This is a genomic window from Pseudonocardia tropica, assembly GCF_040105315.1.
GTDB classification, from domain to species: Bacteria; Actinomycetota; Actinomycetes; order Mycobacteriales; family Pseudonocardiaceae; genus Pseudonocardia; species Pseudonocardia alni.
Genome location: NZ_JBEDNP010000004.1, coordinates 53240 through 167501 on the forward strand (window position 1 = coordinate 53240; position 114262 = coordinate 167501).

Genomic DNA, 114262 nt, shown 5'->3' on the forward strand with positions numbered 1-114262 from the left:
GGCTGCGGCCCGTGACAGCGCCCCGAGCAGTGCGGCGACCGTGGCGGCGGCGGCACCTACCCGCACCAGCACCCCCACCTGGGCGCTGCTGCTGGTGTCCATCAGCGCGGCCAGCGGCGCCGACGCCGACGCCAGCCCGGACGCACCTAGCCCGCGCAGCAGGGCCGCCGACAGCAGGAGCAGCAGCACCGTCGTGATCACGACGGCGAGCGCGGGGGCCCGGCGGATCGCCCGCACCGGGTCCCGCAGGCTGCCCCCGAGCTCGGCGACGCGGGACAGCCCGGTGAAGGCGAGGAACACGAACCCGGCGGCGGCGAGCACGCCGAGCGGGCCCGGCTCGATCGCGGCCTGCAGCGTGGCGACGGCCGGGTCGTCGGGCGTCCCGGCGCCGTCGCCGGCGATGCCGGCCCCGGTGGCCGCGGCGGGCATCGCCGAGGACAGCACCGCGTGCGGCCCGTCCGACCGCAGCCCCACCAGGATCGCGACGGTCAGGGCGAGCACCGTGCCCACCACCAGCCCGCGCGCCGCACCGGGCGAGATCCGTACCCCGAAGGCGTTCACCGCGACGACGGCGAGCACCGCCACCACCGCGATCGTCACCGGCTGGGTGGGCAGCACGTGGGCGCCGAACACCAGCGCCGCGGCCGACCCGGCGGCGGCCCGCGAGGTCACCCGCGCGACCGCCCCCAGCCGCAGTGCGGGGACGGGCAGGTCACCGCGGGCCAGCTCCGGACCGGCCGGGCGGGCGAGCGACAGGTGCGCGGTCGAGCCGACCACGCCGAGCGCGAGCAGCGCGGCGAGGAGCACCCCGAGCGGGAACCAGGTGCCCGCCGACGCGGCCGCGGGGCCGAGCGCGGCGTACAGCCCGGTACCGAACGTCGCCGACAGGGCGACGACGACCGCGGTCACGGTCGGGATCCGGTACGGGGGACGGGGCACCCGCTCACCTTCCCATCCACCCCTGTGCCGCGCGGCGCCGCGGGGGTGTCATTACCATCTCGGTCCGGTCTCGCCGTCCCGCCCGCCACCGGCTCCCCACCCACCCGGCGCACGGGACGTGTGCACCGGCCACACAGGGTGAGATCGGACGACCCGGAGCCACTCGTCCGATACCCACCGTTCCCGTCCGACCCCGAGGAGTGCCACCCGTGCCGATCGACGTCCCGACCCTCCCGCAGACCGCCGCACACAGCGGTGCCGAGACGGAGGCGGTCGTCGACGCCGTCGTGGTCGGTCTGCACGCCCCCGCGGCCGACGCCGCCGACGGCACCGGCCCCGCGCTGGCCGCGGGCGCCGCCGGCGTCGACGCCGCGTTCTCCGGGGAGCTGCTGGAGCTGCTCACCACCGTCGGCGCGACCGGGAAGGCCGAGCAGGTCGTGTCGCTGCCGACCCGCGGCGCGCTGTCCGCGCCGCGGCTGGTCGCGGTCGGTCTGGGCCGCCCGGCCGAGGGGCCGAAGGCGTCCGAGGCGGTCCGCCGCGCCGCCGGTGCCGCCGCCCGCACACTGGCCGGGACCGGCTCGGTGCTGAGCACGCTGTCCGCCCTCGACGCCGAGGCCGCGGTCGTCGGCGCCGTCCTGGGCGGCCACCGCTTCGACCGGCACCGGACCTCCACCGACGCCGCGGCCGCCCCGGTCGGCAGCTGGTCGTTCACCGGTGCCGACGCCCCGGCCGTGCGGCGGGCGACGCTCGTCGCCGAGGCCGTCGTCACCGCCCGGGACCTGGTCAACACCGCGCCGAACGTGCTGGTCCCGGAGACCTTCGCGGCGCACGCGGTGGCGCTGGGCGAACGCGCCGGGCTGGTCACCGAGGTCCTCGACGACGCCGGGCTGCGGGAGAACGGCTACGGCGGCGTCACCGGCGTCGGGAAGGGGTCGGCGAACCCGCCCCGGCTGGTGCGCCTGACCTGGAACGGCGGCCCGGCCGCGTCGAAGCGGGTCGCGCTCGTCGGCAAGGGCATCACCTTCGACACCGGCGGCATCTCGCTCAAGCCCAACGCCGGCATGGCCGACATGACCTCGGACATGGGCGGGGCGGCCGCGGTCGTCGCGACCGTCGTGCTCGCCGCGAAGCTGGAGCTGCCGGTCACGGTGACCGCGACCGTGCCGATGGCGGAGAACATGCCGTCGTCGACGGCGTACAAGCCCGGCGACGTGCTGACCATGTTCGGCGGGACCACCGTCGAGGTGCTCAACACCGACGCCGAGGGACGGCTGATCCTCGCCGACGCGATCGTCCGCGCCGCCCAGGACGACCCCGACTACCTGGTGGAGACCTCGACGCTGACCGGCGCCCAGCTCGTCGCGCTCGGCTTGCGCACCGCCGGGGTGATGGGCTCGGACGAGCTGCGCGACCGGGTCGCCGCGCACGGCACCGCCACCGGCGAGGACGCCTGGGCGATGCCGCTGCCGGAGTACCTGCGCGGCGAGCTGGACTCGCGGGTGGCCGACATCAGCAACGTCAGCGGGCAGCGGTTCGCCGGGATGCTGCTGGCCGGCACGTTCCTCAAGGAGTTCGTGCCCGCCGGGCTGCCGTGGGCGCACATCGACATCGCCGGGCCGTCGTTCAACACCGGCGGGCCGCGCGGCTACACCACCAAGGGCGGCACGGGGGTGCCGGTGCGCACCCTGCTGGCGTTCCTGGAGGACGTGGCCGCGAACGGCTGACCCCGGCTCAGCGGTCCTGCAACGCGTCCAGCGCGACGGCGAAGGCGGCGGCCAGGCGGAAGTCGATGCGCGGGTCCGGGACGGAGACGTCGTAGGAGTCGCGCAGCGACCACCGCCGGTCGCTGCTCATCAGCAGCGTGCCGCCGGAGTCCTCGGTGACGTCGAAGTGGTACGGCAGCGGCAGGTTCTCGGCCACCCGGCGCAGCAGGGCGACGCCGAGGCTGCGCTCCCGGCCGGTCGCGGCGACGCCCGGCGCGGTCAGCGTCCAGGTCGAGCGCAGCAGGCTCGCCCCGAACCGCTTGCCGAAGGTACCGATCACCCGGCCGTGCTCGTCGAACACGTCGTGCTCGGCGCGGACGTCGAGACGCTGGCGGGCGCGGAAGGAGAACACCGCGCGGGAGCGGCTGTCGTCGGACCAGAAGGTCACCTGCTCCTTGAAGGCGAACCGCTTCTGCTGGGCGAACGCCATGAGCGCGCCCGCGCTGCCGTCGGGGTTCGCGGCGTGCACGTCGTAGCGGTTCACGCCGAGGGTGATCCGCTGGCGGACGAGGAAGCGGGGCAGGTGCATCGCGGCCGTCACGGGTCCCGAGTCTGGCCGGACCGGATCCGGGCGGCGACACCGGACCGGGGGTTACCCGCGGGTAGGGCATACTGCCGCCCATGAGCCGGCAGCGTCGTCGACACGAGGTCCCCGCGCACTCCCCCCGTTCCGCGGTGGTCACCGGTGCAGCCCGCGGCATCGGCGAGCAGATCGCCCGCGAGCTCGTCGGGCGCGGTTACCGGGTGCTGGTCACCGACCTCGACGAGGCCGCGGCGCAGGCCACCGCGACCCGGATCGGGGCGGCCGCCGGCACCGCCTGCGACGTCACCGATCCGGCCGCGTCCGCGGCGGCGGTGGCCCGGGCCCGCGAGCTCGCGCCGCTGGGCGCCTGGGTGAGCAACGCCGGCGTCGGGTTCGACGGCACCGTCACCGACATCGCCGAGGCCCGCGTCCGCGCGCTGGTCGAGGTCAACCTGCTGGGCCCGGTCTGGGGCGCCCGGGCCGCGGTGACCGCGTTCCGCGAGCAGACGGAGACGGGGACCGCCCGGGGCGGCGAGATCGGCGTGACCGTGTCGCTGTCCGGCCTCGGCCCGGTACCGGGCCTGTCGGTGTACGCGGCGTCGAAGGCGGGTGCGCTGTCCGTGGTGTCCGCGCTGGCCTCGGAGGTGCGCCGGGAGGGCATCGGGGTGCACGCGGTCTGCCCGGACGGGGTGAACACCGAGCTGCTGCGCTCGATGACGCCCGGCGGCCAGGGCCAGGCGCTCGTGCGGTCCGGGGTGCTGGTCACCCCCGAGCAGGTCGCGACGGCGCTGGTCGGGATGTTCGGCACCGGCCGGGTCTACCGCACGCTGCCCGCCTGGCGGGGTGCGCTGCTGCGCCTCACCGCGCTGGCCCCCGGGCCCGCGCTGCGCCTGGAGCCCGCGATGCGCGCGCTCGGCGAGCGGCGCGCCCGCTCGCTGCGCCCCTGACCCGGCCGGGTCAGGCGTCGCGGTCCTCGGCCCGCAGCTCGCGCAGCATCCGCTCCCGACGCTCGCGCTTGCGCAGGGCGCGGTCGCGGGCGTCGTGCTCGCGCATCCGGTTCGGGTACCCGACGAGCTGCACGTCGTAGATCGGCATCTGCAGCGACCGGGCCAGCTTCTTCGCCGCGTTCGGGTTCGCGACCCGCCTGCGCGTCCACTCGCCGTCGTGCGCGACGAGGACCACCGTCGTCTCCGTCACGGTCGTGCGCGGCTCGACGAAGGCCTCGACCCCGATCCGGGCGGCCGACCACTCACGCAGGTGGGCCTCCCCCTCCGCGTACGCGCCACGCCTCCCGCCGGAGCCGGATCCCCGGCCGGACCTGGGGCCCGACGGTCCACGTGACCGGAACAGGTCGAGCAGACCCATGCGCGTCATCCTCTCGTCGATCCGGTCGCACCCCTACGAACCGGACACGGTAGCTCCGGGTGCCCAACGAACGGGATCACGGATTTGCTCCCGACACCCCCGTGGCGCAGCCGCGGCCGGATGACAAGATGGGCGCCGCGTAGCGGGGTCCCGTCCGGCGGAGCCGGTCCACCGGTGGTGACCCCCGGAGGGAGCTGATCGGTGTCCGACCCGGGCGCTCGTTCCGCCGACCTGGTGATCCTGGGCGGCGGCTCCGGTGGCTACGCCTGCGCGCTGCGCGCCGCGGAGCTGGGTCTGTCGGTGGTCCTGGTCGAGAAGGACAAGCTCGGCGGCACCTGCCTGCACCGCGGCTGCATCCCCACCAAGGCGCTGCTGCACGCGGCCGAGGTGGCCGACCACGCCCGCGACGGAGCGCAGGTCGGCATCCGCTCCCGCTTCGACGGCGTCGACATGGCCGGGGTGAACGCCTACAAGGACGGCGTGGTCTCCCGCCTGTACAAGGGCCTGCAGGGGCTGGTCGCCGCGCGCGGGATCACCGTGGTGCCCGGCGCGGGCACCCTGGAGGGCCCCGGCACCGTCCGGGTCGGCGACGAGCGCATCACCGGCCGCCACGTCGTGCTCGCCACCGGCTCCTACGCCCGGTCGCTGCCCGGCCTGGAACTCGACGACCGCATCGTCACCTCCGACGCCGCGATCTCCCTCGACGACGCCCCGCGCCGGGTCGTCGTGCTCGGCGGCGGCGTGATCGGCGTCGAGTTCGCCAGCGTGTGGCGCTCGTTCGGGGCCGAGGTCACGATCGTCGAGGCGCTGCCGCGGCTCGTGCCGAACGAGGACGAGTTCTGCTCCACCCAGCTCGCCCGGGCGTTCCGGCGGCGCCGGATCACCGCCCGCACCGGGGTGCGGTTCGCGAAGGCGACCCGCAGCGGCGACACCGTCACCGTCTCGCTCGAGTCCGGTGAGGAGATCGAGGCCGACCTGCTGCTGGTCGCGGTCGGCCGCGGCCCCAACACCACCGGCCACGGCTTCGCCGAGGCCGGCGTCGCGATGGACGACGGCTTCGTGACCGTCGACGAGCGGCTGCGCACCGACCTCGACGGCGTGTACGCCGTCGGGGACGTCACCCCCGGCCTGCAGCTCGCCCACCGCGGCTTCGCCCACGGGATCTTCGTCGCCGAGGACGTCGCGGGGCTCGCACCCCGCCCCGTCACCGACGACGGCATCCCGCGCGTCACCTACTGCGAACCCGAGGTCGCCTCGGTCGGGCTGACCGAGCAGGCCGCCCGGGACCTCCACGGCGAGGTGCACACCCTGACCTACGACCTGGCCGGCAACGGGAAGTCGCAGATCCTGCAGACCTCCGGGGCGGTCAAGCTCGTCGCCCAGGGGCCTGCCGGACGGGGCGGACGCGTCCTCGGCGTGCACATGGTGGGCTCCCGGATCGGGGAGCTCGTCGGAGAGGCGCAACTGGTCTACAACTGGGAGGCTCTGCCCACCGACGTCGCCGCCCTGATCCACGCCCACCCCACGCAGAGCGAGGCCCTCGGAGAGGCCCACCTCGCGCTGGCCGGGAGACCGCTGCACACCCACGGCTGATCCCGGCCCCACGACCCCGAACACCCACGCGGAACAAGAGGAGCTCCACCCGACATGGCCGTCACCGTTGAGATGCCCGCCCTGGGCGAGAGTGTCACCGAGGGCACCGTCACCCGCTGGCTCAAGGCCGAGGGCGACACCGTCGAGGTCGACGAGCCGTTGCTCGAGGTCTCGACCGACAAGGTCGACACGGAGATCCCGTCGCCCGCCGCGGGCGTCCTGAAGCGCATCATCGCGGGCGAGGACGACACGGTCGAGGTCGGCGGCGAGCTCGCCGTCATCGGCGACGCCGACGAGGGCGACGACGCCGGTTCGTCCGACTCCGACTCCTCCTCCGGGACGGCCGAGGAGCCCGCGGAGACCGAGCCGGAGCCCGAGCCCGCGCAGGCCGAGGAGGAGGCCCCGGAGCCGTCCTCCGGTGGCTCGTCCTCCGGTGGGGGCTCCGGCACCCCGGTCACGATGCCCGAGCTCGGCGAGTCGGTCACCGAGGGCACCGTGACCCGCTGGCTCAAGCAGGTCGGCGACGCCGTCGAGGTCGACGAGCCGCTGCTCGAGGTCTCCACCGACAAGGTCGACACCGAGATCCCGTCGCCGGTCGCGGGCACCGTGCTCGAGCACACCGTCGCCGAGGACGAGACCGTCGAGGTCGGCGCTCAGCTCGCGCTGGTCGGCGACGGCTCCGCCGCCCCGGCGCAGGACGAGGCGCCGGAGCAGGAGAAGGCTCCGGAGAAGACGGAGGAGCCGAAGAAGGAGGCTCCGAAGGCCGAGCCGGAGCCGAAGACCGAGCCGAAGACCGAGGCCGCCCCGCAGCACAAGAAGGTCGAGGAGTCCCGGGACGGCGCCCCGGCCGGCTCCGAGGACACCGCCGGCGGGCGCATCGAGCCCTCGTCGAACGGTTCCGGCTCGGGTTCGGGCGAGAAGCCGTACGTGACCCCGCTGGTGCGCAAGCTGGCCCAGGAGCACGGCGTCGACCTCGACTCCGTCACCGGCTCCGGTGTCGGCGGCCGGATCCGCAAGCAGGACGTCCTCGCCGCCGCCGAGCAGGCGAAGGCCCCGGCGCAGGAGAAGCCGTCCGCCCCGGCGGAGCAGCCCGCCTCCGGTGGCGCGCCCACGGAGCCGAAGGCCGTCCCGACCCGCGCGGACAACGCGCCGGAGCCGGGCACCACGGTCAAGCTCCCGCGCCTGCGCCAGGTCATCGCGCAGCGGATGAACGAGTCGCTCGCCACCTCGGCGCAGCTGACCACCGTCCAGGAGGTCGACCTCACCCGCATCGTCAAGCTGCGGAACCGGGTCAAGGAGGACTTCAAGCGCCGTGAGGGCGCCAACCTCACCTTCCTGGCGTTCATCGCCAAGGCGACCATCGAGGCGCTCAAGGCGTTCCCCTCGCTGAACGCCTCGATCTCCGAGGACAACAAGCAGGTCACCTACCACGGCTCGGTCCACTTGGGCATCGCCGTGGACACCCCGCGCGGCCTGCTCGTGCCGGTGATCAAGGACGCCGACGACCTGTCGCTGGCCGGGATCGCCAAGAAGATCGCCGACGTCGCGGCGCGCACCCGCGACTCGAAGATCGGCCCGGACGAGCTGTCCGGCGGCACCTTCACGATCACGAACATCGGGTCCGCGGGCGCGCTGTTCGACACGCCGATCATCAACCAGCCCCAGGTCGCCATCCTGGGCACCGGCGCGATCTCGAAGGAGCCGAAGGTCGTCACCGGCCCCGAGGGCGACGACGTCATCGCCGTCCGCTCGGTCTGCTTCCTGCCGATGACCTACGACCACCGCCTGGTCGACGGCGCCGACGCCGGCCGCTTCCTGTCCGCGGTCAAGGCCCGGCTGGAGGAGGGCGCCTTCGAGGCCGAGCTCGGCCTGTAGGCACTCCCCGCGACGCTCGGCGGCCCGTCCCGGTTCCCCCGGGGCGGGCCGCCGTCGTCACCGGATCGGGCGACCGGGTGACGATGGTCGCGGCATGTCCGGCTCGCGCGTCCGCCCGGGACCGGGAAGGATCGCGGCGTGCGAGTCGTCGTGGCCGGTTCGTCCGGACTGATCGGAACAGCCCTGGTCGCCCACCTGAGGGGCGCGGGGCACGAGGTGCTGCGCCTGGTGCGGCGCACCCCCGCCGCCCCCGACGAGCGCGGCTGGGACCCGCCCGCGGGCACCGTCCAGGACGGCACCCTCGACGGCGCCGACGCGGTGGTGAACCTCAACGGCGCCGGCATCGCCGACCGGCCGTGGACCGGCGCCCGCAAGCAGCTGATCCGCGACTCGCGCAACGTCCCCACCGACGTCCTCGCCGAGGCCGTGGCCCGGCACCGGGTCCCGGTGCTGGTCAGCGGCTCGGCCGTCGGCTACTACGGCGACACCGGCCAGGTCGTCGTCGACGAGTCCACGCCGTCGGGCTCGGGGTTCCTCGCCGACGTCTGCCGGGACTGGGAGGCCGCCGCCGCCCCCGCCGTGGACGCCGGCGCCCGGGTGGTCCTCGTCCGCACCGGCCTGGTCCTGTCCCCCTCGGGTGGGCTGCTCGCGATGCTGCGCCCGCTGTTCAAGGGCTTCCTCGGCGGGCGGATCGGCAAGGGCACCCAGTACCTGCCGTGGGTCTCCCTCGACGACCAGGTCGCGGCGATCCGGTTCGCCGTCGAGACCGAGTCGCTGTCCGGCCCGGCGAACGTGACCGGACCGGTGCCGGTCACCAACGCCGAGTTCACCAAGGAGATGGCCGCAGCCGTCGGGCGGCCCGCGCCGTTCCCGGTGCCCGGCCCGGTGGTCTCCACCGTGCTCGGCGAGATGGGCCGCGAGATGCTGCTCGGCGGCCAGCGGGCGGTGCCGGCGGCGCTGCTCGACGCCGGGTTCCAGTTCCGCCACCACACCATCGGCGACGCGCTCTCGGCCGCGGTCGGGTCATGACCCCGAACGAGGTCGACGTCCTGGTGGTCGGGGCGGGCCTGTCCGGCCTGCGCGCGGCCACCGTCCTGCACCGCCACGGGCTGACCGTGCGCGTGCTGGAGTCCGCCGACCGGGTCGGCGGGCGGATGGCGACCGACGTCGTCGACGGGTTCCGCTGCGACCGCGGGTTCCAGGTCCTGAACACCTCCTACCCGGCGCTGCACGCGGCGCTCGCCCCGCACGGGCTCGACTCCCTCGGCGCGCGGCCGTTCGAGCCCGGCGCGGCGATCCGCGCCGGCGACGGCGAGCTGCACCGCTTCGTCAACCCGCTGCGCCGCCCGGCGTCGGCCCCGGCCACCGCGCTCGACGACCTGTTCGGCCCGATCGAGAAGGCCAAGCTCGTCGCCTGGACGGCGCGGGTGCTGGCCTCGCCGCCGTCGCGGACCGCGACCCTGGTCGACTCCTCGGCCGCGCAGGACCTCGACGCCGCCGGCCTCGGTGGCGCGGTCACCGACCGGTTCCTGCGCCCCTTCCTGTCCGGGGTGCTCGCCGAGACCGCGCTGGAGACCTCGGCCGCGTTCGTGCGGCTGGTGTGGCGCAGCTTCGCCCTCGGCACGATCGTCGTGCCCGACGACGGCATGGAGGCGCTGCCCCGGCGGCTGGCCGCGGCCCTGCCCGAGGGCACCGTGACGCTCGGGACCCGGGTGCACGCCGTGCGCGGCGGGCCCACACCCGCCCTGGACACCGACGGCGGCACCCTGTCCGCGCGGGCGGTCGTCGTCGCGGCGGACCCGCGGACGGCCGCCGCGCTGCTCCCCGGGGTCGCCGAGCCGCGGATGAACGCGCTGACCACGTTCTTCCACGTCCCGCCGCAGGCCCCGACGGCCTCCCCGCTGCTGCACCTGGACGGCACCGGCGGGCCGGTCGTCAACACGATGGTGATGACCGCGGCCGCGCCGGGCTACTCCGCCGACGGGCGCCCGCTGGTGGCGTCCTCGATCGTCGGGACCCCGGGGTCCACCGGGGTCGACGAGCCCGCGGTGCGCCGCGAGCTGGCCCGGATCTGGGGCGTCGGCACCGACGACTGGGCGCACCTGCACACCGCGCAGGTCGACGAGGCGCTGCCGCTGTTCGAGGCGGGGCGGCCGGTGCGCCGCGACGTCGACCTCGGGGAGAACCTGTTCGTCGCGGGCGACCACCGCGACACCCCGTCCACCCAGGGTGCGCTGGTCAGCGGCCGCCGGGCCGCGCAGGCCGTCCTCGCCCGGCTGGGCGCGGCGTAGGCTCGCCGCCATGCCCGCACCGCACCTGTCCTGCCGCGCCGGAACCGACGACGTCCGGGTCGACCGGCTGGGGCGCGTCGAGTACCAGGCGGCGTGGGACACCCAGAAGGCGCACGCCGAGGCCCGCAAGAACGGCGGGCCGGACGTGCTGATGCTGCTGGAGCACCCGCCGGTCTACACCGCGGGGCGGCGCACCCGGCCGGAGGACCGGCCCACCGACGGCACCCCGGTCGTCGACGTCGACCGCGGCGGGCGCATCACCTGGCACGGGCCGGGACAGCTCGTCGGCTACCCGATCGTCGCCCTCGGCGAGCCGATGGACGTCGTCGACTACGTCCGCCGCCTGGAGGAGGCCCTCATCCGGGTCTGCCACGACCTCGGCGTGACGAGCGCGGGCCGGGTCGAGGGCCGATCGGGCGTCTGGCTGCCCGCGCAGGGCTTCACCCCGGAGCGGAAGGTCGCCGCGATCGGTGTGCGGATCGCCGGCGGGGTCACCCAGCACGGCTTCGCGATCAACTGCGACGCCGACCTGGGCGACTTCGGGAAGATCGTGCCGTGCGGGATCGCCGACGCCGGCGTCACCACCCTGACCGCGGAGCTGGACCGGGAGGTGACCGTCGACGAGGTCGCCGGCCCGGCGGCCGCCGCCGTGCTGGACGCGCTCGACGGCCGGCTGCCGGTGGCCGAGCACCCGGTCGTCCGCCAGGTCGACCTGATGTCCGGCCTGGGCTGATCCCCCGGCCCGGTGCCTCAGGCGAGCTGGGGCACCACCGTCGCGGCGAAGTCCTCGACGTGGGCGAGGTCGGACAGGTCGAGGACCTGCAGGTAGACCCGGGTCGTGCCGGTGACCTCGGCCCAGCGGCCGAGCCGGTCGACGATCTCGCCGGGGGTGCCGGCGAGGCTGCTCGCGCGGACCTCGGCGGCGTCGCGGCCCACCGCGGCCGCACGGCGGTCGACCTCGGCGTCGTCGGAGCCCAGGCACAGCATCTGCGCCACCGAGTACGTGAGCGAGCCCGGGTCGCGCCCGGCGGCGGTGCACGCGTCGCGGACCCGGCCGAACTGCGCGGCGACGGCCTCGGGCTGCTGGAACGGCACGTTGAACTCGGTCGCGAACCGGGCGGCCAGCGCCGGGGTCTTCCTCCTCCCCATCCCCCCGACGATCACCGGCGGCGCGTCCTGCACCGGGCGCGGCAGCGCCGGGGAGTCGGTGACGGTGTAGTGCCGTCCCTGGTGGGTGAAGCGCCCCCCGAGCGGGGTCGCCCACAGTCCGGTGAGGATCTCCAGCTGCTCGGTGAGGATCTCGAAGCGCTCGGCCAGCGGCGGGAACGGGATGCCCAGCGCGCGGTGCTCGGCCTCGAACCAGCCCGAGCCGAGCCCGACCTCGATGCGGCCGCCGGACATCTCGTCGGCCTGCGCGACGGCGACGGCGAGCGGCCCGGGCAGCCGGAACGTCGCGCTGGTGACCAGGGTGCCGAGCCGGATGCGCTCGGTCTCGCGGCCGAGCGCGGCGAGGGTCACCCAGGCGTCGGTCGGGCCGGGGAGGCCGCTGCCGTCGCCCATCGCGACCCAGTGGTCGGAGCGGAAGAACGCGTCGTAGCCGGCGTCCTGGGTGGTGCGGGCGACCCGCAGGAGGTCGGTGTAGCGGGCGCCCTGCTGGGGCTCGGTGAAGATCCGGAAGTCCACGGGTCGCGACGCTAGCCGCCCCGGCCCGGGCGCGCCGCCCGACCACCGGGGGCGGCCGTGGGGGCCCCGGTCGCTACCGTCGCGTCGTGCACCCGCTCCCCGACCAGACCGGCCGGACCGTCGTCGTCACCGGCACGACCTCCGGGCTCGGTCTCGCGCTGTCCACCGCGTTGGCCGGGGCCGGGGCGCGGGTGCTGATGACCGCCCGCGACGTGGCCCGCGGCCGCGCCGCGGTGCGCGGGGCCGGTGGTGAGCTGGTGCTGCTCGACCTCGCCGACCTCGGCTCGGTGCGGGCCGCGGCGGCGGAGATCCGGGAGCGCACCGGGGACCGGGTGGACGTGCTCGTCAACAACGCGGGCGTCGCGATGGGGCCGCGGGCGGACACCGCTGACGGCTTCGAGCTGCAGATCGGCACCAACCACCTCGGGCCGGCCGCACTGACCTGGCTGCTGATGCCCGCGCTGCGGGCCGCCGGCGACCCGGAGCGGCCCTCGCGGGTCGTCACGACGTCCAGCCTCGGCCACCGCACCGGCCGGCTCGACCCCGACGACCTGGGGTGGCGGCGCCGGCGCTGGTCCCCGAACGCGGCCTACGGCGCGTCGAAGCTGGCGAGCCTGCTGTTCGCCGCGGAGCTGGACCGGCGGCTGCGGCTGTCCGGGGACCCGGTGCTCTCGGTCGCCGCGCACCCGGGGATGACCGAGTCGTCGCTGCTCGCGAACTCCTTCCGGCGGGGCGCGACGCTGCAGGCGCGGCTGTTCGCCCCGTGGGAGCGGTGGCTCACCTCGCCGGTGTCCGAGGGCGTCGGGCCGCAGCTCGCCGCGGCGACGGGGCCGGTCCACGGCGGCGACTACCTGGGCCCCACCGGGCTCGGGGAGGCCCGCGGCCCGGCCGGTCCGGCGCGGCGCTCGGCGGCCGCGCAGGACCCGGTGCTCGCGGGCCGGTTGTGGCAGGTCACGGCCGCCGCGACCGGCATCACACCGGACCCCGGGCGTACGCTGGCGCCGTGACCATCGCACCCGAAGGCCGCAAGCTCCTCCGCCTCGAGGTCCGCAACAGCGAGACCCCGATCGAGCGCAAGCCGTCCTGGATCCGGACCCGCGCCAAGACCGGTCCGCAGTACACCGAGCTGAAGGGTCTCGTCCGGTCGGGCGGCCTGCACACGGTGTGCGAGGAGGCCGGTTGCCCCAACATCTACGAGTGCTGGGAGGACCGGGAGGCGACGTTCCTCATCGGCGGGGAGCAGTGCACCCGTCGCTGCGACTTCTGCCAGATCGACACCGGCAAGCCGGCCGACCTGGACGCCGACGAGCCGCGCCGGGTGGCGGAGTCGGTGCAGCAGATGGGGCTGCGCTACTCCACCGTCACCGGCGTCGCCCGCGACGACCTCGACGACGGCGGCTCCTGGCTCTACGCCGAGACCGTCCGCAAGATCCACGAGCTGAACCCCGGCACCGGCGTCGAGCTGCTCGCCCCGGACTTCAACTCGATCGACGACCAGCTGACCCCGGTCTTCGAGTCCCGGCCCGAGGTGTTCGCGCACAACCTCGAGACCGTCCCGCGGATCTTCAAGCGGATCCGCCCGGCGTTCCGCTACGACCGGTCGCTGGAGGTCATCACCAAGGCCCGCGAGTTCGGTCTGGTCACCAAGTCGAACCTGATCCTCGGCATGGGCGAGACCCCCGACGAGGTCGTCTCCGCGCTGCAGGACCTGCACGACGCGGGCTGCGAGATCATCACGATCACCCAGTACCTGCGCCCGACCAAGCGCCACCACCCGGTGGAGCGCTGGGTCAAGCCCGAGGAGTTCGTCGAGCACTCGACGGCCGCCGAGCAGATCGGTTTCGCCGGTGTGATGGCCGGGCCGCTGGTGCGCTCGTCCTACCGGGCCGGCCGGCTCTACGCCCAGACCGTGGCCCACCGCGGCGAGGAGCTCTCCCCCGCCCTGGCGCACCTGGCCGACTCCGGCCCGGCCGCCCAGGAGGCCAGCTCCCTGCTGGCGCGCAGCTGAGACCTCCTCGCACCGTCGATCACCGGTCGGAAGTAGGCTGGTCACATGCCCGGCAAGCCCCGTAAGCCCTCGCCCGAAGAGAAGAAGGCGCTCAAGGCCCAGAAGAAGGCCGCGTCGAAGCAGCGCCGCCAGCAGATCTGGCAGGCGTTCCAGATGCAGCGCAAGGAGGACTCCAAGCTCCTCCCGATCATGATCGGCGTGTTCGTCGGGTCGATCGCGGTCGTCACGCTCATCGGGTGGCTGCTGGGCCTGGTCTGGTTCTTCCTGCCCTTCGGCATCCTGATCGGCGCGCTGGCGGCGTTCAGCATCTTCGGCCGCCGCGTCCAGAAGTCGATCTACCTGAAGGCCGACGGGCAGCCGGGCGCGGCGGGCTGGGCGCTGGACAACATGCGCGGGCAGTGGCGGATCACCCAGGGCATCGCGGGCACCACCCACCTCGACGCGGTGCACCGGGTCATCGGGCGGCCCGGGATCATCTTCGTCGCCGAGGGGGCCCCGCACCGGGTGAAGACCCTGCTCGCACAGGAGAAGAAGCGCACCGCGCGGGTCGCCGGCAGCACCCCGATCTACGACGTGATCGTGGGCAACGAAGAGGGCCAGATCCCGCTCAAGGGGCTGCAGCGCCACCTCATGAAGCTGCCCCGCAACATATCCGCCGCGGAGATGGACTCCCTGGAGGGCAAGCTCAACGCCCTCGGCAGCCGCTCGGCCGCGATGCCCAAGGGGCCGATGCCCCAGGGCGCGAAGATGCGCAGCATCCAGCGCACCGTGCGCCGCCGCTGACCCCTCCCCGTCCTCGCCCCGCCCCCCTGTGGGCACTCATGGAGCTTCGGATCGGTGCCACCGGTCTCTTGCTCCATGAGTGCCGTCCGGGTCGGGACCGACGGGGCGGATGTGAGTCGAGGGGACAGTGTCAGGGTCGCCAGAGTTCGGCGGTGACCGCCGGCGAGGGCGTCGCCGCGGCGCGTGCGTGGGCATCGGCGAGCTCGGCGACGACGGCGCGCGGCGCGGTCCGCAACCGCCCGGCGAGGGTCGGCAGCAGCACCACACCCGCCCGGGGCAGGTCGACCTGCTTCTGGACGTCACGGGTGAACGCCTCGGGCCCGAGGTGGAACCCGCGGGACTGGATCTCCCAGGCCAGTCCGACGGCGTCCCAGTAGGCGTCCACGACGCCCAGCAGCCGGCCCGTCCCGTCGCGCAGCGCGACGTTCCAGCGCGGCGCGGGCAGCGGCGACCGCCGCACGACCTCCCGCGCCCAGGCCTCCGCGGCGGACCGCGTCCCGTCGGCGACCTCGAGGAACGCGGCCCGCGCCCGCGCGGTGTACGGCCGCCGCGGCTCGTCCAGCTCGGTCGCGAGGTCGGCCACCGTGCACACCCCGCGCTGGACGGCGTCGGCGACCATGGCGCGGACGGCGTCGGCGTCGGTGTGGCGTGCCGCCGCGTCGACCAGGCACCGCGCGGGCGGCGCCACCGGCGCACCGCGCACACCGACCGGCTCCGGCGGTCGGTCGGTCCGCATGACCAGGGCGAAGTCCCGACTGGAGACCCTCCGCTGCGCCGGGATGAGGACGGCGATGCGCCGCTCGTCGGGCAGCCGCACCACCCCGTGCTCCCGCGCCCCCGCGACACCGGTCAGCATCGCGCCCTCGCCGGCGTGCAGCAGCACCGCGCGCCGGTACTGCGCGGGGGTGGTCCGGTGCCCGTCGAGCTGCACGATCCCGATCAGGAGCTTCTTCCACGGACCGCCGGGCCGGCAACGGGCGTCGACGGTCGCCTTGGAGATGCCGAGCGCGAGCAGCTCCGACCGGGTCGCCACGGCCTGCGGGAACAGGTCGGCGAGCATCGGGGCGCGGGCGAGCGAGCGGGGCACAACTCGACGGTGCCGCACCGCAACCCGGTTGCGACCACGAAGTCCGGCTCTGTGGACAACCTCCCCCACCGCTCGCGCGGGCGCACTCATGGAGCGAAAGCCCGGTGCCACGAGGCTTTAGCTCCATGAGTGCGCATCCGGGGCGGGACGGAGCAGCGAGGCGAGGCGCGAGGGTCAGGCGCGCAGCACCCGCACGACGATCGTGCGGCTCGCCCGGTCGTGCCAGCCGCGGCCGTCGGGGTCGCGCAGGAACGGCGGCAGCACCACCGCGATCATCGCCGTGCGCAGCACCGCGCGCGGCACGCCGACATGGCCGGCCATGTCGGTGCGCGCGACCCGCATGCCGAGGGCCAGGTGCCCGGGCGCGGTCCCCAGCACCGCGACCGTCAGCGCGGTGATGACGAACCAGGTCCCGAGAACCCACCAGCTGAACTCCGGCGTGCCGAGCGCGTCGACCCCGGTGACCAGCAGCACCAGCAGGTAGGCCAGGAACCAGTCGATGCAGATCCCGGCGACCCGGCGGCCGAACCCGGCGACGGAGTAGTGACCGGTGGCCGGCAGCCCGAACCGCTCGCCGGGATGTCCGGCCGGGGCGGAGCCTCCGGCGGATGAACCGGGGAGCCAGGACTCGATCCAACGGGCCATGCTCTCTAGCGTAGGCGCCGTAGCCGCACGACCGAGCGGGACCGGACCGGAGACCGGATGACGAGCGTGACCGATGTCGCGGTCGGGTCAGTTAACGTCGGTGAAACAGGTGAGTGATGGGTGAGCAACACGCCACTCCTACCGTCACCCACGATCTCCACCAGCGAATGAAGGAGCCCAGAGAGTGTTCAGCAACGCCGAAGAGGTACTCAAGTACATCTCGGACGAGAAGGTCGAGTACGTCGACATCAGGTTCTGCGACCTGCCCGGCGTCATGCAGCACCTCACCGTCCCCGCCAAGACGGCCGGCGACCTCCTGGAGAACGGTGCCGCCTTCGACGGCTCCTCCGTCCGCGGTTTCCAGGCGATCAACGAGTCCGACATGGCGCTGCACCCGGACACGACGACCGCTCGTGTCGACCCGTTCCGCAAGCACAAGACGCTGAACATCAACTTCTTCGTGCACGACCCGATCACCGGTGAGCCCTACTCCCGGGACCCGCGGAACGTCGCCCGCAAGGCCCAGGAGTACCTGGCGGCGTCCGGCATCGCCGACACCGCCTACATGGCGCCCGAGGCGGAGTTCTACGTCTTCGACTCGATCCGGTTCGGCACCGACCCGCACCAGGCCTACCACCACATCGACTCCGCGGAGGGCTGGTGGAACACCGGCCGCGAGGAGGTCGGGGGCAACCTGGGCTACAAGGTCAACTACAAGGGCGGCTACTTCCCCGTCCCGCCGGTCGACCACTACGCCGACCTGCGCGCCGACATCGTCACCGCGATGCAGGCGTCGGGCTTCGAGGTGGAGCGCGAGCACCACGAGGTCGGCACCGCCGGCCAGGCCGAGATCAACTACAAGTTCGACACGCTGCTGCGTGCGGCCGACGACGTCATGCTCTTCAAGTACCTGGTGAAGAACGTCGCGTGGCAGAACGGCAAGACCGCCACCTTCATGCCGAAGCCGCTGTTCGGCGACAACGGCTCGGGCATGCACGTGCACTCGTCGCTGTGGAAGGACGGCCAGCCGCTCTTCCACGACGAGTCCGGCTACGGCGGCCTGTCCGACACCGCCCGCTACTACATCGGCGGCCTGCTGCACCACGCGCCGTCGCTGCTGGCGTTCACCAACCCGACGGTGAACTCCTACCACCGCCTGGTCCCGGGCTTCGAGGCGCCGGTCAACCTGGTCTACTCCGCCCGCAACCGCTCCGCCTGCATCCGGATCCCGCTGACCGGTGACAGCCCGAAGGCCAAGCGCGTCGAGTTCCGCTGCCCCGACTCGTCCGGCAACCCGTACCTCGCCTTCTCGGCGATCCTGATGGCCGGCCTCGACGGCATCAAGAACAAGATCGAGCCGCCGGCGCCGATCGACAAGGACCTCTACGAGCTCCCGCCGGAGGAGGCCAAGGACATCGCGCAGGTCCCGGCCTCGCTCGGTGCGGTCATCGACAAGCTGGAGCAGGACCACGACTACCTGCTCGAGGGTGGCGTGTTCACCCCGGACCTGATCGAGACCTGGATCTCCTACAAGCGGGAGAACGAGATCGACCCGCTGCGGCTGCGTCCGCACCCGTACGAGTTCGCGCTGTACTACGACGTCTGATCGAGGCGTCCCGCTGACCGTCCGGGCAGCGGAACGACGGCGGTCGACCCTGCAGGATGCCTCCGGCACCTGTCGGGTCGGCCGCCGTCCCTCGTTCCGGGCCCGGCCCGGAATCCGGGCCGTCGCGTCAGAGGCGTTCGACGCGGTCGGCCTGCGGACCCCGGTCGCTCTGACGCACCGCGTAGCGGACGCGGTCCCCCTTCTGCAGCGGCTCCGACCCCGCGATCACCGACACGTGGACGAAGAGGTCGTCGCCGCCGGCGTCCGGGGCGATGAAACCGAAGCCGCGGTCCCCGTCGTAGCGCACGACGACGCCCTCACCTCCGCGTGCGGGCACGTCGCGCGACGCCGGCCCCGCGGCCGCGGCGGGTGCCGACCGCTTCGGCGCCGGGGGCTCGCCGCTGCGGACCAGGTGCACGTCACGGGCCTGCGGGCCCCGGTCCCCCTCGGTCACCTCGAAGTCGACGCGGTCGCCCTCCACGAGCCACGTCAGCCCCTCGGCCAGGGCCCGGGCGTGGACGAAGACGTCCTCGGCGCCGGAGTCGGGGGTGATGAAGCCGAAGCCCTTGTCCTCGTCGTACCAGGCCACCGTGCCGTCGGCGTCGTCCGCGGTGCCGTCGGTGGCGGGCGGCCCGGCCCCCGCTCCCAGCGGGATCACGTGTCCGGCCTGCGGGCCACGCTCGCCCTCGACGACCAGGAAGGCCACCCGCTGTCCCTCGGTGACCACTCCGCCGGTCACGATGGCGGAGCTGTGCACGAAGATGTCGGCGCCACCGCCGTCCGGGGTCGCGAAGCCGTACCCCTTCCCCGGCTCGTACCAGTTGACGGTGCCGAGCAGGCCCACGGCGCTGTCGGCCGCCTCGGCCGTGACGCGCACCCGCAGCGCCTGGGGTCCGCGGTCGTTCTCGCCGACCTCGAACTCGACGACCTGCCCCTCGCGGAGCACCGGCGCGCCGCCGCCCCCGACGATCTCGGAGGCGTGCACGAACACGTCCGGCGAGCCGTCCTCGGGTGCGAGGAAGCCGAAGCCCCGTTCGGCGTCGAACCAACGGACGGTTCCTTGCGGCATCGAGAGCTCCAGATCGGGAGGGCGGGTACTGGGCCCAGTCTCCCCGACGGACCTCGCGCTCCGACGGGCCGGGGCCACGGGCCGGCGGTGCGGGGCGGGCAGGCCGTCCGGTACGTGGGGTACTCACCGCCGTGGGGGACGTGGGGCAGCGCGCCCGGGCCGCCGATCCGGGGGCGGCCGCGCACGACAGCGCCGCCCCGTCCGGAGGGACGGGGCGGCGCTGTGGTCTCGGAGGGGACTACCGCTGCGTCAGCGGCCGACCTTCCTGCGCCCGGTGATGGCGTTGTAGATGACCAGGACGATGATCGCACCGATCACCGAACCGATGATGCCGCCGAACGAGAAGCTCATGAACTGCCCGGTGCCACCACCGGAGATCAGCGACCAGAGCAGGCCACCGACGAGCGAACCGACGATACCGAGGACGATCGTGGGCAGGATGCCCATCTTGTCGTTACCCGGAACGATGGCGCGGGCGAGGAAGCCGGCGATGAGACCGACGACGATGGCGATGAGAATGGTCCAGAGCATGGGGATGTCTCCTCTGTGCGGCGTGTGGACGAGCAGCAGCCCGGGGTACCGGACCAAGCTGACACCGAGTGACCCGTGGGACTCGTAACGAAACGTCCCCAGTGGTCACCGTTCGGACGCGATCGGGAGACGGGAGAACATCGTCCCGGCCCGACTGCTCCGACCGGCACCTGGAGGAGCGTCCGCCCGGCAGCCGACGTGCGGCCGACCGGACCACACGGCCCTCGGTGTCGGGTACAGCGCCGACGACGCTAACCACCGTCGGCGACCGGAACACCGTGGAAACCCCCGGACCCCCCATCCGGTGCCGACAGTTCCCACGGTCGGGGTCCTCCCGGATGCGCGGGGACACGGATCGGGAACGGAACGGCCACGGCGTCCGGGGGTGACACCCGCTCACGGTCGGGTCCGTCCGGAGCATCCCCCACGCGGAATCGGTGCAGAGATCATTTCGAGCACCGCGTCTGCGGATCCGTTGACACGGACGGGTCGCGGCTGCTTGACTCGGGGCTACCGTGTTCCAGGTCACACGGAGTGAGAGCCACACCGGCCCGGCCACTCCGCTCGGTGACACCGCCCGGGTGTCCAAGGAACGGCACCGGCCACGCGCGACCGTCTGCGTCACCCTGCGCCTCCGGCGCGACCACGAACGTGCACGATCCTTCCTCGGCGGCAGGATCGTGTCCCCTCCGCGCCCCCGGGCTGACCTCGTCGCCCGGGGGTGCGGCACATTCCGGGGCGGCGGGCCTACTCGGCGCCGGTGACCGCGACCAGACCGGCGGCCTCGATGCCTGCGAGGGCGGCGGCCTCGTCGTTGAGCGACGCGTCGCCGGTCACCCCGACGGCGCCGAGCAGCGTGCCGGCCGCGTCCTTCACGAAGACCCCGCCGGGTACGGAGAGGATCTTGCCGCCGGCGAGGTTCGCCACCGAGGTGAAGAACTCCGGCGAGTCCGCGGCGCGGGCGGCGATCGCACGGTTGGTCATGCCGAGGGCGAGCACACCGCTGGCCTTGGCGACGGCGAGGTCGGGACGCAGGAAGCCCGAGCCGTCCTGGCGGGCCAGGGCGACGATCGCACCGCCCGGGTCGAGCACCGCGACCGTGAGCGGGTTGAAGCCCTGCTCGGTGCCGTGGGCCAGGGCAGCGGCGGCGATGGTCTGGGCCTGCTCGAGGGAGATCGTCATACGCCGAACCCTGCCATCACAGCGCCCCGCACGCCCGCCCCGGCCTACGCACCGGGCAGGGCGACGGGTCAGCGCCGGGTGAGACCCACCAACGGGATCCTCCGGTCGGTCTTGCGCTCGTAGTCGGCGAAGCCGCCGTTGTTCTCCTTGATCCAGGTCCAGACGCGGTCGCGGTCGGCGTCGTCGAGCTCGCTCGCGTGCACCGGGACGGTCTCGACCCCGCCCTCACCGTCGGCGATCTCGGCGGTGACGTCCGGGTTCGCCATCAGGTTGTGGAACCAGGCGGGGTGGCGCGGGGCACCCGCCGCGGAGGCGACGACGACCCAGCGGTCACCGTCGGCGAACCAGCGCAGCGGCGCGATCCGCTCGGCGCCGCTCTTCGCGCCGACGTGGTGGACCAGGATCATCGGCAGGCCGGTGAACGGCTCGCCGACCCGGCCGTCGTTCTCGTGGAACTCGCGGATCACCCTGGTGTTGAAGTCCTCTGCCATGACCCCATGCTGTCAGGCCGGTGCCCCGCCGGGGGCGAACACGACCCAGCAGGCGGCGAGCGTCGCGGCGAACGCGACGAGGACGAACAGCGCCGCCCACGCCCCGCCGCCGAGCGGGGTGAGCTCGGCGAGCCGGTCCGCGTCGGAGTGGCGCAGCCTGCCCCCGCGACGACCCCGGCGCAGCTCCAGGCAGGCCTTCACCCCGCCGAACAGCAGGAACCAGGTGAGCGCGGCGGCGAACCCGGTCCGCAGGTCGGCCGGCGCGCGCAGCGCGACGAGCACGAGCACCGCCCCGGTCGCGACGACGGCCAGCCCGCCGTAGAGGTTGCGGATCTGCAGCAGCGTCGCCGCGAGCAGCACCACCGCGATCCACAGCATCGCCTGCGCCTCGTCCGCCGCGACCAGCACCGCACCGCCGAGGCCGAGCAGCGGCGGGAAGACGTAGCCGGCGAAGAACATCGCGACCACGCCGGGCCCGCGCCCGGCGCCGGTGGAGTGCGTGACCCCGGAGGAGTCGGCGTGCAGCCGGATCCCCGCCAGGCCCCGCCCGACCAGCACCGCGACGAGTGCGTGCCCGCCCTCGTGGGCGATCGTGACCGCGGTGCGCGTCAGCCGCCAGGTCGGCCGCCACGCCACGACCGCCAGGGCCAGCAGCGCGGCCAGCAGCGACGCCGGCCGGGCCGCGACGAGCTCGTACCCGCGGGTGATCACGTCGAGGTCTGCCACGGACCCCAGTGAACCAGCGGGGTCCGGTCACCCCGCGCCGAGGATCTCCTCGACCGCCTCCAGCGCCGAGTCGGTGTCGTCCGCCAGGTACATGAGGTCGACGAAGGTGTGGTCGACGTCGGTGTCGGCGGCGGCCCGGCGCACCAGCGCGGCCGCGTCGGCCGCGGTCTCCCCCGGCTTCGGGTTGACCCGCAGCACCGCGCCGATCGCGTCGGCGGGGCGGCCCGCCTCGGCCGCGGCGGCGCGCAGGTCCGCCCAGGGCGCGGAGACCGCGGCGTCGAGGTCGGTGACGTCGGAGGTGACGACCGGCAGGAACCCGTCGGCCCGTTCTGCGATCCGCCGGCGCGCCCGGGGGCTGAACCCGCCCAGGTAGACCGGCACGTGCTGCGGGCGGGCGTGCACGTACGACGGTGCGACGCTCGCGAACCGGCCGGTGAACTCGACCGGGTCGTCGTGCCACCAGGCGTCGAACAGGTCGAGGGTCTCGTCGAGCCGGGCGCCGCGCTCGCCCATCGGGACGCCGACGGCGTCGTACTCCTCGGGCGACCAGCCGATCCCGAGGCCGAGCAGCAGCCGCCCGCCGGACAGGTTGTCGATCGTCGCCGCCTGCCGGGCCAGCAGCGCCGCCGGGTACCAGGGCGCGTTGAGCGTGCTGGTACCGAGCTGCACGCGCCCGGTGACGGCGGCCGCCGCGGTCAGTAGCGCCAGCGGGTCGTGCGCGGCGGTGAACTGCTCGGGCACGCTGCCCGGGCCGCCGGGTCCGCCGCCGTAGCCGACCGTCGGGTCGACGGCGACCAGCAGCCGGTCGCCCGTCCACAGGCTCGCCGCGCCGCGCTCCTCGGCGCCCGCCGCGAACCGCATCGTCCCGTCCACGTGGGCCGCGGCCGCACCGAACTGCGGGATCCCGAAACCGATTCGCACTTGACCTCCAGCCGCTGGAACACCCGACGCTGTACCCGTGACCGCACCGCGTACCGATGATCACCCTGTCACGCTGACGATCGGGCAGCTCGCCCGGCGCAGCGAGGTCCCCGTCCGCACGATCCGCTTCTGGTCGGACGAGGGGTTGGTCCCCGCCGACCGCGACGGCGCGGGCCACCGGGTCTACGGGCCGGCCGCGGTCGCACAGCTCGACCTCGTGCGCACCCTGCGCGAGCTCGGCCTGGGCCTGGACGACGTGCGCGCCGTGCTGTCCCGCCGACGGGGGGTCGGCGAGATCGCGGCGGCACACGTCCGGGCCCTGGACGACCGGATCCGGGAGCTGCGGGTGCAGCGCGCGGTGTGCGCGCTGCTGGCCCGCAACGGAGCCGGTGACACCCCACCCGACGAACGGAGCGTGACCCTGATGAACGACCTCGCCCGGCTGTCCGCGGCCCAGCGGCAGCACCTGATCGACGATTTCGTGACCGAGACCTTCGCCGGCATCGACGACGACGCGCCCGGCGCCGGCATCGCCACCGGCATGCGGTCGATGCCCGCCGAGCTCCCCGACGACCCGAGCCCCGAGCAGGTGGGTGCCTGGGTGGAGCTGGCCGAGCTCGTCGCCGACCCCGCGTTCCGGGCCCGGTGCCGGGAGATGGCCGTCGCCGGTGCCACCGCCCCCGAGCACCGGGAGCGGCTGGCCGACCCGGCCGCGGTGGCCGAGCACGCCGGGGCCGCGCTCGCCGCGGGCGTCGACCCGGCGAGCCCGGAGGCGGCCCGGGTCCTCGCCCGCATCCCCGGCGTCGACGGGCAGGACGCGGCGGCCCGCGCCCGGGCCGCGGACAGCGTCGAGCTGTTCGCCGACCGCCGCGTCGAGCGCTACTGGACGCTGCTCGGGGTGCTCAACGGGTGGCCGGCCCGGGAGCCCACGATCCCGGCGTTCGAGTGGTTCGCCGCGGCGCTGCGCGCCGCACCGGCCGGTCAGTCCTCGGACCAGCCGTAGAACACCCGCTCGACGACCGCGCGGGCCCGCCGCGTGACGCGCTTGTAGTCGTCGAGGAACTCCCCCGGGTCGCCGCCCGCCGGGTATCCGAGCGCGACGGCGACGGCGGCCAGCTCCCGCCCCGAACGCGGGAGCTGGTCGCCGGGCTTGCCCTTGACCAGCATGATCGCGTTGCGGGCCGCGGTCGCGGTGCGCCAGCCCTCCTCCAGCTCGGCGGCGTCCCCGGCGCTGATCAGCCCGGCCTGGGCGGCCTCGTGCAGCCCGTGCAACGTCGACGGGGTGCGCAGCTCGGGGACGTCGCCCGCGTGCTGGAGCTGCAGCAGCTGCACCGTCCACTCGACGTCGGCCAGCCCGCCCAGGCCGAGCTTGGTGTGGGTGGTGCGGTCCGCGCCGCGGGGCAGGCGCTCGGCGTCGACCCGGGCCTTGATCCGGCGGATCTCCGACACCGAGGCCGCCGACACGCCGTCGGCCGGGTAGCGGATCGGGTCGACCAGCGCGGTGAACTCGCGGCCCAGCGTCCGGTCCCCCGCGATCGGGCGGGCCCGCAGCAGCGCCTGGGCCTCCCACACCTCGCCCCAGCGCGCGTAGTACTCCCGGTAGGAGGCCAGGGTGCGCACCATCGGCCCGGACCGGCCCTCCGGGCGCAGGTCCGCGTCGACCGGCAGCGCCGGATCCGGGCTGGGTGAGCCGAGCAGCCGCCGCACCCGTTCCACGACACGCGTCGCCCACCGCACCGCGGTGTGGTCGTCGACGCCCTCGGCGGGCCTGCACACGAACATGACGTCGGCGTCGCTGCCGTAGCTGGACTCGCCACCGCCGAGGCGGCCCATCCCGATCACCGACAGGACGGCCGGGCGCTCGGACTCCGCGCGCAGCACCGCGTCCAGGGTCGCGGCCAGCACCGCCTCGTTCACCGAGTTCAGCGCCGTGCACACCGCGTCGACGGGCAGCAGGCCGAGCAGGTCGGCGCAGGCGATCCGCAGCATCTCGTGCCGGCGGTAGGACCGCGCCGACGCCACCGCGGCCTCCGGCGTGCTCTGCCGGGCGACGGTGGTGCGCAGCGCCATCGACACCTCGGCCGGGTCCCGCGTCAGCTCCGGGCTCTGCACCCCCGAGGAGGTGGCGAGCATCCGCAGCACCTCCGGCGCGCGGGCCAGCAGGTCCGGGACCAGCGCCGACGTACCGAGCAGCGTCATCAGCCGCTGCGCGACCGCGCCCTCGTCGCGCAGCAGCCGCAGGTACCAGGGAGTGTCGGCGAGCGCCTCGGACACCCGCCGGTAGGCGAGCAGGCCGCGGTCGGGGTCGGGGCTGCGCGACAGCGAGTCCAGCAGCACCGGCAGCAGGGCCCGCTGGATCGACGCGGCCCGCGACACCCCGCCGGTGAGCGCCCGCAGGTGCCCGAGCGCCCCCTCCGGCGACGCCCAGCCCAGCGCCTTCATCCGTGCCTTCGCCGCCTCCGGGGACAGCACGGCGTCGGCGCCGTCGGCGGCCAGCCGGGACACCGCCGACAGCAGCGGCCGGTAGAACAGCTTCTCGTGCAGCCGGGTGACGCGGCGCGCGTTGCGCTGCCACTCGTCGACCAGCACCCCGACGACGTCGCGGCGCCCGTCCGGGCGGATCCGCGCGGCCCGGGCCAGCCAGCGCAGCCCGTCGGTGTCGTCGGCGGCCGGGAGCAGGTGGGTGCGGCGCAGCTTCTGCAGCTGCAGCCGGTGCTCCAGCAGACGCAGGAACCGGTAGGACGCGGCGAGGTTGGCGCCGTCGTCGCGGCCGACGTAACCGCTCTCCGACAGCGCGGCCAGCGCGACCAGGGTGTTGCCCGAGTGCAGGGAGTCGTCGCCCCGGCCGTGCACCAGCTGCAGCAGCTGGACGGCGAACTCGACGTCGCGCAGCCCACCACGGCCGAGCTTCAGCTCGCGTTCACGCTGCTCGGAGGGGATGTTCTCGATGACCCGGGCGCGCATGGCCTGCACGTCACTGACGAAGTCGTCGCGGGTGCAGGCCTGCCACACCATCGGGTCGAGGGCGTCGATGTAGAGGCGGCCCAGCACCGGGTCCCCGGCGATCGGACGGGCCTTGAGCAGCGCCTGGAACTCCCAGGTCTTCGCCCACCGCTTGTAGTAGGACACGTGCCCGTCCAGGGTCCGCACCAGCGCACCCTGACGACCCTCGGGGCGCAGGTTCGCGTCGACCTCGAAGCAGGCCTCCCCCGCGATGCGCATGACCCGCGACGCGAGCTTCGTCGCGGCCTGGGTGAGCTCCCCGCCGGGCTCGGCGACGAAGACGACGTCGACGTCGGAGACGTAGTTGAGCTCCCGCCCGCCGCACTTCCCGAGACCGATGATCGCGAGCCGCAGCTCCTCGGGCGGGTCCTGCTCGGCCGCGGCCACCGCCAGCGACGCCGACAGCGCGGCCTCGGCGAGGTCGGCGAGCTGGGCGGCGACGTCGTCGACCTCCATCACCGGCAGCCCCGGGTCCCCGACGGCGGCCAGGTCGGCCGAGGCGAGGCCGAGCAGCTCGTCGCGGTAGGCCGTGCGCAGCGCGGCGACGGCCTCGGCGCCGGTCAACGACGCCCGCGCACCCCCGGCCGTCCCCGGCGGCGGCGCGGCCGGGTCGGCCCCGACCGCGCGCAGCAGGTTCGCGGTGCGCCGGGCCAGGTCCGGCGGTGGGTCACCGCGCTCGGCGGTGTCGGCCAGCAGCGGCCAGCGGTCCGGGTGGCCGACGAGGTGGTCGCCCAGCGCCGTCGACGACCCCAGGGTCGCGAACAGCCGCCCCCGCAGCCCGCGGTCGGTGCGCAGCGCCCGGTCGATCGCGGGCCACGGGGCGGTCTGCGCCAGCCGCTCGACCGCGCGCAGCGCGAGGGACTGGTCGGGGCTGCGGGCCAGCGCCCACATGATCTCCTCGCAGCCGGGCGTCGGCCGGTCGGTCGCCCACCAGCCCAGACCGCGCAGGGTCGTGGCCGCGTCCTCACCGGTGAGGCCGAGCCGGGCGAGCGAGGTCCCCGTGCGACGGTCCATGACCGGTGATCCTGCCCCATCGCGGGCCGGCCTTCCCTCAGGGGCGCTCAGCGGTCAGGGCCGGGGGGATGCACGTCGTGATCGTCGGTGGGGTCGGAGGACCGACCACGGCCCCGGCCCTGGAGCGGGCCGGGATCGGGTCCACGGTTGACGGCGTCCGCGTCCGACGCCGGCGACCCGGTCGGCGACCGGCGAGGTGCTGGTCGGCGCGGACGGCATCCGCTCCGCCCGTGCGGGCGGGCCCGGTCCCCGGCGAGGGACCTCCGCACCGGAACGGGGTGTCGATGCGGCGCGGCGCGACGGACCGGCCGGCGTTCCGCGGGGGCCGCTCGATGGTCGTCGCGGGCCGCCGACCGTGACGAGACCCCCGCCCACGCCCGCCGCTTCCACCTCGACGACGTCGACCACCTCGCGCGGGTCGCACGAGCGGGTCACGCTGCTCGGCGACGCCGCGCACCCGATGGTCCCGATGGGCTCCGACGGCGCCGGGCAGGCGATCCTCGACGCCGAATCGCTCGCCCGGCGCCCTGGGCGCGGGCGGCGACCCGGCGGCGGCGCGGGCCGCCTACGAGGCCGAGCGGCTGCCGGGGACCGCCGACGTCGTGCTCCGCACCCGCGCGGGCGGCCCGGAGCGGGTCATCGACGAGGTGGAGCGCCGCCGAGAACGATCTCGTCCGAGATCTCGGTCACAGCACGGGAAGGTACGTCGCGAGCTCGTGCGGCGTCACGTTCCGGCGGTAGGCGTCCCACTCGGCCCGCTTGTTGCGTAGGAAGAAGTCGAACACGTGCTCGCCGAGGTACTCGGCGACGAGCTCGCTGCGCTCCATGACGTCGAGGGCCTCGGTGAGGTTCTGCGGGAGCAGCTCGTAGCCCAGCGCACGGCGCTCGGTGTCGGTCAGGGCCCACACGTCGTCCTCGGTGGGCGGGGGCAGCTCGTAGCCCTTCTGGATGCCGGTGAGGCCGGCGCCCAGGATGACCGCGTAGGCGAGGTAGGGGTTGCACGAGGAGTCCAGCGTGCGGACCTCCACCCGCCGCGACGAGGACTTGCCCGGCGAGTACATCGGGACCCGGACCAGCGCGGAGCGGTTCGCGTGGCCCCAGGACACCGCGGTCGGGGCCTCGCCGCCGGTGATGAGGCGCTTGTAGGAGTTGACCCACTGGTTGGTGACGGCGGTGATCTCCCGGGCGTGCTTGAGCACGCCGGCGACGAACGCCTTGCCGGTCGCGGACAGCTCGTAGGGGTCGTCCGGGTCGTGGAAGGCGTTGTGGTCGCCCTCGAACAGCGAGAAGTGCGTGTGCATGGCCGAGCCGGGGTGCTCGGAGAACGGCTTGGGCATGAACGAGGCCCGCACGCCCTGGGTGAGCGCGACCTCCTTCACGACGTAGCGGAACGTCATGAGGTTGTCGGCCATGGTCAGGGCGTCGGCGTAGCGCAGGTCGATCTCCTGCTGGCCGGGGCCGCCCTCGTGGTGGGAGAACTCCACCGAGATGCCCATCGACTCCAGCGTCTCGATGGTGTTGCGCCGGAAGTGCGGGGCGACGTCGTGGCTGGCCTGGTCGAAGTAGCCGCCGGAGTCCGCCGGGATGGGCCGGGTGCCGTCGCCGGGCAGGTCGCGCAGCAGGTAGAACTCGATCTCCGGGTGCACGTAGCAGGTGAACCCGGCCTCGCCCGCCTTGTTCAGCGCGCGGGTCAGCACGTGCCGCGGGTCGGCCCAGGACGGCGACCCGTCGGGCATCGCGATGTCGCAGAACATCCGCGCCGAGTAGTGCTCGCCCGAGGCGGTCTCCCAGGGCAGCACCTGGAACGTCGACGGGTCGGGCTTGGCGACCATGTCGGACTCGTAGACGCGGGCGAAGCCCTCGATGGCCGAGCCGTCGAAGCCGATGCCCTCGGCGAAGGCACCCTCCAGCTCGGCCGGGGCCACCGCCACCGACTTGAGGTATCCGAGCACGTCCGTGAACCAGAGACGGACGAAACGGATGTCGCGTTCCTCGAGCGTGCGGAGCACGAACTCCTGCTGGCGGTCCATGCGGCGGAGCCTAGGAAGCTCGTGTTACGCGGAAGTTACCGGGGTGTGCGGGCGACCGCCCTCAGCTGGGCGCGAGCGTGCACTCCGCGCCCTGCGGCGGGAGCGTGAGGTTCACCAGATAGTCGATCGCGAGCTTGTCGGTGCACGCGTCGCCCTGCAGCGACGCGGTGTGCTGGTTGCCATTGACCTTGATCAGGCTGCCGTTCAGCTGCTGGGCCAGGTCGACCCCGGCCTGGTACGGCGTGGCCGGGTCACCGGTGACCGACACCACGACGACCGGCGGGAGCCCGTCGACCTTCGGCGTGTGCGGCTCGCTGGTGGGCGGGACCGGCCAGAACGCGCACGCGTCGCGGGCACCGACCGGGCCGCGGCCGGTGGAGCGGAACGGGGCGGCCTCGTCGGCCCGCGTCGCCAGCTCCAGGGCCTCCGACGGCTCCTTGAGCGCCGGCTGGTTCACGCAGCTGATCGACTGGAAGGCCTGCAGCATGTTCGAGTAGCGGCCCTGGTCGTCGCGCTCGTAGTAGAGGTCGGCCAGGCGCATCAGCAGGTCGCCGTTGCCGTTCGCGACCTGCGAGATCCCCTGCTGCAGGGCGGGCCACAGCTGGGAGACGTAGAGCGCCTGGCTGACCCCGGTCTGGGCGTCGGCGAAGCTCAGGACGCGCCCGTCGCCGACCTTCGCGGGCGTGTCGATCAGTGGCCGCATGACCGTCTGGAACGCCTGGGTCGCCTTCTGCGGGTCGGTGCCCAGCGGGCAGCCGGGGCGGCTGGTGCAGTCCTTGGCGAAGTTGTCGAACGCGAGCTGGAACCCGGCGTTCTGCTTGACCGTGGAGTCGATGGTCGACTGCGTCGGGTCGATCGCGCCGTCGAGCAGCAGCGCGCGGACGTTCTGCGGGAACGTCTCGGCGTAGGCGGTGCCGAGCTCGGTGCCGTAGGAGAAGCCGGCGTAGGTCATCTTCTGGTCGCCGACGGCGGCCCGCATGACGTCCATGTCCTTCGCGACGTCACGGGTGCCGACGTTCGCGAGCACGTCGGCACCCGTGCGCTGGGTGCAGCGCTCGGCGAACCGGCGGCTGTCGGCCTCGGCGGCGGCGATGCCGGCGGGCGAGGGGTCGGCGAAGACCTTCGTGCGCTCCTCGTCGTTCTCCTCGTCGGTGAGGCACTGGATCCGCGGCCGGCTGGCGCCGGTGCCGCGCGGGTCGAACCCGACCAGGTCGAACCGGTCCCCCAGGCCGTTGGTGGCCCAGGTGGAGGCCTGCCGCGCGACGAACGAGGTGCCCGAGGCGCCGGGGCCGCCCGGGTCGGCGAACAGTGAGCCGATCTTCGCGCCGGTCGCCTTCTTGCGCAGCAGCGCGATCTGCATCGTCTTCCCGTCGCCGGGGCCGGCGTAGTCCTGCGGGACGGTCACCCGGGTGCAGTCGAACTGCGGGTCGGCGTAGGTCTGCGCGTCGTCCGCGGTGGGGGCGTAGTCCGCACAGGGGCCCCACTGCAGCTGCTGGTCGTAGAACTGCGCGAGGTCCGGCGGGTTCTGCGCGGCCTGCGGCTGGTCACCGGTGCCCGCGTCGGCGCACGCGCCGACCAGGACGAGGGTCGCCGCGCCCAGCACGGCGAGCACGGCCGGGCGCGTCCGCCGGCCGGCCGGGGCCGGTGTCTCTCGTCGGTGGGCAGGTGGTCGCAACAGCCGAGGGAGCATGACCGGGAGCATGCCACCGACCCCCGACGGCGACCGGTCGCGGGTCGCGGCCCGCGTGAGGGTGCCCACACCACGGGGCGGTCCGGGCCCGTGCGCTGCCACCCTGGCGTCCGCCATCGACGGCGAACCCGGGGACCCGCGACCAGCGTGGGCCTCGAGGCACGGAAGGAGCTCACCGGTGAGCACACAGGAGAGCGGAGAGGTGGCGGCCCCGTACCGGGCACCCGCGACCCCGCCGAAGCGGACCCGCGTCCACCACCTGCTGCAGTGGAAGCAGGAGGGCCGGCGCTGGCCCATGCTGACCGCCTACGACGTCTACTCGGCCGAGATCTTCGACGACGCCGGCATCCCGGTCCTGCTCGTCGGCGACTCCGCGGGCAACAACGTGTTCGGCCACGACAACACCATCCCGGTCACGGTCGACGACCTGATCCCGCTGACCCGGGCCGTGGTGCGCGGCGCCCGCAGCGCGCTCGTCGTCGCCGACCTGCCGTTCGGCAGCTACCAGATCTCCCCCGCGCAGGCGCAGGAGACGGCGTTCCGGTTCATGAAGGAGGGCGGGGCGCACGCGGTCAAGCTCGAGGGCGGTGCGCGGTTCGCGCCGCAGGTCGAGGCGCTCACCGCGTCCGGCGTGCCGGTGATGGGCCACCTCGGGTTCACCCCGCAGAGCGAGCACGCGCTGGGCGGGTTCCGCATCCAGGGCCGCGGCGATGCCGCCGACCGGCTCGTCGAGGACGCGCTGGCCGTGCAGGAGGCGGGCGCGTTCGCCGTCGTGCTGGAGATGGTGCCCGCCGACGTCGCCAAGCGGGTGACCGGGGAGCTGCGCATCCCGACCGTCGGCATCGGCGCCGGGCCCGACTGCGACGCCCAGGTGCTCGTCTGGTCGGACATGGCCGGGATGAACCGCGGGAAGGTGCCGCGGTTCGTCAAGAAGTACGCGGAGCTGGGCTCGGCCCTGCACGACGCGGCGGCCGCGTTCGCCGCCGACGTGGCACACGGCGAGTACCCCGCCGAGGAGCACAGCTACCGCTGACGCGCCGCGTCGCCCGCCACCTCGGGTGCGCCGCTGCCCCCGGATCTGCCCGGACCTCACGGGGATGCCCGACCCCGGCTCTGCGCACTCATGGAGCTCAAGCCTCGTGACACCGGGCTTTTGCTCCATGAGTGCGAGACGGGGTCGGGCGGCGGGGCGAGACGGGGGCCGCGAGACGGCGCGAGACGGGGGCGCGAGACGGGGGCGCGAGACGGCGGCGCGAGACGGGGGCGCGAGACGGGGCCGGGGCGGGACGGTGCTCAGGGTGGGGTGGGGACACCGGGGATACCGCCGCCCGAGCGGTGGCGGGCCAGCATCCGGTCCGCGGGGGTCTCGCGGCGCGCCAACCGCCGGGCCAGCGACGCCAGCCGCGTGCCGTGGGCGTCGTCGCCGGCCAGTGCCGCGGTCGCGGCGTCGAGCACGGCCTGCGACCCCGCCCGCACCGCCGGGTCCGCCCAGCCCCGCAGGGCCGAGCGGCGGTGGGCCGCCGCGTCCGGGGTCCGGCGCCGGCCGGGCAGCGTGTCGTCGCGCAGCAGGCCGGTCAGCAGGCTCAGCAGCGCCGCGGGCAGGTCGGTGCCCACGCCGTCGGCGGGCTCCTCCCCCGCGACCACCGGGACGGCGTCGAACGCCTTGAACTCGATCCGCCCCACCTCCCCGGGGATGCCCGCGTGCCGCACCAGGCTGGGGTCGGTCACCAGCAACGGGGCCTCCGGCGGCAGGTAGGCCAGCGCCGCCGGGCGCGCCCCGGTACGACGCGCGGTGCGCGCCGACAGCCCGCCCCAGACCCGGCCGTCGCGGAACGGCGAGGAGAACGACCACGGCACCAGGTAGGGGCTGTAGAAGGTCAGCTTCGCCGCCGCGTCGGCCAGCACGCCGGGGTCGGTGCCCGACTCGGGGAACGACAGGTTCAGGTCCGGCCCCCAGGTCACCATGTGCAGGTGCGAGGTCCGTTCCTCCGGCGAGGCCGCCATCAGAGCCCGCTCGTGGGCGTTCGGCGGCGGGTCCAGCCGGTAGGCCGACAGCCGCGGGTGGTGGGCGAACGCGACGGGGCGCAACCCGTGCCGGGCGGCCACCGCGGCCAGGGTCACGGCGTCGGCGGCCAGCGCGTCGACGACGGCCTCGACCGAGTCGTGCACGCGGGTCCGGATCTCGATGCCCTTGGGGTCGAAACGGACCAGTTCCCCGTCGTCGTCGAGACGCTCGTAGCCCTCGGCGTACCAGCGCTTGCGGCGGATGCCGGCGTCGCCGATCCGCAGGTCGGACTGGTCCCCGGGCAGCTCCGGCAGCTCGTCGACGACCGCCGCGACCTGCGCGTGGGTCAGCGAGCGGTGGTCGGCCACCGTCCCGTCGTCCCGCAGCAGCGCGAGCTCGTGCTCGAGCCCGTAGCGCGCCTCGCCCCGCATCGACCACCCCCGGTCCCCGTCCTGGCACAGGACGTTACCGAGGCCGGGCGGGCGCCGGCTGTGATCCGTTCCTGCCCCTCCTCACCCGTTCCGCCCTGGACAACCCCGCGACGAACGGTCAGCCTGGTGACGGCGGCCACGTCCACCAGGTGGCCGGGACCCGGAGCACACGGGAGGCGTCATGAGGCTGGGCCGCAAGATCTCCGAGGGATTCGCCGTGGACCACGAGGCCGACCGGGTGGCCGACGCCCAGGAGCGTCCGCGTCCGGCGCGCACCGTCGAGCCCGAGTTCACCGAGTGGACGCCGGCCGTCGAGCAGCCGGCGCACTCGGGGTCCCGCGAGGACTGACCGGGTGCGCGGGCTGTTCCGCCGGACCCCGCTGGAGTACCCGACCGGCCCGCTGGAGGGCCACAAGCTGGCGTTCCCGATGCTGTCCGCGGACGGCACGACGGCGGGCTTCAGCGGTGTGACGCTCGGTCGGGCGCACGTCTACCGCACCGTCGACGACGCGGTGTGCGCGCACGGCTGCCGGCACGCCTGCCCGTCGCGGTGGTGCGACTGCGGGTTCTACTGCTTCCACACCGCCGACGACGCCCGCGAACTGGCGTGCGCGCCCGAGCACCAGGGCGCGATCCTGCTCGAGGTGGCCGTCTCCGGCCGGTTCCGCCGCTACGAGCTGGGCCTGCGCTACGCCCGGCAGCGGGTGCGCACGATCCGGATGCGGCCCTGCCGCTGCGGGGCGCGGGTCGCCGTGCTGGCCGACACCGGCTCCGGGCAGCACGGCTGGCGCCGGCTGGAACCGGTGTGCCTGCGGTGCGCCGGGGCGCGCCCGGTGCTGTCGGCGCAGCGCTTCGCCGAGCTGGCCGAGCTCACCCTGCTACCCGACGACGTCGCGGCGGGCCCGCTGACGACGCCCGACGACGCGGCGGGGTTCGCCGAGCACCCCGACCCGCACGGCACCGAGGCGGCCGACGGCCTCATCGGCGACCCGGTCGCCGCGGCGGGCGCGGTGGCCGTGCTGACCGCGGAGATGGCGCTGCTGCAGGCCCGGCTCGACGAGATGGCCCGCCAGCTCGGCCGGGCCACCGCACGCCTGGACGCGCTCGAGGGCCGCGACCGGCCCGCGGCGGAGCCGGGGTCAGAGCCAGACCGGTAGCGGCGGCGGGAGCTTCCCGTCGGCGTCGCGCAGGCCCTTGTCGAACGGGCGGCCGAGCAGCCAGGCGATGATGTCGTGCGCCTTGCCGCGGACCGTGCCGAGGTCGCGCGGCTCGGCGCCGTCCGGCCCGGCGGGCCCCGGCCCGAACTCCAGCGTCGCGCCGGTGCGGACCTCCTCCAGGCGCACGTGCGGGCAGCCGGGCCGGCGCTCCAGCCGGGCGACCACGTCGGCGACCAGCACCTCCCGCATCGGGATCGGCAGGTCCTTGAACGAGGCGCCGACGTCGAGGTCGACGGCGTGGATCCACACCTCGCGGGCCCGGTTCCAGGGCACCGCCGACACCGGCATCTCGACGCCCTGCGGGTTGCGCACGGTCGCCGACCAGGCCTTCTCCGGCATCGCCCGGACCGCGTCGGCGAGCCGGTCGGAGGCGGCGACGACGTCGGCACGGATCTCGTCGGAGCTGCGCCCGGCCCCGGCCTCGATGTCGGCGTCGCGGGACGCGGGATCGGGGTAGGCCGGGGTCTCGACGCCGGTCCGTGCCCAGGTCAGCAGGTTCACCATGGCGTCGGCGTTGCGGGCCAGGTGGGTCAGCACGTGCGCGCGGGTCCAGCCCGGCAGCGCCGACGGGGCGCGGAACGCCTCGCCCGCCATCCGGGTCATCAGCCCGCGCAGGTGGGCCTGGCCGTCGCCGGCCCAGGCCAGCGCGTCGCCCACCGGCGGCGGGACGACGGCGCGGCCGTCGCCGGGAGTGCGTGCGGGGGTCACCGCACCACCCGGCACACGTTGCGGCACTCGCCGATCCCCTCCACCACGGTGACGATCTCTGCGCCGTCGGTGAGGTAGCGCGGGGGCGTGCGCGCGTCGCCGACGCCGCCCGGGGTGCCGGTGGCGATGACGTCGCCCGGGTTGAGCGTGAGGATCTCCGACAGGTAGACGACCAGATCCACGGCGCCGAACACGAGCTGGTCGGTCGTGGAGTCCTGCATGGTCTCCCCGGACAGCTCCGAGGAGATCCGCAGCGCGCCACCGGCGGTCGGGTCGGCGGGCAGCTCGTCGGGGGTGACCAGCACCGGCCCGAGCGGCGTCGAGTGCTCCCAGGTCTTGCCCTGCAGGAACTGCTTGGTGCGCCGCTGGTAGTCGCGCATCGACACGTCGTTGAGCACGGTGTACCCGGCGATGGCGGCCGTCGCCGCCTCGCGGTCGGCGCGCCGGACCGAACGCCCGATGACGACGGCCAGCTCGGCCTCGTAGTCCACGCGGTCGGACTGCGCGGGCAGCTCGATCTCGTCGTACGCGCCGACCAGGGCGGGCGCGAACTTGCCGAAGACCGTGGGGTACTCGGGCAGCTCGTTGCCCATCTCGAGCACGTGGTCGCGGTAGTTCAGCCCGATACAGATGATCTTCTCGGGCGACGGCACCAGAGGCGCGTAGTCCAGGCCGGCGGTCTCGTGCACCGGGCCGGCGGCACCCGCGGCGTGCTCGGCCCAGTCGGGGCGCTCCAGCAGCGCCCGCACGTCGGCCTCCCCCGTCTCGACAGCGGTGTCGCCGTCGAGACGCACCGCCCGGTGCCCGGTCGCGGTCCGGATCGTCGCGAGCCTCATCGTGCGGGTGCCTCCCGGTATCGGTTGCGGTCCGGCGCAGAGTCTGCGCCACCGGGGACGCGCGGAACAGTCAGGGGGTGGGTTACCGCGCGTCCCGGCCGGTCCACGGGCGGACGTCACCCGTACGGGCGGCACCCGTGGACGGGGCGCGATCCCCGCTGCGCCGCCCCGGCACGGTCCGTCCGCGTCCCGCCGCGACCGGTTCCGGGTCAGATCGCCGCGTCGTCCTCGGCGCCGCCGCCCCGCACCGGCAGGTCGTCGAAGACCGCGGGCGGCTCCCGCCACGCCTGCTCCGGCGACCCGGCGCGGGCCGCGGCGACCGCCCGCCACACCCGCTCGGGGGTGCAGGGCAGGTCGATGTGCCGCACGCCCAGGTCCGACAGCGCGTCGACCACGGCGTTCTGCACCGCCGGGGTCGACCCGATCGTCGCGGACTCGCCGATGCCCTTGGCACCGAGCGAGTTCAGCGGGGTCGGGGTCTCGGTCGTCGCGGTCTCGAAGGAGAACAGGTCGGCCGCGGTCGGGATCGTGTACGCGGCGAGGCTGGAGGTCAGCGGCTGGCCCTCGTCGTCGAACAGGACCTCCTCGTGCAGCGCCTGCGCGACGCCCTGGGCGAGCCCACCGTGCTGCTGGCCCTCGACGAGCAGCGGGTTCAGGATCCGCCCGCAGTCGTCGACGGCGACGTGCCGGCGCGGCGTGACCCGGCCGGTGTCGGTGTCGACCTCGACGACCGACAGGTGCGCCCCGAACGGGAAGGTCGCGCCGTCCTGTGCGGAGTCGAGGCCGACGTGCAGCTCCTCGCCCGTGGCGGCGGCCCGGCGGTGCACGTCGCTCCAGGTCACGGTCGGACCGCCGGGCACACCGGCGACGCCGAAGGTGCCGTCGTCGGCGATCTCGACGTCCTCCGCGGCGGCCTCCAGCAGGTGCGCGGCGAGCTTGCGGGCCCGCTCGTACAGCTCGTGCGCGGCCTCGGACACCGCGGTCCCGCCGAGCTGCAGCGACCGCGAGCCGCCGGTCCCGGCACCGCGCGGGACGAGCGCGGTGTCGGACTGGACGTAGCGGATCCGGTCCATCGGGATCCCGAGCCGGTCCGACACCAGCATCGCGAACGACGTCGCGTGCCCCTGCCCGTGCGCCGAGGTGCCGGCCGACACCGTCGCCGAGCCGTCGGCGTGCACGGTCACCGAGCCGTACTCGCCGCCCCCGCCCCCGGCGGTGACCTCCACGTAGACCGCGATGCCGATGCCCAGGCGCACCGGGTCGCCCGCCTCGCGGCGGCGGGCCTGCTCGGCGCGCAGCTCGTCGTGGCCGGCGATGCGCAGGGCCTCGCGCAGCGGCAGGTCGTAGTCGCCGACGTCGTAGCGGGCGCCGGTCGGGGTGGTGTACGGGAAGACGTCGGGCGCGAGCAGGTTGCGCCGGCGCAGCTCGACCGGGTCGATGCCCAGCTCAACGGCGGCGACGTCGACCAGGCGCTCCAGGTGGGCGGCGGCCTCGGGGCGTCCCGCGCCGCGGAAGGCGCCCATCGGGGTGGTGTTGGTCAGCACGGACACGGCGTCGTAGCGCAGGTTCGTGATGTCGTAGACGCCGGTCGCCATGAGGTAGGTGGTGCGCAACGGGAGCGCGCCGCCGAAGCCGGCGTAGGCCCCGGAGTCCCCGACGACCCGCACGCGCAGGCCGGTCATCCGGCCGTCGCGGGTGAGGCCGAGCTCGTAGTAGCCGACCTGGCCGCGGCCGTGCGGCATCGACACGAGGTTCTCCGAGCGGGTCTCGACCCAGGCCAGCGGCCGCCCGAGCGCCCGGGCGGCGGCGACGGTCGCGGTGTGCTCGGCGAGCACACCGGCCTTCGCGCCGAACCCGCCGCCGACGTGCGGGGCGATCACCCGGACCTGGTCGGCCTCCAGCCCGGCCAGTCCGGCGAGCTGGGTGCGGAAGCCGTGCGGCATCTGGGTGGAGACGTGCACGGTGAGCGGGAAGTCGGTGGTGGTGGGGTCGGCGACGATCGCGTTGCCCTCCATCGGGACGGCGGCGACGCGCTGGTTCACCATCCGCGCGCGGACGACGACCTCGGCGCCGTCGAGCGGGTCGCCGGTCCCCCGCTCGCCCGCGGCCAGGTTGCTGCCCTGGTCGGGGAACTGCAGCGGGGCGTCGTCGGCGAGCGCGGCCTCGATGTCGGTGACCGCGGGCAGCGGGTCGTAGTCGACCTCGACGAGCTCGGTGGCGTCGACGGCGGCGGCGCGGCTCTCGGCGACGACCAGCGCCACCGCCTCGCCGACGAACCGCACCCGGTCGGTCGCCAGCGGCGGGCGCGGCAGCGCCGGGTTGAGGACCATCAGGCCGTGGTGGGCGGGCAGGTCGAGGTCGGCCGCGGTGTACACGGCGAGGACGCCGGGCGCGGCCGCGGCCTCGGTGGTGTCGATACCGGTGAGCAGCGCGTGCGCCACCGGCGAGCGGACGAACGCCACGTGGGCCAGGCCCGCCGGTGCGTCGGCACCGTGGACCAGGTTGCCGACGAAGGTGCTCGCACCGGTGATCAGGTCGGCGTCCTCGACGCGGCGGACGGAGGTTCCCAGGATCGAGCCAGGCATGTGGCCCACACTACAGCAGTAACCGGAGGCTCGTCCGCTTAGCGCCGGTCACACGTCGCCTGCGTCTCCACCTGCGGTGCCTGCCCGGCAACGGCCGGTAGCGTCCCCGCCATGCCCGAGTTCCACCACACCGACGTGCTCCCGCTCGGCCCGGACGACACCGAGTACCGCGAGCTCGACCTGCCCGCGGGAACCGTGACCGAGGCCGCGGGCCGCACCTTCCTCGAGGTCCCGCCCGAGACGATCACCGGACTGGTCCGTGCGGCCGTCACCGACATCCAGCACCTGCTGCGGCCCTCGCACCTGAAGCAGCTGCGCGCCATCATCGACGACCCCGAGGCCTCCGGCAACGACCGGTTCGTCGCCACCGACCTGCTGCGCAACGCCTGCGTGTCCGCGGGCGGGGTGCTGCCGATGTGCCAGGACACCGGCACCGCGATCGTCGTCGGCAAGAAGACCGAGACCGTGCTGACCGGCGGCGACGACGAGGCCGCGGTGTCGCGCGGGGTCTTCGAGGCCTACCAGGAGCTGAACCTGCGCTACAGCCAGATGGCGCCGATCAGCTTCTGGGACGAGAAGAACACCGGCACCAACCTGCCCGCGCAGGTCGAGCTGTACGCCAAGCCGGGCCGGGACCCGTACTACGAGTTCCTGGTCATGGCCAAGGGCGGCGGCTCGGCCAACAAGACCTTCCTCTACCAGGAGACGAAGGCGCTGCTGAACCCGAAGCGGCTCGCGGCGTTCCTGGACGAGAAGCTGCGCAGCCTCGGTACCGCGGCCTGCCCGCCGTACCACCTGGCGATCGTCGTCGGCGGCATGTCGGCGGAGTTCAACCTGAAGGTCGCCAAGCTGGCCTCGGCCCGCTACCTGGACAACCTGCCGACCGAGGGCTCGCCGCTCGGGCACGCCATCCGCGACACCGACCTGGAGCAGCAGGTCCTGGAGCTGACCCGCAACTTCGGGATCGGCGCCCAGTTCGGTGGCAAGTACTTCTGCCACGACGTGCGCGTCATCCGGCTGCCCCGGCACGGCGCCTCGCTGCCGGTCGGCGTCGCGGTGTCCTGCTCGGCGGACCGCCAGGCCAAGGCGAAGATCACCCCGTCGGGGGTCTACCTGGAGCAGCTGGAGCGCGACCCGGCCCGGTACCTGCCCGAGGCGACCGACGCCGACCTGTCCGACGAGGTCGTGCGGGTCGACCTGAACCGGCCGATGGACGAGATCCGCGCGCAGCTGTCGCAGCTGCCGGTGAAGACCCGGCTGTCGCTGACCGGGCCGCTGGTCGTCGCCCGCGACATCGCGCACGCCAAGATCGCCGAGCGGCTCGACGCCGGCGAGTCGATGCCGCAGTACCTCAAGGACCACGCCGTCTACTACGCCGGACCGGCCAAGACCCCCGAGGGCTACGCCTCGGGCTCGTTCGGTCCGACGACGGCCGGCCGGATGGACTCCTACGTCCAGCAGTTCCAGGAGGCCGGCGGGTCCCTGGTGATGCTGGCGAAGGGGAACCGGTCGAAGCAGGTCGTGGACTCCTGCGCCGCGAACGGCGGCTTCTACCTGGGGTCCATCGGCGGCCCGGCCGCCCGCCTGGCGCAGGACTGCATCCGCAAGGTCGACGTGCTCGAGTACCCCGAGCTCGGCATGGAGGCGGTCTGGAAGATCGAGGTTGAGGACTTCCCGGCGTTCGTCGTGATGGACGACAAGGGCAACGACTTCTTCGCCGACACGAGCGCCCCGACCCTGCAGGTCACCTTCCGCACCTGAGGCCCGCCCCGCCCCGTGGCAGCCCGGTACGTCGCGTGGCACCCCCCCTGCACGGGGTGCCACGCGCGGCCACGGGGCGCCGCGGCGCGCCCGCGCACGGATGCGCGGCGGGTCAGCGCAGGCGGCGGGGGCCCGCGTCGCGGCGGTCGGGCACCGGGCCGATCGTCACCCGGGCCCCGGTCACGAACGCGCCCTGCGGCGAGGCCAGCACCGGGTCGAGGGCGAGCGAGCGGACCTGCGGCAGGTCCTCGACGAGCCGTCCGATCCGCAGCACGACGTCCTCCAGCGCGGCGAGGTCGACCGGGTCCGTGCCGCGGTAGCCGGTGAGCAGCGGCGCCGCCCGCGGGGCCCGCACCAGCCGTGCCGCGTCCGCGGTCGAGACCGGCAGGACCCGGTAGGCGCGGTCGTCGAGCAGCTCGGTCGCCATCCCGGACAGCCCGAAGGCGACGAGCGACCCGAACGACGGGTCGTCGACGACCTCCACCGTGCACGACGTGCCCTTCGGGGCCATCCGCTGCACGTAGACCTCGTCGGACCCGGTGAGCTGCGACAGCTCCGCGTGCGCGACGCGCAGGGCGTCCTCCGAGACCAGGTCCAGGCGCACCCCGACGAAGTCGCCGCGGTGACGCCACTGGTCCTCGGTCGCCTTGATCACGACCGGGTAGCCGACCTGCCCGGCTACGGCGACGGCGTCGTCGGCGCCCTTCACCCGGCCGAAGGTGATGACGTCCAGGCCGTAGCAGGCGAGCAGGTCGACGGCCTCGTCGTCGGTGAGGGGGTGCCGGGTGTCCGGCCCGAACGAGGCGATGAGCTCGCGCGCGCGGGCGGCGTCGATGCCCTCGGGTACGACGAACTCCCCGACGGGGGTGTCGCGCCACTGGGCGTAGCGGCTGACCCGGCCCAGCGCCGACGTCGCCCGCTCGGGGCTGGCGAAGCTCGGCACCGACCCGCGGCCGGGGGTGCCGTCGGCGCCGGGGACCGACAGCTCCGCCGGGATGCCCTCGGCGGCGAGGAACACCGCGATGACCGGGACCCCGGCACCGCTCGCGGCGTCGCGCAGGGCGTGCGCGTGGTCCCGGCCCGCCACCGCGACCGGCGGGACGAACACCGCGATGAGCGCGTCCGGGCGGGCGTCGCCGTCCAGGGTCGCGCGGACCGCGCCGGCGAACGCCTCCGGGGAGGCCTGGCTGCCGACGTCGACCGGGTCCCCGGCCAGCTCCAGTCCCTCGTCGAGCAGTCCGTCGAGGACCAGCAGGTTGACCGCGGTGGAGTTGCCGACGACCGCGACCCGGCGGCCCTTCGGCAGCGGCTGGTGGGCGATGAGCAGGGCGGTGTCGAACATCTGCGGCAGGGTCTGCACGCGGATGACGCCGGACTGCTCGAACAGCGCCTGCACGCTGGACTCGTCGATCGGCGCCGCGACCGAGGCCAGCGACGGCAGCGGCCCGGTGTGCCGGCCGGACTTCACCGCGATCACCGGCTTGGTACGGGCCAGTCTGCGGGCGACCCGGGCGAACTTGCGCGGGTTGCCGAAGGTCTCGAGGTAGAGCAGGACCTGCTCGGTGCTCGGGTCGGTCTGCCAGTACTGCATCAGGTCGTTGCCGGACACGTCGGCGCGGTTGCCCGCCGACACGAACGACGACAGGCCCACCCCGCGGGTGCGGGCGTTGGCGAGGATGGCGCTGCCGAGCGCGCCGGACTGGCAGAAGAACCCGGTGCGCCCGTGCCCGGGCATCCGCGGGGCCAGGGTGGCGTTGAGGCGCACCGACGGGTCGGGGTTGGCGACGCCGAGTGCGTTCGGCCCGACCACCCGCATCCCGTGCGCCCGCGCCTCGGCGACCAGCCTGCGCTCGGCGACGGTCCCGCCGTCGTCGCCGGCGTCGGCGAAGCCGGAGCTGATCACGACCAGCACCTTCACGCCCTTGGCCAGGCAGGAGTCCATGACCTCGTCGATGTTCGCAGCCGGGACGGCGACGACCGCGAGGTCCACCTCGTCCGGGATGTCGATCACCGACGGGTAGGCGCGCACGCCCCGCACCGAGCGGGCGTCGGGGTTGACCGGGTAGACCGGGCCGGTGAACCCGGCGCGCAGCAGGTTCAGCAGGACGGCGTGGCCGATCTTGGTCTCGTCCGCCGACGCGCCGATCACCGCCACCGAGGTCGGGTGCAGCAGGTTCGCGACGCTGCGGGCCTCGGCGGCCTGCTCGCGCGCGTAGCGGACCGCGATCGACTTCTCGGTGGGGTCGATGTCGAACTCGAGGTGCAGGACGCCCTCGGCGAAGGCCCGCGTGACGCCGTAGCCGGCCTCGCGGAACACCCGCACCATGGCGTGGTTCTCCACCAGCACCTCGGCCTCGAACCGGGACAGCCCGTTCTCCCGGGCCGCGGCGGCGAGGTGCTCGAGCAGGATCGAGCCGAGGCCGCGGGACTGGTGGTCGTCGCGGACGACGAACGCGACCTCCGCGGAGGTGACCGGCTTGTCGGTGCCCGCCCCCTCCTGGGCGGCCGCGCCGCCGCCGGGGATCAGCCCCTCGTAGCGGCCGACCGCGATGATCTCGTCGCCGAGCAGCGCCAGGAACGCGACCCGGGTCCGGTGGTCGACGACGGTGAACCGCTCCAGGTCCCGCGCCGAGATCCGCGGGTACGGGCCGAAGTAGCGCAGGTAGCGGGTGCGGTCGGACAGCTTGGCGTGGAAGGCGAGCAGCGCGTCGGCGTCGCCGGGCAGGATCGGGCGCAGGTGCACGATCCCGCCGTCGGAGGCGACGACGTCGGCCTCCCAGTGCCGCGGGTAGGGGTGCCCGGCAGCGCCGGCCGGGGTCTCGTCGGTCTTCTCGGTCATGGTCGTTCTCAGTCCCGCGGGTCGTCGGGGTCGAGGCCGTGCAGCGGGAACACCGCACGCCGGGTCTCCAGGATCGCGGAGTCGACGCGCTCGACGAACGAGCCGCCCCACCGCTCGAAGGCCGGGTCGGCCCCGTCGGACATCGATACCGGCAGCGGCGAGCGGGTCCGGGTCGCGGCGAGCGCGACCCAGTCCGCGGGAATGCTCGTGTCCGGTGCCACGTCGCGGTCCAGGGCCACCGCCAGCAGGTGCGTCCAGGATCGGGGGACCACCCGGTAGAGCGCGTACCCGCCGCCGCCGAGGACCAACCACTTGCCGCCCGCGGTGGTCTCGGCCATCTCGCGCAACGCGTGGTAGACGGCGCGGTGACCGTCGACGGACAGCTCCAGGTTCGCCAGGGGGTCCTCGGCGTGGGTGTCCGCGCCGCACTCGGTGACCAGCACCTGCGGGCGGAAGGACTCCAGCAGCGACGGCACGACGCCGTGGAAGGCCCGCAGCCAGCCCGCGTCGCCGGTGCCGGGGGGCAGCGAGACGTTGACGGCGTAGCCCTCGCCGGCACCGCGGCCGGTCTCCCCCGCCCAGCCGGTGCCCGGCCACAGGGTCAGCGGGTGCTGGTGCAGCGAGATCGTCAGCACCCGGGGGTCGTCGTAGAAGCACTCCTGCACGCCGTCGCCGTGGTGGACGTCGACGTCGACGTAGGCGATGCGCTCGTAGCCCTGCTCCAGCAGCCAGGCGATCGCGACCGAGCAGTCGTTGTAGACGCAGAAGCCCGCGGCGCGGTCGCGCATCGCGTGGTGCAGCCCGCCCGCCATGTTCACCGCGCGGTCCGCGCGGCCCTCGGCGATCTCCCGGGCGGCGGCGATCGAGCCGCCCGCGATCAGCGCGGACGCCTCGTGCATGCCGAAGAAGATCGGGTTGTCGGCGGTGCCCAGCCCGTGGCCGACGCCGAACGGCGCCTCGGGGGCGGACTTGACCGCCGTCTGGAATCCGGGGGTGTGCACCCGGGTCAGGTCCATCTCGCCCGCCGGCTCCGGGACGACCGGGTCGACGCCGTCGAGGACCCCCAGCCCGCGGGAGAGCTCCATCGTCAGCTCCAGCCGCACCGGGTTGAGGGGGTGGTCGTCGGACAGCTGGTAGGTCAGGAACTCCGGAGTCCACACCACCGACGTGCGAGCGCTCATGGGCCGGAACCGTATGCCAGGCCGGCGGGTGCGGTCACTCCCGCGCGGCCCACGGCCGGTCCCCGGTCTCCGCCGGGCGGTCCGGGTCGGCGCTCCACTCCGACCACGAACCGGGGTACAGCGCGGCCGGGGCGTCCGGCGTGGTGAGGCCCGACTCCTCCAGCGCGAGCACCAGGGCGCAGGCGTTGACGCCGGACCCGCAGTAGGCGCCGGTCGCGACACCGGGTGCGACGCCGGCGGCGCGGAAGCGCTCGGCCAGCGTGCCGGCGGGGTGCCAGCGGCCGTCCGGGCCGGTGTTGGCCGCGGCCGGGGCGCTGCGGGCACCGGGGACGTGCCCGGCGCGCGGGTCGACCGGCTCGGTCTCGCCGCGGAAGCGGGCGGCGGCGCGGGCGTCGAGGAGCACGCCGTCGCGGGCCAGTGCGGCGGCCCCGTCGGCGTCGACGACGGGCATCCCGCCCGGCCGGACCACCAGATCGCCGGGCGGCAGGGGCTCCGGTTCCGGCGCCCCGGCACCCGGGCCGGTGCCGGCCACCGGCAGCCGCGCGGCCTGCCAGCCGGCGAATCCGCCGTCGAGCACCCGGACGCGGCCGGGCGCGACGCCGGCCCAGCGCAGCAGCCACCAGGCGCGCGCGGCGACCGAGCCGTCGAGGTCGTCGTAGGCGACGACGAGCTGGTCGCCGGCGTCGTCACGGACCCCGGCCCGGCGCAGGACCTCCTGCAGCGCAGCGGGTTCCGGCAGCGGGTGGCGCCCGCCGGGGCCGGGGCGCGCGGGACCCGCGGACAGCTCGGTGTCGAGGTCGACGAACACCGCGCCGGGGATCCGGTGGGACCCGTGGTCCGCGCGGCCGGGCGGGCCGACCAGACGCCAGCGGACGTCGAGCACCACCGGAGCGACGGTGCCGACGGCCGCGGCGTGCCTTAGCAGGCCGGCGAGCTCCGAAGGGGGGATCATGGATCCGGACACGCGGCCCATCCTGCCCCGGACGGGCTCGCCGTGCGCGGGAGCCGCGCTGGGTAGACTGGCCGTCGAACGAAGGGGCCCCACGTGAACGACCTCATCGACACCACGGAGATGTACCTCCGCACCATCTACGAACTCGAGGAGGAAGGCGTCGTCCCGCTGCGCGCGCGGATCGCCGAACGCCTCGGGCAGAGCGGTCCGACCGTCAGCCAGACGGTGGCCCGCATGGAACGCGACGGACTCGTCGTCGTGGCCGGGGACCGCCACCTCGAGCTGACCGACGAGGGCCGCGGTCGCGCCGTCGCCGTCATGCGCAAGCACCGCCTCGCCGAGCGGCTGCTGATCGACGTGATCGGGCTCGAGTGGGAGCTCGTCCACGCCGAGGCGTGCCGCTGGGAGCACGTGATGAGCGAGGACGTCGAGCGCAAGCTGCTCCGCCTGCTCGACAAGCCGACCGTCTCGCCCTACGGCAACCCGATCCCGGGTCTGGAGGAGCTGGAGCGCGGGGACGACGCGTCGACGTCGTCGTCGGTGCCGCCCACGCTCGAGGTCGGCCTGCAGCGGCTCGACGAGCTGGCCCGCCGCGGTGGCGGTCGCGTCGAGATCCGGCGGATCGCCGAGCACGTGCAGCTGGACTCCGATCTCATGGGCGAGCTGAAGCTCGCGGGGATCGTGCCCGGCAACGCGGTCGACGTCGGCCCGATCTCCCGCTTCGGCGACCCCGTGCCGGTGAGCTCGGACGACGAGAAGTCGACCGTCGCCCCGCCGGTCGCGCACGCCGTGCTCGTCCGCGCCGTCTGACCTGGAGGATCCGGACACGTGAAGCTGCTCGTCACCGGCGGCGCGGGCTACGTGGGCAGCGTGTGCGCCGCACACCTGCTCGAGGCCGGCCACGAGGTCGTCGTGCTCGACGACCTGTCCACCGGCCACCGCGACGCCGTGCCCGCGGGGGCGGAGTTCGTCGAGGGTGAACTCGGTGCCCGCGCCGGGCAGGTCCTGGCCCGCGGCGGGTTCGACGGCGTGCTGCACTACGCCGCCCGCTCGCTGGTCGGGGAGTCCGTCGAGAAGCCCGAGAAGTACTGGGACGGCAACGTCGTGGCCTCGTTCCGGCTGCTCGAGGCGGTCCGGGAGCACGCGGTCCCGCGGCTGGTGTTCTCCTCCACCGCCGCCACCTACGGCGAGCCGGAGCAGGTCCCGATCCCGGAGACCGCGCCGACCCGGCCGACGAACCCCTACGGGGCGAGCAAGCTCGCGATCGACCACATGATCACCTCCTACGCGACGGCGCACGGCCTGGCCGCGACGAGCCTGCGGTACTTCAACGTGGCCGGGGCGCACCTGTCCGGTGACACCCCGCTCGGGGAGCGGCACGCGGTCGAGACCCACCTGATCCCGCTGGTCCTGCAGGTCGCCGCCGGCACCCGCGAGTCGATCTCGGTCTACGGCGACGACTGGCCCACCCCCGACGGCTCCTGCGTGCGCGACTACATCCACGTCGACGACCTCGCCGAGGCCCACCTGCTCGCGCTGACCCACGCCGTCGCGGGGCGCCACGACATCTACAACCTCGGCAGCGGTCACGGGTTCTCCGTGCTCGAGGTGGTCGAGGCCTGCCGCGCGGTGACCGGGCACCCGATCCCGGCCGTCGTCGCCCCGCGCCGGGCCGGTGACCCCGCGGTGCTGGTGGCCTCGAGCGAGCAGGCCGCGCAGCAACTGGGCTGGAAGCCGTCGCGGACCGCGATCACCGAGATCGTCGGCGACGCCTGGGAGTTCGCCCGGTCCCGGTGACCCGGACCGCCACCACGCGCTCACCGGGCCGCCGACGCACTCCTCGGTGCGGTCCTCGTCAGCTGCACCGCCGCCCCGGGGCCGCCGACACGGAACGCCACCGGCAGGTCGGCTCCTCCCCGAGGCGGCGGCGTTCGCGCCGCTCGCGGCCGACCCCCCGACGTGTCCACCGGCTGAGCGACGGCCCGCCCCCTCGACCGGCGGGCTCACCGGACGGCCGGGCCGTCGGGCGCGTGCGGGTCGAGCATCGCGGTGAGCAGCCGCCGCAGCCCGCCAGGGCCCGCCCACCGCGCGGCGGGTGAGCGCGGGTCGCGGGTGCCGTGCAGGCTCGCCGCCACCACCCCGGCGAGGACGTGGTCGGGCCGCTCGGCCAGCGCCCGCTGCACCGCCCCGGTCGCGAGCGCGCCGTCGCCGCGCAGCAGGGCGCACACCGCGAGCAGGGCCAGCGGGTGTGCCCGCTGCGGTGACGGCAGGGCCGCCACCAGCACCGCCCACAGCTGCTCGGCGTCCGCCGCGCGGCGGCCCAGGCAGCGGCGCAGCGCCTCGTCGCGGACGTCGCCGACGTCGAGGGCGCCGCACAGGGCCAGCGCGAGCCGGTCGTCGACGACGAGCCGGCTCGCCGCGGCCTCGTCCAGGCAGGCGTCGAGCAGGGCGGTGCCGGTCGCGGCTCCGACCCGGGCCGGTGCGGCGCCGGTGTCGCGCAGCCGGGCCCGGCGGCGGCGGGTGCCGGCGTCGGAGTCCAGCGGGGCGAGCACCGCGGCGCGGTCGGGCAGGACGGCCCGGCCGTCGCGGACCGCGGCCGCGACCCCGAGCGTGGTCGACGCGGCGTCGGGCAGCAGCCCGCCGCAGGTGCAGGGCAGGTCGAAGCAGCCCCACCGGTCCCCCGCCCGGGTACCGGTCGCCCAGAGTGCCGCGATCGGCTCGATCCCGGCGTCGAGCAGCTCCCGCCGCGCGGCGGCCCCCACGTCCCGGCGGCTCCGGCGCGGACCCGGCCCGGCGGGGCCCGGGTCGCGCACGACGAGCGCCAGTGCCCGGGCGGGCCGTTCCCCGGTGAGCACCCCGACCGCCTCCCGGCACACCCGGCGGGCCGACGCCGACGAGCGCGGCAGGTCGACCCGCACGGTGAGCCCGAGCCGGTCGTCGAGGTGCGGCCCGGTGACCGAGACGAGCACCAGGGAGTCCCGGGGGTGGAAGCCGAGCAGCACCGGGACGGCGGCGACGAGCTCGGCGGGCCGGTCGAGCCGCAGACCGGGACCGGACGCGGTGTCGGGGGGCCACCCGGTGGCGGGTGGGTCCCCCGGGCCCGACGACGGATCGGGGTCGGGGCCGGAGGCGGGGTCGGGCCGGTGGCAGGCGGTCATGCCGCCACGGTCGTCGCGGGCCGGGACGTGCGGAACGCCGTCACCCGACCGGCTGTGGACGGTCCCGCCTCACGCCCCTTGCTGAGGGGGTGTCGTGGATGGTTTCCCTCCGCGCCGGGGCAGCCGTCTGCGCCAGGCGGTGAACGAGGTGACCGGCCCGCCGTGCGGGCGGTACAGCCACGGCCAGGGGTGCACCACGACCGGGCGGACGGCGGCGGAGCGGGTGGTGAACCCGGGGACCGGGGCGTGGGTGACCGCGACGGGCGTGCCGTCGAGCTCGTCGGCGACGGTGCCGCGGTGCACCAGCACGGCACGGCGTTCACCCAGGTCGGCGAGGGTCTGCGCGAGGAAGACCAGCCGCTTGCCGGACAGCCGCAGCCGGCGCAGCAGCGGCTCGTCGAACACGAACACCGCGGGCAGGTCCGGGTGGGCGTCGAGGGCGGGGTCGGCGTCGCCGAGCGACTCCGCCGTCAGCCACACCGCCTGCGGCTCGGGTCCGGTGGCCACCGGGGCGGCCGGTCCCCCGGTCGTCCCCGGGTCGGGGTCCGAGCGCAGCCGCGGGTCGGGCTCGGGGGCCGGGCGCGACGGCGGGTCGGCGGGCCGGTGCTCGATCGGGCAGGCGTCGGACAGCGCGCAGGTCCCGCACAGCTGCGGGGCGCGCTTGCGGACCTGCCAGCGGGAGAACCCGTAGGGCTTCCCGGTGCCGGCGCCGACGGTCCACTGCCAGCCGAGCCGGTTCGCCGCACGGGAACCGTCGAGCAGGTGCGCGAAGAACTCGCTCTCCCCGCCAGCCCACTCGTGCCCGGCCCGCACGGTCCACTGCGAGGACAGCCACATGCGGGTCTGGTTCACCAGCCAGCCGTCGGTGTGCAGCTCGGTGAGGCAGGCGTCGACGCAGGCCATCTCGGCGGGCCACGGCTCGTCCCACCCCTGTTCGGCGCGGGCGGGGGCCGCACGCAGCGCGGAGCGGGTGCGGGTGCCCAGCCGGGCGTAGAGGTGGCGGGCGTACTCCTGCCAGCACAGCTCGTCGCGGAACTTGGCGCGGTCGCGCGGCGGGGCGTCGGCGGCGGCGTCCCAGGCGGCCGGCAGGTCGACCAGCCCGTGCCGGATCCACGGCGACAGCGCCGTCGCACCGCGCCGCGACACCGGCAGCACCTCGTTGCGCCGCTTCGCGTAGCCGGTCAGGTCCAGGGCCGCGACGGCGGCGTCGGCCGCGGTCTGCCCGCCACGGAACGCACCGGAGGCGACGGGCTCGTCGCGGCAGAGGTCACCGAGGTGCTCGCGGACCCAGTCGGTCGCGGTGTCCGGGTCGGGTGTGGGCAGCTGCACCGGAGAAGTCTGCGGCGCCCCGGCCCACCGCGCGCGTCGACCTGCACGAATGTTCTGTGCCCGTTCTGTGTGCACCACGGGCGGGGGACGGTAGGAACGTCCCATGCGCGTGTATCTGGGCGTCGACATCGGCACGTCGGGTTCGAAGGGCGTCCTCGTCGACGCCGGCGGCCGGGTGCTGGCCCGGGCCGACCGGGCGCACGAGACCGCACAGCCGCTGCCCGGCCACGTGGAGCACGACGCCGAGGCCGTCTGGTGGGGCGACTTCGTCGCGGTCGTGCGGGAGCTGCTGCCCGCCCTCGACGACGGCGCCGAGCTCGCCGGGCTGGGGGTGTCGGGGATCGGGCCGACCCTGCTCCCCGCCGACGGCGACGGCCGCCCGCTGCGCCCGGCGATCCTCTACGGCGTCGACACCCGCGCCGGCACCGAGATCGACGAGCTGAACGCGGAGCTGGGCGAGGACGCGATCCTGGCCCGGGCCGGGACACCGCTGTCGTCGCAGGCGGTGGGGCCGAAGTGGCGGTGGCTGGCCCGGCACGAGCCGGAGGTGTTCGCCCGCACCGAGATGTTCCTGATGTGCTCGTCGTACCTGGTGCACCGGCTCACCGGCGAGTACGTGCTCGACCACCACTCGGCCAGCCAGTGCGACCCGATGTACGACCTGACCGCCGCGGAGTGGGCGCCCGACTGGGCCGAGCGCACCGCCCCGGGCGTCACGCTGCCCCGGCTGCTGTGGCCGACCGAGGTCGCCGGGCGGGTGAGCGCGGCGGCGGCCGCCGCGACCGGGCTGCCGCAGGGGCTGCCGGTCACCGCAGGCACCGTCGACGCCTGGGCCGAGGCCACCAGCGCCGGCGTCACCGGCGCCGGGGAGGTCATGGTCATGTACGGGACGACGATGTTCCTCATCGAGGTCGTCGACCGCCCGCATCCGCACCCGGCGATGTGGACGACCCGCGGCGTCGTACCGGGGTCGTTCACCCTGGCCGCGGGGATGGCGACCTCCGGGGCGATCACGAACTGGCTGCGCGACCTCACCGGGGAGGGCTTCACCGAGCTCGTCGCCGAGGCCGCGGAGGTACCGCCGGGCAGCGGTGGGCTGCTGCTGCTCCCCTACTTCGCCGGGGAGCGGACCCCGCTGTTCGACCCGGACGCCCGCGGTGTGCTCGCCGGGCTGACCACCGGGCACACCCGCGGCGAGGTCTACCGGGCCGCGTTGGAGGGCATCGCGCACGGCGTGCGGCACAACCTGGAGGTCATGCGGTCCGCGGGCGGCGGCACGAAGCGCCTGGTCGCCGTCGGCGGCGGGGTGCAGGGCGGGCTGTGGACCCGGATCGTCACCGACGTGACCGGGGTCCCGCAGGACGTGCCGGAGCAGACCGTCGGCGCCGCGCTCGGCGACGCGTGGCTGGCCGCCGTCGCGACCGGGGCCGAGGCGCGGCTGCGCGACTGGAACCCGGTCGCCCGCACGATCGAGCCGGACCCGGCGGCCCGCGAGGTCTACGACCGCTTCCACCCGCACTACCGCTCGCTCTACACCGCGACCCGGGAGACCGCGCACTTCCTCGCCGACGAACGGCGACGCTCCTACCGCGCGTGACACGCTGTTCACACCGGTGTGGTTGCCGCGTGGCGCGGTGACCACCACGCTGTGCGGGGTGAGTGCCGACGAGTCACCCGCCCACGACTACGACCTGCTGGTGATCGGCTCCGGTCCCGGTGGGCAGAAGGCCGCGATCGCCGCGGCGAAGCTCGGGAAGCGGGTGGCGATCGCCGACCGCGGCCACATGATGGGCGGGGTCTGCGTCAACACCGGCACCATCCCGTCGAAGACGCTGCGCGAGGCGGTGCTGTACCTGTCCGGGTTCAGCCAGCGCGAGATGTACGGCGCCAGCTACCGGGTCAAGTCCGAGATCACCATCGACGACCTGCTGGCCCGCACCCGGCACGTGATCGGCCGCGAGACCGAGATCGTACGCAGCCAGCTGCTGCGCAACCACGTCGACATCCTGACCGGGACGGCACGCTTCACCGACCCGCACACCGTCGTCGTCGAGGGGACGGGGCGGGGTGACCACAACCAGGTCACCGCCTCGCACTTCGTCGTCGCGACCGGGACCCGACCGGCCCGGCCGGACACCGTCGCGTTCGACGGCGAGCGGGTCGTCGACTCCGACCAGGTGCTGCAGCTGGGCCGGGTGCCGGGCTCGATGGTCGTCGTCGGTGCGGGGGTCATCGGCATCGAGTACGCCTCGATGTTCGCCGCGCTCGGGACCCGGGTGACCGTGGTGGAGAAGCGTGACTCGATGCTCGGCTTCTGCGACCCGGAGGTCGTGGAGTCGCTGAAGTTCCACCTGCGGGACTCGGCGGTCACGTTCCGCTTCGGCGAGGAGGTGTCCTCGGTCGAGGTGAACGGCCGCGGCACGGTGACCAGCCTGGCCAGCGGCAAGAAGATCCCGGCCGACATGGTCATGTACTCGGCGGGCCGGCAGGGCATGACCGAGGAGCTCGGCCTGGACGCGGCCGGTGTCCGGGCCGACGACCGGGGGCGCATCGCGGTCGACAAGCAGTACCGGACCTCCGTCGAGCACATCGCGGCGGTCGGCGACGTGATCGGGTTCCCGGCGCTGGCCTCGACGAGCATGGACCAGGGGCGGCTCGCCGCCTGCCACCTGTTCGACGAGCCCGTCCGCGAGCTGCACGAACTGCAGCCGATCGGCATCTACACGATCCCGGAGATCTCGTTCTGCGGGCGGACCGAGGCCGAGCTGACCGCGGCGTCGATCCCGTACGAGACCGGGCTGTCGCGCTACCGCGAGCTCGCGCGCGGCGCGATCGTCGGCGACTCCTACGGCATGCTCAAGCTGCTGGTGTCGCCCGAGGACCACCGGCTGCTCGGGGTGCACGTGTTCGGCACGAACGCCACCGACCTCGTGCACATCGGGCAGGCCATCATGGGCTGCGGCGGGACGGTGGACTACCTCGTCGACACCGTCCTGAACTACCCGACGCTGTCGGAGGCCTACAAGGTCGCCGCACTGGACGCGACGAACAAGATCCGCGCGGTGGAGTCGGTGCAGAACTCGTGACTCAGGTGTAGCGGAACCCGTTCGCGTCGAGCCACGGCTTCGGGTTGACCTTGGTGCCGCTCGGGTCGACGACCTCGATGTGCAGGTGCGGGCCGGTGGACTGGCCGCGGTTGCCGACCTCGGCGATCTGCTGGCCGGCCGCCACCTTCTGGCCGACCGAGACCAGCGAGCGGTTGATGTGGCCGTAGACGGTGACCGTGCCGTCGGCGTGCCGGACCCGGACCCACATCCCGAACCCGCTGGCGGGGCCGGAGCTGATCACGGTGCCAGCGATCGGCACGTGGATCGGGGTGCCGATCGGGGCGGCGATGTCGAGCCCCATGTGCCGGGTGCCCCAGCGGGAACCGAAGCCCGAGGTCACCCGGCCGGTCACGATCGACACCGCGCCGCCCGCGGAGGCGGACTGCAGCGCGCCGGTGACACCCGCGGCGCGGGCGGCCGCGACCGCCCGGGCGCGCTGCTCGGCGGCCCTGCGGACCTCGTCGACCGAGGCGGTGGCGGCCTGGACCGCGGAGGCAGCCGTGGCGCGGCCGGTGTCGGCGGCGACGGTGCGCGCGGCCGCCGAGGGGGCGGCGGCCGGGGCGGCCAGCGACGCGATGGTGGCCGGGTCCGCGATCGGGGAGGCGGCGTCGTCCGCGGCGGCCCGCGGTGCGGGCACGGCGGCGGGGAGGGCGGCGTCCTGGTTCGACACGGACGACGATCCCGCCGTGTCGAACCAGGACGTCACGGTCGCGGACAGGTCGCCGGAGCCGACACCCGCGTGGGCGGTGGCGGCGATACCGCCCACCGCGACGACGGCGGCGGCGATCCGGGTCGAGGCCGGGAAGCGCGAGCCGTCCTCGGTCCGGGGGTCTCGGGCGCGCCGGACGTGCGGACCTGCGGGGAACGAGCCGACCGGGACCCCGATCCCGGCCACCGCGAACTGCGGGGCCAGGAGCGCGAGGCTCGCCTGACGGCTCCGGGGGGAGCGATGCCGTGCCACGACCCTTCCTTCCGGATCCCGGAGCGGCGGACAACCCGTGGGGAGCGGGCGGCCCCCGGGGGAGGAGCCGCGTCCGGTTCGTGACCGTTCCGTGATCTGACACGGACGCTAGCCGGACGCAACGGACGGAAGAACCCGATCGGGTGATCACGAGACCGACGGGACGTTGCGGGCGGTGAGCGGACGACGCCCTCCACTCGCCCCGGCCACCTGCCGTTCACCGTGGCGTCGGTTCGGCCGGTCCACCTCGGACAACGCTCTGAGCTGGGCTTTTCGTCCGCCGTGCGCCGCGGCCGAGCGGTCGTCGCCAGGGAATGTCGCGGCCCGCTCTCTCACCCACAGTGATGACGTGTGCGCGGCGGCTCCGCGACGTCCGCACCGCGGACGCGGCCGGGCCGGGACCCGTTCGGCGCACCGCGTCCTCGACGGCGCGTGCACCCCCTCACCCGGTGCCCGGATTGCCGCCGCGGTGCCGCAGGGGTTGTCTGGACGGGTGCGCCGCCTCGTGGTCCCCCTGCTGACGTGCGCGTTGCTGATCGTCCTGGCGCCGGCGGCCCTCGCCGCTCCGGCACCGGCCGCCGCCCCCGTCCGCTACGTCGCTCTCGGTGACTCCTACGCCGCGGGCGTCGGGGCCCGGCCGGACCCGGCCACCGGCGACTGCCGGCGCAGCACCGCGTCCTACCCGGCGCTGTGGGCGGCCCGCCACGACCCGGCGTCGTTCGTCAGCGTCGCGTGCAGCGGCGCCACCAGCGGCGAGGTGGTCGCCCGGCAGGTGCGCGCGGTCTCCGCCGACACCACCCTGGTGACGATCACCGTCGGCGGCAACGACACCGGGTTCGGGCCGGTCCTGGCCGCCTGCAGCACCGCCCGCGACGACGAGACCTGCCTGCGCGCCGTCCGGGGCGCGGAGCGCGCGGCCCGCTGGGTCGCGCCCGGCGGGTTGATCTCGACCATCGTCGGGGTCCGGCTGCAGGCTCCCGGCGCGACGATCCTGGTGCTGGGCTACCCGCGGCTGTTCGAGCCGGGCGCCGACTGCGACGTCCCGGGCGTCCCGAACGCCGTCCGCCGTGAGGCGCTCAACCGCGCCGCCGACACCCTCGACGCCGCCCTCGCCGACGCGGCCGGGCGCTTCCGCGGGCGGTTCGTCGACGTCCGCGCCGCGTTCGCCGGACACGGGATCTGCTCCGCCGACCCGTGGATCACTCCCCCGCCCTCGTCGGCACCGGCGGTCTACCACCCGACGGCCCAGGGCTACCGCGACGGCTACCTGCCCGCGTTCGAGGCGGCCGCCACCCGCCCCTGACCACCAGGTCCTCACCCGCTCGTCCCCCGGCGGACACCCGCACGACACGGGCCGGACCGGCCACGCCACGATGGTTCCCAGGCAGCGCCCCCGATCCTGAGGACCCACCTCGTGCGACGCCTGCTCGGCACCCTCCTCGTCCCCACCGCCCTCCTCGCGACGGCCACGCTCGCCCTCGCCGACACCGACCGTCCCCGGTCCGGTCCGGAGGTCGTCGCGCACCGCGGCGCCTCCGCCGACGCCCCGGAGAACACCCTCGCCGCCGCCGACGGGGCGGTGGTCCAGCGGGCCGACGCGGTCGAGGTCGACGTCCAGCGCACCGCCGACGGCCACCTCGTCCTCGTCCACGACGCGACACTCGCCCGCACCACCGACGTCGAACGGGTCTTCCCCACCCGCGCCCAGGCACCGGTCGGCTCGTTCACCCTCGCCGAGCTGCGTCGTCTGGACGCCGGGTCGTGGTTCTCCCCGGCCTTCGCCGGCGAGCGCATCCCGACCCTCGGGGAGTTCGCCGACCGGCTCCGCGGCCGCGCGGACCTGCTGGTCGAGCTGAAGGACCCGGCGCGCTACCCGGGCGTGGAGAAGGAGGTCGCCTACGAGCTCGACGGCCCGCGCCCCGGGGTCGTCGTGCAGTCCTTCGACCACGACGTGATGCGCAGCTTCGCCGAGGCCGCCCCGGACGTCCCGGCCGGATGGCTGTTCGACGGGCGCCCGACCGCGGCGCAGCTCGACGACGCCGCCGCGCGCGGGGTCAGCCAGATCAACCCGTCGTTCCGGTCCGTCGACGCCGCACTGGTCGCCGAGGTCCGGGCGCGCGGGATGCAGACCGGGGTCTACACGGTCGACGACCCCGACGACATGCGCCGGATCGCGGCCACCGGGGTGGACCGCATCATCACCGACCGGCCCGCGGTGCTGCGGACGGTCCTCGCCGGCTGACCCGACCCGCGTCGCCGGCGGCAGGCGACCATCGAGCCGGGCGTCCGGGACATCGCGGTGCTCGATGCCTTCGTCGGCCTGTTCACCCCCGGTCTCCGCAGCGCTGTGACGACCCGCGTCCGGCGGACCGACTTCGCCGAACGCCACGAGAGCGCCACCTGGAAGGCCCACGCGTGGAGCTTCCGGACGGAGTTGCAGGCGCTCGGCCTTCGGGCGGTGTCGACGCGACGGTGGCGGCTGACCAGGACCGGGGCCCGGGACGCGACCGACCCACCGCCGACATCCACCTCACACCCCTCGCCCTAGACTTCTCATCGCGGTGCGGGCACCTTCCCGGCCGGTGAGCGGAGGATCGGGGATGACGGCTGTACGGCGGCCAGGACTGCTCGTCCCGGCGGCGCTGGCCCTGCTCCTGGTGGCGGGCTGCGGCAGCTCGCTGGCGACCCAGCCGGGGTCGTCGTCCCGCACGGTCACCACCACCCAGAACCGCCCCTCCAGCCCCTTCTGCGACGCCGTCGAGGCGAGCCGCACCGCCACCCAGCCGTTCAGCGGGGTGGGCATCGGTCGCTCCATCTCCGACGTCGGCGAGGTCACCGCGAACGTGCGGCAGGCGAACCAGCAGGTCACCTCGCTCGCACCGCAGGAGATCCGCGCGGACTTCGAGCGGGTGGACCAGCTCGTCGAGCGTCAGCTCGTCCTGCTGGAGGCCAACGGCGGGGACACCCTCGCCGTCGCCCGCGACCCGGGGATCGCGCAGGACCGGGCGGACCCGGAGTACCAGGCCGCGTCGCAGCGGATCCGGGACTACGTCCGGTCGACCTGCACCTGACCGTCGACGACGACCGGTGCGGTCCGCCGCCACCCCAGGTAGCGGTCGGCCTCGACCAGCAGCGCCCCGCCCAGCCACATCGCGACGACCGCGTCGTCGCCGAGGCCGAAGACGGTCAGGAACGCCTCGGGCACCAGGTCGATCGGCGACACCAGGTAGGCCAGGGCCAGCAGGAACAGCGCGACCCGGCCCCCGCCGAGGTGCGGGTAGGTGCCGCGCCAGGCGTCGCCGGCCATGGCGGGCAGCGCCCGGAACCGTTCGACGGGTCCGGGCTCGCCGGGGCGGCCGCGACGGGTGAGGGCGCGGAAGAGCGTCGCGAACGCGGCCGTACGGCCGGCGCGGCGACCTGCGGTGGCACTCGCTGCAGTCATGTCCGGTCCAACGCACGGCGCACCCCGGTCGTTCCCGGCGAAACGGTCACGTCACACCGGGGACGACCGGGGGCGGGGTCAGTGCGAGGCGAGGTAGATGTCGCGCAGCACCCCGGCCTCGGTGCTCATCTCGGCCAGCCGCTGCTTGACGACGTCACCGATGCTGATCATCCCGACGAGCCGTCCGCCGTCGACGACGGGCAGGTGGCGGTGACGCCAGCGGTTCATCAGACCCATGGCCTCGGCGAGCGAGTCCTCCGGCGAGCAGGTCACGACGTGGCGGGTCATGACGTCGGCGACGGTGAGGTCGAGCAGGCCCGCGCCGTCGGCGGCGAGCCGGCGCACGATGTCGCGTTCGGAGACGATGCCGTCGACGCGTTCGCGGCGGCCGTCGTCGGAGACGACGAGGGCGCCGATCGCCGGCGGCCCGGCGAGCCGGGTCGCGGCCTCGGCGATGGTGTTCCACGACAACACGGTGTGCACCGTGTCGCCCTTGATCCGCAGGATGTCCGACACCTTCATGGAACTCTCCCTTCGACAGCCCTAGTGTTGCGCTGACGCAGTAGTTGTGCAATGGCAAAGATTGATCGACGCAACCGTCAGTGCGGGGTAAAGATCGCTGATGGGGGAGGTGGACGGGGATGACCGACGCACACGGCCGAGATCGGGATCACCCGGACGGCGCCACGGTGGAGGCGGGCCTCGCGCTCGCGCGCGCGTTCACCGGCATCAGCGTGCGTGCGGTGGCGGCGGCCGGGGACGCCGTGACCGTGCCCCAGCTGCGGGTCCTGATGCTCATCGCCGAGGCGGGGCGCACCAACGTCACCGCGGTCGGGCGCGAGCTCGACGTCCACACCTCGAACGCCACCCGGGTCCTCGTCCACCTCGGTCGGGCCGGCCTGGTCGAGCGCCGGCCCGACCCGGACGACCGGCGGCACCTGCTCGTCGAGCTCACCCCGGCCGGACGGGAGCTGATCCGCGAGGTCGACGCCCACCGTCGCGCCGCGGTCGCCGACCTGCTGGGCCGGGTGCCGTCCGAGCGACGGGTGGGTGCGGCCGAGCTGCTGTCCGTGCTGGCCGACGCGGCGGCCCCGCCGACGCCCTAGGATCGTCAGGTGTGAGCGAGGACGCCCCGACCGACGTCGCATCCCTGCGAGCCGCCGTCGCGGCGGAGGCGCGCCCGCGGTTCGTCCCGTTCTGGGGCTCCGAGCCCGCGCCCGGCGACGTGCACGTGCTGAGCCAGTGGCATCCGTCGCCGTTCGTCGTCGGCGGGGTCCGCTACGCCACCGCCGAGCACTGGATGATGGCGGCCAAGGCCCGCACCTTCGGCGACGACGACGCGCTCGCCCGCGTCCTGTCCGACGACGACCCGGACACCGCCAAGCGGGCCGGGCGCGAGGTCCGGGGATTCGACTCGCAGAGGTGGGCCGCGCGCCGGGTCGAGGTCGTCGTCGAGGGCAACCGGGCCAAGTTCCGCTCCGCCGAGCGGCTCACCGCGGCCCTGCTGGGCACCGGCGACGCGGTGCTCGTCGAGGCCTCCCCCGTCGACCGGATCTGGGGCGTCGGCCTGGCCGCCGACGACCCCGACCTCGGCGCGCCGGACCGCTGGCCCGGGCAGAACCTGCTGGGCTTCGCCCTGATGCGGGTGCGCGCCGAGCTCGGGAGCCGCTGACCCCGACCGGCCCGGGTCAGACCGCCCCGGCGTACCGGGAGCGGCGCGGACGGCGGGCCCGTCGCACCACCAGCACCGCCCCGACCCCGGTCGCGACGGCGCCGCCGACGTAGGGCACCGCGGCCCGGGCCATCTCCCCCGCCCGTCCGACGAGCGCCGCGCGCCGTGCCGCGAGGCCCGCTCCGAGCCGGTCCAGGCTCGCCCGCAGCTCGCGCGCGGCCTCGACGACCTGGTCGTCACGGCCGTCGGACCGCGCGGAGAGCCGGTCCCGCAGCTGCGCCGCGGAGACCTCGCTGAGGTCGACCTCCTCGGCCGTGTCCACCGGTGCCTCGCCGGCCGGGCCGACCCCTGCGTCGTGACGCCCCACGGCTCCCCCTCACATCCGGCGGACCGCCCGCCGGCCCGCCGGGACAGTCAACCCGCTACGGGCCGCCCCGCGCACCCTCAGGACATTCTCAGAGTATCGCCGTTGCAACGCGGAGCAGTCGCGATATATCGTGATGGCACACGAGCCGATCGAAGAGGGAGGCTCACGACGAGAGGACCACGCGTCATGACCACGCGCGACATGTTCCGGAGCCCGTTCGGGCCCCGCACCCACCGACACCCCCGGGGCCACCGCGGCGCCGGGTTCCCCTGCGGCCCGGAGGAGGCAGCCATGCCCGACACCCCCGACTTCCACGGCGACGACCGTGACGACCCCCGCGACGACCCCCGCGACGAGGGCGCCCACCGCCGCGGTCGCGCCCACCGGCGGGGACGCGGGCCCGGCGGGCGGGGCTTCGGCCCCGGCCGCGGGTTCGGCCCGGGGGGACCGTTCGGTCCCGGAGGTCCCTTCGGTCCGGGCGGGTTCGGTCCGGGCGGCTTCGGTCCCGGAGGCGGTTTCGGCCCCGGCGGCTTCGGTCCCGGTGGGCCCCGCGGCCGGCGCGGCAGGCGTGCCCGTGGCGACGTCCGCACCGCGGTGCTCGCGGTCGTCGCCGACGGCCCGCGACACGGCTACGAGATCATCCAGGAGATCACCGGCCGCTCCGGCGGGCAGTGGAAGCCGAGCCCCGGCTCGGTGTACCCGATGCTGTCCCAGCTGGAGGACGAGGGCCTGGTCCGGTCCGAGCAGACCGAGGGCCGACGGGTCGTCCACCTGACCGAGGAGGGCACCCGGCACGTCGAGGAGCACCGCGCCGAGCTCGACGCGGTGTGGGCGCCGTTCGCCGAGGACGCCGAGGCCGCCGGGTCGGACCCGGCGACCGGCCTGGTCACCGAGCTCGGCCGGCTCGCCGCCGCCGCGCGGCAGGTCGCCGAGGCCGGCTCCGAGGCGCAGGTGGCGTCGGCGACCGAGGCGCTGACCGAGGCCCGCAAGGCGCTGTACCGGCTGCTGGCCGAGTGAGGCTCGCCGAACGAGCAGACCGCACCGAGTGAGGCCCGCCGAACAAGCAGACCGCACCGAGTGAGGCCCGCCGAACGAGCAGACCGCACCGGGTGAGACGGGGGCGGGACCGCGATGGTCCCGCCCCCGTCGTCGGCTACCGGTTCTGTCTCCAGCGCCGGTTGCGGCGCAGGGCCTCCCGCAGGGGCGGGACGACGGTGCCCTCGGCGGCCATCACCCGGCGGGCCTTGCGCCGCGCGAGGACGACCGCGACGGCGGTCAGCGCCCAGATCGGGAACTGCACGAGCCAGGCCAGCCGGAACGCCTCGGGGGTGTAGCCGCCGGACATGCTGAGCACGAGACCGACCAGCAGCGTGGTGGTGAGCGAGGCGGTGAACCCGCCGACGTTGACGATCCCGACGGCGGTGCCGCGCCGGTGCGCGGGGTTGGAGGTGCGGGCGTAGTCGAAGCCGACGGCGGAGCAGGGGCCGTTCGCGGCGAGCACCACCACGAGCAGGACGAGCAGCCACAGCGGCGCGGGCGGCGGGACGAGCAGCACGACCGTCCACACGAGCGCGGTCGCGGCGATGACCGACAGCACGAGCCAGGAGCGGCGCAGCGGGTGGCGGGCGGTGAACTCGCCGAACACCGGGCCGACGACGGCGCCGGCGAGGACGAGCACGGTCAGCATCACCGAGGCACCGGTGGGGGTCATCCCCTGCCCGGCGACGAGGTAGGGCACGCCCCACAGGAGCGCGAACACCAGGCCGGAGAACTGGGTGCCGGCGTGCGACCAGAGCCCGAGGCGGGTGCCCGGGTGCGCCCAGGCGCCCTTGAGGCCGTCGACGACCTCCCGGGGGCTGCTCGCCGGGGCCGGCGCGGGGCTGCCGGGCGGGCGGTCGCGGAACACGGCGAGCACCGCGACCGCGGCGACGACGCCGATCCCGGCGGCGGACAGGAACGCGGTCGTCCAGCCGTAGGCGTGCAGGACGGTGGCGAGCGGGATCGCGGAGAGCACCTGGCCGAACTGGCCGAGCAGCGCGGTGATCTGCGTCATCAGCGGCACCCGGCGCGGCGCGAACCAGGTGGACAGCACCGACAGCACCGAGATGAAGGTCAGGGCGTCGCCGACGCCGACGAGCACGCGGGCGGCGACGGCCAGCGGCAGCGAGGTGGCGAGCGCGACGAGCACCTGCGCCGCGGTCATGGTGACGGCGCCGGCGAGCACCATGGTGCGGGCGCCGAACCGGTCGAGCAGCAGCCCGACCGGCACCTGGAGGGCGGCGTAGACGAGCAGCTGCAGGACGAGGAACCCGGCGAGCACGGTCGGGGACGCACCGAACCGGTCGGCCGCCTCCAACCCGGAGACGCCGAACGAGCTGCGTTGCAGCACCGCCACGACGTAGGCGAACAGACCGGCGGACCAGACGAGGTAAGCGCGACGTGACGTGTGCATGACGAACGACCATTCTGGTCCATCCCGGACGAGCCGGGTGTCCCGACGGGTCCGCGTCACACGGGGTCGGTGGTCACACCGCGACCGGGCAGGCCGTGGGGGGCTCCGGATAGGGTCGCGGTGCACGCCACGACTCGGAGGACGCCGGTGCTCGATCCCGCTCAGCTGTACCAGGTCGACCCGGCCGCGCCGGCGCTCGACGAGCCGGTCCTGATCGTCGTGCTGGACGGGTTCGTCGACGCCGGCAATGCGGGAGCGCTCGCGGTCGGCGCGCTGACCGACGAACGCGAGGCGGTCCGGGTGGCCCGGTTCGACGTCGACCAGCTCGTGGACTACCGGTCGCGACGCCCGCCGCTGCGGTTCAAGACCGACCGCTGGGCCGACTACGACCCGCCGGAGCTCGACGTCGTCGCGCTGACCGACACCGGGGACACGCAGTACCTGCTGCTCGCCGGTCCGGAGCCGGACATGCAGTGGGAGCGGTTCGTCGCCGCGGTCGGGCTGCTGGTCGAGCAGCTCGGGGTCCGGCTGGTGATCACGTTGCAGGGCATCCCGATGGCCGTGCCGCACACCCGTCCGATCGGGGTGACCGCGCACGGCACCCGCCCGGAGCTGGTGGAGGGCCACACCCCGTGGTTCGCGACCGCCGACGTCCCGGGCAGTGCCGCGGCGCTGCTGGAGTACCGCCTCGGGCAGGCCGGGCAGGACGTCGTGGGCTACGCCGTGCACGTGCCGCACTACCTGTCGCGCTCGGCGTACCCGCAGGCCGCGCGGGTGCTGCTGGACCACGCGGGGCTGTCGGCGGGGCTCTACCTGCCGACCGAGACGCTGACCCGCGCCGCCGAGCAGGCCGAGTCCGAGATCGCCGAGCAGATGGCGGCGTCGGAGGAGGTCGGGCAGGTCGTGTCGGCGCTGGAGGAGCAGTACGACCAGGTCGTCGCGGCCCGGGAGGCCGGTGACCTGCGGGACGGCCTGGAGGGCGGCGAGCTGCCCAGCGGCGACGAGCTGGCGGCGGAGTTCGAGCGGTTCCTCGCCGGCGGTGGCGACGACAAGCCGGGCGGGAAGTCCGGCGACGAGCCGCCGCACGAACCGCCCGCTCCCCCGCTCCCGCCCGCGACCTGACCGGTCCGCCCCCGGCGGCTCAGCCGCCGAGGGCGAGGGCGTGCTGCACCCGGCCCCGGCCGCCGGGTCCGCGCAGCACCGCCTCGACCCAGCAGCCGACCGGCCGGGCGGTGAGCCCGGCCGCGGTCGCGACCAGCCAGGCGTCGTGGACGGCGAGGCCGGCCCGGACGTGCTGGGCGACGGTGTCCGGGCCGGGGTCGACGTCCCCGGTGACGACGAGCAGCCCGCCGACGCCGGTGAGGTCCGGCAGGCCGCAGGCCCGCCGGGTCAGCGCGGCGAGCAGCGGGTGGCCCGCGTCGAGCAGGGCCGCGTGCTGTCCCGCGCCGAGCCGGGTCCGGGCGACCCGGTCGGGTCCGGGGTCGGCGACGGCGGGTCGCAGGCTCTCCCACGGCGCCGACCGGCGTGCGCGGAGCACGGCCGCCGGGTGCGGGTCCGCGCTCGCACCGAGCGGGACGGTGCCGTCGGGGACGAGGTGGGCCGTCCGGGGCCGCCGCAGCGTCGCCGCGGCGGCGAGGACGGCGGCGGCAGCGTGGCCGAGGTCGAGCAGCAGCACCGGCAGCGAGCGGGGGCCGTAGCGCCACGCGGTCCGCGCCGGCGTGAGGCGGAGGACGACGTCCGCGTGGTCGTCGTGGTCGTCGTGGTCCGGGTCGGGCGGGGCCGGGACGACGGCGCCGGGCCGATCGTGGCCGCCGGGTCCGGTTGCGTCGGGCCGGGCGGGTTCCCGGGCGGGCCCGCCGTCGAGGGCGTGGGCGAGCGGGTCGTAGACGCGACCGCCGCCGTGGCCGCAGGTGAGCGGGTCGTGGACGCGGCCGCCGACCCGGGCGTCGACCGGGTAGCGGCCGCCCGCCGAGGGCACCCGGCGCAGCCGCACGCCGCCGACGACCCGGTCGGGGTCGGCGGCCAGCGACAGCGCGAGCAGCGCACCGGTCCCGGTGCCGTCGCGGGTCAGGGGTACCGGCCGGGTCGCCGTGGTCGCCTCGGCGGGGCGGGTGGTGTGGTCGGTGGGGCCCGGGTGGGCGCCCGACCAGGCGAGCCGGAACGCCGCCGCGGTCCGGGGGTCCACGGCGCCGGCGTCCCGCTGCGGGTCCGGCGCGGTGCGCCCGGGGGGCTGCACCGTCACAGGAACGGCGGTGGGCAGTGCACGAGCCCGCCGGGTCCGGCGACCGGGTCGAGGTCGAGGCCGTGGGCGCGGGCGGTGTCGCGCCAGCGGGGCAGCCCCCAGTACCGGAACGCGGCGGGCGCGTTCGGGACGAGCCCGGTGGCGCAGGTGCGGACCACCCGCCACGGGGTCTCGGCGACGTCGGGCGTGGTGAGGTCGACGCGGGCGATGCGGTGCCCGTCGGCGAGCAGCGCGGCGGTCAGCGACGCGAGGTCCCCGGCCGGCCCGGTGCGCAGCGGGCCGCGGGTCGCGGGCACGGTGAACCGGGGCAGGTGCTCCTCCCGGACGCGCGGGTCGAGCCACACCTGCACCTGGGCGCCGAGGTCGCGCACGGCGGCGTAGCGCTCGCCGGCGTCGTCGCGGTAGCGGCGGTCGGCGCGGTGGTCGAGGTAGAGGCCGCGGGCGAGGACCCCGGCGTCGATCGAGGCGTACACCCAGCCGTCGGGGTCGAGCAGGCCGCGGGTGAACACCCAGGTGTGGACGGCCTCCAGCACCGCCTTGGTGGCGGCCTCGGCGGCGTCGAAGCGGGCGGCGCCGCCCCCGGCGACGATCCCGGTCTCCGGGTCGACGACGACGGCCCCGACCACCGCGACCGGGTACTCGGTGGGCAGCTCGACGAGGTGGACGTCGAACGCCGCTCCGGCCAGCGCGGCGTCGAGCCCGGGGACCGAGGCCCGGTCGATGCCGTGGGAGGGCAGGCCGAGGTGCCACCAGCGTTCCAGCGCGTCACGTTCGACGAGTTCGAGCAGGCCGCGTCGGTGGGCGTCGGTGGCGCCGTCGCCGGTGGCGATGCCGGCGTAGTTGAGGTGGTGGAAGCGGGGTTCGTCGCGACGGGCCCCGCTGTGGTGGTTGAGCAGCGCCCAGGAGGCGGGCAGCCAGGTCGGCTCCCCGTCGGCCTCGACGCCGGCGATCCAGCGGATCGGCAGGTCCGCGGTGAAGCGCCGGTAGGGGCGGCCGTCCTGCCAGGGTGCGAGCAGCGGCAGCTCCTCGGGCCCCCAGCACCGGTGTCCCGCGGCGCGCAGCTCCGCGGTCGTGGTCAGCGGCAGGTCGCGCGGGACGCGGTTGCCGCAGTAGCGCTCGACCGCCTCGCCGAGCGCGGCGGTGCGGGCGCCGTCGCGGTCGCCGAAGGTGGTGCCGAGGCTGACCCGGTCGGCGGGCCAGGCGCCGAGCCGGCGCGCGTCGGACACCTCCGCGGTGACGGCGGTGTAGGCGGCGGGCAGCCCCGGCACGGGGGCGACGTCGACCAGCCGGCGGACGATCCCGCTCAACGGGTCGACCAGCGCCTCCACCGGCAGTACGGGAACGGTCGGTGCCGTCACAGGGTGACCTCCTCGGGGACGGCGGCCGCGGCGACCTCGTCGCGGCCGGGTCGGACGTGCGGCAGGTCCAGGCGCAGCGCGCGCACGGTGCGGTGGTCGGCGCGCAGGTCGGTCGCGTGCGCGGGGTCCTGTCCGGTGTGCGGGTTGCGGGCGTGTGCGGGCCAGTGGTGCCCGGCGATCTCGACGCGCAGCCGGTCGCCCTCGTGCACGGCGGCGCCGACCGGCGGGGTGGTGACGACGACGTGCTGCGGTGCCGGGCCCCGGTGCCGGTGGACGGCGGTGACGAGGTCGTGGCCGCGCAGTCCGATCCGCACGACCCAGTCGCCGTCCGGGGCGTCGGTGCCGCCGGTGACGGTGACGACCAGCGGCCCGGCGAGCGTCCCGGCCGGCAGCGGCGGGGTGTGGGCGACGACCCGGTCGCCGGCGCGGTCCGCGGCATCGTTCGCGGCGTTCGTCGCGGTGGTCCCCTCCGTGGTCGCCGCAGTGGTCGCCGCAGTGGTCGCCGCGGGAGTCGCCGCAGTGGCCGCTGCAGTGGTCGCCGCGGGAGTCGTCGCAGTGGTCGCCGCGGGAGTCGCCGCTGTGGTCGCCGCTGTGGTCGTCGCGGCGGGAACGGCGCAGGTCGTCGCGGCGGGAGGGGCGGGAGCGGCGCCGTCGGTCGGCGCAGGAGCCGGCGCGGGTGCGCCGGGCGCACGGGACCGGACGGGCCGGTCGGGGTCGGCGACGAACCCGGCGGGGAGCCCGTCCGGCGGGGCCGCGTCGACGATCAGGGTCGGCCCGTCCCCCGCCCGCACCCAGCGCCCGGTCTCCCCCACCGCGACGAGCGCACCGCGCCCGCGCGGCCGGCCCTCGACCGCGGCGCGGGCCCAGGCGGCGTAGACCGCGCCGATCCGCCGTCCGGCCAGGACCGCACCGGGCGCGGCGGCGTCGAGCTCGTGCCCCCACGGCCCCAGGACCAGCCGCGACGGCCCGCCCCAGCGCCGGGCGAGCTCACCGGTGCGGGCGGCGAACGGGTCCGCGGTGCCCCCGACGGCGAGCAGCGGCATCGCGGCCCGCGCGATCCCGTCCCACAGCCACGGGGTCTCCTCGGGTGCGTCCCACAGCTCGGCCCACCCGTCCGGTGCCGGGGCCAGCGCCGCGGTGACCGGTAGCGACGCGGCCGCCGACGGGACGGCGGGACGCGCGCCCGCACCGTGCTCGGACCACCAGCCGATCCGGCAGGCCAGCCGGGCGGCGCCGCCGGGTTCGCGGGCGGTCTCGCCGGACCCGAGCGCGGGGACCGCGGCGAGCACCCCGCGCACCTCGGGGTCGGCGAGGGCACCGGCGAGGGCGCAGTGCGCCCCGTAGCTGGCGCCGGCCAGTACGACCCGCCCGTCGCAGCCGGGGATCGTGCGCAGCGCGGCGAGCGCGGCGACGCCGTCGTCGGTCTCGTGGGCGTAGGGCCGGAACGCGCCCGTCGAGCCGCCGCGCCCCCGGACGTCGACGACGAGGGCGCCGAACCCGTGCGCGGCCCAGCCGCGGGCCTCGGGCAGCAGCCGCTCGCGGCCGTAGGGGGTGCGGATCAGCACCGCGGGCCAGGTCGCGGCGGCGGGGCGGACGAGGGTGGCGGCGAGCCGGACCCCGTCCGCGCCGGGCAGGTCGAGGTCGGTCACGGCGCGCTTCCGGGCACCGGCAGCAGCGCGTGGTCGGCGATCGCGGCGGTGTCGAGGTCGACCACCCGCAGACGTCGCCGGGCGGGCAGGGCGGCCGGGACCAGGTCCCCGGTCGCCGGGGTGCGGTGACCGGCGGCCCAGGCGCGCACGTCGGCGGCGAGCAGCGCGGCCAGCAGGGCGTGGTCGCCGGGGCCGGTCGGGGTGACGGGCGCGGCGTCCCAGTAGGCGAGCAGGTGCGGGTGCCCGGACCCGGCCGCGGCGAGGCGGCGGGCGCGGACGTCGGCGTGGCCGGCGTCGCCGGGGTGCACGGCGGGCGGTTCGAGGATGCCGTGCCGTCCTTCGACGGAGAGCCGGAACCAGGCGGTTCCGCGCTCGGGCAGCGTGTCCAGTGCGGTCCAGGTGGCCGGTGCGGGCCCGTCCGCGACGGCGCACACCACGTCGGCGTCGGTGTCTGCGTCGGTGTCTGCGTCGGTGTCTGCGTCGGTGGTGGTGGCGGCGGCGGTGGCGGTGACCAGGGAGTCGAGGTCCCGATGCCGGACCTGCAGCCCCGGCCCGGCGAGCGCGGCGGCGACGGCGTCGGCCAGCGCCCCCCGCCCGGCGACGGTCACGGTGGCGGTCCGCGGCGGCGGGGCCTCGTCCAGGTAGCCGGCCGCGGCGAACGCGCCCCGCTCCGGGTCGAGCCCTGGTGGCGGCACCGGGTCGGCGCCGTCGAACCAGCGGGTCAGTGCCTCGACCGTGCCTCGGGGCAGGTCGACCCCGCGCAACCGGCCGGAGGCCTCGCGCAGCGCCGAGCCCCGCCCGGGGACCTCGAACACGCTCACGCCCGGTCGCAGTCGTTCCACTCGCACTCCCTGGTCCGTCGGTCGGTCGCGGCGGGTGTCACTCCTGCTCGGCGGCCTGCTCGGTCGCGAACGGGTTCTCGACGAGGGCGTTGGAGTGGCTCGCGGAGTTGTGCGGCAGGGCGCGCTCGGCCTCGAGCTCGGTGAAGACGTCCTTCATCGTTTTCTCCTCCAGTGGGTGACATCGTCCGGTTCCGGACCACCCCATCGTGGCCATGAACGACATTCATTTTCAACAGTGGTCGATGTCTCGTTACCCACTATTGGTGATGACTGTCGTTTCGTACTATGGTTCGCGCACCCCCGATGGAAGGACCCCGTGAGCCAGACGGCCCCGACCGCCCCCGAGCACGAACGCTCCGACCTGCGGCGCTACCTCACCGCCCGGGTCGTGTCGGTCGCCGGCTCCCTGGTCGCCGCGGTCGCGCTGCCCGTGCTCGTCTACCGGCTGACCGGCTCGCCCGCGTGGACGGCGGCGATCGCGACCGCGGAGGCGCTGCCCTACCTGCTGTTCGGGCTGGTCGCGGGCGCACTGGCCGACCGGGTCGACCGCAGGCGCCTGATGGTCGGGGTCGACCTGGCGTGCGGCGCGGTGCTGGCGGGGATCCCGCTCGCCTGGTGGGCGGAGGTGCTCACGCCGTGGCAGGTGCTCGGCACGGCGGTCGCGGTGCAGACCGGCTTCGTCTTCTTCGACGCCGCGAACTTCGGGGCCCTGCCCACGCTGGTCGGGCCGGACCGGATCACCGCGGCGTTCTCCACCCTCTACGGCGCGACCACCGTCGTCGAGCTGGTCGTGCCGCCGCTCGCCGGGCTGGCCGTGGCGACGCTGGCCCCGGCCGGGCTGCTGTCGGTCACCGCGCTCACCGCGGTCGCGTCGGCCCTGCTGATCCGGTCGGTCGCCGGGAGCCTGTCCCCCGGGCCCGGCAGCCGCGCGCCGACCCGGATCCTCGCCGACGTGCGCGAGGGGCTGGCACTGCTCCTGCGCAATCCCGTGGTCCGCACGCTGACGCTGGTCGGCACCACCCAGGCCGTCGCGGGCGGCGCCTGGCTCGCGATGACCGTGCCGTGGGCGGACCGGGTGCTCGGCATCCGCGCCGACGGCGACGCCCGGCTCGGGCTGCTGTTCGCCTGTTGGGGTGTGGGCGGGCTGGCCGCGGCCCGGCTGGTCCCGCGGCTGTCGGAGCGCTGGGGCGGGGCGCGGCTCGCACTGGCCGGGCTCCCGGTGTCGCTGGCCTGCGCGGTCGCGGTGGTGTCGGCGACGCACTGGGTCCCCGCGCTGCTGGCCGCGACGGCGTTCGGGGCGGCGTACTCGACGGTCGTGCTCAACGCCGTCACCTACCGGCTGCAGGTCACCCCCGAGCACGCCCGCGCCCGGGTCTCCACGACCGCGCGGATGCTGTCCTGGGGCCTCGGCACCCCCGCCGGGGCGGCCCTGGCCGGCGTCGTGGCGACGACACCGGCGGGCCCGCGCGGCGGTCTGGCCGCCGGGGCCGCGGTGCTGGCCGCCGGGGTCGCCCTGGCCTGGCTCACCCCGCCGCTGCGCCGGGCCGCCCGCGGGTAGTCCGGATCAGCACCCGCACGGTGCGGTCAACGGGTCGGGAGCAGCCGCGGTGGTCGCGGTGTCGGTCTCGACCGGGTAGCCCTCACGGGCCCAGTACTCGAATCCCCCGATCATCTCGCGCACCTCGTGGCCGTGGCGGGCCAGAGCCAGCGCGGCGCGGGTCGCCCCGTTGCACCCGGGGCCCCAGCAGTACACGACGACCGGTGTCCCCACGGGGATCTCGGCGACACGAGCGGCGACGGTCGGTCCGGGCAGGTGTCGCGCGCCGGGAAGCCGACCCTGCGCCCAGGCGGCGTCGCTGCGCACATCGACCAGGACGACGGCGCCGTCCGTCCCGGCACGGACGTCGGCCGGGTCGGTCTCGCAGTGCAGCTTCGCGGCGAAGAAGGCGACGCGTTCCGACGAGTTCATGGCTCCGACGCTAGTGAGCCGACTCCGACGACCCCAGGGGCGAATGCCGGCCCATGACCCGATCGACCGGCAGGATCGCCGTATTCTCATCCGATGAGCGGGACTCTCACGATCGACGCCGTGGACGCCGCGATCCTCGCCGCCCTCCAGGATGACGGCCGACTGAGCATCGCGGAGCTGGCGCGGCTGGTGTCGATGTCGCACAGCGCCACCACCGAACGAGTCCGGCGGTTGGAGGAGGGTGGCGTCATCACCGGCTACACCGCGGTCGTCGACCCGCGCCGGCTCGGCTACACGATCATGGCGATCCTGCGGCTGCGGTATCCGAGCAGCCGCTACGAGCCGCTGCACCGGCTCCTCGCCGAGGTCGGCGAGGTCGTCGACGCCCACCACGTGACCGGTGACGACTGCTTCGTCATGACCGTGCAGGCCGGGTCGATGCGCCATCTGGAACAGGTCGCGGGCCGGATCGGTGCGCTCGGCAGCGTCACCACCAGCGTCGTCTACTCCTCGGTGCTCGACCGCCGGGCGCTGGCTCCGCTACCGGCGACCGCACCGGCCTGAGCCGGGTCCGCGTCGAGATAACTGCAGGTCAGCCGCCCCTCGTGGGTCGAGACCACCCCGCGCACGCCGAACACCTCGGCCAGCAGCCGCTCGTCGACGACGTCGCCGGGGGTCCCGTCGGCGTGCACCCGCCCGTCGCGCAGCGCGACGATCCGGTCGGCGCACCGCGCGGCCTGGGCGAGATCGTGCAGCACCGCGACGACGGTCAGCCCGCGCTGCACCTGCAGCTCCCGGACCAGGTCGAGCACCTCCAGCTGGTGGCGGACGTCGAGGTAGGTGGTGGGCTCGTCGAGCAGCAGCACCGGGGCGTCCTGGGCCAGGGCGAGCGCGATCCGCACCCGCTGGCGTTCCCCGCCCGACAGCAGCTCGACCGGGGTGTCGGCCCACGCCTCGGTGCCGGTGGCCGCCAGTGCGTCGGCGACCGCCGCGTCGGCGCCACCGCCGAACATGCCCAGCGGCCCGCGGACGGCGTAGCGGCCCTGCGCGACGAGCGCCCGCACCGTCACACCGCCCAGCGGCGGCAGGGCCTGCGGCAGCACCGCGACCCGCTTCGCGACCTCCCGGCGCGGGGTCCCGGCCAGCGGCCGGTCGGCCAGGTGCACGGCGCCGGCGTCGGGCCGGTGCAGCCCGGCGAGCACCCGCAGCAGCGTGGTCTTCCCGCAGCCGTTGCGCCCCACCAGCGACAGCCACCGCCCGCGGGCGACCGCCAGGTCGACGCCGTCGAGCACGGTGCGCCCGTCGAAGCGCACCGTCACCCCCTCGGCCCTGAGCACCGTCACAGCGCACCTCCCACCGTCGTGCGGGACCGTCGGCGGACGATCCCGATGAGCACCACCGCGCCGGCGACCGCCGTCACCGCTCCCGCGGGCACCCCGATCGGCCGGTCACCGGCCGGGGCGAGCGCCGTCAGCAGCTGGGCGACGACGTCGGCCGCGACGACCGTCCCCGCCCCGGCGACCGCCGCCGCGGGCACGAGCAGCCGCGGGTCGGCCGCGCCCCGCACCCCGAGCACAGCACGGGCCAGGTGCGGGGCGAGCAGCCCGACGAACGCGAGCGCCCCGACCGCCGCGACCGCCCCGCCGGTGGCGAGCACGGCCAGCAGCACCGCGGCCGAGCGCCATCCGGACACGGCGAGGCCGACGCCGCGGGCGTGGTCGTCGTCGACGCCGAGGACGGCGAGCACCGGGCCGAGCAGAACCGCGAGGACCACCGCGGTGAGCGCGACCGGCCAGAGCGCGTCCCAGTGCTCCCAGCCACGCCCGTTGAGCGAGCCGACCAGCCACCGGACCATCGACCCGGCCAGCTGCGGGCGGGCGGTGAGCAGCAGCAACGTCGTCCCGCCGAGCACCGCCGACACCAGCACCCCGACGACGGCGAGCCGCAGCGGGTCCGCGGTGCCCGGCCCCGCGGCCCGGCCGGCGAGCAGCCACAGCACCCCGCCGCCGAGCGTCCCGCCGAGCAGGGCCACGGCGAGCACGCCGAGCGGCGTGCCGACGGGTCCGCCGAGCACGGTCCCCAGCACCGCGCCGAGCACCGCACCGGAGCCGACACCGGTCACCTCCGGGGAGGCGAGCGGGTTGCGCAGCACCGCCTGCAGCACCGTCCCGGCGACGCCGAGGCAGGCACCGGCCGCGAGCCCGACCAGCACCCGCGGCGCCCGCAGTTCCCGGACGAGGTCGGTGGACAGCGGGTCCGCGACGCCGGCCAGCGCCGCGAGCGCGGTGCCGGGGCCGACGGCGGTGCCGACCAGGAGCCCGCCCAGGGCGGCGACCGCCACGCACAGTCCGAGCAGCCCGAACCGGACCGCGAGCGTCGCGCCCCGGCCCACCGAGGGGTTCACGGGTCCACCGCCGCGGCGGGACGGTCGGTGCGGGCGGGACCGGCCGTGCGAGCGGCACGGCCGGCCCGCGGGCGTCGCCACACCAGCAGCAACCCACCCGCGACGATCGCGACCCCGGCGGTGAAGCCGCCGACCGGCAGCTCCACCGGGTACAGCACGGTGCGGGCCAGCAGGTCCGCGACGACGACCACGGCGGCGCCCGCCCCGGCGCAGGCGGCGGCGCGGGGCAGCGGCCGGGCCGCGGGGAGCAGCACCCGCACCAGCTGCGGGGCGAGGAACCCGACCCAGGCGACCGGCCCCGCCGGGCCGACGACGGCCGCGACGAGCAGGCAGGCCACGCCCAGCACCGCCGCCCGGGCCGCACCGGAGCGCAGGCCCAGCGCGGCGGCGGCGTCGTCGCCGAGGCGCAGCGGCCCCAGCAGCGGCAGCACCGCCACCCCGGCGAGGAACGCGACCGCCAGCGCGGGCAGCACCGGCGTCACCGTCGCCCACGTCGTGCCGGTCAGCGAGCCCAGCAGGTAGCGCACCAGCACCCCCTGCTCCGACGACCCGGTCATCGCGACCGCCGCCAGCAGCAGCGCCTGCAGCGCCGCGCCCACCCCGGCCCCGATCAGCAGCACCGCGGCCGGACCGACGGCGCCGCGGACCGCGAGCAGGGTGAGCGCTCCCCCGGTCACCGCGCCGATCACGGCGGGCAGCAGCGGCGCGAACGGGACCGCGGCACCGGTGACGATCGTGACCGCCACCGCGGCCGCCGCACCGGAGGACACCCCGAGCAGCTCGGGGACGGCGAGCGGGTTGCGCAGGCCGTCCTGCAGCAGCAGTCCGGCCAACCCGAGCGCGGCGCCGGTGAGCACGCCGAGCAGCAGCCGCGGCACCCGCAGCTCGGTGACGACGACGTGCTCGATCCCGCCCGCCGCGCCCAGCACGGCGGGCAGCCGGTGCGGGGCGACGGCCGGGGTGCCGGTCCCGAGTACCAGCGCGGCGAGCAGCACCGCCGCGAGCGCGACGGCGAGCAGCGGCAGGGCCCGTCTCACCGGCCGGGGACCGCCGCGAGCGACTGGGTGACGATCGCGCCCAGGCTGCGCGTCCCGCGGCCGCTGCCCCACAGCCGCGGGTCCATCTCGTGCACCTGCCGTGCCGCCACGGCCGGGACCTGCTGCCAGACGGGGTTGTCGGCGAGCTGGTCGGTGAGGGTGCGTTCGGCGGAGGAGAACAGCAGCGAGTAGACGAACACCACGTCCGGGGCCTGGGCCAGGATCTCCTCGACGCTGTAGGTGCCGGCGGTCTCGACGTCGGCGCCGCGCGGGACGAACGGGTAGTCGTAGAGCGTCGCGAGCAGGTTCCCGTTGACCGTGTCGGTGGTGTCGACGCCGATGGTGTCGGCGCTGCCGTACATCAGCAGCACCTTCCGGTCGGCCCGGCCGGTGGCGCGGGCCTGCTCGACGCCGTCGGCCAGGGTGGCGCGGAAGCGCTGCTCCGCAGCGGTGGCCTCGCCGGTGCGTCCGGTCAGCGACCCGAGCGCACGCAGGTACCCGACCGACTCCTCCCAGGTGGTCGGCTGGACCAGCCAGAGCGGGGCGAAGCGTTCGACGGCCGCGCGCAGCGGCTCGTGCACCCCGCCGAGGCCGATCACGAGGTCGGGGCGCAGCGCGGCGATGGACTCGACGTCCTCGCTGCCGAAGCTGCCGGCGACGGTCGGGACCTGCGCGGCGCGGTCGCCGAGCAGCACGGGGTTCTTCAGCAGGGCCGGGGTGGAGGTGCCGGCCGGGGTGAGCCCCAGCTCGACGACCATGTCGTCGCACAGGCCGGTCAGGCAGACGATGCGCGTCGGCGGGGCCGGCACGGTGACGGCGGTGCCGCGCGGGTCGGTGACCGAGAGCGCGGGCTCCAGCGGCGCGACGTCCCGGCTGACGGCGGGTCGGTCGGCGGCCGCCTGCGGAGCGGGCGCGGCCGCACCACCGCATCCGGCGAGCAGCAGCGCGACCACCGCGACCGGCAGCAGCGCGGCGACCCGGGCGGCACCGGCCGATCGGGCGGCGGCGACGGCGCGAGCAGGTGCGGCGGACCCGGCAGCACCGGACCCGGCGGCGGCACCGGCAGGCACGGGACGGGTGCTCATCGCGCACCGGCCAGGTCGCGTCCGGCCCGCAGGTCGCGCAGCGCGGCGGCGTCGCGGCGCAGCGAGGCGGCGGTGTCGCCGGGGACGAACTCCAGCAGCACCTCGGTGTCGGTGCCGTCGTCGCGGGACTGCGCGGTGAGCTCGGCGAGCACCGGGGCCCACAGGTCGGCGCGGTCGACGAGCGGGAGCCGCTCGGTGAAGCCGTCGGCACCCCAGGAGAACGCGTGCACGGTCGCCGGGCGCAGCGCGCGGACCTCGGCCAGGCAGGCGTCGGCGTCGGGCAGCTCGCGGGGCTGCCAGTGGGTGACCAGGGCCGGGTGGCCGACCTCGGCGCGCAGCCGCAGCGCGGTGTCGAGGCCGTCGGTGAGGGACTCGACGTGGTGTTCGACGAGCAGCCCCATCCCCCGCTCGGCGACGGCGTCGGCGCAGCGCCGCAGCGCGTCCACGGTGGCGGCGCGCCCGGCGGGCGACACGTCGGCCGAGGCCGCCGTCCCGGCCCAGACCCGCACCCGCGGGGCGCCGAGCTCGACCGCCGTGGCGACGACGGCGTCGAACGCGCCGGGGTCGGACGCACCGGCCTTGTGGTAGCTGCCGTAGGTCCCGATGCGCAGCCCGGCGCCCGCGCACGCACCGCGGGCCGCCGACGCCGCCGCACGGTCCCCGGGACGGACGTGCCGGTCCCCGGCCCACTCGACGATCTCGGACCCGGCGTCGACCGCCAGTCGTACGACGTCCGGAACGGATCTCTCACGGAACGTGACCGACGCCAACCCCAGAAGCAGCATGGTCGGTAACCGTAGTCATTGTCGTTTGTGCGATCCAGCGACGTACGTCACCCGGTGTCCGGTTCCGCCTGGAGCAGGTCGAGTCCGGCCGCCACGACCGTGTCCGCGTCGAGCCCGTGGTGGGCGTAGACCGAGGCGAGGTCGCCGGACTGCCCGAAGCGGTGCACGCCCAGGTGCGTCGCCGGGACCCGGTTGACCCCGGCGAGGAACGCGGGGGTGTGCGGGTGCCCGTCGAGCAGGGTGATCAGCGGCGCGGCCCGGCGCGCGGGAAAGGCCGACCCCAGGATCCACGGCTCGGCCTGCGGACGGGCGGGCCTGCCGGCCCTCGCCTGCAGGGCGTCGAAGAGCAGCCCCGGACCGGTCACCACGACGACGTCGACGTCGTGGCCGAGCTCGGCGAGCCGGTCCGCCGCGGCGAGCGCCTCGGTCGTCGGCGCCCCGGCGACCGCGATGGTCAGCGCGGGCGTGCCCGCGGCGCGGCGCAGCGGGTAGGCCCCGGCGACGACCTGGCGCCGGCGCCGCTCGCGCGCGGCCGGGTCGGGCGGGACCGCCGCGAGGGTCTGGTCCACCGGCCGGGTCGACAGGCGCAGGTAGGCGCTGGTGCCGTCCGGGCGGCCGAGCCGGGCCAGCGAGGCGAGCAGTGTCCACTCGGTGTCGATGGCGAACGCCGGCTCGTAGGTGACGCAGCCGGGCTGCTCCAGCCCGACCGACGGCGTCGTCACCGACTGGTGGGCACCGCCCTCGGGTGCCAGCGAGACCCCGGAGGGCGTGCCGACCAGGATCGACTGGCCACCCGCGTAGATGCCGAACGACCAGGGCTCCAGCGCGCGCTCGACGAACGGGTCGTAGAGCACCCCGATCGGCAGCACCGGACGACCCCAGCGCGACCAGGTCGCCCCCAGCTCCCCCAGCGCCCCGACCAGGTTCCCCTCGGCGATGCCCAGCTCCAGGTGCTGGCCGGTGGGCCGCTCGCGCCAGTGCAGGATCGTCTCGGGGTCGTCGTCGAACCAGTCCTTGCGCTCCGCGGTGGACCAGACGCCGACCTTGTTCACCCAGCCGCCCAGGTTCGTCGACGACGAGACGTCCGGACAGAGCGTGACCACCCGGCCGGCCGCCTCGGGGGCCTCGCGGGTGAGGTCGAGCAGGGCCCGGCCGAGCGCGGCCTGGGTGGTGGCGCGCCCGGTCGGGGTGCGCCCGATGTCGGTCGGCAGCGGCGGGACCGGCTGGTCGTCGACCGGGTCGCGGCGCAGCCGCTGCGCCGCGCGGGCCACCACCTCGCCCGCCGCGGACTCCGGGTCGAAGCGCCGCCAGGGGTCGTCGGGGTCGGCACCGACGGCGTCGGCCAGCTCGCGGACCTGGTCGGCGCTCAGGATCGAGCCGTGGTTCTGCGGGTGGCCCGCGGTCGCGAGGCCGTGGCCCTTGACGGTGTAGGCGAGGATCACCGTGGGCCGGGTGTCGTCGATCGCGGAGAAGGCGTCGCGCAGCGCGGCGGTGTCGTGCCCGCCGAGGTTGCGCACCGCGGCGAGCAGGGTGTCGTCGTCGAGGCCGGCGACGAGCTCCTCCAGGTCGGCGTGCCCGTCGGGGAGCCGGGTGCGGACCTCGCCGGCGTCGCAGCGCAGCAGCCGCTGGTACTCCGCGTTCTGCATGGTGTCGATCCGGGCGCGCAGCGCGTCGCCGCCGCGGCGGTCGAACAGCTCGTGCAGCAGCCTGCCGTACTTGACGGTGAGGACCTGCCAGCCGGCCGCGGAGAACATGCCCGCGATCCGCGGCGCGCCGATCGCGGGGACGACCCGGTCCAGGGACTGCCGGTTCAGGTCGACGCTCCACACGACCTCGCCCAGCTCACCGACCATCGGGTCGAGGATGGCCTCCCAGACGGCGCCCTCGTCCAGCTCGGCGTCGCCGACCAGGGAGTACTGCCTGCTCTGTCCGGCGCCCCCGAAGTGGGTGTCGACGTAGCGGCGGGCCAGCGCACCCCAGATCGGGGCGGTCGCCCCGATCCCCACCGAGCCGGTCGAGTAGTCGACCGGGTCCGGGTCCTTGGACCGCGACGGGTAGGACTGCAGCCCGCCGAAGGCGCGCAGCGTGCCCAGGTAGCGCTCGTCGAGCTCGCCGAGCAGGTGGTTGATCGCGTGCAGCACCGGCGAGGCGTGCGGCTTGACCGAGACCCGGTCCCCGGCCCGCAGGTGCTCGAACCACAGCGAGGTCATGATCGTGGTCATCGACGCCGACGACGCCTGGTGCCCGCCCACCTTCAGCCCGCTCGGGTCACCGCGCCGGTTGGCCGCGTCGACGATCGCGGTGGACAGCCACAGCACCCGCTTCTCGATCTCGACGAGCGTGTCCGTCGTCACCGTCTGCGTGCCCATCGCCCACCACTCCAGCCTCGTCGCTCAGGCAGCCTGCGCAGCCAGCCCACCACCGCACCGACGAGTGCACAACCACAGACCGCAGGACTGAGCTGACTGCACGGGACGGCCGGGCGGGACGCGCGCCGGGGCGGCATGATGCGCACCCGCGGACACGACGGGGGGCACCACGTGACGGGAACGACCGGCGACGGGCGGGCCGCGCTCGACGGCCACGACGCCCGGCTGCTGCTGGCCCCGGCGCAGGACCCGCGCGCGACCGTGCTCGCGCTCGCCGAACGGGTCGGCCTGTCCCGCAACACCGTGCAGGCCCGGCCGGCCAGGCTGGACCGGCTCGGCGCGCTGGACACCTTCGAGCGCCGCGTCGACCCGGCGGCGCCGGGCTACCCGCTGACCGCGTTCGTGACGGTGCGGGTGGTGCAGCGCGAGCTCGCCGCCGTCGCCGACGCGTTCCGCAGCGCGCCGCTGCTGCACCGCCTGGCCGAGGGCGGCCGAGCCGCACCCGTCGTTCACCCGGGGCCGCTAGCGTCACGCCGATGAGCGCCCCCGCCGCCCCCGGCTTCGACCCGGACTTCCTCGGCGTCGCGACGCCGATGCCGACGCTGCCCGGGACCGAGACCGTGCTGCTCCCCTACACCCACTTCGCGACGCTGCACCGGCCCGACCGGCGCCTGGCCGCGGCCACCGCCGTCGCGATCGACGGGGCGACCCTGCGGCAGCTCGAACGCTCCGACGACTGGCGCCTCGACGACCGGCTGCCCGCCGGGCAGCAGGCCGGCGCCGAGCTCTACGCCGACAACGACCTCGACCGCGGGCACCTGGTCCGCCGCCAGGACCCGGTGTGGGGCGGGGCCGCCGAGGCCGCGACGGCGGAGTCCGACACGTTCCACTACACCAACGCCGCCCCGCAGGCCGCCGCGTTCAACCAGGACTCCGAGACCTGGGGCGGACTGGAGGACTACCTGCTCGACAACGCGGGTGACAACGACCGGCGGCTCGTGGTGTTCACCGGCCCGGTGCTGGCCGACGACGACCCGGAGTACCGGGGCGTGCGCATCCCGCGGCTGTTCTGGAAGATCGGCGCCTTCGTCGTCGGCGGGGCGCTCGGCACCACGGCCTACCTGCTCGACCAGACCCCGCGGCTCGGCGACCTCGCCGAGCCGCCGGCCGGGGACCCGCCGCCGCTGGGCCCGTACCGCACCTTCCAGGTGCCGGTGGCCCGGATCGGCGAGCTGACCGGGCTCGACCTGGGCCCGCTGACCGCCGCGGACCGGATGCCGGTACCCGAGCCGGTGCCCGCCGCGCTGTCCGAGCGGGGGGTCCGGCTGCGGTCGTTCGCCGACATCCGGGGGATCTAGTCTCGCCCCCGTGACCGAGCTGCTCCCCAGCACCCAGCGCACCCTGCTCGCCCGCGTCGCCCGCGCCCAGCGCGACGGCCGCGTCCCCTCGCTCGTCGCCGGGGTGGTCCGCGACGGCGCCCTGGCCTGGCACGCCGGCCGCGGCGCCCTGCCCGAGGGCGCCGACGGCCCGGCCGACTCCGACGACGTCCAGTACCGGATCGGCTCCATCTCCAAGTCCGTCTGCGCGGTCACCGTCCTGCGGCTGCGCGACGAGGGACTGCTCGACCTCGACGACCCGCTGGACCGGCACCTGCCCGGCACCCCGCTCGGCGACCGCACCCTGGGCCAGCTGCTGTCCCACCTGGCCGGGGCGGGCTCGGAGAGCCCCGGCCGGTGGTGGGAGCGCACCCCCGGCGGCACGCTGGAGGAGCTGGACCTCGGCGACGCCGACCGGGTGCTGCCCGCCGCGCGCCGCTTCCACTACTCCAACCTCGGGTTCGGGCTGCTCGGCGAGGTCGTCGCCCGCCTCCGCGGCCACGCCTGGGTCGACGTCGCCCGCGACGAGGTGCTGCTCCCGCTGGGCATGACCCGCACCTCCCCCCGTCCGCAGCAGCCCGCCGCGGCGGGACGGGCGGTGCACCCGTGGGCCGACCTCGTGCTGGCCGAGCCCGAGCACGACGCCGGGGTGATGGCCGCCGCCGGGCAGCTGTGGTGCACCGCGGCGGACCTGGCCCGGCTCGGTGCGCTGCTGCTCGGCGACACCGGTGGGGTGCTGTCACCGGCGACGGTCGAGGAGATGACGCTGCCCGCGGGCGTCGACCCGACGTCGCCGGTCTGGGCAGGCTACGGCCTGGGCGTGCAGGTCCTGCGGTTCGAGCGACCCGAGGGCGGCGGCACCACGACGCTGGTCGGGCACGGCGGTTCCATGCCCGGCTTCCTCGCCGGGCTCTGGGTGGACCGCGAGGAGGGCACCGGCGCGCTGGCGATGGGCAACACCACCTCCGGGATGGACAGCGGGCTGGCCGCCGGGCTGCTGAACGACCTGCGCGTCGCCGAGCCCCGCATCGTCGCGCCGTGGACCCCCCAGCCCTGCCCGGTCGACCCGGCGCTGCTCGGACCGTGGTTCTGGGGGCCCTCGCCCTACGCGCTGCGCTCGGTCGGCGGCGGGCTGCTCCACCTCGGCGGTCTCGGGCGCCCCGGACGCGCGTCACGGTTCCGTCCCGGCCCGGACGGCACCTGGGTCGGCCTGGACGGCTACTTCGCCGGGGAGACCCTGCGGATCGCCCGCGACCACCTGTGGCTGGCCACGTTCGTCTTCACCCGCACCCCCTACGACCCGGCCGCACCGGTCCCCGGCGGCGTCTCCGACGAGGGCTGGACCACCGCCTGACATCACGGTTCGGCTTGTACAGCGACACGGGACGGCCCAGTACCTACACTTTCGGCACACAAAACACTTGTGCACCATTTCTGCACGATCGAGAGCGGAGGGGGGATGCGCCCGGCACGCGGGCGTGACCACGTATGACACAGGCCCAATCACCACCGGACGGCCGTCCGGACACGAGCGGGGACGACCGGCCCCGCACCGACTGGATCGTGTTCGGCGTCGGCGCCGCGCTCGCGCTGCTGTTCGTGCTGTGGGGGCTGCTCAGCGCCGACACCCTCGGCGCCACCGCCGAGGCGATGCTCGGCGGGCTGATGCGCGGCGGCGGCTGGGGCTTCATCCTCGCCGCGACCGCCTTCGTCGCCTTCGCCCTGTTCCTGGCCTTCAGCCGGTTCGGGCGCATCAAGCTCGGCGCCGACGACGAGGAGCCCGAGTTCCGCACGGTCTCCTGGATCGCGATGATGTTCTCGGCCGGCATGGGCATCGGGCTGATGTTCTTCGGCGTGAACGAGCCGCTGACCTTCTTCCAGTCCCCGCCGCCCGGCGCGGCCGAGCCCGGCACCATCGACGCGCTGCAGACCTCGATGGCGACCTCGCTGTTCCACTGGACGCTGCACCCGTGGGCGATCTACGCCGTCGTCGGGCTCGCCATCGCCTACTCCACCTTCCGCAAGGGCCGCCGCCAGCTCATCAGCCAGGCCTTCGTCCCGCTGATCGGGCGCAAGGCCGCCGAGGGCTCCATCGGCCGGGGCATCGACATCCTCGCGATCTTCGCGACGCTGTTCGGCTCCGCGGCCTCGCTGGGGCTCGGCGCGTTCCAGATCGGCGGCGGCATGCAGACCGTCGGCTGGGTCGACGGACCGGTCAGCCCCTGGCTGCTCGCCGCGATCATCATCGTGCTGACCGCCGCGTTCATCCTCTCCGCCGTCTCCGGCGTCGAGAAGGGCATCCAGTGGCTGTCCAACACCAACATGGTGCTGGCGGCGGTGCTCGCGTTCTTCGTGTTCGTCGTCGGCCCGACGGTGATCATCCTCGACCTGATCCCGACCTCGATCGGCGCCTACTTCTCCCAGTTCTTCGAGATGGTCGGGCGCACCGAGGCCGTCGGCGGCGAGCCGATGCTCGAGTGGCTCTCCGGCTGGACGATCTTCTACTGGGCGTGGTGGATCTCCTGGACGCCGTTCGTCGGCATGTTCCTGGCCCGGATCTCGCGCGGGCGCACCATCCGTGAGTTCGTCGGCGGCGTCATCCTCGCGCCGAGCCTGGTCTCGCTGGTCTGGTTCTGCATCTTCGGCGGTACCGCCGTCACCCAGGCCCAGCAGGGCGCGCAGTTCTCCGACGACTCCAACGTCCAGCTGTTCCAGATGCTGGCCGCCTACCCGTGGGCGACCTTCACCGGCCTGCTGGTCATGCTCCTGGTCGCGATCTTCTTCGTGTCCGGCGCCGACGCGGCGTCGATCGTCATGGGCACGCTGTCCCAGCGCGGCACCATCGAGCCCAGCAAGTGGGTCGTGATCTTCTGGGGCTCGGTCATGGGCGCGGTCGCCGTGCTCATGCTGGTCACCGGCGGGGAGAACGCCCTCGACGGCATCCAGAACCTCACGATCCTGGTCGCGGCGCCGTTCGTCGTGATCATGGTGCTGTTGTGCTTCGCGCTGTTCAAGGACCTGCGTCGCGACAAGGTCGTGCTGCGGGACGAGAAGGGCGCACAGGTGCTGGAGCAGGCGGTCGACTGGGCCACCGACAACCACGGCGAGCACTTCTACGTCAAGGTCGGTGCGTTCGACCCGGACGACCCGAACGCACCCGCGGGCGGCAACGGCAGTGACGACAACGGCCAGGGTTCCGGCGGGGCCGACGGACCGGACGGGCGGACCGGCGACGGCTCGACGCGGGCGACCGCCGAACGGCGCGACAGCCCGGTCGGCGGCGACTGACCACCTCTCGTCGCACACGACGGCGGCCGGACACCCTCCCGGGGTGTCCGGCCGTCGTCGTCCGTGGCAGGGTCGGGGGCTCACGGTCGCGGGGACGGCCGGACGATCGGACGACCCGTGACCGACCGCCCACCGACGGTGAGCGGTCGGGAGTGACCCGGGCCGACCGCGCTCGTTGGACCTCCTGCGACCACCCGGTGCACGGCCCCCGCGCGCACCGGCGATCATCGGAAGCGCTGCGCCGCAGCCGGAGCGGATGGGAGGGACCTGACACAGTGGGCCGGATGCGTCTCGTCTTCACCCCGGGGGACGACCAGGGGTACGCCGAGGCCCGCAGCCGCCTGCTGGAGCAGTTCTCCCTCTGGGCCCGCCGCCGTCGCGTCGAGGTCGACACCGCGCTCGTCGCCGCCGTGCTGGACTACAAGTACGCGCGCGACCGCAGGCTGGGCCGCTGGACGCGCTCGCACATCGCCGACGCGCTGGGCATGTGGTTCCCGCGCAAGGTGACCGTGCTCGAGCCCGACGACGTCGCCCCCGCCTTCCACGCACTCGTCGACTTCGTCGACGAGCACGACTGGTTCGACCCGCAGTCGCACCCGGCGGACGCGCTGCACCGTCAGGTGCTCGACTCCACCCCCGCCCTGCACGACGGCCTCGCCGACGAGCGGAACTACGACCTCGGCAAGTTCTGGGGCGTGCAGCTGCACCGCCACGGCGTCGACCCGGCCGACCCGGCCGCCGTGCAGCGGTTCCTCGACCGCGCCGGTGCCGGGCAGACCGACGTCGACCGGCACGCGCTCGCCGAGATCATGCGGCGCGAGGCGCAGCGGCCCACCCGCACCGAGTGGAACCCGGAGCTGCCGCCGGTGCCGATGCCCGGCGCCGCGGCGCTCGTCGACGCCGCGGAGCGCTCCGAGGCCCTCGAGCTGCTCCGCAGGCTGACCCTGTGGGTGCGGGCCGGGCGCCGGCTCACCTCCGACGGCCGGCTCGACCGCACCGACGCGCTCGACCTCGCCGCGCACCTGCAGCTCGACCACATCTACCGCGAGACCGCCCGCACCAGCGACGACCTGCCCGAGGTGTCGCTGCTGCTGCGCTGGGCCCGCTCGGCGCGCCTGGTCCGCGTGGTGCGCGGGCGGCTGCTGCCGGTCAAGAGCGCGGGCCCGCTGCTGAACCGGCCGATCGAGCTGTGGCGCCGGGTGTTCGAGTCGGTCGGGCGCCTCGGCGACAGCCTGGGCGGGACCGACGTGTTCGGTGCGCCGTCGCTGTTCGGGATGTCGATGTCGCAGGCGTTCCCGATGCTGTGGGTCGGCCTCTACGCCACCGGCGGCGGGCAGGTCCCGCTCGAGCACTTCCACCGTCAGGTCCGCGACGCCGTCAACGACGAGGCCGGCTGCGTGGTCGACGACCTCGCCGGCGACGTCGAGCAGCGGCTGTGGCGCCGCGACGTCACCGCCCTGCTGGACGCCTGCGAGCTGCTCGGCGCGATCGAGCTGACCGAGACCCTCGACGCCGACGAGCTCGACGAGCTGTCCCGGGTCGCGCACCGCGACGACCCGGACCCCACGGTCGTCGCGCTGACCCCGATGGGGCTGTGGGCGGTGCACGAGTACCTGACCGAGCAGGGCATGCACCTGCCCGCGCCGGGCGAGCTGGCCGACGAGGACGTCGAGTACGTGTGCGTGCGGATGAGCGGGGTGCGGGCCGACGTCGCCGAGGCCGAGCTCGCCGCGTGGGCGCTGGCCCGCCGGCCCGGCGACGCCGTGCGCGAGCTGGACCGCTTCCTGCGCCGCTGCGAGGTCCCGGCGCACCGGGCCCTGGCGCTGCACGCGCTGACCGCGACCGGCCCGGCCGGGCGGGCGGTGGCCGCCCGCCACCGGTTGCACGTCGCCGAGCCCGTGGTGGTGCCGGCGCCGCACCGCCACGTCGGCCCCACCCCGGCGCCGCGCGCCGCGGCGGCGGCCGCCGAGACCACGGCGCCGCTGCCGCGCACCGCGGTCCGGCACAACCTCGAGCCGGCCGGCTGACCCGGTTCAGGTCAGCAGCACGACCTTGCCGGTGACGGTGCGGTCGTCGATGCGCGACAGGGCGGTCGCGGCGTCGTCGAGGCCGAAGCTCCCGCTGATCAGCGGGTCGAGCGCGCCCGAACGCAGGTGCGGGAGCAGGGCGTCCCACTCGGAGCGGATGAAGTCCGGGCGGCCCAGCGCGTAGGCACCCCAGCCGACCCCGCGGACGTCGACGTTGTTCAGCAGCAGCCGGTTCACCTTCACGGTCGGGATGTCACCCGCGGTGAACCCGACGACCATGAGCCGGCCGAGCGGGCCGAGGCAGCGCACCGAGTCGGTGAAGCGGTCGCCGCCGACCGGGTCGACGACCATGTCGACGCCCGCACCGCCGGTGAGCTCCTGGGCCGCGTCCTTGAACCCGTCGACGCCGGCGGTGTGCGTCGCGCCCGCGCGCCGCGCGACCTCGGCCTTGGCCTCGGTGGAGGTGACGCCGATGACGGTGGCCCCCATCGCGGCGGCCAGCTGGATGACCGCGGTCCCGATGCCCCCGGCCGCGCCGTGGACGAGCACCGTCTCCCCCGCACGCAGGCCACCACGGGTGTCGAGGGTGAAGTGCGCGGTCAGGTAGTTCATCGGCAGGCAGGCTCCCGCGGCGAACTCCACCTCGCCGGGCAGCGGGAAGACGTGCTGCTCGGGTGCGGAGACGGTCTCGGCGAACACCCCGGACATGGTGAACGCGACGACCCGGTCACCGGCGGTGAACCGGCTGTCCGGGCCCGCCTCGCGCACCGTGCCGGCGCACTCGGAGCCCAGGGTGAACGGCGGTTCCGGCCTGTACTGGTACAGCCCCTTGGTCAGCAGGACGTCCGGGAAGTTCACCCCGGCCGCGGCGACGTCGATCAGGACCTCGCCGTCACCGCGGACCGGCGGCTCGACCTCCGCGACGCGGACCGCGGACGGCCCGTCCAGCTCGCTGACCTGCACTGCACGCACGTGTGCTCCCTCGTGGTCCGACGGCGGTGTCCGCCGGTCATCGAACCACGGGCGCAGGTGATCCACACGGGCCGCGGGGCGCGGCTACTCGGGCTGGGCGTCGCCGTAGCGCTGGGTGCGCGGCTCGGTGAGCGCGTCGCACAGCTCGGAGAGCCGGTTGTCGATGCGGTCCTGCACGCGCTCGAGCGCGTCGAGCTCCAGCATGAGGTCCAGGGCGTCGCCGGTGGTGCCCCCGGCGAGGGCCCGCTCCAGCTCCGCGCGGCGCTCGGCGGCGCGCCGACGGCAGGCGTCGGCGGTGGCCTTGTGGGCGCGCAGCCGGGCACGGGCGGGGTCGGCGAGATCACGGCCGCCGTTGACGGTGGCGACGCGCTCCTCCAGCAGGTGTGGGTTCACGGGGCCCTCCGATGCGTGGTGGTGGGAACGTCGGCTCGGCGGTGACGTGACCGCCGCCACATCCCACGCTAGACGATCAGCGTGTGCCGCGCATCACATCGGTGTGACATCCGCGGGGAACCGGCCGCCGACGCGCGACGACCCCCGGTGCCGCGGGCACCGGGGGTCGTCGGTCGTCGGGTCGGGTCAGTCACCGCGGCGCGGCTGCGGGATGAGCTCCGCCGGGCCGCGCCGGCGCTGGGCGACGGCGTCGGTGGTCAGGTGGTAGTGCCCGCGGCGGGACCGCCGGCACAGGTAGGCCCGCTGCGGGCGCCCGCCGAGGGCCTCCAGCTCACGGGCGGCGCACTCGGCCGCGTCCCGGTCCGGGTAGATGACCTTGCCGTCGCTGCCGGTCGCGGAGGCGCCGAACCGCTCACGCTCGGAGATCTCGCGCCGCCCGGGGAGGCAGACCTCCGGCCGGCCGGACCGCATCAGCCGCGCGTAGCGGGCCAGCACGCGGCCCCGCTCGCCGTCGACCACACCTCGTCCGGACGGCAGGTTCTCCACCGACCGCCGTGCCGCGGGGATCATCCCCGGGTGCACCGCCGGAACCCTGTCGAACTGCCCGTCCATGTCGCCTCCACGTCGCCGTCACTTGTGGATCGCTCGACTCATCCTGCCTCGTTACCGCCCGCGGCGGACTCGCTCGATCGTGTCATCTGTCACGCAGACACCGGCACATCTGCTCACACAGTGTGACATCGCCTGCTGATCGGCGTGCCGGCGACGCCGTTCACCGCCGCGTCGGTCGTGTCGTCACACCTGTGGGTACGGCCGGGTGCACCAGCCTGTGCGCCCGTCCGGACCGTCCTATCCTGGTTCCCCGGGAACGCGCGTGCCCCGGGTCGGGGGACGAAGATGGCGATCCAGCCCGAGACGGGTGTCGGGAACGGGGCGTCCGGCGGCCCGCGGTGGGACGAGGTGTTCACCCCGTCCGACCTGGCCGAGGGCGTGTTCGACGTGCGCTGGGACCTGCGCCCGCGGCTGCGGCGGTGGCTGGCCGACCAGGGGCTGGCCACCGCGTCGGGGCGCGAGACGCACCGTCCCGCGATCGACGCCTGGGCCCTGCTCGACGGCGGTGTGGTCGCCGTGTCCGCGGTGAGCCTGCCCGGCATCCCGCCCGGCGCGGTGCCGCTGCCCGGGCGGGAGCCCGCCGCCGGCACCACGCCCCCGCGGAACTCCGCGCTGCTGTCCCCGGGCATGCGGCTGATCGGGCACCGCACGCTGCGCCTGGTCGTCGCCCGCCTCGGGCTGCCCGGTGGCGACGATCCGCTGCCCGGGGAGCACCGCGACGTGCCCGGCCTGGTCGAGGACCTGTTCGACGCCCGTCGCCGCGACGCCGAGAGCGCCGAGCAGGCCGAGCTTCTCGCCACCTGCACGGACCGGACGTCGCTGCGCTGGGTGGTCACCGCGCTGCGGCCGTGAACCCGCGCCGGATCCTGCACGCCGACCTGGACCAGTTCCTCGCCGCGGCGGAGATCCTGCGGCACCCGGAGCTCGCCGGGCGGCCGGTCGTCGTGGGCGGGGACGGGGGTCCGGACGCCCGCTCGGTCGTCGCGACCGCGTCCTACGAGGCCCGCGCGCACGGCGTGCGGTCCGGCATGCCGATGACGCGGGCCCGCGGCCGGCTCGACGGCACCGGAGCGGTGTTCCTGCCCTCGGACAAGCCCTACTACCAGCAGATCTCCGACGACGTGATGGTCCGGCTGAAGGCGCTCGGCGCGCCGGTCGAGGTGATCGGGTGGGACGAGGCGTTCCTGTCGACCGACGACGACCCGCGCGTCCTCGCCGGTCGGGTGCAGGCCACCGTCGCCGCGACCGGGCTGTCCTGCGCCGTCGGGATCGGCGACACCACACTGCGCGCGAAGACCGCGACCGGCTACGCGAAACCGGGCGGGGTGTTCGAGCTGACCGCGGCGAATTGGTTCGCGACCCTCGGCGACGAACCTCCCGGAGCGCTGCCGGGCATCGGGCGGGCGACCTCGCGTGCGCTGGCCGAGCTCGGGATCACGACGGTGACGCAGCTGGCCGAGGCCCGCCCGGGCGTCGTGGCGGAGCGGCTGGGCCCGCAGCGGGGGCCCTACTACGTCTCGCTCGGCCGCGGGACGGGTCGCACCGAGCTGGACACCGCGCCGTGGGTGCCGCGCTCGCGCAGCCGCGAGGAGACCTTCCCCGCCGACGTCGAGGACCGCGCCGAGCTGCACGCCCGGCTGCGGGAGCTGGCGTCGCGGGTCGCCGACGACGTCGTCGCCGACGGGCGGGACTGCGTGCGCGTCGGGATCCGGGTGCGGACGCGGTCGTTCCGGACCACCACCCGCAGCCGCGCCCTCGTGCCGCCCGGGCGCGACGGCGGGGCGATCGCCGCGGTCGCCGCGGAGCTGCTCGACGAGCTCGCCCCGGACCGGCCGGTCCGCCTGCTCGGGGTGCGCGCGGAGCTGACGGTCCCCGCGACCGGCTGAGCGGGTCGTGGCACGCTCACCCGTCGTGACGACCTGGACCAACGACGAGTGCGCCGCCCACTGGGGCGTGCAGGTGGGCACCTGGAACTCCTACGTCTCCCGCGGCCAGGCGCCGGCCCCGCTGCCCGACCCCGGCCCGGGCGGCCGCACGGTCTGGGACGCCGACGCCGTCCGCGCGTTCTCCCGGCCCGGGGTGGGCCGGCGGCGGGCCTCGGCGGAGTCCGAGGCCGTGCTCGCCGAGCTGCGCGCCGCCGCGGACGGCCCGCGCGAGCGTCGCCGCGAGCTGCTGCGCGCCGGGCGCGAGGCCGGCTGCGAGGTCAGCGCGATGGCGGCGGCGCTCGGTGTCTCCCGGCACACCGCCTACGCCTGGTTGAAGGACTGACCGTCCGGCGGTGAGACTGCGCGGGCGTGCGCACCGCGACGGAGGGGGAAGGCGTGCTGGTCCCGACGGCCGTACGGACGGCGACGAAGCGGCTCATCCCGCTGCTCGCCCTGGCCTACCTGCTGAACTACATCGACCGGGTCAACGTCGGGTTCGCGGCGCTGACGATGAACGCCGACCTGGGCCTGTCGGCGGCCGCCTACGGCCTGGGCGCCGGGCTGTTCTTCATCGGGTACTTCTTCTTCGAGGTCCCGTCCAACATCATCCTGCACCGGGTCGGCGCCCGGATCTGGATCGCCCGGATCATGGTCACCTGGGGGATCGTCGCGTCGTCGACGGCGTTCATCCAGGGCGAGATCGGCTTCTACGTCGTCCGCGTGCTGCTGGGCATCGCCGAGGCCGGCTTCTTCCCCGGCATCATCCTCTACCTGACCTACTGGTTCCCGAGGGTCGAGCGGGCGCGGATCGTCGCGCTGTTCTTCCTGGCCGTACCGCTGTCCTCGGTGGTCGGCGGTCCGCTGTCGACGTGGCTGATCTCGGTCGGCGACGGCGCCCTGGGCTTCGACGCCGGCTGGCGCTTCATGTTCTTCGTCGAGGGCATCCCGGCGGTGCTGCTCGGGATCGCGGTGCTGTGGCTGCTGCCGGACCGCCCGACCCGGGCCCGGTGGCTGCCCGCCGACCAGGCGGCCGCACTGGAGGAGCGGATCGCCGCCGAGGACGCGGCGGAGGCCGGGCAGGACCGCGGCGTCGCCGCCGCCCTGCGCGACGGCCGGGTGGTGGCCCTGTCGGTCGTCTACTTCGGGATCGTGTTCGGGCTCTACGTGCTGGCGTTCTTCCTGCCGCAGATCGTCGCCGGGTTCGAGCAGCAGTTCGGCGCCGACTACTCGCTGGTCGAGGTCGGTCTGGTCACCGCGGTGCCGTACGCGATCGCGTCGGTGACGATGGTGCTGTGGGCCCGGCGCTCCGACCGCCGCGGGGAGCGGCCGCTGCACGTGGCCGTCCCCGCCGTCGTGGGGGCGGCCGCGATCGCGGGCGCGCTGTACATGGATTCGCCGCTGCTGGTCATGGCCTGCGTGACCGTCTGCGCGATCGGGGTCTTCGCCGCCATCCCACCGTTCTGGTCGCTGCCGAACGCGTTCCTCACCGGTGCCGGGGCGGCCGCCGGGATCGGGCTGATCAACTCCTTCGGCAACCTGTCCGGGTTCGTCGGGCCGTTCGTCGCGGGATGGCTGAAGGACCTGACCGGTGACTCCCGGGCCGGGATGTGGGTGGTCGCGGTGATGATGCTGATGTCGGCGGCGATCGTGGTCGGCTTCCGCCGGACGGTGCAGCGGGCTGCGGCGGCCGATGCAGCCGACCGGACGGCCGATCGTCAACAGTGATCAACCGGTCCCTGAATGCGTCAGTACCCGATCGCACTCGCGTAGTGGACCGCCCCGAAGGCGACGGCGGAACCGGTCACGGCGAGGGTGGCCAGCGCGAACGGCCAGGCCGGGCGCCGTTCGACGACCCGCAGCACGGTCATGGCGAGACCCGCCACGCCGGCGGCGGCCGCGACCACCAGCGACCCGCCGACCGAGACGAGCACGGCCGAGGAGCTGCAGGTCCGCGGCGGGCAGTAGTCGAGGAACGCGACGAGGAAGACGGCGCCGAACACGCCCAGCGCGACCAGCATCCCGGTCACGGCCAGTGCGACCCCGGACAACGCGGCGTCCCAGCGGACGATCGGCCGACGCCCCGCTTCCGGACGAGCGGGACCGGTCGACAGCATGACGACAACGGTACCGCTACCATCCGGTACAGGACAGATCGGACATCCGTCGTCACCGTTCGGTGAGCGGGCGGGCGCTGCGTCCCGCCTGGCACCCGGGGCACCAGAACAGGTTCCGCGTGCGGACCTCGGCGTGCGCGATCGGGGCGCCGCAGACCAGGCAGGGCTGACCGGTGCGGCGGTAGGCGTAGACGACGCTGGCGCAGACCGCGCCGCGGTCGGGGGGCGCCAGCAGGGCCGGGTCGTGCTCGGGGCGCAGCGTCTCGATCCGGCCGCGCCGCTCGCCGTCGTGGAGCATCTCGGTCAGGTCGGCCCAGAGCAGGGCGAAGGACCGGTCGTCGAGGTCGCGGGCCGGGGTCATCGGGTCCAGCCCGGTGCGGAACAGCGTCTCGGCGCGGAAGACGTTGCCGATGCCCGCGATCACCGACTGGTCCATGAGCAGGGCGGCCAGCGGGACCCGGGAGCGGGCGAACCGCTCCCGGACGCGGGCCGGGTCGGCGTCGTCGCGCAGCGGGTCCTCGCCGAGCCGGGCCCGCAGCTCCGCGACCCCGACGTCGTCGAGGAGCTCGCAGGCGGCCGGGCCGCGCAGGTCGGCGTAGTGGGTCTCACCGACGATCCGCATCCGGACCTGGCCGCGGGGCGGCTCCTGCGGGAGCGTCCGGTTCGGGAACCGGCCCCACAGTCCGAGGTGGACGTGCACGGTGGTGTCCGGGCCGTACTGCTGGAACAGGTGCTTGCCGTGGGCCTGCACGTCGACCAGCACCCGCCCGTCGACGACCTCGGCGCCGGTGGTGAACCGGCGCTGCGGGCTGGAGACGGCCACCGGCCGTCCGGCGTAGCGGCGGCGCTGCAGCCGCGCGAGCCGGTGCACGGTGTGTCCCTCGGGCATGTCCCGGGGATCCCCCGCCGGGGTGGGTCCTACTCCCCCGCGGAGACACCCACCGCGTGCCGGGCGGGCGGCGGTCGGTCATCGTTCCTCCTGGCCGGGGGTCCTACCGGGCCCCCGGTTCCCACCCGGCCCGCGCCGCCGTCACCCCTCCGGTTGCGCCGCGGCACGACGGGAGATCAGGTGGACCCGTGCCCGACTTCTCGACGCTGTCCCACCTGGAGTGCTCCCGCACCGGCGAGGTCCTCGACGCCGACACCGTGCAGGGCACCTCGGCCTCCGGTGCCCCGCTGCTCGCCCGCTACGACCTGGACCGCGCCCGCGCCCTGGTGACCCCGGCGGACATCGCCGCCCGCCCGCCGGACCTGTGGCGCTACCACGAGGTGCTGCCCGTGCGGGACCCCGCGCACGTGGTGACGATGGGCGAGGGCATGACCCCGCTGCTGCCGCTCCCCCGCGCCGGCGCCCGCCTCGGGCTGCCCGGCCTGCGGATGAAGGACGAGGGGCTCGTCCCGACCGGGGCGTTCAAGGCCCGCGGCGCCGCGGTGGGCGTCTCCCGCGCCGCCGAGCTCGGCGTCCGGGCGGTCGCCATGCCCACCAACGGCAACGCCGGCGCCGCCTGGGCCTGCTACGCCGCGCGCGCCGGGCTCGGTGCGCTGATCGCGATGCCGGTCGACGCCCCGGAGATCACCCGGCGCGAGGTCGTCGTCTCCGGCGGGGAGCTGTACCTGGTCGACGGCCTGATCGGCGACGCCGGGACGCTCGTCGCCGACGCCGTCGCCCGTCGCAACTCCGGCGGGGCCGGATACCAGGACACCTCGACGCTGCGCGAGCCCTACCGCATCGAGGGCAAGAAGACGATGGGCTACGAGATCGTCGAGCAGCTCGGCTGGCGCTGCCCGGACGTCATCCTCTACCCCACCGGCGGCGGCGTCGGGATCATCGCGATCCACAAGGCACTGGCGGAGATGCGGGAGCTCGGCTGGATCTCCGGTCCGCTGCCCCGGCTCGTCGCGGTGCAGGCCACCGGGTGCGCGCCGATCGTCGACGCTTTCGAGGCGGGCCTGCGCGAGTCGACGGCCCCGGCCGACCCGCACACGGTGGCGTTCGGGATCACCGTGCCCAAGGCGCTGGGCGACTTCCTGGTCCTCGACGCCCTGTACGACACCGGCGGGACCGCCGTCGCCGTCTCCGACGACGAGCTGCTCGCCGCCGAGCACGCCCTCGCCCGCGACGAGGGCACCTGGATCTGCCCGGAGGGCGCGGCCTGCGTCGCCGCGGCGGGCCGGCTGCGGGAGTCGGGCTGGCTCGACGGGTCGGAGACGGTCGTCGTGCTGAACACCGGCAGCGGGCTGATCTACCCCGACACGGTGACCGCCGACGCGCCGGTGCTGGCGAAGGACGGGCGCATCCCGTGACCCACGGCGACCTCGTCGTGATCACCGGTAGCCTGCGCACGTGTCACTCCTGCGACCCGGATCCGAGCCGCCCCCCGCCCCGCTGTCGCGGTACTGGCGGGCCTACGTGGCCGAGTGCACCGAGCAGGTGCAGCGATTCCACCGGATCACCACGGTGATCTCGGCGATGCAGGTGCGGTCGTGGCTCGCCGAGATCGGCAAGCGCCTGGACTCCGAGCTGGAGGCGGTGCAGCGCCTGGCCGCGGTCGGCGACTCGATCGAGCCCGCGCGGTTCCGGCTCACCGAGCCGCCCGCGAAGCGGATCGCCGCCCGGCTGACCAAGGCCAGGGCGGCGCTCAAGCAGTCGGTCGACCAGGCCGCGGAGATCGCCGAGCAGGCCGTGCTGGACCCGACCCACGACGACGTCCGGGTGCACCTCAAGGTGCTCAACGAGCAGGTCGGGCGGCTCGCGATCGCCGCCCCGATGGAGGACGAGCAGGCCGACCGGCCGCGTCGTCGCCGGTGGGGCCGCACCGCGTCCTGAGCCCGCCGGCGCGCGACCGCCCGCGCCCGCCCGCACACTCGGAGGATGGACATCGAGGCCCTGGACCCGGTCGGCGCGCGCGTCACCGGGGTGTCCCTGCCCGACCTCGCCCCGGCGGAGCTGGGCGCGGCGCTGGCCGACCACGGCGCCCTCGTGCTGCCCGGCCAGGACGACGTCGACGACGACACCTTCCTCGCCTTCCTGCGTGCTCTCGGCCCGCTGGCGTTCACCACCGGTGAGACCCCGCTGGACACCCACCCCGACCTGAACGTGATCACCAACGTGGGCCGCACGACCCCGCCGCGCAGCGCGTTCCACGTCGACACCAGCTACGTCGCATCCCCGCCCGCCTACACCGCGCTGCGGGCGGTGACCGTGCCCGCACAGGGCGGCGCCACGCAGTTCTCCAACCAGTACCGCGCCTACGAGACGCTGCCGGAGCCGCTGCGGTCCCGGCTCGACGGCCGCAGCATCCGGCACGTCGTCACCGGTCTGTCCCCCGAGGACGCGGGCACCGAGACCGAGGCCTGGCACCCGGTGTTCCGGCCGCACCCGCGCACCGGGCGGACCTCGCTGTACCTGTCGACCGCGGCCCGCTGCGCCGAGGTCAGCGGGATGGACGCCGAGGAGTCCGCGGCGACGGTGCGGGAGCTCATCGGGCACTCGACGCGGCCGGACAACGTGCTCGACCACCGCTGGGCGCCGGGCGACGTGGTGATCTGGGACAACGCCTGCGTGCTGCACCGGGCCGACCACGACGGCGTCGTCGGGGACCGGGTCATGCACCGCGGCATGGTCCGCGATCACGTCTGACCCGCCGCCCCGTTCCGGGGCGGTCCCCCGGCGCGGTCACCGCACCCCGGGCGTGGTCGTCGCACCCGTCGCGACGGGTGCGCGGACCGCGTCCGGGGTGCGACGGTGCGACGGACCGGCGGCGGGGCCGGATCAGCGCGGGGTGGCGGGCGGGGCGGTGGTGCGGGTCGCGGCGCGGGTGACGGCGTCGGCGAACAGGTCGGTCAGGCCGATCCCGGCGGCCTCGGCCATCGTCACCACCACCGAGGTGCGGGCGAACGAGCAGTACAGCCCGGCCTCCAGGAACCAGGGTCGGCCGTCCGGGTCGATGCGGAAGTCGAACAGGCCGTAGTCGCGACAGCCCAGCGCGCGGAACGCGGCGCGGGCGGCGTCCTGCACCGGACCGGTGACGGGGTCGCCCGGGTCGACGATCCAGGAGCGCGCGTCCTTGGCGACCAGGCGCAGGTCGCCCTCGCCGGTGCGGGCGAGCTTGTCGTCGGCGAGCCGGACGGGCTTGTCGGCCGCGTCCATCCGGTACTCCTCCAGCGGCAGGCCGACCAGCTCGCCGTCGCGCTCGACCACCGCGCAGCGGACCTCCCGGCCGAGCGGCACGAACTCCTCGACCAGCGCGCGGTCGCCGTGGGACAGCGCGTCCTTCAGTGCGACCTCGAACCCGTCCGCGTCGTGGACCAGGGTGACGCCGACGGAGTTGTCGGTGTCCACCGGCTTCACGACCGCGGGCGGGCGCACCGTCGGCACCTGCCCGGCGCGCAGGGTCTCCCCCGCCGGGACGGCGACCCCGCCCTCGGCGACGACCGCGCGGGCCAGGGCCTTGTCCGCGCCGAGCGCCATCACCTCCGGGGTGTTGCCGACGTAGCCGATCCCGAGCAGCTCGAACAGCGCGCGGTGGTGGGTCATCCCGGGCCGGCAGAACATCTGCGGCACCATGACCTCGACGTCCGCCCGCACGATCTCCGCGACCGCCTCGGGCAGGGTCAGCAGGGGCGCGGCGGCCACCTGCTCCGGGTCGAGGCCGGCCGGGAACAGCCAGCCCTGCGGTGTCACGTACGCGACCGCGAACTCGTAGCGCGCCGGGTCGGCGGTCGCGGCGAGGCAATCGGCGGCGTAGAGCCGGGACAGGTCGCAGAAGAACTCGTCGACCCCGGAGCCGACGAGGTGCAGGACACGCAGCACGGTTCAGTCCCCCGCCGGTTCGACGAGCTTGCCGATGTTCACGTCGATCGTCACCCACGGCCGTCCGCGGACCAGGTTGCCCAGCAGCAGCGACGCGATCTGCAGGTGCGGGACCAGCAGGAACGGCAGCGGGTCGTGCACGTCGAGCAGTGCCTCGCGGCCGCGGCGCACGACGCGCAGCCGCTCGCGCCACGACCCCGGGTCGCCGAGGAGCACGCCCAGCTCGTGGTGCAGCCAGTAGGTCGGCCGGGTCCCGGGCGCCGGCAGGACCGTGTCGGCCCCGGCGTCGAGGTAGGCCGCGGCGACGTCCGGGTGGTCGTGGAACAGGGTGATCGCGGAGTGGGTGCGCGGGTTGCACTCGATGGCGAGGACCCGGCCGTCGACGGACTCGATGAAGTCGAACGACAGCTGCCCCGTCACCCCCAGCTCGCCACAGAACCGCCGCACCCAGTCGGTGATCGCCGGGTGGTCGACGTGCTCGTAGTTCAGCAGGAAGCTCGACGACGGGCAGCAGCAGTACAGGCGCACCTCGCCGTCGCGGACGGTGGCGTGCGTGCAGTACTCGGTGCCCTCGACGAACTCCTGCAGGATCCACGGGTTGTCCGGCGAGATCGGCAGCGTCGCGACGAACGCGGCGGTCTCGGCGCGGGTGGGCCGGGGCAGCCGGGTCAGGTCGCGGCGGCGCACCGGGTCGTAGCGCAGCGACTTGAGGATCCAGGTCCGCCCCGGGGTGGCGGCGAAGTCGTGGTCGAGGACCTGCGCCGGGTCGGTGATGCGGCGCGCCGCGGGCACCGGCAGGCCGAAACCGGCGGCGGTCGCGGTGAACCGGTGCTTGTCGTCGAGCATCGCGACGACGTCGGCGTCGGGGTGCACGACCGAGCAGAACGGTTCGAGCAGCCGCTCGGCGTCGGCGTCGTACCAGCTCGCGACGGGGCTGCAGACCGGCACGTAGACGTCGGCGCCCTCGCGGCGGGCGATGTCGGCCAGCGCCTGCGCGTAGCCCGGCGCGTCCGGCGCGGGGACGACGTGGAACGCGTCGACGGCCCGGGAGAACCGGTGCCCGGTGAACCGGTAGCGGGCCTGCTCGACGAGCACGACCCGGTGACCGGCCCGGTGGAAGGCCCGCGCCAGCTCCAGCGCCTTGGTCATCTTCCCGCCGCTGAGCAGCACGGTCAGCGGCCGGTGCGGCCGGGCCCGCTCACGGCGTCGGACGAGCCCGACCAGTGCGGCGACGCCGGTGATCGCCAGGTCGGCGGGCAGGGCGGCGGTGAGCAGGGCGAGGGTGCCCGCGGTACGGACCCGGGTCGCCGCCGTGCCCTCGCGCGGGGTGCCGTCGCGGCCGGTGCCCAGCGCACGCCCGGCGACCCCGGCGGCCGCGAGCGCGACGACGCCCGAGGCGAGCCGCGCCGGGGCCGGGCCCGACGAACGGGCCCGGCCCCTCATGGCGGTGGTGCGGCTCATCCGGCCCGCCGGATCAGGGTCAGGCCGTCGCGCAGCGGCACGAGCACCTGCTCGACGCGGGGGTCGTCGGTGACCCGGCGGTCGAACGCGGCGATCGCGTCGCCGTTCGGGGTGCGCTCCCCGGTCCAGGGCTGCCCCTGCATCAGGGTGTTGTCCACGCACACCACCCCGCCCGGGGCGAGCAGGCCGCCGTCGAGGACGGTGTCGAGGTACCCGGCGTAGCCGGCCTTGTCGGCGTCGACGAAGACCAGGTCGAACGCGGTCCCCCGCAGTCGTTCCAGGGTGTCCGCGGCGGGACCGACCTCGACCCGGATCCGCCGCCCCGCCGGCGACGCGGCGAAGCAGTCCTGCGCGAACGCCGCCACGTCGGCGTCGACCTCGCAGGCGACCAGCTCGCCGTCGTCGGGCAGGGCCTCGGCCATGGCGAGCGCCGAGTACCCGGTGAACATGCCGACCTCGAGCACCCGGCGGGCGCCGGTCAGGCCGACCAGGAACGCGAGGAACCGGCCCTCGACGTGCCCGGACAGCATCTCCTGCTCCAGCGGCCCGGTCCACGCCGCGGACCGGGTGCGCGCCTCCAGCTCGACCAGTGCCGGCGACGCCGGCGAGGTGTGCTCGTCGAGGTAGGGGTCCAGGCCCGCGGCCAGGTCCCGGGCCCGGACGAGGTCGGCGTCGGCGCCCGCCCCGGCGCGGGCGACGAGACCGTCGAGCAGCTCGGCGAGGATCGTCGTCGGTGTGACCGGGCGGGCCGGCCGGGTCGGTGCGCCGCTCACTTCAGCGACCACATGTCCACCCCGCCCGCCGCCGTCGGCAGGTCGGCGACGACCTCCTTGTGCGCGGCCAGGGCCGCGGTCAGCTCGTCGGGGGTGGCGTCGTTGACGAAGTGGCAGGTGCCGATGGGCTTCGGCACCGCCGCGCGCAGCAGCCCGGCCCGGGTCTGGGTGATCGACTCGGTGGCCTCGGTCAGCAGCTCCGGGGTGAGGTACGGGCTGTCGACGGTGAGGCCGAGCCCGCTGAACAGCCGGTGGACGCGGTCCCGCTCGCCGGTGGAGATGTAGCCGCGCCGCTCGGCCAGGGTCGCGGAGAACGCCATGTCGACGCTGATCGCGTGCCCGTGCAGCATCGGTGTCTCCGGGGCCAGCTCCAGGGTCGGGCTCCAGGTGTGGCCGAAGGCGATGACCCGGTCGAGGTCGAGCTCGTGCAGGTTGCGGTGCTCCAGCTCGAGCATGGTGCGGATCGCGTCGTAGGTGGCGCGGTGGGAGATCTCCCGCAGCTCCGGGGTGCCGTCTCCTGTGTCGCTGTGTCCGAATCCGCTGCGCAACAGGTCCTCGCCGTACTTCTCCAGCAGGTCGAACAGGTCGGCGTTCGCCACCGTCGCGATCTTGATCATCTCGGCGACGCCGTTGCGGACCTGCGCCTCGGGCAGGGTCGCGAGGAACGAGAAGTCCAGCAGCACGTCGTGCGAGGCGTGGAACGCGCCGAGCCGGTTCTTGTGCTTCCCGTGGTTGACCGCGACCTTCATGGCGACGCTGGCGTCGATCAGGCCGATCAGCGTGGTGGGGATGCGGATGTAGGGCGTGCCGCGCTTGTAGGACGCGCAGGCGAACCCGGCGACGTCGGTGGTCAGCCCACCCCCGACGACGAGCGGCGGCTCGGTGCGGTTCAGCCCGAACCCGGCGAACGCGTCGACGATCTTCTCCAGCGTCCGCAGGCTCTTCGCGGTCTCGGCGATCGTGAGCGGGACCGTGGTCAGCGCGATGCCGTGGTGGTCGAAGTAGTCGCGGATGCGGTCGCCGTAGAGCTCGTGCACCGCCTCGTCGACGACCATCAGGCAGCGGCCCCGGTCCCGGTACAGGTCCGCGACGTGCGGGTTGCCCGGTGCGAAGGCGCCGTCGACGTAGGAGAGGGTGAACTCGATCCGTTCCCAGCTCTCCACACGGAACGCGGTGTCGGTCGTGGTCAGCACGGCCTGGGGATTGCTCATGTCCTCTGGTCTCCGATCAGGTCGATCCGGGGCGGGGCATGGGATTCGTGGGCACGCCCGTGTCGGGCCCGGTCGGTGACCGGGCCCGGCGGGCCGTGCGGGGGTGCGCCCGGGGCGTCAGCGGGTGACGTCGGCCAGCAGCGCACCGTCGTCGAGGGACTCGACGCGCTCGGTGGCCCGGGAGAAGTCGTGGCCTGCGGTGTTGGCGTTCGGGAACGCGACGACGCGCACGCCGGCGCCGGTCGCCGAGGCGACGCCGCCGAGGTTGTCCTCGATCGCGACGACGGTGTCGGCGGTCTCGCCGAGCGCGGCGATCGCGTGGGTGTACGCGGCGGGGTCGGGCTTGGGTGCGGCGACGATCGCGCGGTCGATGAGCAGCGCGAAGTCCGACCGGGTCAGGTCGGGACCGAGCGCGTCGAGGACGGCCTCGACGTTGTCCCGGGAGGTCGTGGTCACGAGACCGACGGAGACGCCGCGGCCGTGCGCGGCCTTGATGGTCTCGCGGACGCCGGGACGCGGGGTCCCGCCGGTCTCGCGCAGCTTCTGCCGGAAGATCTCGGACTTCGTGGCGTGCACGGCGTCGGCGTCGACCGTGTCACCGGTGGATGCGGCGTGCTCGGCGATGCGCTGGGCGCCGCCGCTGGACTCGAGCATGGCGAGGTAGTCGTCGCGGTCCCACTGCCAGTCCAGGCCGTGCCGGGAGAAGGCGGCGTTGAATGCTTCCCGCTGCAGCTCGGAGGTGTCGACGAGGGTGCTGATGGAGCCGAAGAGGATCGCGGGCACGGGAGGTGCTCCTTCGCGGTCGGGGCAGGGCGGCACGCGCCCCCCGCGGGTGGCGGTGGGGCGCGTGCGCGCACGGGCGCTGGTGGGCGGTGCCGGCCCCGGTGCACGTGCACCCGCCGGACCGACCGGTTCGCGGTGGCGGCCTTCTGCTCGGCCGCTCCCTCCCAGTATCGAGGGGCCCCCGGGTTCGGCAACTCGAACTCGGACGGCCGGTCCCTAGAAGGGCCGGTCGCCCGCGATCGCGACGCGCTCGGCGACCCGCGGGTGCGGGTGGTAGTCGCCGACGGCGTAGTGCTGGGTGGCCCGGTTGTCCCAGAACGCGAGCGTCCCCTCCGACCAGCGGTAGCGGACCTGGAACTCGGGCACGTGGGCCTGGGCGAACAGGTGCCGCAGCAGGGCGTCGGACTCGTCGCGCCCCATGCCGACGATCGCGGTGGTGAACAACGCGTTCACGTACAGCGTGCGCCGCCCGGTCTCCGGGTGGGTCCGGACGACGGGGTGGGTCACCGGCGGGAACAGGTCCTGGACCCGGGCCAGCCGCTCGCGGTCCAGGAACCGGGCGAAGCCGGGCACCATGTCGTGCACGGCGACGGCGTCGTCGATGCGGGCCCGCACGTCGTCGGTGAGGTTGTCGTAGGCGACGGCCATGTCGGCCCACAGGGTGTCCCCGCCGAACGGCGGCGTCCGCACCATCCGCAGCATGGCGCCCATCGCCGGCGCGGTGCGGAACGTGGTGTCGGCGTGCCAGATGTTCTCGTAGGTGCGCTTCCCGGTTCCGAAGCGGACGACGTCGGCGGAGTCGCCGGTGTCGAGCATCGGGTTGGTCTCCAGGTCGCCCCAGAGCAGCGCGAGCTCGCGCTGCCGGTCACTCGTCAGGTGCTGGCCGGGGAAGAACAGCACCTTCCACTCCAGCAGCGCCCGGTGCAGCTCGGCCCGCAGCCCGTCGTCGACGCGCTCGCGCAGGTCGATGCCGGTGATCTCGGCACCGAGGGTGCGCCCGAGCGGGGTGAGCGTGAACGCCTCGAAGTGCCCGCCACATCGGTCCGCCCCGTCCCCCGGCAGGCGGGCGAGCAGGCGCTCGCCCTCCAGGAGGTCGATGGCGGGGGTGGTGCGGGGCCGGGAGACCGGCGCGTCGAGGTGGATCGTCACGTGCGCGATGGTGCGTCCGCCGTTCGGCGGTCGACAACCAGGTGTCCACTGCGCGGTGACCTGTCCGGTCAACTCCGGCGCGCGCCGCCCCGGACCCAGTCGATCGCGGCCCGTCCCCGCGGCGTCGGGTCCCCGGTCAGCGCGCGCACCTCGCTGTCGGGCAACGGGAACCGGACCTCGGACCGGGTGGACGCCCACACCGACGCCGCCAGGTCCACCGGGCCGACCGCCGTCACCAGCAGCGGCACCACCCGCCGGTACTCCGAGCGCACCAGCGCGTCCAGCGCGGTCGCGGCGACCGAGACGTCGAAGTCCAGGTCCCCGGGGTCGGTGGAGTCGGCGAGGTCCAGGCTGCGCCGCTCCACGATGACCCCGAGCAGCACCGGGTGCAGGCGCGGGTGGTCGCCCAGCACGCGGTCGGGGTCGACGTCCCACTCCCCCGGCACGCCCAGGTCGAGGGTGCGGGCGCAGAGCTCGCGGTGGAACATATTCAGCGCGAGCAGGCGCAGCACCAGCTCGCCGCGCTCGTACTCGGTGCCTGCGGCGGCCAGGCCGGCCCGGGTGAGGATCGACCAGGCCCAGGCCGCCCACTCCGGCTCGGAGCCGTCGTAGCAGAGGTCGAAGACGCTCGTCGCGACCTCGTGGAGGTCCCCGAGGATCTCGGTGGCGTCGGGGGCTTCGACGAGGTCGTCCCACATGTCGGTCATCACCGCAGGTTCTACACGCGTGCCGCGGGCTCGGTCCGCGCCACCACCCGGAGGGACGCGTTGCCCCGGGCGGCTGCGACCGTTGACCGAGTATGAGCAGCGCCGGAGCGTCCGAGCCGACCGCCGTCGTCCTCCCACTGGGGGACTCGGCCACGACCGACCCGTGGGAGCTCCTGGCCCGCGGGGAGGGCGCGATCCTGCGGTCCGAGCCCAGCCCGGGGACGGGCACGGACTGGCGCAAGCCCCTGCGCGTGACGAGCGCGCTGGCCGACGGCGTGGCGAAGGCGGTCGCCGGCACGGGACAGGCCGTCACCGCCACCGGTCAGCGCTTCGTCCTGCAGATGCCCAGTGGCAGCACCGATTCGCTGATGGAGGCCGTCAGCGGTGGTTACCGCGCCATGACGACCAACGGCGCCGGGCGCATCACCGGTCAGGTCCGGCTCCTACCGATGAGCCCCGCGGCACTGACGAAGTCGATGAGCCCGGTCGGCGTCGGGCTGCTCGCACTCACCGTCGCTGCGGAGATGCTGGGCGGCGACGAGCAGACCCGCACCCTCGGCGAGATCAAGAAGGGCGTCGACCGGCTCGCCGTGCGGCTGGAGCTCGACGACGAGGCCGAGCTGCGGACGGCCGAGCAGACGATCGAGACCGCGCACGCCGCGCTGCTGGACGGCGCGTCGATCCCGGAGAGCGTCGGGCTCGGCGCCGCGATGCGCGACCTCCAGGTCATCCGCAACCGCTCCGTGGCACTCCTCGACGGTTGGGAGCACGTCGCCCGGGAGTGCGCGGCGACGACGTCCGGCTCGGAGCTGCGGGAGAAGCTGGGCAACGTCGGCTCACTCGGCTGGGAATCGTTCGGCCTGGCCGTCCACACCGCCTACCGGGCCATCGCCCTCGACAGCCGCCGAACCGTCCTCACCGCGACCGAGGCCCAGCTGCGCAACCCCGGCGCGCCGCTCGCGGCGTTCCGGGCCACTGTCGACGCCGATCTGGCGGCACGCGCCGACGAGGTCCGCCGGATGCGGAGGCTGTTCACCCGCCTGGCCTCGACGCCACTGACGGCGAGCACCTTCTCCGGCCGGTTCCTGCCCGCGTTCGCCAGCGACGAGGCCGCCGAGAACGGCCGGAGCCAGGCTCTGTTCGCCCATCTGTCCGCGGCGCTGGCGCCGCAGGCCGCGCTACCGACCTCCGTGGAGGCCGACACCATCACGATGGACTCGCGCCCCGACGGGACCATGCGTCTGATCCGTCCTGTCTGATCCGTCCTGTCTGATCCGGACCGAGGATTCGGCCGGGACCACGATTGCCGGATCGCCCTCCGGGTACCACCGGCGCAGCACTCCGACCTCCGCGACGGGCCGGGCGGCGCGGGCGTGCCGGACGCCCGGCTGCTCGAAACCGTCGGTCCCGACAGGCAGGATGGACCCATGACGACCACCGAGTCCGCCCCGAACTCGCGACCGTCCGGTCTCGACCTCAGCTGGGTCGACCCGGACGTCCGCCCCCAGGACGACCTGTTCGCCCACGTGAACGGCCGGTGGCTGGCGACCCACGAGATCCCCGACGACCGTTCGCAGGACGGCGCGTTCCGCGTCCTGCGCGACCGGGCCGAGGACCAGGTCCACGAGATCGTCGAGGAGTGCGCCTCGTCGTCGGAGGCCGGCACCGAGGCACGCAAGGTCGGGGACCTGTACCGGTCCTTCATGGACGTCGAGCGGGCCGAGGAGCTCGGCATCGCGCCGCTGCGCCCGCTGCTCGACGATGTGTACGCCGCCACCGACCACGCCGCGCTCGCCACCGTGCTCGGCCGGCGCCAGCGCGAGGGCCGCGCTGCGCTGTTCGGCGAGTTCATCGCGACCGACCTGAAGGACTCCTCCCGCTACCTGGTGAACCTGAACCAGGCCGGGCTGGGCCTGCCCGACGAGTCGTACTACGGCTCGGAGGGCGACCCGGAGATCCGCACGAAGTACGTCGAGCACCTGCAGCGCCTCGCCGAGCTGGTCGGGCTGGCCGAGCCGGAGCGCGTCGCCGAGCAGGTCATGGACCTGGAGACCGCACTCGCCGACGCGTCCTGGGACCGGGTCCTCAACCGCGACGCCGAGAAGACCTACACCCTCATGACCCGCGACGCGCTGCGCGAGTCCGCGCCGGGCTTCGACTGGGCCGAGTGGGAGTCCGCGCTGGGCGTGCCCGCGCACGCCTACGACGAGGTGATCGTCCGCCAGCCCAGCTTCGTGACCGCCGCCGGTGAGCTGTGGGCGCAGCGCCCGCTGGAGCAGTGGCAGGCGTGGCTCGCGCTGGCCGTCGCCGGGTCCTGCGCGGAGTTCCTGTCCGCCGACCTGGTCGAGGAGGACTTCGACTTCTTCGGCCGCACCCTGTCCGGCACCCCGGAGCTGCGCGAGCGCTGGAAGCGCGGGGTCTCGCTGGTCGAGGGCGCCCTGGGCGAGGCCGTCGCGAAGATCTACGTCGAGCGGCACTTCCCGCCCCGGGCCAAGGAGCGGATCACCGAGCTGGTCGACAACGTCGTCGAGGCCTACCGCCGGTCGATCTCGACGCTGGACTGGATGAGCCCGGCCACCCGGGAGCGGGCGCTGGACAAGCTGGACAGGTTCACGCCGAAGGTCGGCTACCCGGAGAAGTGGAAGGACTACTCCGACCTGCAGGTCGATCCGGCCGACCTGCTCGGCAACGCGGGCCGGGCGGCGGAGTGGCGGCACGACTTCGAGTACGCCAAGCTCGGCGGCCCCGTCGACCACGACGAGTGGCTGATGACCCCGCAGACGGTCAACGCCTACTACCACCCGCGGCTCAACGAGATCGTGTTCCCGGCGGCCATCCTGCAGCCGCCGTTCTTCGACGCCGACGCCGACGACGCCGCGAACTACGGCGGTATCGGCGCGGTCATCGGGCACGAGATCGGCCACGGCTTCGACGACCAGGGCTCCCGCTACGACGGCGACGGCAACCTCACCGACTGGTGGGAGGCCGCGGACCGCAGCGAGTTCGAGTCCCGCGCGCAGATGCTGATCGACCAGTACGACGGCCTGTCCCCCGCCGGGCTGCCCGACCACAAGGTCAACGGCTCGCTGACGGTCGGTGAGAACATCGGTGACCTGGGCGGCCTGACGATCTCGCTGAAGGCCTACGGGATCGCCCACGAGGGCGGCGAGCCGCCGGTGATCGACGACCTGACCGGTGAGCAGCGGGTGCTGTTCGGCTGGGCGCAGGTGTGGCGGGCGGTGACCCGCGACGCCGAGGCGATCCGGCGGCTCACCACCGACCCGCACTCGCCGCCGGACCTGCGGTGCAACGCGGTGGTGACCAACCTCGACACCTTCCACGAGGCGTTCGGGGTGACCGAGTCCGACGGGCTCTACACCGATCCGGACCGGCGGGTCCGGATCTGGTGACGCGGTCCCCCCGCCGGGTTGACCGCCCGGCGCGGGGGTATCCGCTCCCATGACACAGAAGTTCGCCAAGGGCACGTGGGTCGCGTGGAACTGGGGCAACGGCACCCCGACCGGCAAGGTCGTGGACCACTCCACCGACCGGATCGAGAAGACGATCAACGGGTCGACGCAGTCCCGCAACGGGACCGAGGACAACCCGGCCTACGTCCTCGAGCAGGAGGACGGCCAGACCGTCCTGAAGCTGCACTCCGAGCTCAAGAAGGCCTGAGCCACCGGTGGTGGCCCGCGGACGGGTCGCCCGCGGCCCCCGGGTGTCAGGCCCGGGGGCCGTCCTCCGGTGCCTCGACCAGCGCCCGCCGGTACCAGGTCACGTCGCGCCACGCCCCGCGCTTCCAGCCGACCCCGCGGAACGTCCCGACCTCGGTGAACCCCAGTGCGCGGTGCAGCGCGGCGCTCGCCTCGTTCGGCACGGTCGTCCCGGCCACGGCGACGACCATGCCGCGCGCGACGAGGGCGGCGAACAACGCCTCGTACAGCGCCCGGCCCAGCCCCTGCCCGCGGGCCGACGGGACCAGGTACACCGAGACCTCGCAGGTCCACGCGTAGGCCTCGCGGGACTTCCACGGGCCGCCATAGGCGTAGCCGAGCACCTCCCCGCCGCGGTCGACGGCGACCAGCCAGGCGTGGCGCTCCTGGGCCGCGGCGATCCGTTCGGCCATCTCGACCGGGCCCGGCGGCTCGGACTCGAAGGAGATCGCGGTGTCGAGGACGTAGGGGGCGTAGACGGCGGTGCAGGCGTCGGCGTCCTCTGCGGTCGCCGGGCGGATCACGGGTCGGTTCGGCACGTCCACAGCGAATCACGGTGCACCGGTCGCCCCGGCGGGTGAGGATCGTCGCGTGCTCCTGTCGATCGTGCTCGGACTGCTCTTCGGCCTCGCCGGCACCTCGACGTCGGGGGTGACGGTCGCGCTGCCCCTGCTCGCCGACGGGCTCGGCATCGACACCGCGGCCGCCACGTGGATGGTCAGCGGCTACGCGGTCGCGCTGGCCGTGGCGACACCGGTGCACGGGCGGCTGGCCGACGCCGTCGGCATCCGGGCGCCGCTGTGCACCGGGGTGAGCCTGCTCGGCCTCGGCGCGCTGGCCGCGGCGTTCGCGCCGAACTTCGGGCTGCTCATGGCCGCGCGGATCGTGCAGGGCCTCGGCGCCGCGTCGATCCCGGTGCTGGCCTCGGCGCTGCTGTCCGCCCGCACCCCGCCGGAGCGCCGGGGCGGTGCGCTCGGCCGGCTGGCCGGGGTGTCCGCCGCGCTGTCCGCGCTCGGGCCGCTGGTCGGCGGGGCGCTCACGACCGTCGGCGGGTGGCGGGCCGCGGTCGCGCTGCCCGCGCTGGCCCTGCTCGCGGTCCCCTACCTGTGGCGGCGCTCGGTCGTCCGCGGCGACGGCGCGCGGGTGGACCTGGTCGGTGCGGTCATCGTCGCGACGGCGGTGACCGGGCTGGTGCTGCTGGTGCAGTCGCCCAGCGCGGGTGCGGTCGCCGCCGTCGTCGGTGGGGTGCTGCTCGCGGTCGGTGTCCCGGTGACGGCGCTGTGGGTGCGGGCCCGCCCCGACGGGTTCCTGCCCCGCGGGGTGGTCCGGAACGCGACGGTGGTGCGCAGCTCGCTGTGCGCCTCCGCGGTGCCCGCGAGCTGGTTCGCGCTGCTGCTGGGCATCCCCCTCGAGCTGGCCGAGCGCGGCTGGACCCCGCTCACGACCGGGCTGGTGCTGGTGCCCTCGGCGGTGGTGGCGCTGGGGTGCCCGGCCGCCTCGGCGTTCCTGCAGGCCCGGATCGGACCGCGGCAGACCCTGACCCTGGCCTGCGCGACGACCGTCGTCGGCCTGGCCGTCGCGGTCGCCGGGGTGGCCGGCCACCTGCCGTGGGTGCTGGCCCTCGCCCCGATGCTGGTCACCCTGGCGTTCGGCACCGGCCAGCCCGCGATGATCGCCGCGGTCGGCTCGGCGGTGCCCGAGGACCGGCGCAGCAGCGCGATCGGGGTGGCGACCCTGTGCTTCCTGACCGGGGCCGGGGTCGGGGCGGCGGTGATCGGGGGGTTCGCCGCCGTCGTCGGGCTGACGGCGGCCCTCGCCCTGCTGCTGGTGCTGCCGATGGCCGGCACCGCGGTCCAGCTGCTGTCCGGGCGCCGCGCCGGGACGGCCTGAACCGGGGGCTACCCCCGCCGGACCAGGGCCCGGACCTCGTCGGTGTAGCGCCCGCGCAGCGCCGCGGTGCGGGCGGTGCCGACCAGCCGCGGATCGGCACCGGGGCTCTCCCGGGTGACGACGTCGTCGAACCACACCCGGAAGCACCCGTGCAGCCCGCGGACCAGCCCGTCGATCAGGCAGGACACCGGGTCGAGCGGGTCGAGGACGGTGGAGACCGCCCGGTGCCCGCCGCACCCGTCGTCGGGGTCCGGCCGGTCGGTGGGCGGCGGGCACACCACGAACCAGCCCTGCCGGGCCAGGACCGCCTCCTGCAGCAGGTCCAGCACCACCTCCTCGGCGCCCACCCCGGCGAGCGTGCACAGCACGTGCCGGGCCACCGGGAGGTCCTCGTGCCCGATCGCCTCGGCGAGCGCCACCACGTCGGGGACCGCGTGGCCGACCCGCTCCGCGACGAGCGCGGCCGAGGCGCGCAGCCAGCGCAGCGTGGCGACCGCGGCCGCCGTCGGCTCGACCGAGGTCACGATCGCGGGCGGCCCCAACGGGTCGTCGTGCAGCAGCGCGTGCGCGACAACGAGCTGCTCGGGCGGGGCGTCGGCGCGGGGGTGGGCGACGGCCTGGGCCGAGCGTCCGGTGAGGACGCCGTCGCCGGCGTCGAGGACGGCACCGGTCTCGGCGCGGACGTCGGCGACGACGGCGTCGCGGAAGGCCCGCCCCGGTGCCCGCGCCACGACCCGCCCCAGCAGGTGCGCGGTCTCGGCACAGCCGTCCTCCATCACACGCAGCAGGTCTCCGACCGGCTGGTTCGGGCTCCGGACCGCCGCGGCCAGCGCCGCCGGGTCGATCTCGTGGGTGGTGTGGTCGGCGTAGGCGGCCCACAGGTGCGCCGACAGCGCGGTCAGCGCCTTCGCGGTGCGGCGGGCCAGGGAGTGGTCGAGGGCCCGCGGGACGCGGGCGGCGCGGTGGGCGACGGCGCCGTCGCCGGTGGGCCAGCAGGCGACGATCGTCGAGGCGACCGGATCGTGGGCGTAGGAGGTCATGCGGTTTGGACGACACGCACCGCTCCGCGGTTCCGGTCCACGTCCGCTCCGGCACCGGCAACCGCGGCCTACGCGTTCATCGACGATGCGGCGGTCGGCAGCATCGACTGAGCTCGATCACTGTCGGGGATCGCAACTATGCTCGCTGTGATCCACGGTGCGGCGGCGAGGGGCGCACCAGCACGTGAACGGGCAGGTACGTGACCGACAGCGTCAACACCAGCGCAAGGACCACTCCACCGAATACCGATCCGCTGGCCGACCGCGCGGTGCGACTGTTCACCTTTCTGGGGCAGGCACAGCAGCTGCGCACTCCCCGCGTACACGACCTCGACTCCTACACCCGCGACGGCGCCGTCCACTGGCTGCACGCGGTCCCTCTGCATGCCGCCATCCGATGCGATCTGTCCGGCGCGACCGTCGATCCCGGCGCGCCCGTGCTCACGGTCGAACGAGTGCCTCGGGTAGCTCCACCTCCACCGCCCACCGAGATCATCGCGTGGATCGACGGCGGGATCGACGACGCCCACACCGAACCCTCCCTGTTCGTCGAGCGCTTCGTGCCCGACTCCGACCCTGACCGCGAGAGCGGCACCACTGTCAAGCGGACCGACCTTCCCGAGATCGGGGAGCAGTACGAGCGCTACCTCGTGGCATGGCGGTCATGGGCGGAGACCGAGCGACATGACGAGGTCGCCCGCACGTTCTACGGCGATCTCTTCTCGACCTATGTGACGGCGACCGGGCACTCCGAGGAGCTGGAGATCGTTCTCGCCGCAGGACTGCTCGCCTGGCGGCCGCCAGAACACCCCGCCGTCCGGCGACACCTGCTCACGACGACGGTGGTGCTCTCGTTCGACGACGATTCGGGTCGGCTCTCGGTCACCGTCGGCGATGCGGCCACGCCGTCGCGCGTCGAGCTCGAGATGCTCGACCCGGCCCTCATCACCAATCCTGCGCTCGTCAACGGTGTCCGCGAAGACGTCGCGGTGCACGAGATTCACCCGCTCGACCGCGACCGGACCGCGGAGTACGCCCGGCGTTTGGTCCACTCGCTCGCCGCCGATGCCGAATACCACGATGCCGACGAACCAGCGTCCGCCTCGGCACACCCGGTGGCGGCGTTCGCCCCGGCGCTGCTGTTGCGCAGGCGGACCCAACAAGGACTGGTGGAGATCTTCCGTCGGATCACGGAGCAGATCAGCACCTCCGGGCAGGTGCCGGCCGGCCTACGGCCGCTGATCGACCCGGATGAAGTCCCTCCTGTGCGGACGGACGGGGAACGTACCGATGGGGCGGCGGTCCGCGTCGACGACGAGCTGTTCCTGCCGCTGCCGGTCAACGACGTCCAGCGCCGCATCCTCGCGCGGGTCGACAGCAACGCCCAGACCCTGATCCAGGGCCCGCCCGGCACGGGAAAGACCCACACGGCAGCTGCTCTCATCTCGCACCTCCTGGCCCAAGGCAAGCGGGTGCTGGTCACCGCGCACACCGACCGCGCGCTGCGCGAGGTCCGCGGCAAGCTGCCCGACCCGATCAAGCCCTTGGCCGTGTCAGTCGTCGGATCGAGCCGGGAGGACATGGCGGATCTACGGGTAGCCGTCGAGCGGATCGCCGCCGCGGCCGGGGACCACGACGAACCGACGTCCCGCCGAGAGATCGAGCACCGTCTGTCCGAGATAGACCGGCTGCGCCGCGAACGCGCATCCCTCTACAACAGCGCGCTCGATGCGCGCAGACACGAAGTGGACGTCCACGAGATCGCGGAGTACCGCGGCACGCTCGCCGCGATCACGCTCCAGCTCGCCGACGAGCGGGACAGACTCAGCTGGCTCGACGATCTGCCGGGTCGGACGGAGGGCCCGCCACCGCTGTCGAACGGAGAGATGCAGTCGTGGCGGGCCAGGCTGCTCGATCCGGCCCTGCATGCCGACGAGCCGGCCGCAACCCGCCGCCTCGTCGATGCCTCGGCACTCGTGGTTCCGGAGCAGTTCGCCGATCTTGTCACCGCCGAGGAGCGTGCGCTCGCATACAGCACCCGGTTCGACGCTCTGCGGCGCCACCGCTCGTACGCCGCGCTCGCGCGTCTTGACCAGTCTTCCCGCGTGGCATTGGTCGGACGGCTACATGATGTCCGCCGGATGGTTCAGGGTCTCGCCCGACGTCGAGAGCCGTGGATTCGCGACGCGATGGCAGACGTTCTCGGTGGCCGATCGGGAACTTGGCTATCACGTCGCGCGACGATCGGTGGTCTGCTCGAGGAATCGGAACGGGCTCTGCAGACACTCGGCCCGGTCGTCGACGTTCGTGCACAAGGCGACCCGGCCGAACTGGAGCACCTTGCTCGATCTGTGCTGACATTCCTGGAAGGCGGAGGGAGCCTCAAGCTCGGAGCGGACGGTGTGCCGCGATCCGGGGTGTTCACGCCGCGAGTGGTCAAGCAGGCCGCACAGTTGTTCGACCGGGTCAGGGTGAACGGAGTACCGCCGACCGATACCACTCGGCTGAAGTCGTTCCTGGTCTGGTTGGACGGATCGCGGATCCTCGACGCACTCGACCGCGCGTGGCCGACGAACGTGGTCATCCATGCCGAGGACACGCTGCACGAAAGGTACGACTGGCACCGCAGTGAGACCGGGCTTCTCGACCGGGTGCTGGGACTCGCCGAAGCGTTGAGCGCCGAGGAGGACCGGCTTGTCGCCGCCGGAGTGCCTGCTCCGCACTGGCCCGATTCACGCGATCTCGACGCCGTCATCGACCTGCCGACCGCGATCGACGCGGAGGAATCAGCGTTGGCGGCGACCTCAGTCGTCGGGGATCTGGCCGACCGACTCGAGATCGGGGCCCGGCGGCCGGACGCCGAGGCCGCCGTCGGTGCGCTTCTCGACGCGGTCCGCAGACGCGAGCGGGCAGCGTATGACACCGCCTTCCGACGGATCGATCGGCTTCACACCGTCCGGGAGGAAATCGCCGAGCGTGACAGCTCCGGGCGGAGACTTCGGGCGGCGGCTCCGGAACTGCACGACGCGATCGTGTCCGATCCGATGAACACCGTGTGGGACGAGCGTCTCCCCGGATTCGAGCAGGCCTGGAACTGGGCTGTCGCGGCCGCCCGTATCGCCTGCCACAACGTGCCCGAAGCGAACACGATCCAGCGCAACATCAGTGACCTCGACGACCGCATCCGTGGTCAGGTCCAACATCTGGCTGCGACGCGGGCGTGGTCGCATGCGGTGTCCCCGGGCAGGCTCACCCGGGGGTCGCGCGCCAGCCTGGAGCAGTACGCGGCGCTGGTACGACGTTTCGGCAAGACCGGCGGGCAGTACCGGGTACAGCGCGCGGCCGAGATTCGCGACGCGATGGATCGTTGCCGGCCCGCTGTCCCCGTGTGGATCATGCCGCTCTACCGGATCGCCGACCAGCTGACGATCGCCCCGGACATGTTCGACGTCGTGATCGTCGACGAGGCCTCGCAGGCCGGTTTGGAGGCCTCGTTCCTGCAGTATCTGGCGCCGCGAATCGTCGTGATCGGTGACGACAAGCAGGTCTCCCCCGCCGCAGTCGGGGTTGATCAGCAGCAGCTCCGCGACCTCGCCGGGCAATACCTGTACGACCACACCTATCGCGCGACGTGGCCGGATCCTCAGGTCAGCCTGTTCGATCTGGCCCGGATGTTCTTCGAGGGGATGCTGACCCTCGTCGAGCACCGCCGCTGCGTGCCCGAGATCATCGGCTTCTCCAACCGGATCGCCTACGAGCCGGCGAACGTCCGGCTGATCCCGGTCCGGCAGTTCGGCGCCGACCGTCTCGAACCGGTGAAGCCGGTATTCGTGGAGAACGGCTACGAGAAGGGCGGCTCGACGACCCGGGTCAACCCGGCGGAGGTCGATGCGATCGTCGCGCAGATCGAGGCGTGCATCGAAGACCCACGCTACGCCGGTCTCACCTTCGGCGTGATCTCTCTACTGGGCACCGCGCAGGCCAAGGCCATTGAGAAGAAGCTACTGGAACGGGTGCTACCTGAGCAGTGGGCGGAACGCGATCTGCGCTGCGGCGATGCCGCGGACTTCCAAGGCTCGGAGCGCGACGTCATGTTCCTGTCGATGGTCGCGGTCCCGACCGAGACCCGCCGCATCACCGCCCTGACTCAACCTGCGAATGTGCAGCGTTTCAACGTTGCTGCGTCGCGCGCGAAGGACCAGATGTGGGTCTTCCACTCGGTGCGTCTCGACCAACTGCACAATCCCGAGGACATGCGATTCGCGTTGCTCGACTACTGCTACGGCGTCGCTCGGCGCGGAGAGCAGGACGACTCCGGAACGGTGGCCGGCAACGTCCCGGACGACCAGCGAGTGAGCCCGTTCGACTCGCTGTTCGAGCAGCGAGTGTGCAACCGGCTGGTGGACCGTGGTTACGCCGTGGTACCGCAGTACCCCGCCCTCGGCTACTCGATCGATCTCGTCGTGACAGGGGCGACGGCGAGGTTGGCGATCGAGTGCGACGGCGACTTCTGGCACGGTCCCGACGCATACCAGCGCGACCTGGCACGCCAACGCGAACTGGAGCGATGCGACTGGACCTTCGTACGCGTACTCGAGTCGGAGTTTTACCTCGATCCCGCGCGCGCGATGGCTCCGATCTGGGACCGGCTCGCAGAATTGGGGATCCATCCGTCGGGGTGGACCGATCCTGCGGCCACCGACGTAGCGGCCGCGCAGACCGGGCGGCCCGGGGGCTCAGTCGATCTGGATGACCGCGTACCGGTAGTCCGGCCCGATACGGGGCAGGAGGACGACGCCGCGCTGCCCACCGAGACAGAGGTCCGCAGCCCCGGCGGCGAACTGCTCGACCGCCCGATGCCGACGGGGGTCGACACGATCGGACATCCTCCGGTCGGGTCCGACGACTACGAGCCTTCTTCCCACCCAACCGACAGGTCGAAAGAGGTGTCCGCGAGCGGCCTGAGCCCCGCGCACGATGAGAACCGAGCCGACAGCGCCACGACGCCCTCCCAGGATCCCGGCGGACCCCCGGCGGAGCCACCGGACGCGAACTCGCTGCCGGAGCGTTCCTCCGGACCTGCCTACACCCTGTTCAGCGGGAGGGTGCCCGCAGCGGATGCTGCCTCTCGCGCCGAGATCGTCGACGGGCTGGTGAGGATCGTTCAGGCCGAGGGCCCGCTCCTGGGCCACCGCCTGCATCAGGCGTATGTCGCCGCTGCCGGCGGGGCCCGGGTGGGCTCGCGGATCTCGACGACCCTCAACCAGGCTCTCGACGCAGCAGTGCGACGCGGCGTTCTCGTGCGGGACAACCCGCTACGCGAATCCGGGAACAAGCCGTGCACGTATCGGCTTGCCGACCAGCCGGAGGTGCTGGTGCGGGACCGCGGACCCCGCGGTTTCGATCAGCTCCCCCCGGCCGAGCTTGCCGCGGTGATGGCCGACGTCGCCGACGACATCGGATGGGACGACCGCACCGCCGTGTTCCGGGCGACGATCGCCCGCTACGGCCTCGTCCAGGTCGGGTCGGCGATCCGGCAACGTCTGACATCGGTCATGCGGCTGGTGCCAGGTGCTCCCCGCTGAGCCATGCTGCGCGACGGCGGGATAGCCCGTCGCCGCGGTCGGCGGCCGGACCTCATTGTTCTAGCGTCGTCGGCTCATGCACTCGTCGGGCGACGGCGCCGTGCGTCGTCGCCCCTCGGTGGATCTCATCCTCGGTCAGCGGGAACCGCGATCTCCCCGACGCCCAGGTGCGTCAGCGGTCATCCACCTGCGCGAAACGCACAGACTCCGCCAGGACGCTCGTCGCACCACCGAGGTCGGCCAGCCGAGCAGCGAGCGTGGCCACGGCGAGCCTGTGGGGAAGCGCGTCGGAGAACTTCAGCCCGTCCAGCGCACGATCGTCGACCTCCGGCAGGCACAGTCGCTCGCCGGCGTCCGCGGTTCCGGCCGCCCAGTGTTCGCGGGTGAGGTCACTGCGGATGCGGATGGAGACATCGTTGACCCGCTGGGTTCCGTCCACGAGTGAGGACAGGGTCGAGGCGAGCGTGGCGTTCGCGCGGAATCCCGCCCAGGTCCACCACCGGAGATCCGTACCTTCGCGGACCACGAGTGTGCCGCCGGGATGGACGGTGTGACGTTCGGCGTCGCGGGCCTCGGCGAGGACCGTCGTGGCCCGCGCCGTTATGCGCACCGGCGGATCCTCGCCGAGAAGGACATCACGCACAGAACGGGTCAGGGCGAAGCTCGCGCCGCCCAGCCCACCGGTGCTCCAGCGCGCTCGGCCGCCGCGCTCATCGGCCTCGACGAAGCAGCGCTGTCGTGCCCAGTCGATCCAGCTGACCTTCCAGCTGCGGCCTGCCAGGAGGATCAGCCGCGGGCCCTCGACGTGGTCGGTGAGCAGCGAAGGGTCGAGCAGCCCGATCTCGCGGCGGCCCTCGAACACCCGG

General features: G+C 74.8%; 102 protein-coding genes and 1 pseudogene (2 of these 103 cut by a window edge). 47 read left to right on the top strand and 56 right to left on the bottom strand.

Annotated elements, in window-relative coordinates:
- Positions 1 to 939 carry the 5' portion of an APC family permease gene (locus tag WHI96_RS08165; RefSeq protein WP_345652698.1) on the bottom strand. The gene continues 420 nt to the left of window position 1, outside the view, so only the first 939 of its 1359 coding nucleotides appear in the window; its start codon is at positions 937 to 939; its stop codon lies off the left edge, out of view.
- 215 nt (positions 940 to 1154) lie between these two features.
- Here WHI96_RS08165 and WHI96_RS08170 point away from each other — a divergent pair, with 215 nt between their 5' ends.
- The gene (locus tag WHI96_RS08170; protein ID WP_425571715.1) at positions 1155 to 2663 is read left to right on the top strand and encodes a leucyl aminopeptidase; all 1509 of its coding nucleotides are present in this window, start codon (positions 1155 to 1157) and stop codon (positions 2661 to 2663) included.
- A 7-nt stretch (positions 2664 to 2670) separates the two neighbouring features.
- On the opposite strand, the gene WHI96_RS08175 is transcribed toward WHI96_RS08170, so the two are convergent.
- Entirely contained in the window at positions 2671 to 3243 is a 573-nt protein-coding gene (locus WHI96_RS08175) for an LURP-one-related family protein (protein WP_337831832.1), read from the bottom strand.
- A gap of 80 nt (positions 3244 to 3323) precedes the next feature.
- Between WHI96_RS08175 and WHI96_RS08180 the strand changes: the two genes are divergently transcribed.
- On the top strand, positions 3324 to 4172 hold the full coding sequence (locus tag WHI96_RS08180) for an SDR family NAD(P)-dependent oxidoreductase (protein WP_345652685.1): 849 nt from the start codon (positions 3324 to 3326) through the stop codon (positions 4170 to 4172).
- A 10-nt stretch (positions 4173 to 4182) separates the two neighbouring features.
- On the opposite strand, the gene WHI96_RS08185 is transcribed toward WHI96_RS08180, so the two are convergent.
- Positions 4183 to 4590: an oxidoreductase gene (locus WHI96_RS08185; protein ID WP_345652682.1), complete on the bottom strand. Its 408-nt coding sequence runs from the start codon at positions 4588 to 4590 to the stop codon at positions 4183 to 4185.
- A gap of 201 nt (positions 4591 to 4791) precedes the next feature.
- Here WHI96_RS08185 and lpdA point away from each other — a divergent pair, with 201 nt between their 5' ends.
- From lpdA to lipB, 5 genes are all read left to right on the top strand, one after another.
- A complete protein-coding gene (lpdA, locus tag WHI96_RS08190) occupies positions 4792 to 6183 on the top strand; it encodes a dihydrolipoyl dehydrogenase (protein ID WP_345652679.1) in 1392 nt (463 codons plus the stop codon).
- Positions 6184 to 6237: 54 nt separating this feature from the next.
- Entirely contained in the window at positions 6238 to 8058 is a 1821-nt protein-coding gene (sucB, locus tag WHI96_RS08195) for a 2-oxoglutarate dehydrogenase, E2 component, dihydrolipoamide succinyltransferase (RefSeq protein ID WP_345652677.1), read from the top strand.
- 138 nt (positions 8059 to 8196) lie between these two features.
- On the top strand, positions 8197 to 9087 hold the full coding sequence (locus WHI96_RS08200; RefSeq protein WP_345652674.1) for a TIGR01777 family oxidoreductase: 891 nt from the start codon (positions 8197 to 8199) through the stop codon (positions 9085 to 9087).
- On the top strand, positions 9084 to 10349 hold the full coding sequence (locus WHI96_RS08205) for an NAD(P)/FAD-dependent oxidoreductase (protein WP_345652670.1): 1266 nt from the start codon (positions 9084 to 9086) through the stop codon (positions 10347 to 10349). The genes WHI96_RS08200 and WHI96_RS08205 overlap by 4 nt, the downstream gene beginning before the upstream one ends.
- A 10-nt stretch (positions 10350 to 10359) precedes the next feature.
- Positions 10360 to 11082 carry a lipoyl(octanoyl) transferase LipB gene (gene lipB, locus WHI96_RS08210; RefSeq protein ID WP_208822353.1) on the top strand — a complete coding sequence of 241 codons (723 nt, stop codon included), beginning with the start codon at positions 10360 to 10362 and terminating at the stop codon, positions 11080 to 11082.
- A 17-nt stretch (positions 11083 to 11099) separates the two neighbouring features.
- Here lipB and WHI96_RS08215 read toward each other — a convergent pair whose 3' ends face one another.
- Positions 11100 to 12032: an LLM class F420-dependent oxidoreductase gene (locus WHI96_RS08215; RefSeq protein WP_345652666.1), complete on the bottom strand. Its 933-nt coding sequence runs from the start codon at positions 12030 to 12032 to the stop codon at positions 11100 to 11102.
- Positions 12033 to 12118: 86 nt separating this feature from the next.
- Between WHI96_RS08215 and WHI96_RS08220 the strand changes: the two genes are divergently transcribed.
- Genes WHI96_RS08220 through WHI96_RS08230 form a run of 3 tightly spaced genes read left to right on the top strand, consistent with a single transcriptional unit; the run spans position 12119 to position 14823 of the window.
- Complete coding sequence (locus WHI96_RS08220) at positions 12119 to 13039, top strand: SDR family NAD(P)-dependent oxidoreductase (RefSeq protein WP_345652663.1); 921 nt, start codon at positions 12119 to 12121, stop codon at positions 13037 to 13039.
- Positions 13036 to 14040: a lipoyl synthase gene (lipA, locus tag WHI96_RS08225; RefSeq protein ID WP_345652660.1), complete on the top strand. Its 1005-nt coding sequence runs from the start codon at positions 13036 to 13038 to the stop codon at positions 14038 to 14040. Before WHI96_RS08220 ends, lipA begins: the two co-directional genes overlap by 4 nt.
- Positions 14041 to 14085: 45 nt before the next feature.
- Complete coding sequence (locus WHI96_RS08230; protein ID WP_345652657.1) at positions 14086 to 14823, top strand: DUF4191 domain-containing protein; 738 nt, start codon at positions 14086 to 14088, stop codon at positions 14821 to 14823.
- Positions 14824 to 14953: 130 nt separating this feature from the next.
- Here WHI96_RS08230 and WHI96_RS08235 read toward each other — a convergent pair whose 3' ends face one another.
- Both WHI96_RS08235 and WHI96_RS08240 read right to left on the bottom strand, forming a co-directional pair.
- Positions 14954 to 15910, bottom strand: coding sequence for a hypothetical protein (locus tag WHI96_RS08235; RefSeq protein ID WP_345652655.1), 957 nt, complete (start codon positions 15908 to 15910; stop codon positions 14954 to 14956).
- A 174-nt stretch (positions 15911 to 16084) separates the two neighbouring features.
- Entirely contained in the window at positions 16085 to 16555 is a 471-nt protein-coding gene (locus WHI96_RS08240) for an RDD family protein (protein ID WP_345652652.1), read from the bottom strand.
- Between the two features lie 184 nt (positions 16556 to 16739).
- Between WHI96_RS08240 and glnA (WHI96_RS08245) the strand changes: the two genes are divergently transcribed.
- Positions 16740 to 18161 carry a type I glutamate--ammonia ligase gene (gene glnA / locus WHI96_RS08245; protein WP_345652649.1) on the top strand — a complete coding sequence of 474 codons (1422 nt, stop codon included), beginning with the start codon at positions 16740 to 16742 and terminating at the stop codon, positions 18159 to 18161.
- A 127-nt stretch (positions 18162 to 18288) separates the two neighbouring features.
- Here the strand turns inward: glnA (WHI96_RS08245) and WHI96_RS27825 are convergent, their stop codons facing one another.
- From WHI96_RS27825 to WHI96_RS08285, 6 genes are all read right to left on the bottom strand, one after another.
- A complete protein-coding gene (locus WHI96_RS27825) occupies positions 18289 to 19230 on the bottom strand; it encodes a cold-shock protein (protein ID WP_425571709.1) in 942 nt (313 codons plus the stop codon).
- Positions 19231 to 19479: 249 nt separating this feature from the next.
- Positions 19480 to 19761 carry a GlsB/YeaQ/YmgE family stress response membrane protein gene (locus tag WHI96_RS08265; RefSeq protein ID WP_345652646.1) on the bottom strand — a complete coding sequence of 94 codons (282 nt, stop codon included), beginning with the start codon at positions 19759 to 19761 and terminating at the stop codon, positions 19480 to 19482.
- Positions 19762 to 20508: 747 nt separating this feature from the next.
- Complete coding sequence (locus WHI96_RS08270; protein WP_062395992.1) at positions 20509 to 20943, bottom strand: GlcG/HbpS family heme-binding protein; 435 nt, start codon at positions 20941 to 20943, stop codon at positions 20509 to 20511.
- Between the two features lie 68 nt (positions 20944 to 21011).
- Complete coding sequence (locus tag WHI96_RS08275) at positions 21012 to 21434, bottom strand: nitroreductase/quinone reductase family protein (protein WP_345652642.1); 423 nt, start codon at positions 21432 to 21434, stop codon at positions 21012 to 21014.
- Positions 21435 to 21446: 12 nt separating this feature from the next.
- Positions 21447 to 22160 (bottom strand): M50 family metallopeptidase, encoded by a 714-nt coding sequence (locus WHI96_RS08280; RefSeq protein ID WP_345652640.1) that lies wholly within the window; start codon positions 22158 to 22160, stop codon positions 21447 to 21449.
- Between the two features lie 27 nt (positions 22161 to 22187).
- Positions 22188 to 23081 carry a TIGR03619 family F420-dependent LLM class oxidoreductase gene (locus WHI96_RS08285; RefSeq protein ID WP_345652636.1) on the bottom strand — a complete coding sequence of 298 codons (894 nt, stop codon included), beginning with the start codon at positions 23079 to 23081 and terminating at the stop codon, positions 22188 to 22190.
- Positions 23082 to 23118: 37 nt separating this feature from the next.
- Here WHI96_RS08285 and WHI96_RS08290 point away from each other — a divergent pair, with 37 nt between their 5' ends.
- Complete coding sequence (locus WHI96_RS08290) at positions 23119 to 24084, top strand: MerR family transcriptional regulator (RefSeq protein WP_345652634.1); 966 nt, start codon at positions 23119 to 23121, stop codon at positions 24082 to 24084.
- On the opposite strand, the gene WHI96_RS08295 is transcribed toward WHI96_RS08290, so the two are convergent.
- Complete coding sequence (locus WHI96_RS08295; protein ID WP_345652631.1) at positions 24063 to 27098, bottom strand: bifunctional [glutamine synthetase] adenylyltransferase/[glutamine synthetase]-adenylyl-L-tyrosine phosphorylase; 3036 nt, start codon at positions 27096 to 27098, stop codon at positions 24063 to 24065. The two genes, WHI96_RS08290 and WHI96_RS08295, sit on opposite strands and share 22 nt — an antisense overlap.
- A 355-nt stretch (positions 27099 to 27453) precedes the next feature.
- Between WHI96_RS08295 and WHI96_RS08300 the strand changes: the two are divergent.
- A pseudogene (locus WHI96_RS08300) lies at positions 27454 to 27561 on the top strand (hypothetical protein); the annotation flags it as partial.
- 223 nt (positions 27562 to 27784) lie between these two features.
- Here WHI96_RS08300 and glnA (WHI96_RS08305) read toward each other — a convergent pair.
- Entirely contained in the window at positions 27785 to 29128 is a 1344-nt protein-coding gene (gene glnA / locus WHI96_RS08305; protein WP_345652628.1) for a type I glutamate--ammonia ligase, read from the bottom strand.
- 61 nt (positions 29129 to 29189) lie between these two features.
- Entirely contained in the window at positions 29190 to 30740 is a 1551-nt protein-coding gene (locus WHI96_RS08310) for an alpha/beta hydrolase (protein ID WP_345652625.1), read from the bottom strand.
- A gap of 256 nt (positions 30741 to 30996) precedes the next feature.
- Here WHI96_RS08310 and panB point away from each other — a divergent pair, with 256 nt between their 5' ends.
- The gene (gene panB / locus WHI96_RS08315) at positions 30997 to 31851 is read left to right on the top strand and encodes a 3-methyl-2-oxobutanoate hydroxymethyltransferase (protein ID WP_075307105.1); all 855 of its coding nucleotides are present in this window, start codon (positions 30997 to 30999) and stop codon (positions 31849 to 31851) included.
- 260 nt (positions 31852 to 32111) lie between these two features.
- Here panB and WHI96_RS08320 read toward each other — a convergent pair whose 3' ends face one another.
- Complete coding sequence (locus WHI96_RS08320; protein ID WP_345652617.1) at positions 32112 to 33254, bottom strand: glutamate-cysteine ligase family protein; 1143 nt, start codon at positions 33252 to 33254, stop codon at positions 32112 to 32114.
- A 181-nt stretch (positions 33255 to 33435) separates the two neighbouring features.
- Between WHI96_RS08320 and WHI96_RS08325 the strand changes: the two genes are divergently transcribed.
- Both WHI96_RS08325 and WHI96_RS08330 read left to right on the top strand, forming a co-directional pair.
- Entirely contained in the window at positions 33436 to 33603 is a 168-nt protein-coding gene (locus tag WHI96_RS08325; RefSeq protein WP_208822403.1) for a hypothetical protein, read from the top strand.
- Between the two features lie 4 nt (positions 33604 to 33607).
- Complete coding sequence (locus WHI96_RS08330) at positions 33608 to 34411, top strand: hypothetical protein (protein WP_226357716.1); 804 nt, start codon at positions 33608 to 33610, stop codon at positions 34409 to 34411.
- Here the strand turns inward: WHI96_RS08330 and WHI96_RS08335 are convergent.
- The 3 genes from WHI96_RS08335 to WHI96_RS08345 form a co-directional block, all read right to left on the bottom strand.
- On the bottom strand, positions 34394 to 35179 hold the full coding sequence (locus tag WHI96_RS08335; protein ID WP_345652611.1) for a maleylpyruvate isomerase family mycothiol-dependent enzyme: 786 nt from the start codon (positions 35177 to 35179) through the stop codon (positions 34394 to 34396). The genes WHI96_RS08330 and WHI96_RS08335 overlap by 18 nt on opposite strands.
- Positions 35176 to 36015: a fumarylacetoacetate hydrolase family protein gene (locus WHI96_RS08340; RefSeq protein WP_345652608.1), complete on the bottom strand. Its 840-nt coding sequence runs from the start codon at positions 36013 to 36015 to the stop codon at positions 35176 to 35178. Before WHI96_RS08340 ends, WHI96_RS08335 begins: the two co-directional genes overlap by 4 nt.
- Positions 36016 to 36224: 209 nt before the next feature.
- Positions 36225 to 38600 carry a xanthine dehydrogenase family protein molybdopterin-binding subunit gene (locus WHI96_RS08345; protein ID WP_345652605.1) on the bottom strand — a complete coding sequence of 792 codons (2376 nt, stop codon included), beginning with the start codon at positions 38598 to 38600 and terminating at the stop codon, positions 36225 to 36227.
- Between the two features lie 111 nt (positions 38601 to 38711).
- Here WHI96_RS08345 and WHI96_RS08350 point away from each other — a divergent pair, with 111 nt between their 5' ends.
- A complete protein-coding gene (locus WHI96_RS08350) occupies positions 38712 to 40361 on the top strand; it encodes a fumarate hydratase (protein ID WP_345652602.1) in 1650 nt (549 codons plus the stop codon).
- A 112-nt stretch (positions 40362 to 40473) separates the two neighbouring features.
- Here WHI96_RS08350 and WHI96_RS08355 read toward each other — a convergent pair whose 3' ends face one another.
- From WHI96_RS08355 to WHI96_RS08365, 3 genes are read right to left on the bottom strand one after another with little or no spacing between them, the layout of a single operon-like run.
- Positions 40474 to 43200 (bottom strand): bifunctional acetate--CoA ligase family protein/GNAT family N-acetyltransferase, encoded by a 2727-nt coding sequence (locus tag WHI96_RS08355; RefSeq protein WP_345652599.1) that lies wholly within the window; start codon positions 43198 to 43200, stop codon positions 40474 to 40476.
- A gap of 8 nt (positions 43201 to 43208) precedes the next feature.
- Positions 43209 to 44381 carry an acetoin utilization protein AcuC gene (locus WHI96_RS08360; protein ID WP_345652596.1) on the bottom strand — a complete coding sequence of 391 codons (1173 nt, stop codon included), beginning with the start codon at positions 44379 to 44381 and terminating at the stop codon, positions 43209 to 43211.
- 34 nt (positions 44382 to 44415) lie between these two features.
- A complete protein-coding gene (locus tag WHI96_RS08365; RefSeq protein ID WP_345652593.1) occupies positions 44416 to 45333 on the bottom strand; it encodes a sulfurtransferase in 918 nt (305 codons plus the stop codon).
- 93 nt (positions 45334 to 45426) lie between these two features.
- On the opposite strand from WHI96_RS08365, the gene WHI96_RS08370 reads away from it, so the two are divergent.
- Positions 45427 to 46143, top strand: a complete 717-nt coding sequence (locus tag WHI96_RS08370) for an iron-dependent transcriptional repressor DtxR (protein WP_178373422.1) — start codon at positions 45427 to 45429, stop codon at positions 46141 to 46143.
- Between the two features lie 18 nt (positions 46144 to 46161).
- Positions 46162 to 47130, top strand: a complete 969-nt coding sequence (galE, locus tag WHI96_RS08375; RefSeq protein ID WP_345652588.1) for a UDP-glucose 4-epimerase GalE — start codon at positions 46162 to 46164, stop codon at positions 47128 to 47130.
- 206 nt (positions 47131 to 47336) lie between these two features.
- On the opposite strand, the gene WHI96_RS08380 is transcribed toward galE, so the two are convergent.
- Together WHI96_RS08380 and WHI96_RS08385 are read right to left on the bottom strand one after the other, a co-directional pair.
- The gene (locus tag WHI96_RS08380; RefSeq protein WP_345652585.1) at positions 47337 to 48491 is read right to left on the bottom strand and encodes a DUF4192 domain-containing protein; all 1155 of its coding nucleotides are present in this window, start codon (positions 48489 to 48491) and stop codon (positions 47337 to 47339) included.
- Between the two features lie 69 nt (positions 48492 to 48560).
- Entirely contained in the window at positions 48561 to 49820 is a 1260-nt protein-coding gene (locus tag WHI96_RS08385; RefSeq protein WP_345652582.1) for an FAD-binding domain-containing protein, read from the bottom strand.
- Positions 49821 to 49923: 103 nt separating this feature from the next.
- Between WHI96_RS08385 and WHI96_RS08390 the strand changes: the two genes are divergently transcribed.
- Positions 49924 to 51417 (top strand): FGGY-family carbohydrate kinase, encoded by a 1494-nt coding sequence (locus tag WHI96_RS08390; protein WP_345652579.1) that lies wholly within the window; start codon positions 49924 to 49926, stop codon positions 51415 to 51417.
- A 58-nt stretch (positions 51418 to 51475) separates the two neighbouring features.
- Complete coding sequence (sthA, locus tag WHI96_RS08395; protein WP_345652576.1) at positions 51476 to 52906, top strand: Si-specific NAD(P)(+) transhydrogenase; 1431 nt, start codon at positions 51476 to 51478, stop codon at positions 52904 to 52906.
- Between the two features lies 1 nt (position 52907).
- On the opposite strand, the gene WHI96_RS08400 is transcribed toward sthA, so the two are convergent.
- Positions 52908 to 53888, bottom strand: a complete 981-nt coding sequence (locus WHI96_RS08400) for a M23 family metallopeptidase (protein ID WP_345652574.1) — start codon at positions 53886 to 53888, stop codon at positions 52908 to 52910.
- A gap of 505 nt (positions 53889 to 54393) precedes the next feature.
- On the opposite strand from WHI96_RS08400, the gene WHI96_RS08405 reads away from it, so the two are divergent.
- From WHI96_RS08405 to WHI96_RS08415, 3 genes are all read left to right on the top strand, one after another.
- Positions 54394 to 55191 carry an SGNH/GDSL hydrolase family protein gene (locus WHI96_RS08405; RefSeq protein ID WP_345652572.1) on the top strand — a complete coding sequence of 266 codons (798 nt, stop codon included), beginning with the start codon at positions 54394 to 54396 and terminating at the stop codon, positions 55189 to 55191.
- Between the two features lie 111 nt (positions 55192 to 55302).
- A complete protein-coding gene (locus WHI96_RS08410) occupies positions 55303 to 56130 on the top strand; it encodes a glycerophosphodiester phosphodiesterase (RefSeq protein ID WP_345652570.1) in 828 nt (275 codons plus the stop codon).
- A 358-nt stretch (positions 56131 to 56488) separates the two neighbouring features.
- A complete protein-coding gene (locus WHI96_RS08415) occupies positions 56489 to 56959 on the top strand; it encodes a hypothetical protein (RefSeq protein WP_345652568.1) in 471 nt (156 codons plus the stop codon).
- Here the strand turns inward: WHI96_RS08415 and WHI96_RS08420 are convergent.
- Both WHI96_RS08420 and WHI96_RS08425 read right to left on the bottom strand, forming a co-directional pair.
- On the bottom strand, positions 56935 to 57330 hold the full coding sequence (locus WHI96_RS08420; RefSeq protein ID WP_345652566.1) for a DUF1232 domain-containing protein: 396 nt from the start codon (positions 57328 to 57330) through the stop codon (positions 56935 to 56937). The two genes, WHI96_RS08415 and WHI96_RS08420, sit on opposite strands and share 25 nt — an antisense overlap.
- Before the next feature lie 78 nt (positions 57331 to 57408).
- Entirely contained in the window at positions 57409 to 57852 is a 444-nt protein-coding gene (locus WHI96_RS08425) for a CBS domain-containing protein (RefSeq protein ID WP_345652564.1), read from the bottom strand.
- 119 nt (positions 57853 to 57971) lie between these two features.
- Between WHI96_RS08425 and WHI96_RS08430 the strand changes: the two genes are divergently transcribed.
- A complete protein-coding gene (locus tag WHI96_RS08430; RefSeq protein WP_345652561.1) occupies positions 57972 to 58436 on the top strand; it encodes a MarR family transcriptional regulator in 465 nt (154 codons plus the stop codon).
- Positions 58437 to 58447: 11 nt separating this feature from the next.
- Positions 58448 to 59002, top strand: coding sequence for a riboflavin biosynthesis intermediates N-glycosidase (gene ybiA / locus WHI96_RS08435; protein ID WP_345652558.1), 555 nt, complete (start codon positions 58448 to 58450; stop codon positions 59000 to 59002).
- Between the two features lie 16 nt (positions 59003 to 59018).
- On the opposite strand, the gene WHI96_RS08440 is transcribed toward ybiA, so the two are convergent.
- On the bottom strand, positions 59019 to 59324 hold the full coding sequence (locus tag WHI96_RS08440) for a hypothetical protein (RefSeq protein WP_345652555.1): 306 nt from the start codon (positions 59322 to 59324) through the stop codon (positions 59019 to 59021).
- Between the two features lie 336 nt (positions 59325 to 59660).
- On the opposite strand from WHI96_RS08440, the gene WHI96_RS08445 reads away from it, so the two are divergent.
- Positions 59661 to 60386, top strand: coding sequence for a PadR family transcriptional regulator (locus WHI96_RS08445; protein ID WP_345652552.1), 726 nt, complete (start codon positions 59661 to 59663; stop codon positions 60384 to 60386).
- Positions 60387 to 60522: 136 nt separating this feature from the next.
- On the opposite strand, the gene WHI96_RS08450 is transcribed toward WHI96_RS08445, so the two are convergent.
- The gene (locus tag WHI96_RS08450) at positions 60523 to 61821 is read right to left on the bottom strand and encodes an MFS transporter (protein WP_345652549.1); all 1299 of its coding nucleotides are present in this window, start codon (positions 61819 to 61821) and stop codon (positions 60523 to 60525) included.
- Positions 61822 to 61968: 147 nt separating this feature from the next.
- On the opposite strand from WHI96_RS08450, the gene WHI96_RS08455 reads away from it, so the two are divergent.
- A complete protein-coding gene (locus WHI96_RS08455; RefSeq protein ID WP_345652546.1) occupies positions 61969 to 62943 on the top strand; it encodes a proteasome assembly chaperone family protein in 975 nt (324 codons plus the stop codon).
- Between the two features lie 19 nt (positions 62944 to 62962).
- Here WHI96_RS08455 and WHI96_RS08460 read toward each other — a convergent pair whose 3' ends face one another.
- Genes WHI96_RS08460 through amiA form a run of 5 tightly spaced genes read right to left on the bottom strand, consistent with a single transcriptional unit; the run spans position 62963 to position 68069 of the window.
- Positions 62963 to 64063: a nitroreductase family protein gene (locus WHI96_RS08460; protein WP_345652543.1), complete on the bottom strand. Its 1101-nt coding sequence runs from the start codon at positions 64061 to 64063 to the stop codon at positions 62963 to 62965.
- The gene (locus WHI96_RS08465; RefSeq protein WP_345652541.1) at positions 64060 to 65421 is read right to left on the bottom strand and encodes a YcaO-like family protein; all 1362 of its coding nucleotides are present in this window, start codon (positions 65419 to 65421) and stop codon (positions 64060 to 64062) included. The genes WHI96_RS08460 and WHI96_RS08465 overlap by 4 nt, the downstream gene beginning before the upstream one ends.
- Complete coding sequence (locus tag WHI96_RS08470) at positions 65418 to 67070, bottom strand: CocE/NonD family hydrolase (RefSeq protein WP_345652538.1); 1653 nt, start codon at positions 67068 to 67070, stop codon at positions 65418 to 65420. The genes WHI96_RS08465 and WHI96_RS08470 overlap by 4 nt, the downstream gene beginning before the upstream one ends.
- Positions 67067 to 67891, bottom strand: a complete 825-nt coding sequence (locus tag WHI96_RS08475) for a hypothetical protein (RefSeq protein WP_345652535.1) — start codon at positions 67889 to 67891, stop codon at positions 67067 to 67069. Before WHI96_RS08475 ends, WHI96_RS08470 begins: the two co-directional genes overlap by 4 nt.
- A gap of 58 nt (positions 67892 to 67949) precedes the next feature.
- On the bottom strand, positions 67950 to 68069 hold the full coding sequence (gene amiA, locus WHI96_RS08480) for a streptamidine family RiPP (RefSeq protein ID WP_345652532.1): 120 nt from the start codon (positions 68067 to 68069) through the stop codon (positions 67950 to 67952).
- 159 nt (positions 68070 to 68228) lie between these two features.
- Here amiA and WHI96_RS08485 point away from each other — a divergent pair, with 159 nt between their 5' ends.
- A complete protein-coding gene (locus tag WHI96_RS08485) occupies positions 68229 to 69470 on the top strand; it encodes an MFS transporter (RefSeq protein ID WP_345652529.1) in 1242 nt (413 codons plus the stop codon).
- A gap of 6 nt (positions 69471 to 69476) precedes the next feature.
- Here WHI96_RS08485 and WHI96_RS08490 read toward each other — a convergent pair whose 3' ends face one another.
- On the bottom strand, positions 69477 to 69881 hold the full coding sequence (locus WHI96_RS08490) for a rhodanese-like domain-containing protein (protein WP_345652526.1): 405 nt from the start codon (positions 69879 to 69881) through the stop codon (positions 69477 to 69479).
- A gap of 93 nt (positions 69882 to 69974) precedes the next feature.
- On the opposite strand from WHI96_RS08490, the gene WHI96_RS08495 reads away from it, so the two are divergent.
- On the top strand, positions 69975 to 70445 hold the full coding sequence (locus WHI96_RS08495) for an Lrp/AsnC family transcriptional regulator (RefSeq protein WP_345652522.1): 471 nt from the start codon (positions 69975 to 69977) through the stop codon (positions 70443 to 70445).
- On the opposite strand, the gene WHI96_RS08500 is transcribed toward WHI96_RS08495, so the two are convergent.
- From WHI96_RS08500 to WHI96_RS08525, 6 genes are read right to left on the bottom strand one after another with little or no spacing between them, the layout of a single operon-like run.
- Positions 70385 to 71224, bottom strand: a complete 840-nt coding sequence (locus WHI96_RS08500; RefSeq protein WP_345652519.1) for an ABC transporter ATP-binding protein — start codon at positions 71222 to 71224, stop codon at positions 70385 to 70387. The two genes, WHI96_RS08495 and WHI96_RS08500, sit on opposite strands and share 61 nt — an antisense overlap.
- Positions 71221 to 72285, bottom strand: coding sequence for a FecCD family ABC transporter permease (locus tag WHI96_RS08505; RefSeq protein WP_345652516.1), 1065 nt, complete (start codon positions 72283 to 72285; stop codon positions 71221 to 71223). The genes WHI96_RS08500 and WHI96_RS08505 overlap by 4 nt, the downstream gene beginning before the upstream one ends.
- Positions 72282 to 73322 (bottom strand): iron chelate uptake ABC transporter family permease subunit, encoded by a 1041-nt coding sequence (locus WHI96_RS08510; RefSeq protein ID WP_345652513.1) that lies wholly within the window; start codon positions 73320 to 73322, stop codon positions 72282 to 72284. The genes WHI96_RS08505 and WHI96_RS08510 overlap by 4 nt, the downstream gene beginning before the upstream one ends.
- Positions 73319 to 74407, bottom strand: a complete 1089-nt coding sequence (locus tag WHI96_RS08515; RefSeq protein WP_345652510.1) for an ABC transporter substrate-binding protein — start codon at positions 74405 to 74407, stop codon at positions 73319 to 73321. The genes WHI96_RS08510 and WHI96_RS08515 overlap by 4 nt, the downstream gene beginning before the upstream one ends.
- On the bottom strand, positions 74404 to 75192 hold the full coding sequence (locus tag WHI96_RS08520) for a sugar phosphate isomerase/epimerase family protein (protein WP_345652507.1): 789 nt from the start codon (positions 75190 to 75192) through the stop codon (positions 74404 to 74406). Before WHI96_RS08520 ends, WHI96_RS08515 begins: the two co-directional genes overlap by 4 nt.
- 47 nt (positions 75193 to 75239) lie before the next feature.
- The gene (locus tag WHI96_RS08525; RefSeq protein WP_345652504.1) at positions 75240 to 77561 is read right to left on the bottom strand and encodes a thiamine pyrophosphate-binding protein; all 2322 of its coding nucleotides are present in this window, start codon (positions 77559 to 77561) and stop codon (positions 75240 to 75242) included.
- Positions 77562 to 77732: 171 nt separating this feature from the next.
- On the opposite strand from WHI96_RS08525, the gene WHI96_RS08530 reads away from it, so the two are divergent.
- From WHI96_RS08530 to WHI96_RS08550, 5 genes are all read left to right on the top strand, one after another.
- Complete coding sequence (locus WHI96_RS08530; RefSeq protein ID WP_345652502.1) at positions 77733 to 78101, top strand: Lrp/AsnC family transcriptional regulator; 369 nt, start codon at positions 77733 to 77735, stop codon at positions 78099 to 78101.
- Positions 78098 to 78919 carry a DNA/RNA non-specific endonuclease gene (locus WHI96_RS08535; RefSeq protein ID WP_345652499.1) on the top strand — a complete coding sequence of 274 codons (822 nt, stop codon included), beginning with the start codon at positions 78098 to 78100 and terminating at the stop codon, positions 78917 to 78919. Before WHI96_RS08530 ends, WHI96_RS08535 begins: the two co-directional genes overlap by 4 nt.
- 10 nt (positions 78920 to 78929) lie before the next feature.
- A complete protein-coding gene (locus WHI96_RS08540) occupies positions 78930 to 80291 on the top strand; it encodes a serine hydrolase domain-containing protein (protein WP_345652496.1) in 1362 nt (453 codons plus the stop codon).
- Between the two features lie 134 nt (positions 80292 to 80425).
- Positions 80426 to 82225 carry a BCCT family transporter gene (locus WHI96_RS08545; protein WP_345652493.1) on the top strand — a complete coding sequence of 600 codons (1800 nt, stop codon included), beginning with the start codon at positions 80426 to 80428 and terminating at the stop codon, positions 82223 to 82225.
- Between the two features lie 284 nt (positions 82226 to 82509).
- Positions 82510 to 84252, top strand: coding sequence for a hypothetical protein (locus tag WHI96_RS08550; protein WP_345652489.1), 1743 nt, complete (start codon positions 82510 to 82512; stop codon positions 84250 to 84252).
- A gap of 6 nt (positions 84253 to 84258) precedes the next feature.
- Here WHI96_RS08550 and WHI96_RS08555 read toward each other — a convergent pair whose 3' ends face one another.
- The 3 genes from WHI96_RS08555 to WHI96_RS08565 all read right to left on the bottom strand — a co-directional run bounded on the left by WHI96_RS08555 (position 84259) and on the right by WHI96_RS08565 (position 86229).
- Complete coding sequence (locus WHI96_RS08555) at positions 84259 to 85224, bottom strand: NADPH:quinone oxidoreductase family protein (protein ID WP_345652486.1); 966 nt, start codon at positions 85222 to 85224, stop codon at positions 84259 to 84261.
- Between the two features lie 84 nt (positions 85225 to 85308).
- Positions 85309 to 85617, bottom strand: a complete 309-nt coding sequence (locus WHI96_RS08560) for a hypothetical protein (protein ID WP_345652483.1) — start codon at positions 85615 to 85617, stop codon at positions 85309 to 85311.
- Positions 85618 to 85803: 186 nt separating this feature from the next.
- Positions 85804 to 86229 (bottom strand): hypothetical protein, encoded by a 426-nt coding sequence (locus WHI96_RS08565; protein WP_345652480.1) that lies wholly within the window; start codon positions 86227 to 86229, stop codon positions 85804 to 85806.
- Between the two features lie 285 nt (positions 86230 to 86514).
- Here WHI96_RS08565 and WHI96_RS08570 point away from each other — a divergent pair, with 285 nt between their 5' ends.
- From WHI96_RS08570 to WHI96_RS08585, 4 genes are read left to right on the top strand one after another with little or no spacing between them, the layout of a single operon-like run.
- On the top strand, positions 86515 to 87081 hold the full coding sequence (locus tag WHI96_RS08570) for a hypothetical protein (protein ID WP_345652477.1): 567 nt from the start codon (positions 86515 to 86517) through the stop codon (positions 87079 to 87081).
- Positions 87078 to 88115: a DNA polymerase IV gene (locus WHI96_RS08575; protein WP_345652474.1), complete on the top strand. Its 1038-nt coding sequence runs from the start codon at positions 87078 to 87080 to the stop codon at positions 88113 to 88115. Before WHI96_RS08570 ends, WHI96_RS08575 begins: the two co-directional genes overlap by 4 nt.
- A 25-nt stretch (positions 88116 to 88140) precedes the next feature.
- Entirely contained in the window at positions 88141 to 88497 is a 357-nt protein-coding gene (locus WHI96_RS08580) for a hypothetical protein (RefSeq protein ID WP_345652471.1), read from the top strand.
- Positions 88498 to 88523: 26 nt separating this feature from the next.
- Positions 88524 to 89879: an MFS transporter gene (locus WHI96_RS08585; protein WP_345652468.1), complete on the top strand. Its 1356-nt coding sequence runs from the start codon at positions 88524 to 88526 to the stop codon at positions 89877 to 89879.
- A 20-nt stretch (positions 89880 to 89899) separates the two neighbouring features.
- Here WHI96_RS08585 and WHI96_RS08590 read toward each other — a convergent pair whose 3' ends face one another.
- Together WHI96_RS08590 and WHI96_RS08595 are read right to left on the bottom strand one after the other, a co-directional pair.
- Complete coding sequence (locus WHI96_RS08590) at positions 89900 to 90268, bottom strand: hypothetical protein (protein WP_345652465.1); 369 nt, start codon at positions 90266 to 90268, stop codon at positions 89900 to 89902.
- A 52-nt stretch (positions 90269 to 90320) separates the two neighbouring features.
- A complete protein-coding gene (locus WHI96_RS08595; RefSeq protein ID WP_345652462.1) occupies positions 90321 to 91157 on the bottom strand; it encodes an Fpg/Nei family DNA glycosylase in 837 nt (278 codons plus the stop codon).
- Between the two features lie 188 nt (positions 91158 to 91345).
- Here WHI96_RS08595 and WHI96_RS08600 point away from each other — a divergent pair, with 188 nt between their 5' ends.
- The 3 genes from WHI96_RS08600 to WHI96_RS08610 are packed head-to-tail and all read left to right on the top strand — an operon-like array spanning position 91346 to position 93908.
- Entirely contained in the window at positions 91346 to 92572 is a 1227-nt protein-coding gene (locus WHI96_RS08600; RefSeq protein ID WP_345652459.1) for a threonine synthase, read from the top strand.
- Positions 92573 to 92612: 40 nt separating this feature from the next.
- A complete protein-coding gene (locus WHI96_RS08605; RefSeq protein ID WP_345652456.1) occupies positions 92613 to 93095 on the top strand; it encodes a hypothetical protein in 483 nt (160 codons plus the stop codon).
- 45 nt (positions 93096 to 93140) lie between these two features.
- Positions 93141 to 93908, top strand: a complete 768-nt coding sequence (locus WHI96_RS08610) for a TauD/TfdA dioxygenase family protein (protein WP_345652453.1) — start codon at positions 93141 to 93143, stop codon at positions 93906 to 93908.
- Positions 93909 to 94040: 132 nt separating this feature from the next.
- Here the strand turns inward: WHI96_RS08610 and WHI96_RS08615 are convergent, their stop codons facing one another.
- The 7 genes from WHI96_RS08615 to WHI96_RS08645 form a co-directional block, all read right to left on the bottom strand.
- Entirely contained in the window at positions 94041 to 95081 is a 1041-nt protein-coding gene (locus WHI96_RS08615; protein ID WP_345652450.1) for a D-alanine--D-alanine ligase family protein, read from the bottom strand.
- A 3-nt stretch (positions 95082 to 95084) separates the two neighbouring features.
- A complete protein-coding gene (locus tag WHI96_RS08620) occupies positions 95085 to 96542 on the bottom strand; it encodes an ATP-grasp domain-containing protein (protein ID WP_345652447.1) in 1458 nt (485 codons plus the stop codon).
- Complete coding sequence (locus WHI96_RS08625; RefSeq protein ID WP_345652444.1) at positions 96539 to 97315, bottom strand: O-methyltransferase; 777 nt, start codon at positions 97313 to 97315, stop codon at positions 96539 to 96541. The genes WHI96_RS08620 and WHI96_RS08625 overlap by 4 nt, the downstream gene beginning before the upstream one ends.
- Entirely contained in the window at positions 97312 to 98526 is a 1215-nt protein-coding gene (locus tag WHI96_RS08630; protein ID WP_345652441.1) for a sedoheptulose 7-phosphate cyclase, read from the bottom strand. Before WHI96_RS08630 ends, WHI96_RS08625 begins: the two co-directional genes overlap by 4 nt.
- 117 nt (positions 98527 to 98643) lie before the next feature.
- Positions 98644 to 99309, bottom strand: a complete 666-nt coding sequence (locus tag WHI96_RS08635; RefSeq protein ID WP_345652438.1) for an HAD family hydrolase — start codon at positions 99307 to 99309, stop codon at positions 98644 to 98646.
- Between the two features lie 216 nt (positions 99310 to 99525).
- Positions 99526 to 100458 carry a TauD/TfdA dioxygenase family protein gene (locus WHI96_RS08640; protein WP_345652435.1) on the bottom strand — a complete coding sequence of 311 codons (933 nt, stop codon included), beginning with the start codon at positions 100456 to 100458 and terminating at the stop codon, positions 99526 to 99528.
- 68 nt (positions 100459 to 100526) lie between these two features.
- Positions 100527 to 101165, bottom strand: coding sequence for a hypothetical protein (locus WHI96_RS08645; protein WP_345652432.1), 639 nt, complete (start codon positions 101163 to 101165; stop codon positions 100527 to 100529).
- 92 nt (positions 101166 to 101257) lie between these two features.
- Here WHI96_RS08645 and WHI96_RS08650 point away from each other — a divergent pair, with 92 nt between their 5' ends.
- The 3 genes from WHI96_RS08650 (at position 101258) to WHI96_RS08660 (ending at position 104843) form a co-directional block, all read left to right on the top strand.
- Complete coding sequence (locus tag WHI96_RS08650; protein WP_345652429.1) at positions 101258 to 102424, top strand: hypothetical protein; 1167 nt, start codon at positions 101258 to 101260, stop codon at positions 102422 to 102424.
- Positions 102425 to 102592: 168 nt separating this feature from the next.
- Complete coding sequence (locus tag WHI96_RS08655; RefSeq protein WP_345652426.1) at positions 102593 to 104575, top strand: M13 family metallopeptidase; 1983 nt, start codon at positions 102593 to 102595, stop codon at positions 104573 to 104575.
- A 49-nt stretch (positions 104576 to 104624) separates the two neighbouring features.
- Positions 104625 to 104843: a hypervirulence associated TUDOR domain-containing protein gene (locus WHI96_RS08660; protein ID WP_345652423.1), complete on the top strand. Its 219-nt coding sequence runs from the start codon at positions 104625 to 104627 to the stop codon at positions 104841 to 104843.
- A gap of 46 nt (positions 104844 to 104889) precedes the next feature.
- Here WHI96_RS08660 and WHI96_RS08665 read toward each other — a convergent pair whose 3' ends face one another.
- Positions 104890 to 105420 carry a GNAT family N-acetyltransferase gene (locus tag WHI96_RS08665; protein ID WP_345652420.1) on the bottom strand — a complete coding sequence of 177 codons (531 nt, stop codon included), beginning with the start codon at positions 105418 to 105420 and terminating at the stop codon, positions 104890 to 104892.
- 52 nt (positions 105421 to 105472) lie between these two features.
- Here WHI96_RS08665 and WHI96_RS08670 point away from each other — a divergent pair, with 52 nt between their 5' ends.
- On the top strand, positions 105473 to 106771 hold the full coding sequence (locus tag WHI96_RS08670; RefSeq protein WP_345652418.1) for an MFS transporter: 1299 nt from the start codon (positions 105473 to 105475) through the stop codon (positions 106769 to 106771).
- 8 nt (positions 106772 to 106779) lie between these two features.
- Here the strand turns inward: WHI96_RS08670 and WHI96_RS08675 are convergent, their stop codons facing one another.
- Entirely contained in the window at positions 106780 to 107811 is a 1032-nt protein-coding gene (locus WHI96_RS08675) for a hypothetical protein (RefSeq protein WP_345652416.1), read from the bottom strand.
- A gap of 200 nt (positions 107812 to 108011) precedes the next feature.
- Here WHI96_RS08675 and WHI96_RS08680 point away from each other — a divergent pair, with 200 nt between their 5' ends.
- The gene (locus WHI96_RS08680) at positions 108012 to 113396 is read left to right on the top strand and encodes a PDDEXK-like endonuclease domain-containing protein (RefSeq protein ID WP_345652414.1); all 5385 of its coding nucleotides are present in this window, start codon (positions 108012 to 108014) and stop codon (positions 113394 to 113396) included.
- 172 nt (positions 113397 to 113568) lie between these two features.
- On the opposite strand, the gene WHI96_RS08685 is transcribed toward WHI96_RS08680, so the two are convergent.
- Positions 113569 to 114262, bottom strand: the 3' portion of a protein-coding gene (locus WHI96_RS08685; RefSeq protein ID WP_345652411.1) for a DEAD/DEAH box helicase. The gene runs 1406 nt beyond the window's last position; only the last 694 of its 2100 coding nucleotides appear in the window; the start codon falls outside the window, past its right edge; it ends in the stop codon at positions 113569 to 113571.

What these genes read in the sequence shown, in the direction of transcription:
- WHI96_RS08655 (WP_345652426.1), top strand. Translation starts at nt 102,593, where the DNA reads ATGACGACCACCGAGTCCGCCCCGAACTCGCGACCGTCCGGTCTCGAC.
- WHI96_RS08675 (WP_345652416.1), bottom strand. Translation starts at nt 107,811, where the DNA reads ATGACCTCCTACGCCCACGATCCGGTCGCCTCGACGATCGTCGCCTGC.
- WHI96_RS08550 (WP_345652489.1), top strand. Translation starts at nt 82,510, where the DNA reads ATGCGTCTCGTCTTCACCCCGGGGGACGACCAGGGGTACGCCGAGGCC.
- WHI96_RS08205 (WP_345652670.1), top strand. Translation starts at nt 9,084, where the DNA reads ATGACCCCGAACGAGGTCGACGTCCTGGTGGTCGGGGCGGGCCTGTCC.
- WHI96_RS08570 (WP_345652477.1), top strand. Translation starts at nt 86,515, where the DNA reads ATGGCGATCCAGCCCGAGACGGGTGTCGGGAACGGGGCGTCCGGCGGC.
- WHI96_RS08265 (WP_345652646.1), bottom strand. Translation starts at nt 19,761, where the DNA reads ATGCTCTGGACCATTCTCATCGCCATCGTCGTCGGTCTCATCGCCGGC.
- WHI96_RS08345 (WP_345652605.1), bottom strand. Translation starts at nt 38,600, where the DNA reads ATGCCTGGCTCGATCCTGGGAACCTCCGTCCGCCGCGTCGAGGACGCC.
- lipB (WP_208822353.1), top strand. Translation starts at nt 10,360, where the DNA reads ATGCCCGCACCGCACCTGTCCTGCCGCGCCGGAACCGACGACGTCCGG.
- WHI96_RS08275 (WP_345652642.1), bottom strand. Translation starts at nt 21,434, where the DNA reads ATGGCAGAGGACTTCAACACCAGGGTGATCCGCGAGTTCCACGAGAAC.
- WHI96_RS08520 (WP_345652507.1), bottom strand. Translation starts at nt 75,192, where the DNA reads ATGCTGCTTCTGGGGTTGGCGTCGGTCACGTTCCGTGAGAGATCCGTT.
- WHI96_RS08415 (WP_345652568.1), top strand. Translation starts at nt 56,489, where the DNA reads ATGACGGCTGTACGGCGGCCAGGACTGCTCGTCCCGGCGGCGCTGGCC.
- WHI96_RS08565 (WP_345652480.1), bottom strand. Translation starts at nt 86,229, where the DNA reads ATGGACGGGCAGTTCGACAGGGTTCCGGCGGTGCACCCGGGGATGATC.
- WHI96_RS08340 (WP_345652608.1), bottom strand. Translation starts at nt 36,015, where the DNA reads ATGAGGCTCGCGACGATCCGGACCGCGACCGGGCACCGGGCGGTGCGT.
- WHI96_RS08660 (WP_345652423.1), top strand. Translation starts at nt 104,625, where the DNA reads ATGACACAGAAGTTCGCCAAGGGCACGTGGGTCGCGTGGAACTGGGGC.
- WHI96_RS08430 (WP_345652561.1), top strand. Translation starts at nt 57,972, where the DNA reads ATGACCGACGCACACGGCCGAGATCGGGATCACCCGGACGGCGCCACG.
- WHI96_RS08185 (WP_345652682.1), bottom strand. Translation starts at nt 4,590, where the DNA reads ATGGGTCTGCTCGACCTGTTCCGGTCACGTGGACCGTCGGGCCCCAGG.
- WHI96_RS08420 (WP_345652566.1), bottom strand. Translation starts at nt 57,330, where the DNA reads ATGACTGCAGCGAGTGCCACCGCAGGTCGCCGCGCCGGCCGTACGGCC.
- WHI96_RS08445 (WP_345652552.1), top strand. Translation starts at nt 59,661, where the DNA reads ATGCCCGACACCCCCGACTTCCACGGCGACGACCGTGACGACCCCCGC.
- WHI96_RS08295 (WP_345652631.1), bottom strand. Translation starts at nt 27,098, where the DNA reads ATGGACCGTCGCACGGGGACCTCGCTCGCCCGGCTCGGCCTCACCGGT.
- WHI96_RS08180 (WP_345652685.1), top strand. Translation starts at nt 3,324, where the DNA reads ATGAGCCGGCAGCGTCGTCGACACGAGGTCCCCGCGCACTCCCCCCGT.
- WHI96_RS08240 (WP_345652652.1), bottom strand. Translation starts at nt 16,555, where the DNA reads ATGGCCCGTTGGATCGAGTCCTGGCTCCCCGGTTCATCCGCCGGAGGC.
- WHI96_RS08380 (WP_345652585.1), bottom strand. Translation starts at nt 48,491, where the DNA reads ATGACCGCCTGCCACCGGCCCGACCCCGCCTCCGGCCCCGACCCCGAT.
- WHI96_RS08360 (WP_345652596.1), bottom strand. Translation starts at nt 44,381, where the DNA reads ATGAGCGCTCGCACGTCGGTGGTGTGGACTCCGGAGTTCCTGACCTAC.
- WHI96_RS08545 (WP_345652493.1), top strand. Translation starts at nt 80,426, where the DNA reads ATGACACAGGCCCAATCACCACCGGACGGCCGTCCGGACACGAGCGGG.
- WHI96_RS08390 (WP_345652579.1), top strand. Translation starts at nt 49,924, where the DNA reads ATGCGCGTGTATCTGGGCGTCGACATCGGCACGTCGGGTTCGAAGGGC.
- sucB (WP_345652677.1), top strand. Translation starts at nt 6,238, where the DNA reads ATGGCCGTCACCGTTGAGATGCCCGCCCTGGGCGAGAGTGTCACCGAG.
- WHI96_RS08645 (WP_345652432.1), bottom strand. Translation starts at nt 101,165, where the DNA reads ATGACCGACATGTGGGACGACCTCGTCGAAGCCCCCGACGCCACCGAG.
- WHI96_RS08515 (WP_345652510.1), bottom strand. Translation starts at nt 74,407, where the DNA reads ATGAGCACCCGTCCCGTGCCTGCCGGTGCCGCCGCCGGGTCCGGTGCT.
- WHI96_RS08350 (WP_345652602.1), top strand. Translation starts at nt 38,712, where the DNA reads ATGCCCGAGTTCCACCACACCGACGTGCTCCCGCTCGGCCCGGACGAC.
- amiA (WP_345652532.1), bottom strand. Translation starts at nt 68,069, where the DNA reads ATGAAGGACGTCTTCACCGAGCTCGAGGCCGAGCGCGCCCTGCCGCAC.
- WHI96_RS08650 (WP_345652429.1), top strand. Translation starts at nt 101,258, where the DNA reads ATGAGCAGCGCCGGAGCGTCCGAGCCGACCGCCGTCGTCCTCCCACTG.
- WHI96_RS08320 (WP_345652617.1), bottom strand. Translation starts at nt 33,254, where the DNA reads ATGCGGGGCGAGGCGCGCTACGGGCTCGAGCACGAGCTCGCGCTGCTG.
- WHI96_RS27825 (WP_425571709.1), bottom strand. Translation starts at nt 19,230, where the DNA reads ATGCCGCAAGGAACCGTCCGTTGGTTCGACGCCGAACGGGGCTTCGGC.
- WHI96_RS08270 (WP_062395992.1), bottom strand. Translation starts at nt 20,943, where the DNA reads ATGACGATCTCCCTCGAGCAGGCCCAGACCATCGCCGCCGCTGCCCTG.
- WHI96_RS08355 (WP_345652599.1), bottom strand. Translation starts at nt 43,200, where the DNA reads ATGACCGAGAAGACCGACGAGACCCCGGCCGGCGCTGCCGGGCACCCC.
- WHI96_RS08230 (WP_345652657.1), top strand. Translation starts at nt 14,086, where the DNA reads ATGCCCGGCAAGCCCCGTAAGCCCTCGCCCGAAGAGAAGAAGGCGCTC.
- WHI96_RS08630 (WP_345652441.1), bottom strand. Translation starts at nt 98,526, where the DNA reads ATGAGCAATCCCCAGGCCGTGCTGACCACGACCGACACCGCGTTCCGT.
- WHI96_RS08525 (WP_345652504.1), bottom strand. Translation starts at nt 77,561, where the DNA reads ATGGGCACGCAGACGGTGACGACGGACACGCTCGTCGAGATCGAGAAG.
- WHI96_RS08450 (WP_345652549.1), bottom strand. Translation starts at nt 61,821, where the DNA reads ATGCACACGTCACGTCGCGCTTACCTCGTCTGGTCCGCCGGTCTGTTC.
- WHI96_RS08610 (WP_345652453.1), top strand. Translation starts at nt 93,141, where the DNA reads ATGGACATCGAGGCCCTGGACCCGGTCGGCGCGCGCGTCACCGGGGTG.
- WHI96_RS08595 (WP_345652462.1), bottom strand. Translation starts at nt 91,157, where the DNA reads ATGCCCGAGGGACACACCGTGCACCGGCTCGCGCGGCTGCAGCGCCGC.
- WHI96_RS08535 (WP_345652499.1), top strand. Translation starts at nt 78,098, where the DNA reads ATGAGCGCCCCCGCCGCCCCCGGCTTCGACCCGGACTTCCTCGGCGTC.
- WHI96_RS08490 (WP_345652526.1), bottom strand. Translation starts at nt 69,881, where the DNA reads ATGAACTCGTCGGAACGCGTCGCCTTCTTCGCCGCGAAGCTGCACTGC.
- WHI96_RS08365 (WP_345652593.1), bottom strand. Translation starts at nt 45,333, where the DNA reads ATGATCCCCCCTTCGGAGCTCGCCGGCCTGCTAAGGCACGCCGCGGCC.
- WHI96_RS08495 (WP_345652522.1), top strand. Translation starts at nt 69,975, where the DNA reads ATGAGCGGGACTCTCACGATCGACGCCGTGGACGCCGCGATCCTCGCC.
- WHI96_RS08425 (WP_345652564.1), bottom strand. Translation starts at nt 57,852, where the DNA reads ATGAAGGTGTCGGACATCCTGCGGATCAAGGGCGACACGGTGCACACC.
- WHI96_RS08620 (WP_345652447.1), bottom strand. Translation starts at nt 96,542, where the DNA reads ATGAGCCGCACCACCGCCATGAGGGGCCGGGCCCGTTCGTCGGGCCCG.
- WHI96_RS08590 (WP_345652465.1), bottom strand. Translation starts at nt 90,268, where the DNA reads ATGCTGTCGACCGGTCCCGCTCGTCCGGAAGCGGGGCGTCGGCCGATC.
- glnA (WP_345652628.1), bottom strand. Translation starts at nt 29,128, where the DNA reads ATGGACCGCCAGCAGGAGTTCGTGCTCCGCACGCTCGAGGAACGCGAC.
- WHI96_RS08325 (WP_208822403.1), top strand. Translation starts at nt 33,436, where the DNA reads ATGAGGCTGGGCCGCAAGATCTCCGAGGGATTCGCCGTGGACCACGAG.